This is a genomic window from Companilactobacillus sp. FL22-3, assembly GCF_054881455.1.
In genome coordinates this window covers 1-115,343 of the sequence record NZ_JBTYYZ010000005.1, presented here as the reverse complement: position 1 = coordinate 115,343, position 115,343 = coordinate 1, and the positions used below count along the sequence as shown (strand labels likewise).

Sequence of the window (115,343 nt, the reverse complement as noted above, 5' to 3'; positions counted from 1 at the left end):
GGATCTCCTTACTGATATGAGTCCAAAGGTAGTGTAAGAGATCCATTTTATCATCGAAGTAATTATAAAAAGTTGCCCGTGGATATTCGCTCTTTTCGCAAATATCGTTAACGGTTATCTTATCGAATTCTTTTTCGCTTAAAGTATCGAACATCGCTTGTCGGAAAGCTTTAAGGGTTCGTTTGGCACCGAGCGTCAGATGTTTAGCAACATCGATTTTCATATTGGTTCTCCCCCTGTAACTTTGATATATGAATACATTCCTAATTCTAGCATATGAAAAATAGTTTTAATTAAAAATATTTGTCTAATATTTTACATATAGTCTCTTTTGTCTAAATATAAGCTAATATATAATAATTGTCTCTTGTATAAAAGAATTATTGATTTTATTATGGAGAATGTATTTTCAGAAAACTATTGTTTATTTTGTGTGATATTTCAATTAAGGAGATTAGATTATGCAGAAAAAGTTGAGTAGATATATATCAGCTCTGATTGGCTGGATCGTGGTCGTATTGATAGCATTAGTGGCAATGCCTAATGTTTCGCAATTGGTCCGGAACAAAGGGAATTTCACTTTGCCAAGCTATACTGAAAGCCAACGTGCTGCCAATATAGAGAAAAAGGCTAACGGTAATAAGTCGGTGCGGACTTATACGGTAGTCTTTAAGAACAATAATGCTGGTAAATTGTCGTCATCGCAATCTCAGAAAATTGATGACAGTTTAAATGAATTATCCAACAAGAAAATTCTTAAAATTACTAACGTCATGGGTCCTAGCGATAATGCTGAAACTAAAAAGCAATTGATTGCTAAGGATAAAACGACGCAATTAGCCCAAGTAACAGTTAAGAAGAATAATTACGTTGGTCAACAAGTTAATGAATTACAACGACAATTGAAGATTTCGGGGATCAGTACTTATGTCACCGGGGTCGATGCATTGAATGATGCCTTTTCAACGGTCACTGAAAAGGGGATTCAAAAGACGGAAATTATTGCAATCATCTTTATTTTCATTGTTTTAATTTTAGTTTTCAAATCCCCAATTGTGCCACTGATTTCTTTGCTCAATGTCGGGGTCGCATTCGTCACATCGTTAAGTATCGTGATGAACTTAGCCCAGAAGGTCAATTTCCCAATCTCTAACTTTACTCAAGTTTTCTTAGTCGTAGTTCTGTTTGGTATTGGGACTGACTATAATATCCTGCTCTACAACTACTTTAAAGGAGCGTTGGCTCGGGGACTGTCGGCTAAAGAAGCGTCACATGATGCCCAGATCCATGGTGGTCGGACGATCCTTTACAGTGGTGTTTCCGTATTGATCGGATTCTCCGTACTTGCTCTAGCTAAGTTTTCTTTCTATCAGAGTGCCGTAGGTGTAGCCATCGGTATCTTGATTTTGTTAGCCGTTCTGTTGACCTTGAACATGTTCTTTATGCAAACTTTAGGTGAGAAGATGTTTTGGCCTAGCAAGGTTAGTGCCGGTAGCGGCAAGAGTCGTATCTGGTATGGCTTGTCACGTTCAGCCTTGGCCTATCCAGTTGTGATACTAGGTATCATTGCGATTGTGGCCGTACCATTCTTCATCAACAATAATTCTAAATTGAATTTTAACAACGCTGATGAAGTTCCAAATTCTTATCAAGCTAAAGCGGGTTATGAAATTATTCAAGATCGTTTTAGTAAAGGTATGTCAGCTCCGGCTACGATTTATATTGAGAGTAACCAGAAGATGACGTCACAAGAACGTTTAGCTACGATTGACGATTTAACGACCTATCTTCAAAAAGAACCTGGCGTTAAGACAGTAACCTCAGCTACTGAACCAGGTGGTTCTAAAATTAAGAGTATGTATTTGAAGAACCAATTAGTAAGTATTACTAATGGTTTAACGACTTCTACGAAGGGACTTGAACAAATTAAGTCCGGTTTAAATTCAGCTAGTCAACAATTGCAAAGTGCCAATATTTCTGGCAGCACTGCTCAAGTTCAAGAATTAGCTGATGGTACTAGTCAATTACAAAGCGGTGCCCAACAATTATCAAGTGGGATCGATCAATATACTTCAGGAGTCTCAAGCGTCAATAGCGGTCTACAGAGTGCTAATAGTCAGTTGCCAGCTCTAACAAGTGGAGTATCTACGTTAAGCAGCAGTTCAGCACAATTAGCTTCCGGTATGTCGCAATTGCAATCACAAGTTAATGCCTTATCAGGTCAAGCAACACAATTATTAACTTTGATGCAAGCATCTGGTCAAAATACGTCCGCTGCTGCTGGTGAAATGGCTCAGTTGCAAGGAGCAATTGGCCAATTGAGTACTGGTTCATCAGCTCTTTCAGCAGGGATGTCGCAATTACAAGGACAAATTCCAACTTTAACTTCTGGAATGTCCACGTTGGCTAATGGTACCAATACGCTGGTTGGAACGAGTTCTACTTTAACCAGTGGTGGTCAAAGTGTAGCCAGCGGTGCTTCAACTGTTAATAGTGGTGTTCAACAGATGAATACCCAATTGCAACAAATGGCTTCCCAAGTTACTGAACTCGAATCAGGACTATCTTCAGCTAATGATGGATTAGATACTTTAGCTCAAGGTAATTCAACGATGAAGAGTTATCTTGATGGTTTACGTACATCATACGTTGGCGATACTTTCTATCTACCAAAATCCACTATCAAGAGCAGTGCCTTTAAACCAGCACTAGATGCTTATATGGATAAGAACCGTAAGATTGCATCATTGACTGTAGTCTTCAAAGGTGATCCAAATAGTGATACTACTTCTAAGCAACTTAAGACTTTGGAAGCTGATATGAATTCCAAGTTGAAACATGGTCCATTGAAGAATGCTAAAGTTGCCGTTGGTGGACAAACTTCCCAAAATAATGACTTGAGAACTTTGGCTAATGGTGACTTTGGACGGACAGCAACTATCATGACAATCGGTATCGGAATTGCCTTGATCGTAGTTACTGAGTCCATCTTGCAACCATTGACGATCATTGGAACTTTATTGTTAGCTTATGAGATGTCAATGGGTATCACCCGTATCTTCTCGAAGATGGTTCTAGGTGATAACTTGTTAAGTTGGAATACGCCATTCTTTACTTTCATTATGTTAATGGCTTTAGGTGTCGATTACAGTATCTTCTTGATGGTCAGATTTAAGGATGAACCAATGCCTGATCTCAAAGAACGGATGTTGAACGCTGCCACCGCTATCGGTACAGTAGTTATTTCCGCCGCTATTATCTTGAGTGGTACCTTTGCCGCCTTGATTCCGTCAGGTGTTACAACCTTGATTCAAGTTGCTTTAGGCGTTATCTTTGGTTTGATAATCTTAGTTATCTTCCTACCACTAACTTTATCGTCACTGATAAGTTTGAATGAATGGCACGAGAAGCGGATGCTCGAAGGAAAGAGACCAACCGGTTCGAAGAAGAAAAAAACTGATGAGGCCAAAAGTGCAGCTGATTCAGAAGCATAAATGAAATTAATACGTTTTGAGAGTTAGATAAGAGTTTTGTCTGATTCACAACGACCAATAAAACCAGTGCGTCGATCATTAAAGATGATTGGCTCACTGGTTTTTTGTGTTTAAATTATTTTTAAGAATTATTCGATATCAGGACAATCTTTTTAAAGAGAATATAATTTAGTTGGACCAAATAATTTATGGAGGGATTATTTTGAAAAAGAGTACATCATTATTATTCAGTGGATTACTAGTTTCTGGGATGGTCTTGGGTGCAACAGTGACAACACCAACTACTGTCCATGCTGACAATACCGCGACTACTCAAGCAACAACGAATGTAACGAATACCGTTTCGTTCTATGATCAAAATGGTGATTTTATTCGTAGCCAAAGCTTGCAAGGTGCTCAAGGATCAGCTATCAATTATGCTCCAGATGGTTATGCTATTCCAACTAATAACAAAGCCGTTTTTGGTGCAGATGGTTCTACAGTAAAAGCTATTGTTAATCAAATGATTTCAGTCAAAGTTAACTATGTCGATCAAAATAATAAAATAGTGGATTCAGAAGTTGTTAACGGCGGTGTTGGTAACACTTATAAGTTGACAGATATTCCTGCCGGTTGTAGTTGGGTCAATGATTCAGAACAAACAATTACTTTGGAACAAGGCAAAGAATATAATGTTGCTGTAAATAGAAAAGTCTTTAATACATTGATCTTTAAGACTGCTGATAATTCAGAAGTCGATCGTACGGAAGTATTTGGCGACAAGGTCGGTGATAAGGTCGAATTAACTCAAGCTCAAATTCCAGTTGGTTACAAGATCGATTCAAATAGCATCACACTTCAAAGCGATAACAATACTCAATTTATCACCGTTACAAAAGCTGATTCTGGTGAAACAGCTACTGGTGTTGTAACAGTTAACGATAAAACTGCACAGTTATATACCATTTATGGAAATGTCATCAGTGGACGTACATTAGCAGCAAACAGCTCATGGAAGACTTTTGGTACTAAAGTAATCAATGGTCAAACTTACTACAAAGTTGCTTCTAACGAGTGGGTCAATGCCAATGATGTTACAGCTACTAACAATACAGTCACACCATTCTCAAATGTAGTAGCAACAAGTGGTTCAGTTGCTAAACTTTATGACAAGAATGGTAAGGAACTTTCCGGCCGTGGATTGGGACCAAACACAAGCTGGCGTACAGCTAATAAGATGGTCTTAAATGGCAAGACATATTATCAAGTAGCAACTAATGAATGGGTTGACGCAAGTACTGTTACCGTAGTTGGTCAAACAACTAATAATGATTCAAACGTTAAACCAGCAGTTGGTGTTGTAACTATTGGTTCAACTGTGGCTCAACTATATACTAAAGATGGTACAGCTATTTCTGATCGTGCTTTAGGACCAAATTCATCATGGAAGACTGCTAATAAGATGACACTTAATGGTGAAACTTATTACCAAGTAGCAACTAATGAATGGGTTAAAGCAAGTAATCTAACGAAATAATTAGTCACCAAGCGAGTAATTCGATCTTTTGAGAAAAGATTGAGCGACTCGCTTTTTTGTTGTGGTATAGTACGCTAGGTAAGAAAAATGACTGAAGGGAAATGAACCTAGCGATGAAAAAAATAATTTGGCTGATAATGGGAGTAATGTTGTTATCATTAAGCTCCTGTACTAATCAGTCACCATCTAGTGCACCTGCAGTCAAAACAATTCGTCAGAACAAAACTAAGTGGAATAGACGATTACGTCAAGCTGTCGACTTAGATAAGAAAATATCCGATCAGACGCCAACTATTCCGCCTGCATATGATGACTCTAGTATGTCCTGGCAGCGTTTGACAGCTGGCAATCAATTGCTTGTAAAAGCTCAAGTGGTTAATTTACAGCCCGAGTTAGGACGCTTAGTCACCGAGACCAAAGCCACGATTTATATTGAAAAAGTAATTTCTGGCGATAAATCTTGGCAAGGTAAAACTATCAAAACGGAATTTTCCGGTGGTCTAGCTCGAGTTAAAGATTACGTAAATGTGTTTACGGATAAAGATACTACGAAAGATTTTGGCTTTGATGATCCTAATACGATTATTCGAGCCAGTGATCCAAGTATCCCGATGCCTCAAATTGGCCAAAAAATAATTATTGGCTTGAATCGTTTTCGAGCTGAGAATGAAAATCAAAAGAAGATGTATCAGCACTTTGGCCTAAGCCGAAAGAATTTCTTTGTGATCAATAATCCACAAGTAACGTATTGGACTCAAGAATCAAAAACTTATCGCTTGAATAATCCCGCTTTTCTAAAAGGTAATCTCAAAAAATATCCCAACTTAAAACGGATCACTGAACGCTTAAATAATTTTTAATGATTTATTACTTGGGAGAAATGCTCTGAATAAATAGAATTGGTATAGGTCTGACGAAAGGTGACAATTCGTCAGATTTTTTTATAATTAAAAATAATTTTTCTTGTGGAACACCTGATCTGACAACCATATGTTCGTGTCAAGATAAAAATTTTCATTTACCCACTTGAAATTTACTCGGAAGTTTAAATTAAAATAATCATTGCTTAGTCTTCAAAATGGGGGCTAAAATAGTAGTTGCAATTTGTTTTACTCGCTTAAAAATTTAATCGATTTATAAATCTAAAATTACAGAAATAACAAGGATTGCTAATAATTACTAAATGTCAATGGTAATAATTAACTACTATATCTTGTTATTTTTTATTTTTGAGGGTACTATATATTGTGTTATCTTAATTATGTGGAGTGATCAGTAATGGACGTTATTAATAAAGTTATTTTGTCAGATGAATTTATCGAAAATGTTAAAAAAACAATTAAACCCCACTGGGGTGAACTAGGTTGGGTCACCTATAAACGAACATATGCCCGTTGGATTCCTGAACTGGGTCGAACTGAGAACTGGTCAGAAACTGTAAAGCGTGTTATCGAAGGAAATATTAATCTTGACCCTCGTTTGAAAAAAGACGATTTAACTGATGAAGAATATGCCGGATTAGTTAAAGAAGCTCAACAATTATACAAATTGGTCTATGGCTTGGCAGCTACACCATCAGGTCGAAATCTGTGGATCTCAGGAACAGAATATCAACATCGCAACGGGGATGCTTTGAATAACTGTTGGTTCGTGGCTATTCGTCCTCAAAAGTATGGTGAAAGCCATATCGTGCCAGATTATTTGCAAAAGGATCAACTCGCAGTTTCAATGCCATTCTCCTTCATGTTTGATCAATTGATGAAGGGTGGCGGCGTTGGTTTCTCTGTTGTTCCTAGCAACATGAAGTTAATGCCTGAGGTTGATAATAAAGTCGATTTAACTGTAATCATTGGTAAAGAGAGTGCCTCTTATAAAGACTCTATCGAAGCTGGTGCAGTTGATCGTGACGATTGGTTGGCTGAAAATGACATTTCTGCTACACGTCATTATGAAATTCCTGATACCCGTGAAGGTTGGGTCATCGGAAATGCTAATATGATCGATGCTCACTTTGCTGACACTAACGATGGACTTGATCAAGTCGTTCTTGATATTACTGATATCCGTGCTAAAGGCGAAAAAATCAAAGGTTTTGGTGGAACTGCTTCCGGTCCCATACCATTGATTGAAATGTTTTTCGATATTAACGAAGTATTGAATAATGCGGTTGGACGCAAGTTGACTTCGGTTGACTGTACCGATATGGGTAACTTGATCGGTAAGACGGTCGTAGCCGGAAATGTTCGTCGTTCAGCAGAATTAGCTTTGGGCGGTGCAACTGATGACGACTTCATTACTATGAAACAAGATCAAAAGAAACTCTACCATCACCGTTGGGCTTCTAATAACAGTGTGGCAGTTGATTCTGAATTCAAACGCTATGCACCAATTGCCGACTCCATTACTCACAATGGTGAACCTGGTATTGTGAACTTGGAATTATCCAAGAACTATGGTCGTGCCATCGACGGTTATCAACCAGGAATCGATGAAGGTGTTGAAGGAACTAATCCATGTGGGGAAATTTCTTTGAGCAATGGTGAACCATGCAACTTATTTGAAGTCTTTCCATTGATTGCCACTGAGCAAGGCTGGAGTTTAGAGGAAGCCTTTACGTTAGCTGCCCGTTATACTAAGCGTGTTACTTTCAGCAATTACGATTGGGAAGTTTCTCGTAATGTTATTCAAAAGAATCGTCGAATCGGAGTGTCAATGTCTGGTATTCAAGACTGGATTTTGACTACATTCGGTAATCGTGTTGTGACCGGTTTTGAACCTACCACTGATCCTGAAACAGGAGAAACAGTCCAAAAGCCAATTTACGATCAACGTGTTGTGAAGAAATTCGATGACTTGTACAAGACAGTCGTTGAAGCTGACAAGGAGTACTCACAAGTTTTAGGATGCAAACCATCAATCAAACATACAACAGTTAAACCTTCAGGTACTGTTGCTAAGTTGGCTGGGGTTTCTGAAGGTATGCATTTCCACTATGCAGGTTACTTAATTCAACGTATCAGATTCCAAGATTCTGATCCATTATTGCCAGCTCTAAAGGCTTGTGGATACAAGATCGAACCTGACGTTTATACGAAACATACAATGTGCGTCGAGTTCCCAGTTAAAGCTGTCAACGCCGACAATCCAAACTTTGCTTCTGCCGGTTCAGTTTCAATTGCTGAACAATTTGCTACTCAAGCTTTCTTACAAACATATTGGTCTGATAATGCTGTTAGTTGTACGATTACTTTCCAACCAAGCGAAGCTGATCAAATTGCTCCATTGATGTACCAATATAGACATTTGACGAAATCGACTTCACTGTTGCCTTATAGTGGTGCTGACTTCAAGCAAGCTCCAAAGCAACCAATCGACAAGAAGCTTTACCAAAAACGTGAAGCAGAAGTTAATGAGAATGTTGCAGCTGTCTTTGCTCAACAAAATGACAATCACGATAAGAAAGATATCGAATTGGTCGATCAATCAGATTGTGCTGGTGGAGCATGTCCAATTAGATAGAAATAATAAATCGGCTATAAGATTAGCCTTTAAGATACTTAAATCCCCTGATCAAAAAAAGATCAGAGGATTTTTTTTTGGAAAAAATTTGAGTTGTTAATATTTCACTTTTGGTCAATGTAAAAGAGCTTAAACTTTACAGTTTATGTTTACAGTTGTAAACTGTAGTTTGTTAAGAGATTACAAATGTAAACTGAATGGAGGACCAAGTTTTGACAGAAATTACAACGATGAGTCATGCAGAGTGGCAAGTTATGAGAATTATTTGGACTTTAGGTCAGGCTTCAAGTAAGCAAATCATCGAGATCTTGGAGCGTAAAACTGGTTGGAAAGCTGCGACAGTCAAAACTTTGATGATTCGTCTCCAAAAGAAGCATTTTCTTCAAGCCGATGAAACAAAACGTCCCTATATTTATCAACCCCTGATTGGTGAAGAACAGGCGATCCACGAGAGTGTCAATGAACTTTTTGATAATCTCTGTTGTATGCAAAAAGGGCATGCCATCAATGATTTGATTGAAAATTCAGCAATCTCACAAACTGACATTGCCACATTGCTACAGACTTTGAACCAGAAAGCCAAGACGGCTCCTAAAGAAGTTGACTGTGATTGTTTGGAAGCTAATTTGAAGTGAGGTGAGTGAATGATGAAAGATATGGATATGAAACACGATAATATGAAAATGGACATGTCTAGTGGCCACGATATGATGATGCATGGCGGTCAGATGATGGACATGGGTGACTTAAAACAAAAATTTTGGCTCTCATTAGTTTTAGCGATTCCCGTCTTTATTTTGTCACCATTTATGGGACTTCACTTACCATTTCAATTCCAATTTCCTGGGTCTGACTGGATCGTTTTGATTTTGTCGAGTGTGCTTTACTTTTACGGAGGCAAGCCATTTTTAACCGGGGCAAAGGGCGAATTAGCTCAGAAAAAGCCAGCCATGATGACTTTGATTACTATGGGCATAAGTGTAGCTTATATTTATAGTTTGTATGCTTTTGTGATGAATGATTTATTGCATTCAACAACCAAAATCATGGATTTCTTCTGGGAGTTAGCTTCCTTGATCGTCATCATGCTTTTGGGACACTGGATTGAGATGAAGTCGACGATGAGTGCGGGCAATGCCTTACAAAAAATTGCCTCACTAGTTCCTGATCAAGTGCATTTAATTCATGAAAATGAGGTTACTGATCAGGATATTTCAATGGTCAAAAAGGGTGACATTATTGAGGTCAGAGCCGGCGAGTCAATTCCTTTAGATGGTCATATTACGGCTGGTAGTGGCTATATCAACGAGTCATTGATCACCGGAGAATCTAAAGCGGTCAAAAAAGCTATCGCCAGTTCCGTTGTCGGTGGTTCCATTAATGGTGACAGTACTATTAAGGTACAAGTCGATAAGACTACGTCTGAGGGTTATTTATCACAGATCAGTCAACTAGTATCTGATGCACAAAATAATCGTTCCAAGACGCAAAAATTGGCTGATAAGGTATCTGGTTGGCTCTTCTATGCGGCTTTAACGGCAGGAATCTTATCGTTTATTTATTGGTTGATCTTCGGTAACATGAATACAGCCTTGAACCGGTTAGTTACAGTATTAGTTATCGCTTGTCCACACGCTTTAGGACTAGCTATTCCTTTGGTGATGTCTCGCAGTACTTCAATTGCGGCTACTAACGGCTTGATTATCCGTGATAATCAAGCGATGGAAAATAGTAAAAAAATCGATTATATTGCCATGGATAAAACGGGTACTTTGACTGAAGGTAAATTTACTGTTAATGGCTTGCAAAGTATTGACAGTTCGATAGATGATCAGAAACTTTTGGCGATTATTGCTGGGATAGAAAAGGGTTCGAGTCATCCGATTGCACAAAGTGTTTTGGATTACGTTCAAACTAAACAAGTTTCAATAGCTTCAGTCGAAAACGTCAAAGCACTCAAGGGTTATGGTATGAGTGCAACTTTAGCTGGTGAAAAATATTACTTAGTCAATATGAAGTATTTAAATGAAAATAGGGTTCTTGTTGATAAGGAACTTGTTAAAAATTACTCTGATCAAGGCAATACTATCAGTTACTTGCTTCACGATAAACAAGTTCTAGGTTTTATTGCCTTAGGGGATACGATCAAACCTAACACGATCGAGTTCATTAAGGATCTGAAGTCTCGCCATATCACTCCAATCATGTTGACCGGTGACAACAAAGAAGCTGCAGCAATAATGGCTCAACAGATGGGAATCGACGAATTTAAGGCAGAATTGTTGCCGGAAGATAAACATCAAGTCATTAAGCAATTAGAACTAGCAGGTCACCACGTGATGATGGTCGGAGATGGGATCAATGATGCACCAAGCTTAGCGGCGGCAACGATTGGTGTAGCCATTGGAGCTGGTACTGACGTCGCTATCGATTCGGCTGATGTGGTACTTTACAATTCTGATCCATTCGATATTATCAAGTTCTTGAAATTGTCACAGAACACTTACCGGAAAACAGTTGAGAATCTCTGGTGGGGAGCTGGTTACAATATCATTGCCATTCCTCTAGCAGCTGGTGTCATGGCAGGAGTAGGATTTGTCTTAAGCCCAGCTATTGGAGCAGTGGTAATGTCTTTATCAACAGTAGTGGTGGCAATTAATGCCTTAACACTGAAAATGTAAAAAAAATGAGTATTAAATATCAAAAAGATTGCTAAAATTTTAGCAATCTTTTTTCGTATTAATGACATAAAATAAATAGTTACCAAAATATATAAATTAAAAAAGCTTGTTATATAGTTTAAGAGTTTGAAAGCGCTAACGGTTGAAAAAAGGTATTCGACATAATACACTGTATTTGATAATAAGGTAGGTGACGAGACATGGGAGTAATTTCTTTCTATTTAGATGGACAGGACGAAAAACTGATTAAAAATTATGCAAAATCTAAAAATATCAGTGTATCCTCATTTATTCGTTCAGTAGCGGTCGAAAAGATCGAAGACGATTTGGACGATTAACTATACGAAAAGGCTATGAATAACTCCAAGAACTGTAGCCACGACATTTCCTTAGCACAATTGCGTAAAGAAATGGAGGCATACTGTTGAATCTAAAAAGCAATTTAAGAGCGTTTGAAGCTTGGCAGATAATCAGTTCACCTCCTGTCTTAAAGTATAAGCAACACCTTTTATGCTTAAACGTAAATACCCCCTGATTCAATTTAGAATCGGGGGGTATTTGTGTTGAGGTTAAAAAATTAAATGATTTAGTTGTAATAAGGTAAGTCCAAAAAGCTGATAATCATTTCCGTTCCTTGATCGGGTTGGGATTTGACATCAATTGAATGGCCTAACTTATCAATCATTTTTTTGGCTAAGTATAATCCCATACCAGTTGACTTACTGCCAGTAGTCCGGCCATTTGAACCAGTAAAGCCTTTATTGAAGATTCGACTGATATCTTGGTTAGAGATACCAATCCCATTGTCCTTGATGTGCAAGGCGATGTTGTTATCCTCATTAGTCGTGAAGATATCGATTTTGCCACCGGTTTCAGTGTACTTCAAGCTGTTGGATAAAATTTGATTGATGATAAAACTCAACCATTTTTCGTCGGTCAAGATTTTTTGATCGGTAATATCGAAGTGAATACCGATCCGCTTACTGATAAATATCCGTTTATTAGTTCGGATGCAGGCTTTCACAATATCGTTAAGATTTTGTTCTTGAATCAAATAGTCGTTGGAGAAGTTATTCAGTCTCGCAAAATAAAGGGCTTGGTCGACGAGATAATCGATTTGGTCAATCTCTTCTGCAATCAAATTAGGATCGAGTTGACTGTCTTGGGACAGTTTTAAAGCCGAAAGTGGCACTTTGATATCGTGGACCCAAGATTCAGTGTATTCTCGTTGATCTTTTTGATTTTGATAAAGCTGAGTCAATTCATTTCTAAATTCTAAAGAAATATTATTAATTTTGGTTTGAATGAATTTTTGTTCGTTGTTGCGGGCACCGTTGAGCTCTTTGGAAAGATCCTCTTGATAATCGCTCAGCTGTTGATACCAAGCTTTTTTGTGGTTGTAAGAGATGACTAAATTAGCAACTAAAAAGATCAACGCTAAGATCCAGGTGTAGATCAATGTTCCTGAATGAAATTTGACTCGTGGGTCTAAGTAAAAAACAATTTCAATAAAAGTCATCCCAATTAACACAATCAGAATGGAATAAATGTGGTCTCGTAAATATTTAAGAAATGTCATCTGCTACCTCTTAAGGAATGATATATCCTTGGCCAACTTTGGTGACGATATAGTTCTTTAGGCCGTATTTTTCGATTTTGCCGCGCAGGCGATTGATATTGACAGTCAACGTGTTATCATCCACGAATCGCTCATCGTCCCACATGAAGTTCAAGAGTTGCTCACGAGTGACGATTTTACCTTGATCTTTTAATAGACGTTGTAAGAGCTTGTATTCATTTTTAGATAAGTCAATCTTGTTATTGTCAATTTCAACCGTTCCACTGGAAAGATTCAGTTTGAGACCATTGTGTTCGATCACGTCGTCAGTCCGTTTGGTAAAATCATAAGTCCGACGTAACAGAGCGTTGATTTTGGCGATTAAGATATCGATCGAGAAAGGTTTTTCAACGAAATCATCCGCTCCCATGTTCATTGACATAATCTGGTCCATGTTGGAATTTCGTGAGGAGATAATAATGATTGGGATTTTAGAAACCTTCCGAATCTCTTGATTCCAGTAATAGCCGTCGAAAACAGGTAAATTAATATCAAGTAAGACCAAATCAGGTTGATAATCATTGAATTGTTCAATAATATTATTAAAATCTTTTGTGATATAGGAACTCATTTGCCACTTTTCAAGATTTTCACTGATTAATTGAGAGATAGAAGGATCATCTTCAATAATCATAATTTTTGCCATAATAAAATTCCCTCCGTGCTAGAATAGAGACACTATACAATATGATAACAATAATTAATTGAATTTGGAGAAGAAACGGTGCAAATTGTTGTAAAGAATATTTCAAAGGACTTTGGTAAGAAAAAGACAGCCGTCCATGCTATCAAAGATATCAGCCTTGAAGTTAAGCAAGGTGAATTTTTGGGAATAATGGGACCTTCTGGAGCCGGAAAAACCACGCTTCTAAATATGATCTCGACTAATGAACGGCCTGACCACGGTCAGATAATTGTTGATGGATTAGATTTAACACAATTGCATGATCGTGATCAAGCAAAATATCGTCGCAATAAAATGGGATTTATTTATCAAAGTTTCGAATTACTCGACTCTTTGAATGTTAAAGAAAATATCATTTTGCCATTGGCATTAAGTCGTTCAAACAAACATCTGATCGAACAGCGGTTCAATTATATGACGCAGTTGCTCGATATTGAGAAATTAACTGACCGGGCAATTGATGAGCTATCTCTCGGACAACGGCAGATCGTTGCGGCTGCTAGAGCTTTGATCAATCGACCGGAGATCTTGTTTGCCGATGAACCAACAGGTTCGCTTGATTCCAAGTCAGCCACAATTCTGTTGAATTATATGCAGATGGTTAATGAAAAAGAAAGTACGACTATTTTGATGGCGACGCATGATGCTTTTACAGCCAGTTATTGTAGTCGAGTGGTCTTTATCAAAGATGGGGCATTTTTCTCAGAAATCGTCAATCCGGGAAATCGTGATAAGTTTTTTGAGCAGATCATCAATATGCAACGAACAATTGGCGGAGGCGATTATTTCAATGTATCACAAAATTATTAAACGTAGCCTTTCCAATATGAAAGATAGTTATTTGATCTACATTTTATCTTGTAGTTTGGCGATTGGAATTTTCGGTATCTTATTATCAATCGGCGACAATCCTTCAGTTCATTTAGCGATGGAGTGGTGGGATAGGTTCATTTATGAAATATCGACCATGATGAGTTATATTTTTGCCATCTGTGCCTTTGCTTATATGATTTACGTGGGCGGATTTTTTGTTAAACAGCAACGGAATGAATTTGTGACTTTTGAAAAGTTAGGGATGCAACGTTGGATGATCGTTATGATCAGTTTCTTGCAAACCACACTTGTACAAGTCATTGCTTGGGTGATTGGGATCGCCTGGTTGCTGATTTTTCAAAAGTTCATGGGTATGATGCTCCTTTATTTAATGAAAATTCCTTATAATTTTAAAATGTATATCGGGTGGGATAAAGCCTGGGTTTTAGCTGAAATGTTTTTGGTTTCAACTCTGATTTTGAGTTTAATCAACGCCATCAAAACCATCCGGATTTTGCAGAAGAAACAACGAAGAACGATTGTCAAAACTCGGTGGTGGTTACGAATACCAGCGGGAATTTTAGGCGTAATTTTGTTATTGACGGCCCAAGTGACAACTATCTATCTCTTTAAGGATATGAGAACAATCAGTTATTCGTCCCGACCATTTCTTGAAATTATGTATATTATGGGGGCTGACGTTTTTGGAACTTACCTAGTCTATTTCGGCTTTTTACCGTCGATTTTGAATACTTTGGAAAAAATTCATTCGATTTTTTATTCCGGCATCAATATCTTTTCGTTCAAGTATTTGAAAGAACGGCTTTTTCAAAACATTTCGATTCTGTGGTTCGTAACTGAATTATCAGCCTTAGCTTTAGCACTGTTGATGTTTTGTTATTTTGGTTATCAAGCAGTCCATCAAAATTACAACAGTGCCTATCCATTTGAACTGGCAGCAAATAAGGATACTGTTAAGGTAATTCGTGAAGAGTTGCAGAAAAATAAGTCTAAGATCAAAGGAGAGTATAAGACCGACGTTAAGATCAATTTGGTTTCGTACTACAGTAAAGCAAGTGGGGACTTTGTCAAGCAACCAATGACTTTTATGTCATATTCCTCTTATCAGAGTTTACCTAAACGTATGCGAAAGTATAATCCCAAGATCAATCGCCATCAGTTTTTGAAAATCGATTATAATTCTTCAATTATGTATAATGACGATTCTGATGAACATGATATTGAAGTCAAGGATTCACCGATCATTCCCGTAGCTAAGCAAGGTAACTCCTTCCCATATGGAAGTTCAATGCACTTTGGACCAATGATGATCGTACCTAATTCGTATTATCAGAAGATGCCTAGCGAAGTGCATGATACTTTTTACGGCTGGGATTTCAAAAAGGGCGACCGTCTGAAACGAAGTCAATTACAGAAGCTGAATAATTATCGTGACGCTTACTATATGAAGGTCAATTTTAAATCATCACTGGCAGAATCAACGATTCAAGTCATGAAAAAAGAACCCTCTAAATATGGACCATCTACTTATACGCAAGCTGGATTTTTGCGACAAGGCAATATCAAGAAACGATTTAAACAAGGTGGCGGTTTCTATCTTTTTATCGTCGCATTGTTCAGTGTTTCCTTGTTGGTTGCTTTAGGTAGTGTTCTGACATTACGGATTCTCTTACGTGACGATTATCAGTCTCGACAACTCCGGACCTTACAAAAAATTGGTGTCGAAGAAAAAGAGATCAAGCATATCATTAGGCGTGAAAATACCCTGACTTTCTTGATCCCGATTATTTTTGCTTTGATGCAATCCTTTTCGGCCATTGCGATGTTTGACTTTGGTCGCCATATTTCAATGAATATTATTTTGATCTACGGAGGTTATATTATTCTCTACGGATTATTCGGAATAATCAGTTACCAAGTTTCCTGGCGTGGCGTAAAGCAGAAGTTTAATCTATGACCGAATAAGCTTTCGAGAAAAAGCCAAAGTCTTCCTCATTACTGCCTTGAATTTGAGTCTGGATCTCTTGTTCTAACAAATGATTCCACGCTTTGATTTGGCTAGTTTCAGTAAAAGTCTTAATTATCAAATATTCTCGAAGACTTTCCCTGTTTTGAAAGGTAATAGTTGCGTTAGAATTAAAAGAGTATTGCTGGGTCCCAAACAGCTTATCTTCAAACAGCTTAGCCTGATCGGCATTCAATTTTAAATACGTTAAGGAGTATAGCTGCTTATTTGGGTCGTAAAAACCATTGATACTATGATATTGTGCAGATGTTGATAATTTTTTTATCAAAAGATGGTCCGCATTGGCATGAAATAAGGGTTTTAATAAGGTGTCAGCTGAAGTTAGTTGACTCTTTAAAAAATTATATGTGCCTAGCTTTAATGTTATGTTCATAATTTGTTGAAATCCTTTCAATTAAATTTTTTGGAGGTTTTCTATGTTAGTTACAGTTTTAGGATTTTACGGTGGATATCCCCACGACGGTATCGGAACGTCAGGTTATTTATTACAAGATGGCAAGCAAAAGATTCTGATCGATTGCGGCAGTGGCGTTTTGAATGCCTTGTCCAAGTACATGAAACCGACTGATCTTGACGCCGTCGTCTTATCCCACTATCACCATGATCATACAGCAGATGTCGGAGTTTTGCAGTACGAATGGCTTGCTGCTAAAAAAGAAAATCTACTACCTATTTATGGTCATACTCAAGATTTTGTCAACTATGCACAATTGACAGTTGAAAATGCCACTCAAGGAATAGCCTATAATGACTATGAACCAACTGAGATCGGCAACTTGAAATTTGAGTTTCTCAGAACTGTTCATCCAGTTCCGGCCTATGCTATGCGCATCACTGATCAAGAAGGTAAGGTTTGTGTCTATACAGCTGATACAACTTATTTCGATGGCTTAGTAGATTTTGCCAAGGATGCTGATTTATTGATTGCTGATACTAATTTTCCAGAGAACGTGACTGGTCGTAAGGCTCACTTGAACACTAAAGAGGCTGGTACTCTAGCTAAAGAAGCTGGCGTTAAACGGCTCTTGATCAGTCATTTGCCACAGACGGTTGATTTGGAGAAAATGTTAGAACAATCACAAAAGTATGCCGGTGATATTCCAGTTGTAAAATCCTTCCAAGGATTGGAAATTGACTTGTAAGCAAGCTAATTCAGCAATCTGCTTTCAATGAAAGTACTATTAATTATAACTAATGTAATAAATTAAATAAAGTTTATATAATTTGTGAACAATTCACATAAACAGTGATTTGATGGGTACATGTTTTCACAAAATGATAGTTTTCGAACAAATATTCGTAATTTTTTATGAAAAACTATAGATTTTATTATTGGAGTAAGTTACAATATTTATGTGTTTAAAGAGTTTGAAACTACACAGGAAAGGAGAGATTATTTATGGTTACCATTTATACATCTCCAAGTTGTACTTCATGTCGTAAGGCCAAGGCTTGGCTTGAACAACATGACATTCCTTACAAAGAAAGAAACATTTACTCAGAACCTTTAAATAAGCAAGAAATCAAACAAGTATTACAAATGACTGAAAACGGAACGGAAGAAATTATTTCTACTCGTTCCAAGGCTTTCCAAAATCTTAAGGTTAATTTGGACGATTTAACGATTGATCAACTGTTAGATTTAGTTCAAACAAACCCAGGTCTCTTGAAACGTCCAATTATCATGGATGACAAACGACTTCAAGTCGGTTTCAATGAAGATGAAATCAGAAGATTCTTGCCTAGAAGTGTTAGAACTATGGAACTTCAAAAGGCTCAACTTATGGCTGGACTATAAAATTAACCAGATCACTTTCTTTTTTGGGGAGTGATCTTTTTTTATTAGGAATTGGTAAAGGCACTTATCGTTTTAGGACGGTAAGTGCTTTTTGTCGCTTAATTACCAAATTTTAACAGTTTGAGGATTAAGCAAAAAATTTGACAAAAAAACCAATTTCAAAAAAATTTTTTTATTCTAATTAGGAATAAATTAATATCCCTCATGTAATATACTGCTCTATGAGAATTAATTGGGAGGACTTATCTATGGTTGTAAAGAGAACTCAAAATAAAAGCGGCCCGAGTAGTAACAACAGGCGGCGTATCGTCTTTTTAAGTTTAATCTTTGGAATCGGCATAGGCTCATCTATACATGCATCTACGATTAATGCTGAAGTTGTTGATGATGCACAGGGGATGCTGAACCAAAATACAATTAATATTATGAATCGTAATTTAACCGCTAATGTTAATACTATTATGCCTTTGGCGGTTTCAAATACCTCAATCACTCACAGTGGTATTGATGGGAGTGCTGAATGGGAGATTGATAGCAGTGGTAAATTGACGATCCATGCTGGAGTTTTAGCCTATGGTCAAGGAAATTGGAGTACCTTTGCTAGTTCCATCACTAGTGTCTATGTTGAACCTGGCGTGGTACCATACACTGAATATTATGCTGAGAAGACTGAAAATGCGGTCTTTTCGGGTTTAACTAATGTCAAAACAATCGATGTAACTAATATGGATGTCTCTAGGGCAAAGGTTTTATCAGGCTTTTTTAAAAATGATCAACAATTGACACAAATTATTGGCCTAGATAAATGGGATACATCTAATTGCCAAACAATGGAAAGTCTATTTGAAAATGATGAAGCGTTAACTGATATTGATGTCTCCAATTTTAATACTGAAAATCTGATGACAGCTTCTAGCATGTTTTGTAAGTGTGTGGCATTAGAGAACCTGGATGTTTCCAATTTTAATACTTCAAATTTAGAGTTAATGGATAAGATGTTTGCGTATATGACTGGGAAAATAACCGGGTTAAATAAATTTGATACTAGCAAAGTTACCAGTTTAAGTGGAGCATTTAATGAAAATGATTTTACAAAAACTAATTCCGATGATCTTAAGGATTGGGATGTCTCAAATGTTAATAATATGTCCGATTTATTTCGACAATGTAAATTTTTGAGTCTTGATTTAAGTAATTGGGATGTCAGTAAGGTCACCAATATGCAATATATGTTTGCCTCCGATAGCAATATTGATCAAGTAAAAAATATTGCCGATTGGGATGTCAGTAATGTAACTAATATGAGCTATATGTTTTCAGATGTAAAGGATAGTGATTTATCCGTTATTGAGAATTGGGACGTTTCTAATGTTACGAATATGGCAAGAACCTTTCAATCTTGTGCAAACTTAAAGTCCTTAGACTTGTCCAAATGGAATACCGAAAGCTTAAGCGAAGTTGTTGGTATGTTTTATATGTCCAAATTACTAAATGAAGATAATTTAAAAGGTTATCAAACTTTAATAACTAATAAAGTATCTTCAATCAGCTGGATGTTTGCTGGTACTGGATTTACAGCTATAGACTTTTCAAAAGCTGATACTTCAAATGTTACTAATATGTCAAATGCGTTTTCTAGTACTACTAAATTAAAGAAATTTATCGGTTCACTTGATACAAGCAAAGTTACCAATATGGCGAGTACGTTCAGTGGTTCAGCTTTTGACGATCCGAGTGCTTCGAACATTGCTGATTGGGACACTTCAAACGTTCGAAGTCTTGAGTCAACTTTTCAATTAGCTAAGGGGACTAATTATGACTTCATCAAAAATTGGGATGTCTCCAAAGTTACGACTATGAATAATACCTTTTCTAGTATGGCTAATGCCAAGAGTATACCTGTTGAGAATTGGGATGTTTCGAATGTGACGAACTTTTATCGAACTTTTTATTATTCTTCAGGATTCACTAGTTTGCCTTTGAAAGATTGGAATGTCTCTAAAGCAACTAATATGGATGGAATGTTTTGGGGTGCATCGTCACTTAAAACATTGGATATCAATAAATGGGATACCGCACAAGTAACAACATTTTACAATATGTTCAATTCGATGAATAATTTGGAGACACTTGATATATCTAATTTTGATACGACTAATGCAACAAATGTTCAATCCATGTTCAGTGGAGATAAAAAGCTTTGGAAAGTTACTTTAGGTCCTAAATCTGTGCTGACTAATTTAAAAGGGAGCACCAATCCTGTGGGGGCTGGATTACTAGATCCGGTTGCTGGTACGAATGTGTCTGATGATTCATCTGATCAAACTTTTAAGGCTATCAGCGATAAGTGGCAAGAAGTCGATGCCAATAATGGTGGAACTGATCATGCTCCGGTTGGCGACTTGATTTCAGCCGCTGAAATAATGGCTAAATTTTCAACCACCGGTAATCCCGTGACAACTTATGTTTGGCAACAACAATATAAAATTAATATGAGTTTATCGGTTCCTGACGTGGACTTTGGGACAACGACTAATGTTTCAGGATTAGTTAAGCACAAAGATAATTTTGACGTCACGATCGTCAATAAAAATTATCCAAATACGCCGGTACCATCTACCATATCAGTTTCAATGGATCAACCATTGACCGATTCGTTAGATAGTTCAAAAATCTTGAATAATGTTTTGATTTTCAAAGGGAATGATAACAAAGAACAGATCTTAACTTCTGCCGATACCGAAATCTATACGGGAGATATTACTGATGGCACGAGTACATTATCTTGGGATGATGCACATGGGCTTTTATTGAATATGAATAATGACAAATTTGCCAAGAGTGGTCATTACTCCACGACCCTTAAATGGACGATGAAGAATAGTATCTAGAAAGTCGTTATTTTTGACTAGTATTCCGACATTTAGTATATTATTCCAATGACTCGTAATATCGACATATGATAGTTGAAATAGTTTTTGAGACTGTTAAAATGTAGATACAGAATTGAGGTGACTATGATGGAAATGGATCGACTTAATGAGAATACAATCAGAGTCATTCTTAGTACAGAGGATTTACAAGAGCGTGGGGTTACAGTTTTAGATTTGCTTGGCAATAAAAAACAAATTGAATCGTTCTTCTACAGTATTTTGGATGAAGTTGATAAGGATCATGTTTTTACAAATAATGAACCTGTTACTTTCCAAATAATGCCAAACAAAGCAGGTTTGGAATTGTTAATTAGCAAGAGTGATGATTCTGAAAGTACAGGTTCATTGCCATTGGGTGGACTACAAGATTCAGTTCAAAGTAATGATGAAGATAATGATCAGGCTAACGATAAACTCGGCACGGAAGAGTATGACAGTGATACTGCACCATACTTGAATGATCCCGATACACCTACCAAGACGATTATTGTCGAATTCAAAGATTTTGAAGATTATGTCCAGTTGGCTGACCTACTGCACTTAGAGAGTGGTATCTCAAATCTTTTTGAATATAATGACAAGTATTACTTGCAATTGATTCTCTTTACTGATGAAATGCATGAAATGACTTACAGCGATGTTTTGGCCCTCTTGAGCGAATACAGCTTCAAGACTAAAGTCACAGCTGCGGTTCTATCGGAGTATGGTAAAGAAATCATGACTAAGACTGCTTTGGAATTGACTAGATACTATTTTGGAAAATAAAAAAGCGATAAGTCATCGCTTTAAGAATTAAGATGAGATGTTCTTTGATTCAGTTATAGAATCAGAGGGCATCTTTTTTTTCGTAGTTTTTATCAGAGGTGATAAAAATGTACGCAGCTTTAGATAAAAAAGGTAAACTTATTTATGCTCAAGAAGCATTAGAAAATAAGCAGTATTATTGTTGTCATTGTGATCAACAAGTGAAATTAATTCTGACTGACAAGCGACGTTATTTTCGGCATGTCAATCAGTCCCACAATACTGTCAATGAAAGTCGGCTTCATCAACAAGGTAAGCAATTTCTGGTTGAGAAGTGTCGTAAGTTTCAAACTCTGGATGTCAAAACGGAAGTTTATCTGCCCAAGATTCAGCAACGACCAGATATTTTAGTTGGAACCAAATTAGCCGTCGAATATCAGTGTGCCCGAATCAAACTGGAGACCTTTAAAAAACGGGTTCAAGGTTATCAACAGGTCGGCATCAAAAGTATCTGGGTGTTAGGAGGAGCTTATTTACAAACCAATTTGCAGCATGAACACTTGAAGTTTCTCGATTATACACCAGGGATGGGCTACTTTTTAATGATGTACGATGCCTCAAAAAATCGCTTTCAACTATTTCACCATATAAGATTTATCGGACCGTTCAATAAGTTGTTCTTTCAACGCGAGATTTTTTCAGCTAAAAACCTGCCTAATCTATTCGATTATGCGCCTCAAGAATATTGGCTGCAGCCGCAATTGATGAATGATTATTTGATCCAAAAATTGCGTCAAAAGGTTGATTTACCGTCGCAGAGATTTAAATTAGCTTTCTTTCAAAGACGACAACAGACGGTTGAAGATTACTTAAAGGATCGCATGTTTCCAGCTCAAGCACCGATCTATAAGACGCCCGCCTGGCAAAAGGCCTGTGGAGTTATACCTAAGCGCTTGAATCAACCATTATTGTGACAAAATAAATACCCTCTGATTTGATTCGAATCAGAAGGTATTTGAGTTATATTGTTTGATAACTAGTGTCTAAATTTATCTAGACTGATCACGGTGTTAGAGTCGAGATAACTCTCTGTATGAGGGAGTTCTTGTTCCAGCATCGAATTGATATTTTCAATGACACTCTTTGTGGCGCATGAATCACCGAAGTCATTGATCATTACACCAGGTTTTTCCTCATGGTCGAGATCGAAAATAACGGCGGTCGGAGCCTTTTGAATGTTCATTTCTAAGGATAATTGCTGATCACGTTTCAAACCTTGACTAACGCATTGGCTTTCTTTATCAGCCATAATTGACTTATAGTCGAGCCCGCTGTTGTTAATTGCCCGCTTGATAGTGGTATCATCAAAGGGATTGTTCAAAACATTCACTTGTTCTTGAAGATTCATTAAAAAATTACGTGCCTTTTTGTTTCCTTGGCATGAAGCGGCCTTATATAATTTGGCTGCTTCTAAGACATTTTGTGAGGCCGTAGTACGTTCCTCGATGTCGCTGATTTTAAAGCCCTTTTGTTGTATGTAATCATTAATTGTTGCCATATTATAGTTCGTTACGAAATGATATTGCGTATCAATGTCGTGCTTCCGAGTGAAATCGATAATAGCTTGTTCCACCGTTAAACAATACGAACATAAGGGATTAATATATAAGAATATTTCCCACATTATGTTTTCCCTCCATCTCTCTATTGCATAGTCATTCTACCAACAAATTTTGAAAAGGTAAAATTATAAACTCAGCAACTTAATAATTGGAATGGGATGAATCTGGAGCAAATATACGATATATTTAAAGTAAGTAAAAGTGAGGTCATTATGTCAGAGATTAAATGGAATGAATTTTTGATACCTTATTCGCAAGCTGTCGATGAATTAAAGATAAAATTTAGAAACTTGCGTAAGGAATTTTTGGAAAAAAATGAACATTCGCCGATCGAGTTTGTGACAGGCCGGGTCAAGACTGTTGATAGTATTAAAGAAAAGATGCGTCGCCGCTTTATCACTGAAGATCTCTTAGAGCAAGATATGCAAGATATCGCCGGAATCAGAATTCAGTGTCAGTTTGTGGAAGATATTTACGACGTAGCCAAGTTGCTTCACATCAGAGAAGATATGCGAGTAATCGAGGAACGTGATTATATTGCTAATAGTAAGCCAAGTGGCTATCGCTCTTATCATGTGGTGATCGAATATCCGATTCAAACAGCCAGTGGTCAAAAGAATATCTTGGCAGAGATTCAAATCAGAACATTAGCCATGAATTTTTGGTCAACGATTGAACATTCCTTGAACTACAAGTATCAAGGCGACTTTCCCGAAGAGATCAATGAACGGCTCAAACGGGCAGCTGAAGCATCATTCATGTTGGATGAGGAAATGTCAAAGATCCGTGAAGAAATTCAAGATGCCCAACAATATTTCACAGACCGAAAACGTGATTTAAATAACCCAACGGAGCATAAAAAATAATGAGAGTATGGATTAATAATAATAGTAAAGAAAAATCAGTAATTGCTGCCAATAAATTGCGCAGTAAGTTACTTGACGCTGGGTTGATCTTGGATCGCCGTGATCCTCAGTTAGTTATCAGTGTCGGTGGGGATGGTACGTTACTTAGTACTTTCCACGCTTATGCAGCCCATTTGGATCAGGTCAAATTCTTGGCTTTGCATACCGGACATTTGGGTTTTTATTCCGATTGGACTGATACCGAGATCGACCAACTGGCGGAACGGATCATTGAACGTCAAGATAATATTCCTTCCACAAGTTATCCACTGTTGGATGTATTGGTGGAAAATAAAGAAGGCTCTTTGTTCCATGGGATTGCAATCAATGAAGCGGTCGTTCGCCGTCTTTCTTCTTTAACAATGAAGACGCGCGTCGATTTAGATAAGGAATTTTTCGAAAGCTTTCGTGGAGATGGACTGTGCTTTTCAACGCCAACCGGTTCAACGGCTTATTCTAAATCAGTTGGAGGGGCCTTGATTCATCCTAAGATCAGCGTCTTTCAGATGATCGAGATAGCTTCGATCAATAACCGTGTTTATCGTACAATTTCTTCACCGATTATCATCCCTCATAATCAACAAGTTGACCTTTATCCACAGACTGCTGACGATTATGTGGTCAGTTGTGATGGAATTACGACTAAGTTGAAAAATGTCAAAAAGATCACTATTAAACTTAATTACCAACGTGCCCAATTTGCCCAATATCGTCACAGACACTTTTGGACCCGTGTAGAAACGGCCTTTTTAGGACAAGATGAATAACAATAATCGCTTTTTAAAATTTGTGATTGGTCCGGATGATAAAAAAATTGTGCGGAAGTTTCTCGTGCAACACAGATTCTCGTCGAGTCAATTACATAATTTGAAGAATAAAGGTGGACAAATTTTTGTCAATCATAAGCAACGTCATTTTAATTTTCAATTAAAGAATGGCGATGAAATGTTGGTCATTTTAAATGTCGAGGAACCATCAGATTTAATTGAACCAATGAAGGGGGCAGTTGACGTTGTTTATGAGGATAGCTATCTGTTGGTAGTCAATAAACCGCCTGAATTAGCCAGTTTACCGGCTAAAGCTAAGTCCAGTAAGACGATGGCCAACTTGGTCAAGGGGTATTTATTGTCTAAGCATGAGAATACGACGATTCATTTAGTGACGCGCCTGGATCGGAATACTTCTGGATTGATGGTATTTGCCAAAACTTCTTATGCACACTCACTCTTAGATCAGATTTTGCATACAGAAGATTTTCAGAAGTTTTATTTAGCCTTGGTTTATGGAAAAGTTGAACCTGAAAAAGGGTTGATCGATTTACCGATCGGCATTGACCCAGAGGCATTTTATAAACGTAATATCGATCACCAATTAGGCAAGACTTCACGAACGCTCTATCAAACGGTGGAAAACTTTCCTGACGCCAGTTTGTTAGAATTAAAGTTATTAACAGGTAGGACGCACCAGATCCGAGTGCATCTCAGTGCTATTGGTCATCCCATTATCGGCGATGACATGTACAGTGGCAAAAAAGATTTACGTATGGATCGACAGGCACTACATTGCTACTGCCTAAAAATCGTCCACCCGGTAACGAAAAAACTCTTAAATTTGCACGCACCTTTACCTCAAGATATGGTAATGTTAGAAAGTGTGCTAAGGGGTGATAAGAATGGATGAGAACGAAAAGAGACTTCAAGATAAATTTACTCAACTAAAAGGTTATCTTGATAATGGGGATAAAAAACGTTTCCGAAAAACATATTTGGATATGCATTTTTATGACCAGAGCACTTTTTACCTGACGTTGGATAAGCCTGAACGATTGACCCTTTATTCGATTCTAGAACCCGACGAAATGGGAGATATGTTTGATACGATTGAGGACGACAATCCCTTGATTCCAGAACTATTGAAAGAAATGGATCTAGGGTACGCTTCAAAAATGTTGAACGATATGTATGATGATAATGCTGCCGATGTTTTGGAGCACTTGGAAAAAGTTGACGTTGATCGCTTTTTAGACCAAATGCCAAGAAATGATGCTAATAATCTGCGTGGATTATTGCATTATGATACTGAAACAGCCGGTGGTATCATGACCACTGACTACGTTAAGTTTCACGAAGAAGAGACGGCGGCTCAAGCGATTCGCGCGCTAAAAGAGTACGCTAAAACGGCTGAAACGATTTATTACTTATACATTTTAGATCACCACGATGATCTAGTTGGCGTTATGTCGTTACGTGATTTAATTTTGTTAGATGATAATGACAAGTTAAGCGAAAAGATGAATAGCGATATTATTACAGTTAACGTTGATGCTGAACAAGCTGAGGTTGCTCAAGTTTTTAGAGATTATGAGTTCTTAGCCGTTCCGGTCGTCGATCATTCTAATAAGCTAGTCGGTATCGTTACAGTCGATGATGTTATTGAAGTTATTGATGACGAAGCTCAACAAGATTATTCTGGTTTGGCTGGTGTTAGTATGGACGAAGCCAATACCGATGGTCCCTTTAAAGCGGCTTCGAAACGGTTGCCTTGGCTGATTACTCTGTTGTTGTTGAGTATGATTACGGCGACCTTGATAAACCACTTTGAAGGATTGCTGGCTGAAGCTAGTATCTTAGCGGTCTTTATTTCTACAATCACAGGTACAGCCGGTAATGCCGGAACTCAAAGTTTGGCTGTGGCAGTTAGGCGACTGGCAGTTGAAGAGATCGATCGGCATGAGTTTTTGAAGTTGATCGGTAAGGAATTAGTTACAGGCTTTGTTACAGGGCTAGTTACCGGAACCGCAGTCTTTTTCTTAGTCGGAATTTGGAAGCATAATTTCGTCTTAGGTATGGTGATAGGATTAGCAATGTGTGCCGCTATAACGGTGGCTAATCTGGCTGGTAGTTTGATACCGATGTTGATGTCGAGCTTTGGCTTTGATCCAGCGGTGGCCAGTGGACCATTTATTTCAACTCTGAGTGACTTAACTTCAGTTTTGATTTATTTCAGTATCGCCGGTATGTTTATGCAATATTTTATTAAAGTTTAAGATTCAAAAAGTCCTCAACGGCCGAAGATTCAAGTTATCTTTGGGCCGTTGAGGACTTTTTTAGTTGTTAATTAATTGTTAACGCCATCAATAATTTTAGTTCCATGTAATTCTTTGACACCGAGTTGTTCAGCCAGCTGATCAACATTTTGGTAGTTGACGCCACCACCAGGCAGAATCGTTATCCGACCATCGGCATAGTCTATGTACTTTTTGATGTTATTAACCGTTTGGTCGATAGGCGTAGTTAGTGGACCACCATGAGTCAAGATGCGGTCAACATCGTGATCGATCAACCAGTCAATGGCTTCTTTTTTGCTATCTTCAGCTAAGGCATCAAAAGCCATGTGAAAGACGATCTGCATACCACTAGAAGCTGCAATCAATTGCTCCATCGCTTCCTCATCTAAATCGCCATTGTTTGTTAAAGCTCCGAAGGCAACGCCGTCTACACCTAACTTTTGGGCCTCAAATAGGTCTGTTTCCATCATCTTGATTTCTAAGTCGTTGTAGACGAAATTACCGCCTCGTGGGCGAATCATCTCGACTAACGGGATGGATTTTTCTTGAAGATATTTGGTGGCCTCAGTTAAGACGCCTAAACTAGGTGTCGTACCACCAACTGCTAAGTTGTCATTTAGTTCAATTCGATTAGCACCATTTAAGACTGCGGTGGGAATCTTGGTAAAGTTTTCTACTGCTACTTCTTTAAAGATAGTCTTCAACCCCTCACTATTCATTGTGCTTATAGTGTAACAAATTTTACAAAAAAAGAACGTCCTCAGACGTCCTTAATAAGTTAACCATTCAAAGCTTTAGTTCCAAAGTAGGCGATAACGATGATAGCTAAGATAATTCGATACCAACCAAAGGCCTTGAAGTCATTGCGTTTAATGTAGTCAAGTAAGAACTTGATAGATGCATAAGCAACAATAAATGAAACAAGTGTACCGACTAAAAGAATAATAGTTTGATCACCGGTAAAAGTATTTCCGTGGGCAAAATATTTAACAATCTTCAAAAGACTAGCGCCAAACATTGTCGGAATGGCTAAGAAGAATGAAAATTCAGTGGCTACATATCTTGAAGTACCGATAGTCATACCCCCAAGAATCGTAGCTCCGGAACGTGAAGTACCAGGCACTAATGATAATACTTGGAAAAGTCCAATTTCAAGAGCTGTCCTATATGAAAGATCATCGACTGAGTCAACTTTTGGCTGTTTATCTTTCAGCCAGTTTTCTACCACGATGAATAAGACACCATAGATCAGCAAGGTAGCTGAGATAACTTGCCAGCTGGTTAAATTCTGTTCCATCCAATCATTTAGCGGTAAACCGATGATTGCAGATGGCAAAATGGCAAAGATAACTTTAAGCCACATAGTCCAAGTCTGATTTTTCTCAATGTGGGTCTTCTTTGGTGAGAAAGGATTCAATTTGTGGAAGTAAATAAGGATAACTGCCAAGATGGCACCGAATTGAATAACTACCATAAACATATTGATGAAGGCTGTAGATTCGTTTAATTTGACGAATTCATCAGCCAAGTACAAATGTCCTGTAGAACTGATTGGTAGAAATTCAGTAAAACCTTCGATGATACCTAAAATGATGGTTTTAATGATTTCAATGAACATGATTAATTAATTATTCTCCCGATTACGATAAAATTTGAAACTAGATAAAGTGTACACAAGTACCCTCGGGAATAGCAATATTATTTTCCAATTTTGTTAAGATTCCTTTATTAGGATTGCGTTTGAAAATAGTAATATCGTTAGAGTCTTGATTAGCAGAAATGACATATTTTTCTGATGGATCAAGGTCGAAATCGCGTGGGCCTTTACCAGTTGAAACTGTTCCAATCTTCTTGAGACGGTCGCCGTTACTATCCACGCTAAAGGCAGCAATCGTATTAGCACCACGAGTTGAAGCGTAGAGGAATTTTCCATCTTTACTGATTCTGATTGCGGCAGTAGTATTTTTTTGCTCGTCTTTAGCAGCTTCAGCTTCATCGACCAAAGTTAGTCTAGCAGTTTCAGAATCATATTCCATTACTAGAATTTTTGAAGCTAGTTCACAAGCCACGTAAACGTATGGTTTTGTAGGATGAAAGACTAAATGTCTTGGAGCATAGCCAGCTGGGGCAATATAGTTGTTCATTAATTTAGGTTGTTTAGGATCATCAATATCATAGATATAAATCCGATCGGCACCGTAATCACAGATGATCAATTTGCCGTCAGGCGTCAAAGCACTGTAGTGTGGTTTTGATTGATCTTGCTCAATACGAGGGCCGTGGCCAGTAAATTTAACTTCAGAATAATGTTCAATTTTGCCATCAGCCGTTAAATGATCGATCTTAACCTTGCTCAAATGGAAGTAGGCACTGAAAATCAAATTACGACTAGGGTCGAATTTAACGTATGAAGGTGAAGTCGATTCAGAGAAATCTTCGTCCAACAAGGTTGGCTTTTCACCAGAAATATCGTAAACGACAAGGCCGCCACGATCGTCCTTTTTAGCAAGAGCGATTAATTTTAAATCATTAGTAACGTCAATGTAAGTTGGTCCATTTATTTCGACCAAAGTTTTTGGGTCCGAAATTTGGCCATTATCTGAATTAAATTCAGCTTCATAGACACCTTTACCGGTATTTTTGGTGTAACCGCTAAAGAGAACTTTTTCAATCATTATCAATTCCTCCAAATAATGTATAGTATTATAATATATAGTATAATCTTACTAAAAAATTTTTGGGGAGCAGTTTATGAAAGAATCGTCAGATAGAAAGAGAAGTTGGTTTTACCAATGGTTCTTAAATAACCAACTGACAGTAATTCTGATTAATATTTTTCTGATCTTTTTAATTATCTTTGTTTTTTCAAAGATAAGTTTTGTCTTCTCACCGGTGAATCAAATTCTGGGAATTACAATGCCACCAGTCATCTTGGCCTTGGTCCTTTATTATTTGATCAATCCGTTGATCAATGTTTTGGAAAGTAAATTTCATATCAATCGGATAATTTCGATAACATTTGTTTTTCTAATCATCTTAGCGCTCTTGATTTGGGGCGTTATGACGCTGATTCCTTTTGTTCAAAATCAGTTCGACTCCTTAGTCAAGAATTGGCCACAATATTGGGATTCTTTGAATAAGAGTTTGCAGAATATGTTCTCTGACCCCAAATTACATGTGGTAAGAGATCGTTTAGCCGCAACGAATAAGTCAATTACAAGTAGTTTTGATAAGTCGATGGATAAGATCCTACCTCAAACAATGAATAATATTAGTTCTGTTGTAGGCGTTTTGACGAATGTATTGGTTATTCTTTTGACAGCACCTTTTATCCTCTTTTTCATGCTAAAAGATGATAAGAAGTTCAAGGAGTCAGTCATCAAATTTATGCCTGATCGGATCAAGAACTCAGTTGGCGATATGTTATCTGAAATCAGCCAATCTTTGAGCAACTATATTACTGGTCAACTTACAGTAGCCTTTTGGGTCGCTGTAATGTTCTTTGTTGGTTATCTGATTATTGGACAGCGTTATGCATTGGTTCTTGGTATCGTAGCTGGAGTTTTGAATTTGATTCCTTATATCGGTTCAACTTTGGCCTTAATTCCTTCACTCGTCATTGCTGCCTTTGTCTCACCTTCAATGGTGCTAAAAGTTTTGATCGTCTTTGCGGTCGAACAGACGATTGAGACACGTGCTATTTCGCCAATCATTGTTGGTAATAAGATGCAGATGCATCCGGTAACGACTATCTTGGTTCTATTGGTTTCAGCAGGCATGTACGGCTTGATTGGAATGGTTGCTGGTATTCCAATCTTTGCCATTTTGAAAATCATTTTTACGAGAATCTTCACTTGGTTCAAACGCAATTCCAGTTGGTATTCCGAAGAAGAATTACTGGAGAGCAATCCTCACGATGAATCTCAAAACACGGAAGATTCGCAGAAAGTTCAAAAATAATTCAAAATTATATTGTATAGACCGGGCATATCGTTTATACTAGCTATTGAGTTTTGTGGTTATTTGTTTTTCTCAGGAGTAATTTTGACAAAAGCAAGTAAACGAGAGGCTATACTAGCGCATGTCCTTGCCGTGGTTTTCACCGAGGAAATGCGCTTTTTTTGTTAAATTTAAGGAGATTTTCTATGACTAATCATATTGCACTTTATGAACCGCTAATGCCTGCTAATACTGGTAACATTGCTAGAACTTGTGCAGGTACTAATACTAAATTGCATCTAATTCGACCATTAGGCTTTAATACGGATGACGCCCATATGAAACGGGCCGGTTTGGATTATTGGGATAAGGTTGATATAACTTATCATGACAACCTCGATGAGTTTTTGAAATCAATTCCTGATGAAAAATATTTATATTTAATTACAAAATTTTCAAATAAGGTTTACAGTGACCAGGATTTCACGGATACTTCAGTTGACCACTATTTCTTGTTTGGTAAAGAGACTACTGGTTTACCAGAAGATTTTATGCGTCGTAATCCAGAAAAATGCTTACGAATTCCAATGAGCGATAATATTCGTGCTTTGAATCTTTCCAACAGTGCTGCTTTAGTTATTTATGAAGCTGTACGCCAACAACATTTTGCGGGATTAGAATTGAGTCATCATTATGATCACGATAAATTAGACTAGGAGGATCAAGTATTATGAAAATCAATAAAGGTGCTGTTACAGTTCAGTCTTTCCATTACGATGCTGAATCGCCAGCTGCTGATACTAAGACTGATTTACATATCAATATCGAGCATCCTGACTTAAAGAATTCGAACGGGGATCCGATAGACGAAGATGAGGGGAAAATTTTTCAAGTAGTCATACCTTTTGACATTCATGTGGAAAATGCTCCCTTCAGAGTTTCGGGAGTGATTGGTCAAGTTGTTCAACCAATTGGCTTCCATGATGAAATTCAAGATCTAGATGAGAAACAAGTTAGACAGTTATCCAGACCTTCAATCGAGTATATCGAAACTTTGACTTATCAAGTAACAGGTGTAGCGTTGAACAGTGCAGTTTCATTAAACTTCAACAACCATGAACAATTAACACCAAATGATGAAATCAAGAGATTAAGAAAAAAGGAAGCTGAAGATAAGTAAAAACAGTCCAGTTGGGCTGTTTTTTTTGAGGTTTAAAAAAGGTATAATTTTAGATGATTACTTTTTAATTCATGTGAGGTACTTATGGCAAGAAAAAAGGCAAGCACAACGCCTAGAAAGAGAAAAAAGGCAGTAAACAATTCACGTTTGATTCGTTCGTTAGTAAGTCTAGTGTGGATAATTCTGTCCATTTTAGGGTTATTTAAGTTTGGCATCGTAGGCAAAACTTTTGATAACTTTTATCGAATTTTTGTTGGCGATAGTTATCCGGTCTTATTGGTCATCAGTATCTTTGTAGCTGCATTCGTGATTGCGACTGGACGGATACCCGTTATGACGCCGAAACGAAACTTTGGCTTTATCTTTATTTATTTGGGATCATTGATCATATTACACGCGATTTTCTTCTCCAGTATGTCGCTATACCATAATTATAATTTAGTGACTTGGAACACTTTAGCTGCCGATATGACTCAAGTTTCCGTCAGCAATTCAGTTGGCGGTGGGATGATCGGTTCTTATCTATACAGTTTCTTCATGCCAATGTTTTCCAGTTTGGGAACTTACTTTGTAACTGCTTTATTGATTTTTATTGGTATTTTGATGTTACTAAATGTCACGATGAAACAAGTTTCCATTGCGACAACGAATATTTTAGTCAAACTCAAACACTGGTCTCTCAAGATTAAAGAGGCAATTTCAGGTCATTACAATAATTATGTTGACCAAAAGAGTTCTCCGACTGTCTCTAAAAGTCATGATAGTTACCAGGAAACTGAAGTTACTCGTGATGGTAACAAGATTGCTGACGGCTTGAGTAGTTTTAAGCAAAAACCTGAAACGCCAGAGGAAGACTTCAAAATTGAAGGAATCTCTACACCTACTGAAGCAAAACAACCAGTTGCAGAAACTGAGACAAAAAATAATGCTACGGCAGATGTTCTATCGAAGCCTTATGGGATAGATGGTACGAAGGATAAGCATTTGCCTGATCCAGTCAGTACCAAGAAGAGTGACAGTAATGTTAATAATGATGATTACGAATTACCTTCGATTGATCTATTGAAAAAAGTCTCGCAAACTGATCAGACTTCAGAAGTGCACTTGATTGAGGAGAATAAAGACAAGCTTCGGCAAACCTTTAAGAGTTTTGGGGTCGATGTGGAAGTTAAAAAAGCTAGCTTAGGTCCAACGATTACCAAGTATGAGGTCCAACCTGCTGTCGGAGTCAAAGTAAGCAAGATTGTTAATCTAGCTGATGATTTGGCTTTGGCTTTAGCAGCTAAGGATATCCGAATTGAAGCGCCAATTCCTGGTAAACCGTTCGTTGGTATCGAAGTGCCAAATAAGACTGCTTCAACAGTCTCTTTTAGAGATATTACTGAACATCAAAAAGATAAGACTCATCCCTTGATTGTTCCGCTAGGCAAGGATGTCTCAGGTAACATTATTGAAGCCAATATCACTAAGATGCCCCATTTATTGATTGCTGGTTCCACTGGTAGTGGTAAATCCGTTGCTATCAATACGATTATTACTGGTATTTTAATGAAGGCTAGACCAGAAGAGGTCAAATTAATCTTAATTGATCCTAAGATGGTTGAATTGAATGTTTATAACGGAATACCACAACTGTTGATTCCCGTTGTGACAGATGCACGTCGAGCAGCTGGTGCTCTGCAAAAGGCTGTCAAAGAAATGGAACGGCGCTACAAACTCTTTGCTGAAACAAGTCATCGTAATATCGGTGAATATAACGCTGATGTCGATAAGTTTAATCAGACGGCCAGTGATGAAGATAAGATGGAACGTTTGCCATATATCGTCGTTATAGTCGATGAGTTGTCTGATTTGATGATGGTAGCAGGTCATGAAGTTGAAGCAGCTATTGTCCGCTTAGCCCAGATGGCACGTGCTGCGGGCTTGCATATTATTATTGCAACACAACGTCCATCAGTTGACGTTATTACTGGATTGATCAAGGCTAATATTCCTTCAAGAATTGCTTTTGCGGTTTCTAGTGGGGTCGACTCCAGAACCATCTTAGATGCAGTTGGGGCAGAAAAATTGCTCGGTCGAGGTGACATGCTTTTTCAACCGATTGGTAAGAGTAAGCCAGTACGTCTGCAAGGAGCCTATATTTCGGAGCAAGAAGTGGAAAATGTTGTAAAATTTGTTAGTTCTCAACAATCTGCCGACTACGATGAAGATATGATTCCGACAGATGTCGATGAAGGTGGATCTGAAAGTGATAAGCCCGATGATGAATATTGGGAAGATGCAGTGGATTTGATCGTTCAACAACAGTCAGCCAGTGTATCGATGTTACAACGCCGTTTTGCTATCGGTTATAATCGGGCAGCCCGAATGGTTGATGAAATGGAAAATCGAGGTATCGTTGGTGCCTCAGAGGGTAGTAAGCCAAGGAAAGTATTGATTACACCCGAACAACTTGAAACTATTAGAAAAAATCAGGTGAAAAATTGAGAAAAACATTAGCAAAGAATATCTTTTTGAACATCAATCCGATTAAAAAATTTCGCACGATCAAGATTCAAATTGATTTTTTGAGACCGTTAAAAAAAGAGCAGACAACTGCCCGTCGACTGTTGGCCAACGTGATGTCTAACTCGACGAAGGATTATTCTAGTTTTCGGGCGATAAATGACCGTGAAATGGAATTGTATGGTTCTGAAATCAATGTTTTTACAAGAAATTTATTAAACTTCAATGACTTGGCATTCAGTGTGGAATTTGCCGATCCTAATTTCTTGATTGACGGTAAAGACCAACTGAAGGATAACTTGGATTTACTGAGTGAAATTATTTTTAAGCCTAATTTGGCCGATGGCAAGTTCGATGAAACGGCCTTTGAAACTGAAAAAAGAAATTTGATGTCAAATCTCTTGTCGATTCAAGATAATCAAGATTTAGTTAGTTCGTTAGGATTAGCTAAGTTGATCTATCGTGATAATCCCGACCGTCAAGCACCAATTTTTGGTAATATCGAACAATTGCAACAACTGACTAACGAAGATTTATATGCTGCTTATCAAGACGTAATCAAAAACGATGCCGTTTTGATCAATGTAGTGGGCAATGTCGATGAAGCAGAGTTTTTGGCTGAACTAAGCGACAGTATTTTTAATGAAAAATTGCAGTCTGGTCGCCAAGATTTAAAAATTGAATTTGAAAAATTTGATAACTTAATTGCCAATCCAGCTAGTCAAATCGATCACAAGCATTTGAATCAGAGTCGAATTGCTCTAGCATATGCCACAAAAGGAGTCTCTAAAGACTTCAATCGCTTAGCACCACAAATTATGAACCTGATTTTGGGCGGCGATGATCAGTCACAATTGTTCTTACAAGTCCGTGAAAAGAATAGTTTAGCTTATTCAGTTTCCAGCACTTATCAACCTTTGAGTCATTTAGTTATGATTCAAGCCGGTCTAGATGCAGATTCGGTCGATAAAGTTTTAGATTTAATTACGCAACAGATCAACTTTATTAAACAAGGTCGTTTTAGTGATTCGCAAGTTGAACATGCTCAAAAAGTTATGCTGACACAACGTAAGATTTCGAGCGATACGATCCAGCATTACATTATGCGGAGCATCTGGGAAACGATTTATCCAAAAACATTATTGACTGATGCACAGTTTGAAGCCGAATTGCAAGCTTTAGATCGACAACACATTGCTAGTGTAGCCGACCACTTATATGCAATTGCTCAGTACCAATTGATTGGAGATTAGCATGACAGAGAAATTAGAAGCACAAACAAAAAAACTGGCCAATGGTATGCAGATCAGTGTCGTGCCTCTGGCTGGTTTTAGCCAAGTCTATGGTTTAGCGATGACCAATTTTGGTTCAGTTGATACAAAACTAGGCTCGGAAGAACTGCCAGCAGGAATTGCTCATTTTATCGAACATAAGCTTTTTGCAAAGCCTGGTTATGATATTTCTGAGAAGTTTGCCCAGTATGGAGCTAATTCTAATGCTTACACAAGTTATACCAAGACAGGTTACCTCTTCCAAACTTTGGAAAATCCATATGATAATTTGAGAATCTTGTTGGATTTAATTCAGCATCCTTATTTCACGGATGAAAATGTTGCCTCTGAACGGGGGATTATCGATCAAGAGATCCAGATGTACTTGGATATGCCAGAATGGGTACTTGAACAACGTATTTTGAGCCAACTTTATCCTGGAGATCCTATTGCTGAAGATATTGCTGGATCGAGTGAATCGTTGCAACTGATCAATCGTGATAATTTGCTGGCAACTTATCAACAAAACTATCGCTCAGATAATATGAACATCGCCTTGGTCGGGGATGTTGATTTTGAAAAAGTTGTAAATATTGTTGAAAATTCAGATTTTCATTCAGTTTCTCAACCTCAAGAAAAAACTTTCCACAAATTTGCTGCAATCGGTGCAGGCGGCGCTGAGACGATGGATATCAGTCAAGCTCGGTCAGCCTTTGGAATTCGGATCGATACTGATATGTCAGGCTATGACCTGGTTAAAAAGCAATTTGAAATGAATATGGTTATGGAAACTTTGATTGGTGAATCTTCCAAAAACTATCAAGAAATGAGCCGCTTGAATTTAATTGATGATAGTTTTTCTTATAATGTTGTTGCAGAAAATAACTATTGTTTTATCATAATTAGTGGGTCAACAAATAATCCTGAAGAATTTCAAGAATATTTACGCAATCATCTTTCTTATGATAATTTAAAAGAAGTTTTGTCAGATGCTAAATTTGAAAGAATCAAGCGCGATGCCATCGGTTCCTACTTGTTTGCACAAAATTCACCCGAGGCAATCGCAAATCAAATGGCGGAATTGTACTTTTATGATGTCGATTATTTGGAACTGATTCATATGATCTCCGACATCAAAAAGGCGGACCTCTTAAAGATTTCTGATGAGTTTTTACAAGAGAAGAATTGTACCTACTATAATCTTTTGCCAAATAGGAAGTAGAAAATGTATGCTTTAGTTATGGGAAGTTCTGGCGATATTGGAACGAGTACGGCTAAGCAACTGGCTGACAAGGGCTGGTCTTTGTATTTACATTACAATCGTAATCGTGAACGGATCAGTCACTTGCAATCAGAGTTAGCACAGAAATATCCAAAACAGGATTTTATTCCAATTAAATTCGATATGGAGCACGATCAAGTTACGGATCTGACAAAACAGATCTTTGGATTGGATGCAATTGTCTTTGCTCAAGGGAATACTTACTACAAACTCTTGGTGGATATCTCCGAAGCAGAAATTGATTCGCTATGGAATATCCATGTTAAATTGCCGATTTTAATTCTCAAGCAATTACAAGATAAGCTAGCACAGACGCATCACGGTAGAGTCGTCTTTATCGGCTCAATCTATGGGAAAATCGGCTCGGCGATGGAAGTTGTGTATAGCACTGTCAAAGGTGCCATGTCATCTTTTGCGGATACCTATGCTAAGGAAGTGGCTTCATTAGGAATCTCTGTTAATGTCGTCGCTCCGGGTGCGGTTAATACCAAGATGAATACACAGGAATTTTCCAGTGAAGATCTTGCAAGCGTTAAAGATGAAATACCAGCTGATAGGTTGGCAAACCCTGATGAGATAGCTGATTTGGTCAGTTACCTTGTCAATATCGAATCCAATTATTTGACCGGACAAACGATCTATTTTGCCGGTGGTTGGTTGTTATAAGCTCGTTAGTAGTTGGACGATAATATATGTTATACTTAGAAAAATTAGTTAATTGGTGGTAAATAATGGACGAAATTGGCCAAAAGTTAAGAAATGCACGTATTAAAAAAGGTTACACAATTGATGATTTACAACAAATCACTAAGATTCAAAAGAGATATTTAATTGCTATTGAAGAAGGTCAATTCGATCACCTTCCTGGTGACTTTTACGTTCGAGCTTTTATCAAGCAATATTCAGATGCTGTTGGTATTTCTAGTGACGACTTGTTAGAAGAATATAAGGCAGATATCCCTAATTCTCAACCGAAACAAGAATCACGAGTTGAAGAGGCAAAGACTCGTACGATCAAGGAAGAATCAAACTCATTTTTAACAACTTTGAGTAATTATATTCCACAAATTGTTGTTGGTATCGTTGTTTTAGTAATTATCGGTGTAATTGCCTTTGGCATGGTTCATCGTAATCAGAGTGCTTCGAGTGTGACGATTCCTAAGGATACTAGTTCACAGACAACTAAGAAGAGTACCAAGAAGACTACAGCTAAGAAAACAACGACTAAGAAGTCGACGACTACAAAATCTACAGCTGTTACGGTTAAAGAGACAAGTACTGAGGGTACTTATACAGTTACTAATGTACCAAGCAGCGGTTTGAAAGTTGAAGTCGAAGGAAGTGGCGGTCAAGCCTGGATTCAATTCAGTGAAGGCTCAAATACTACTTGGCAACAAGCCTTGAGTTCTGGTGAGAAGAAGTCAACTACTGTTCCAAGTGACACAACTACTTTCAGTGTACAAACTGGTAACGTTACTAATACCAAGATCACAATCGATGGCAAAGCAGTTGATTTGTCTAAATCTCAAAGTGGCAGCACGATCGTTAAAACTTTGACATTTAATATTGAAAAATAAAATAATGGTGTCTAATCTTATTAGGGTAGACACCATTATTTTTTAAAAACATAATTTTGTAATTTTTGGAGGAAAATTTAAATGGTTTGGAATGTACCTAATAAACTAACAATGTTGCGGATTATCTTAATTCCAATTTTTATTATTCTTTTGGCCTTCAACTGGTCGGGATTGGGGGATATCTACGTAGCAAATGACTTAATTCCGATAAATCATGTTTTAGCAACAGTTGTCTTTATTGTGGCTTCGTTAACCGATTTACTAGATGGCAAAATTGCTCGTAAATATAATCTGGTTTCAAACTTTGGTAAGTTTGCGGATACATTGGCTGATAAAATGCTTGTCATGACCGCTTTTATTTTTCTAGTTAGTTTCAAAATGGCACCTGCCTGGGTCGTTGCTATTATCGTCTGCCGTGAATTAGCGGTAACTGGACTTAGAACAATCGTGTTAGAAGTTGGTGGCAAAGTTATGGCCGCCCAAATGCCAGGTAAAATTAAAACTACAACGCAAATGTTGGCAATTATTTTCTTATTGATGCATAATATTTTCTTCTCTGCTATCAATATTCCGATTGGTCAAATCTTCTTATATATTTGTTTGATCTTCACCATTTACTCTGGTGCTGATTATTTCTATCAAAGTCGTGATATTTTTAAATCATAATGCGTAATTTGGAAGTGAGAGCAATGACGGATAAAGTAGCTGAGATTTTTGAGAGTATTGAAGAAACTGATTTTGAAAAAGGTATACCAGCAAAGTATCAAAGTTTACCGGAACAAGTCGTTGAGCAATTGAAACAAGCCAAATTAAAGATCACAGCCGCTGAAAGTTTAACAGCAGGTCTTTTTCAGGCGACGATTGCTAATGTTTCCGGTGCATCCAATGTGTTTGACGGTGGTTTTGTAACTTACGCTGATGCGGTTAAGGTTCAGTTGTTGGGGATGGATCCACAATTGATTGACCAATTTACGGTCGTCAGTGCCCCAGTCGCTCAAGCCATGGCTCAGCTATCTGCCAAGCAATTGTCAGCCGATATTGGTGTTGGTTTTACTGGTGTTGCCGGACCTGATCCCTTAGAAGGTAATCCGGTTGGCACAGTTTTTATCAGTGCCTGCAATAACAAAAATAACGAAGAGATCGTTAAAGAGTTTCATTTCACTGGCTCAAGACAGGCTATTCGTGACAAGTCAGTTCTTTGTGGTTTTGCTCTCGTTCAAGAAATAATATAACGGACAAACATTTGTTCGCTTTTTTCTTGCTTTTTTGATGGATAACTAATATTATATCTAATGATGAATGCATTAGGAGGAAAGCAATTTGGCTAAAGATGAACGACAAAAGGCTTTAGACGTGGCCTTAAAGAAAATTGAAAAGGATTTTGGTAAGGGTGCCATTATGAGAATGGGTGATGATCTCAACACTCAAATTTCTACGGTATCCAGTGGCTCACTAGCTTTGGATAATGCCCTTGGCGTTGGTGGATTCCCACGTGGTAGAATCGTTGAAATATATGGTCCCGAAAGTTCTGGTAAAACTACCGTTGCTTTGCATGCCGTTGCCGAAGTCCAAAAGCAAGGTGGAACGGCAGCTTATATTGATGCTGAAAATGCGATGGACCCAGCCTACGCCACCGCCTTGGGTGTTAATATTGATGACCTATTGCTTTCACAGCCAGATACTGGTGAACAAGGGCTAGAGATTGCCGATGCATTGGTTTCCAGTGGTGCGGTCGATATCGTTGTCGTCGATTCAGTAGCAGCGCTTGTGCCTCGTGCTGAAATTGAAGGTGAGATGGGTGATTCACACGTTGGATTACAAGCTCGTTTGATGTCACAAGCATTGCGTAAGCTTTCAGGTTCCATTAATAAGACCAAAACAATTGCGCTCTTTATTAATCAAATCCGTGAAAAAGTCGGAATCATGTTCGGTAATCCTGAAACGACTCCTGGTGGTCGTGCTTTGAAGTTCTATTCGACTATTCGTCTAGAAGTTCGTCGTGCAGAACAAATCAAAGATGGTACTGACGTTATCGGTAACCGAACTAAAATTAAGGTTGTAAAGAACAAAGTTGCTCCACCATTTAAGATTGCACTAGTGGACATTATGTATGGTCACGGAATCTCACAAACAGGTGAATTAGTCGACATGGCGGTTGATAAGGATATTATCGACAAGTCTGGTTCATGGTATTCATATGGCGATGAACGGATTGGTCAAGGTCGTGAAAATGCTAAGACTTATTTAGCAGAGAATCCTGAGAAGATGGAAGAAATCAAACAAAAAGTTCGTGCTGCTTATGGTATGGATGGAAAAGCTGAAGATGAAGCTGATAAAGAAAATGCTGAATCAACAACTGAAAAAACTAGTGATTCAAAGAAAAAAGACGCCAAAAAAGATGACGCCGCTTTGGATTTAAATCTAGAATCTGATGATAAAACAACTGAATAATTGAAAAAAGAGACTAATTCAGTCTCTTTTTTTCTTTTTTCTTGGTTGACAGGCTCTATTTATTCTATAATATTAAGTTGTATGTAAAAATTCTGTAACATATGTGTTTTACAAACAAAAATTTTTAAAAGCAAATATGGAGGTGATGGCATGTATCCTGCTATCATAACCTTCTCTTTCGCTCTAGTAACATTAATCGTAGGTGTCCTTTTCGGATATGCTCTCTGTAAAGACGCTTACGAGAAAAAACTTTCACAAGCAAAACAAACTGCTGAGGATATCGTTTCAGACGCAAAAAAAGCTGCAAAGTCTCTCAAGAAAGAAACTTTGCTTGAAGCTAAAGATGAAGTTCATCAATATCGCGAAAAGCAAGAGGATGAATTAAAGGAGCGTCGTCGCGAAGTTCAGAAACAAGAGAATAGAGTTCTCGAACGACAAGACATTTTGGATAAAAAAGACCAATCGCTTGAAAAACGTGAGGAAAATATCGAAAAAAACGAGAACAATATTTCAGCACGACAACATAAACTTGATGAAAAAGATAAACAATTGACTGAAACTCTTAATGAACAGCAAGCGGAGCTGTCAAGAGTAAGTAATTTAACTCGTGAAGAAGCAAGAAAGATCATTTTGGATCAATTGAATAAAGAATTAGTTCATGAACGTGCCAAAATGATCAAAGAAAGTGACGAACATGCCAAACAACGTGCTGAAAAAGACGCTAAGGCTTTGATCGTTGCTGCCATTCAAAGAAGTGCAGCTGATACAGTTTCTGAATCAACTGTAACCACTGTGACATTGCCTAATGAGGACATGAAGGGGAGAATCATTGGTCGTGAGGGTAGAAATATCCGCACTATTGAAGCGATTACAGGAGTTGATTTGATTATCGACGATACTCCAGAAGCGGTTGCTTTGAGTGCCTATGATCCTGTCAGAAGAGAAATTGCTCGAATGGCATTGGAAAAATTAATTGAAGATGGTCGAATTCATCCAGCCCGTATCGAGGAAATGGTCGATAAGGCACGTAAAGAAATGGATGATCATATTCGTGAAGTCGGGGAACAAACAGTTTATAGTTTGGGTATCAGCTCGATGAATCCAGATTTGATTAAGATTATTGGTCGAATGGAATATCGTACGAGTTACGGTCAAAATGTTTTGAATCACTCGATTGAAGTAGCTAAGTTATCCGCTGTAATGGCTGCTGAGATGGGTGAAGATGTTATGTTAGCAAAACGAGCAGGTTTATTGCATGATATCGGAAAGGCTATCGATCGCGAGGTTGATGGTTCACACGTAGAAATTGGTGTCGATATCGCAACTAAGTATAAGGAACCAGAAGTAGTTATTAATACGATTGCTTCACATCATGGGGATGTAGAACCAACATCATTTATTGCAACGATTGTCGCTGCAGCTGATGCGATTTCAGCATCACGTCCTGGTGCAAGATCCGAATCGATGGAGAACTATATCCATCGACTTGAGAAACTTGAAGAGATTGCGAATAAACACGAAGGTGTTGATCACAGCTATGCAATTCAAGCTGGTCACGAAATTCGTGTGATGGTCAAACCTGAAGCAATTTCAGATGATCAGGCTGCAATTTTGGCTCGGGAAATGAAAGGTGAAATTGAAGATAACCTTGAATATCCTGGTCATATCAAAGTTACAGTAGTTCGTGAGGTTAGAAAAGTAGAATTAGCTAAATAGTTATTGAGGGGTGTATCGAGTGGTACACTCTTTTTTTAATTTCCTTTTGGATTAATCATTTGGTATTGTATAATTGTTCTATCAATGGAAAGTGAGTTTTTCTAAAAATGTCGGGTATGTTTAGTGTAATAGTAAAATTATTTTTAACGATGATTGTTTCAGCCGTGATAACTCCTTTCGTAGTGAAATTAGCATATATTTTGGGTGCGGTCGATAAACCCAATGCACGAAGAGTCAATGTTAAGCCAATGCCCACAATGGGTGGATTAGCGATCTTTCTGGCCTTTAATTTCTCAACGTTTGTCTTATTACGGGAACAATTTCCAACACATGAATTATTTAGTGTTTTCTTAGCTGAATGTATCATTATTTTAACGGGGATTATCGATGATATCCGTGAGCTATCACCGAAAGCTAAACTAGGTGGTATTTTGGCCGCAGCTTTAGTAATTTATTTCCTAGCTGGAATTAGAATGAATGAAGTTACTTTGCCGATTATCGGTTCTTTCCAACTAGGATGGTGGAGTTTGCCCATTACGATTATTTGGATCATAGCGATTACTAATGCGGTCAATTTGATTGATGGACTTGATGGTTTGGCCACAGGGGTTTCAATCATTGCGTTGTTTACTATGGGAGTCATGGCTTACTTCTTCTTAAACATGACTAATGTCTACGTGGCAATTTGGATTTTTGCCTTAGTAGCAGCTTTAGTAGGGTTCTTGCCTCACAATTTCCATCCAGCAAGTATTTTCTTAGGTGATACAGGATCACTGTTCATTGGCTTTATGATGGCAGTTTTCTCCTTAAAGGGTTTGAAGAACGTTACCTTTATTACTTTGTTGATGCCAGTAGTTATCATGGGAGTGCCAATTACCGATACCGTCTATGCAATTTTGAGACGGCTGTTGAATAAGAAACCTATCATGCAAGCTGATAAACACCATTTACACCACCGTTTGATGCAATTAGGCTTATCTCATCGACAGACAGTTTTAGTTATTTATGGTTTGTCCTTAGTTTTTGCCTTTATTTCAATGTTGTATCCATTGTCCACGCTCTGGGGCAGCATATTATTGACGATTGGTGTCCTAATAGGTTTGGAACTCTTTATCGAATCGATTGGACTTTTAGGTGATAACCGCCAACCATTGTTAAAAGCTATCCAGAGATTTGTGAAACGATTAGAGAAAAAAGATTAGCAGACGCCGTTATAGCGCCTGTTTTTTTTCTAGAGATTACTCCGAAAGGTGTTATATCTGACAAAAATCAACGTTCTAACCTAAAAATAAAGCCACCTCTGATTCAACATTATGAATCAGAGGTGGCTTTTGTTTTGCCTTGATACTTGCTTATTTAATGAAAAATAGTTGTGTTCCAAACCACTTGAGTAGTTATTTTAGTTAGCCTCAATTGGGACTTGTTTATAAGTTTTTTCAGTTTCTTTAAGGATAATTTGATTTTGAAACATATCTTTGATGTTTTGAACCATCTCATCAGAATTATCGAGGTCTAAATAAATTTCACATTTAACGTCAGCGGTGAACTGCTTATTTTCTAAAGTGATTTTTTCATTGCGGGCATAGTTATCGAATTTATCAAATAAGTGATAAGGAATGGTTAGTTCATAACCTTGTTGGATACGGTTTTCAACAAGGCCGATTTCCTTGATCGCTTCAGCTGTAGTGGAGGAATATGCTCTAATTAGGCCACCAGCACCTAACTTGATGCCACCAAAGTAACGAGTCACAACTACGGCAACATTTTGCAAATTTTGTTGCTGTAAAACGTTCAAAATTGGAGGGCCGGCAGTACCACTAGGTTCACCATCGTCCGACATCCGCTCGATCAAGACGTTTTCTTGCACGATAAAAGCTGTGCAATTGTGAGTTGCATTAGCTTCTTTTGTACGAATTTGTTGAATGAAGTCATTAGCTTCTTTTTCCGAAAAAGTTTGAGCAACATGAGCGATGAAGCGTGACTTTTTGATAATTTTTTCATGACTACCAGTTTTGGCAATAGTTTTATAGTTTTGCAAAAATGAGTTCTCCTTTACGTAGTTTTAGTTATGGACAAATTAAATAGTTATTTAGGTGGGCGGATAATCAAAACCACTGATATATCGCCTGAAGATATGCAACAACTCTGCCATGACGGCGGCAAAATCGTGGCGGCGACTTTTAAAAAGAATAATAAACTATTTTGTCGGCGGTGCCTAATGGCAATTCAAAAGTTACCGATAGATCATCAGTATTGTCGGCATTGTATCAATCTGGGCAAGATTCAAATTGATGAACGGTTACTGATTACGCCCACAGAGCTAAAATTCCCCCGCCAAGGGCGTTATTTAGCATGGCATGGTCAATTGACCACTAATCAGAAGAAGGGCGTCAGTGAGCTTATTTCGGCTTACCAGCACCACCGTGATCATTTGGTCTGGGCGGTGACAGGAGCTGGTAAGACGGAGATGATTTTTCCACTGATTGAACAGGCTTTGATCAATAACCAACGAGTTGCAATATGCTCGCCTCGAATCGATGTCTGTATTGAATTATTCCCACGGATTCAAGCGGCCTTTCCTAATACTTCGATTGGACTATTTCATGGACAGAGTGAGCAAAAGTATTTTTTGACCCAAATTATGGTTGCGACGATTCATCAGTTGGTTCGTTTTGAAAAAGCTTTCGATGTCTTGATCGTTGATGAAGTCGATTCATTTCCACTAGCTGGGGATGAAATGCTACATCTGGCAATTAAGAAAGCTAAAAAATCACAAGGAATAATCGTTTATCTATCAGCGACACCACCCAAAGAGTTATTACAACTAGTTCAGCAGCAAAAAATTTCCATCTCTAAATTATATCAAAGATTCCACGGTCACCCACTGCCCGAACCTCATGGTCATTTGCTCTTAAAAAGTCCATATTTTTTAGGTATTAATCCACGACTACGGCTTAAACTCAATTATCTGATCAAAAATAACCAGCGTTTTATGCTTTTTTTTCCGCAAATTCCGCAAATGAAAAAGTTTGCCAAAACGTTAACCAAACTATATCCGCAATTGAACTTTGTCGATGTTTCTTCAAAAGATCCACAACGGTTAGAAAAAGTTCAAAAATTTCGCAAGCAAGAAGTTCAAGCGATTTTGACGACTACCATTTTGGAACGGGGCGTGACTTTCAAAAAGATCACAGTCATGGTGCTTGATGCTCAGGCAAAGGAGTTTTCCAAGACGGCCTTGATTCAAATTGCGGGACGGGCTGGCCGGGATAAGGAAGCTTTTGATGATGAGGTGCATTTTTATTATCAATACTATAACGAACAGATCCGTCAAGCTAACCGAGAAATTCATTTTTTAAATAGTGAGGCAAAACATGGAATGTCTTAACTGTGGAGCTTTTATCCAACGCAATTTATCACTTGCAGAAATTTTTTTATGGCATGAAATAACTCCTCAATATATTTGTGATCGCTGTCGACAACAGTTGGCGCCGTTGATAAATCGGGATAATTGTCTTCGTTGCATGAAACCCAATGCCAGTGAAGTCTGTCAAGATTGTAAAATTTGGGAAGAAAAGTATCAGGTAATCAATTGCCATTATGCTTTGTTTGAGTATAATCAGTTCATACACAGCTACTTCAAGCTGTATAAACGATATGGCGATGTCTTGTTGGCACGATTATTTTTTCAAGATATTAAAAATTGGTCTCTGCAGCATCACTTTGATGTAGTGACATATATTCCCGCCAGTCCCGGACATCTGCAGACCAGAGGCTTTGATCCGGTTTATGAATTGTACGCTGCCATTTTTGAATTACAGCCACTTTTAGTAAAGGCGGATGCCGATAAACCGCAGGCTCAAAAGAATCGTTTGGAGCGTTTGAGGACACCACAAACTTTCTCGTCTTTACCAAATCTTAAGCAAATCAAAACCACTAAAAGTATTTTGATCTTGGACGATATATACACGACTGGTCGGACTTTGATGCATGCCCGAGAGATATTCAGGCAGGCTGGGTTTGAGAAAATATCCACCTTTTCATTATCGAGGTAATGGAAACGTTGTCATATTTCCTTAAGAATATTATAATTACACTAAAGAGATGTAAGAGAGCTCTTTAATTTCCTATCGTCGGAAGGAGAGATTATTATGTTAACTATTAATGTACGTGGTGAAAATATTGAAGTAACTTCATCAATTCGCGAATATGTCGAGAAGAGAATTTCCAAGATGGAAAAGTATTTCAGTGATGACAGTAATCCAATTGCACATGTAAACTTGAAAACATACCCTTCAAAAGGTACAAAGGTTGAAGTAACAATTCCATTGCCATACATCACATTAAGAGCTGAGGAACTAAACGATGATCTGTATGCGGGAATCGATCTAGTTGTTGACAAGCTTGAAAGACAAGTTAAGAAATTCAAGACACGTGTCAACCGTAAGAGCCGTGAAGGTGGCAGTCTAAAGGATGTTCCATTAGATGACATCACACCAAGCGACACCGAAGAAGACGAGTCACAAATTGTTAGAACAAAGCGTCTATCATTGAAACCAATGGATGCTGAAGAAGCAGTTCTACAAATGGAAATGCTCGGTCACCAATTCTTTATCTTTGAAGATTCAGAAACAAATGGTGCAAGCATCGTTTATAAACGTAATGATGGTAAATATGGTTTGATTGAAACAAATGAATAAAATTACAAAATTTTTTAGCTGAGACATTTATGTGTCTCGGCTTTTTTTGTTCTCAGGAAAGTGATTGTAAAGCATTTTTAACACAAAGAAGTGAAAATTGGTGTATCATTGTAATCCTGAGAAGTCTAATTAAATAGATATTAAGTTTAAATGTTGAAAAAAAAATGCTACTATTAAGAGTATGTTTATAACACTTAGGAGAGATATATTATAATGGCAAATCCACTAAGAAGATGGGTCGAAAGCGATAAAAGAGAAGTTAAACGTATGGGCAAAATTGCCGATAAGGTTGAAAGCTATGCTGATGCTTACAGCAAACTTTCAGATGACGAGCTCAAAGCTAAGACTCCTGAATTTAAAGAAAGACTAGCAAAGGGCGAAACATTAGACGATATTTTGCCAGAAGCATTTGCTACTGCTCGTGAAGGTGCAAAGAGAGTTCTTGGATTGTATCCATTTAGAGTTCAAATAATTGGTGGTATTACTTTACATGAAGGAAATATTGCTGAAATGAAAACTGGTGAAGGTAAAACTTTGACAGCTACTTTGCCAGTTTACTTAAATGCGCTTGATGGAAAGGGTGTTCACGTTGTTACAGTTAACGAATACCTTTCTGGACGTGATGCTAAACAAATGGGTGAGTTATACAACTGGCTAGGTTTAACTGTTGGCTTGAACGTCAATAGTATGGACCCAGAAGAAAAGCGTGCGGCTTATAACTGCGATATCACTTATTCAACTAACAGTGAATTAGGTTTCGATTATTTGCGTGACAACATGGTCGTTTACAAAGAACAAATGGTTCAACGTCCATTGCACTATGCAATTGTCGATGAGGTCGATTCAATTTTGATCGATGAGGCTAGAACACCATTGATCATTTCTGGTGCAGCTGAAAAGTCAACTGCAATGTACGTTCGTGCTGACCGTTTTGCTAAAACTCTTGAAAAAGACGATTACAAGATCGATTGGCCAACTAAGTCAATCAGTTTGACAGAAACTGGAATCAGAAAAGCTGAAGATTACTTTGGCCTTGATAACTTGTACGATATTGATAATACCGTTTTGAATCACCATTTGGACCAAGCCTTGCGTGCTAATTACATCATGAGTTTGAATATTGACTACGTGGTTCAAGAAGGCGAAGTTAAGATTGTTGATCAATTTACTGGTCGTGTTATGGATGGTCGTCGTTATTCTGATGGACTACACCAAGCTATTGAAGCTAAAGAAGGCGTAGAGATCCAAGATGAAACTAAGACTATGGCTAACATCACTTACCAAAACTTCTTCCGTATGTATGATAAGTTGGCTGGTATGACTGGTACTGCTAAAACTGAAGCAGAAGAATTTAGAGAAATCTATAACATGGAAGTTATCTCAATTCCAACTAACAAGCCAGTTATCCGTGATGACAAGGATGATGTACTTTACCCTACATTGAAGAGTAAATTTGCTGCCGTTGTTGAAGAAATCAAGAAACGCCACGCCAAAGGTCAACCTTTATTGGTTGGTACAGTTGCGGTTGAATCTTCAGAATATCTTTCTAAATTGCTCGATAAAGAAGGTATTCCTCACGCTGTCTTGAATGCTAAGAACCATGCCAAGGAAGCTGAAATCGTTATGAATGCCGGTCAACGTGGCGCCGTTACAATTGCTACTAATATGGCTGGTCGTGGTACTGATATTAAATTAGGACCTGGAGTTAGAGAATTAGGTGGCCTCTGCGTTATTGGTACAGAACGTCATGAATCTCGTCGTATTGATAATCAGCTTCGTGGACGTTCAGGTCGTCAAGGTGATCCTGGTGTAACTCAATTCTACATGTCACTAGAAGATGACTTGATGAAGCGTTTTGGTTCTGATCGAATCAAACGTGTCTTGAAAGCTTTGAAGGTTGAAGATGACGACGCCGTTATTCAAAGCCGTATGATGACTCGTCAAGTTGAGTCCGCTCAAAAACGTGTTGAAGGTAATAACTACGATACTCGTAAGAATACTTTGCAATACGATGATGTTATGCGTGAACAACGTGAAGTTATTTATAAAGAAAGAATGGAAGTTATTACAGAAGACAAAGATCTTGATCGCGTCTTGCTTCCAATGATCGAAAGAACTATTAAGGCACAAGTCGACGTTCATACAACTGGTAAAAAAGAAGACTGGGAACTAGATGCTATCGTTGATTTTGCTAAAGCTGCCTTAGTCGGTGATGATCAAATCGATGTTGTTGACTTACAACTTAAATCTCAAGAAGAAATCGTTAATTATTTGATGGACTTTGTTCACAAGAACTACGAACAAAAGAAAGATCAACTTGGCGACCCTTCACAGATGCTAGAATTTGAAAAAGTTGTTATTCTTAGAGTGGTCGACGAGCACTGGACAGATCATATCGATGCAATGGATCAACTACGTCAATCAATTGGTCTACGTGGCTACGGACAATTGAATCCATTAGTTGAATACCAAGAAGAAGGGTATCGTATGTTCGAAGAGATGGTTTCAGATATTGAATATGATGTAACAAGATTATTCATGAAGGCTGAGATCAGACAAAATATGGAAAGATAAAAGCTGGCCATTGGCCGGCTTTTTTTATAAGGGTGATTAAATGGAATTCGGTGAAATTAGAAATAGGATCTCCGAAATGGAGAATAAAATAAAGCAATTCAGGGGGTCTCTTTGACTTAGAGAGTCTGGAAGAAAGTATTGCTGAAAATGAAGCTAAAATGACGGAAAATGGTTTTTGGGATGATCATGAAAAAGCTCAACAATTGATTGATTCTACCAATGAACTCAAAGATAAATATGATAACTTCAAGGCTTTGAGCGAAGGATTAGAGAATCTGCAAGTTTTAGCTGAATTGTATCAAGAAGATCCGGAAGCAGAATTGATGGATCAATTGGTGGACGATTCGGATAAATTGGCTGAAAAACTTCGTTCATATGAGTTAATGATGTTGTTATCCGAACCATATGATTCTCATAATGCAATCTTAGAAATTCACCCTGGTGCGGGCGGAACTGAATCTCAAGATTGGGGTTCAATGTTGTTGCGGATGTATCAGAGATGGGCTGACCAGCACAACTTCAGCGTTGAAATTGAAGATTATCAACCAGGTGAAGAAGCTGGGATCAAGAGTGTCTCAATGATGATTCAAGGAAAGAATGCATACGGATTGTTACGTTCTGAAAGAGGGGTTCATCGGCTAGTGAGAATCTCGCCGTTTGACTCAGCCGGAAGACGGCATACTTCTTTTGCCTCCGTTGATGTGATGCCAGAACTAGACGACAGCATTCATGTCGAAATCAACGATGATGATTTGCGGGTTGATGTATTCAGATCTTCTGGAGCTGGTGGACAACATATCAATAAAACTTCTTCAGCGGTTCGAATTACTCATTTGCCAACCGGCATCGTCGTTAGTTCACAGGCACAACGGTCGCAGCTACAAAACCGTGAAACAGCTATGAACATGCTGAAGGCTAAACTTTTCCAACGTGAGCAGGAAGAACAAGCTAAGAAACATGCTGAGATTCAAGGGGAACAATTAGATATCGGTTGGGGATCGCAAATTAGATCATATGTTTTCCATCCATATACGATGGTCAAAGATCATCGCTCGAATTACTCGACTAGCAATGGTCAAGCCGTTATGGACGGGGATTTAGATCCATTTATTTATGCCTATCTTCAATGGAAACTACAAGGGGTCAAACAGCAATGAAGAAGAAAATTTTAGTTGTTGACGATGAACCAGCAATCTTAGAACTGATTGAATATAATCTTGAAGACAATGATTATCAAGTTTCAACAGCCGTTGATGGACAAATGGCGTTAGATAAGGCGACCGATGAGAAGTTTGACCTGATTCTTTTGGATCAAATGTTGCCAAAGCTGAGCGGCATTGAGATGTTAAAAAAGATGCGTAAGGCTGGTAATTTAACTCCAGTGATCTTTTTAACCGCAGTAGATACCGAAGAGAATAAAATCGAAGGTTTGATCAGTGGAGCTGACGATTACGTTACTAAACCTTTCAGTATCAAAGAGTTATTAGCTCGCATCAAAGTGGTTTTGAGACGAACATCTCATGAAGAAGTTCATCAGTCGTTTGAACTCAATACCGATGTGAAGAGTTTAGTAATGGATGGTCAAGAGATTCCGTTAACGAAAAAAGAATATGAATTGTTGGAATATCTGATTAGAAATAAAGGGATTGTCGTCTCCAGGGAGCAAATATTTGACAATGTTTGGGGCGTAGACTCCAATTCTCAAATGCGGATGGTTGATATTCAAATCAGCCACCTCCGTGATAAAATTGAACAGGATACTAAAGACCCACAAATAATTAAAACCGTGCACGGATTCGGTTATATTTTAGAGGTATAACGATGAAAAAAAGATTAGGACCAATAGTTGCTATATTAATTTCGATCGCTGTCTTTCTCATTATTGTGACTTTTTCAGATAGTATTTTGAGCAACTCACAAAATGATATGTTTACCGAAGAAACTGTTTCTTATCAAGAATTGAAGAAAAACCATGAACCGGCGCAGGCAGCAAAAATAGCTGGCCTAACTTATGTTGATACATCGAAGGAAAATACCAAGATGCAACAAAAGGCTTATGACATGTATCATAACGGCCGTACGGCTCCAGGCAAAGATTATGTGACCGATTCAACGCTGAATACTAGAACCATGTACTTCATGTCGGGGACGCAACGTCATATCGTAGCTAAAGAATATGATCGTCTCTGGAGTCAAAGTCCGATGACTTTTGTGATCATTACTTTGATGTACTTTTTGATTACTGATTCGGTGATCTTGTTCTATTACCGCAAGCGTCAAAAATTGAGTAACGATATCAAGAGCGTAACAGAAAATCTGCGTCGGGTTCGCAAGAATAAAGAGATGGCATCGATTATTCTAGCTCCAGACGATGAACTTTATGGTTTGGTTGAACAGACTAATAAGATCAGTATGGATATCAATGACCTTCGAGATGATGTTAGATTGCGTGAGCGCCGCTTCAGAGGTTTGGTGGGACACTTGCCAATCGGTGTCATGCTCTTGAATTCTCAAGGGGATGTCTTGATGCATAATCAGGCCATGTCTAGTTTATTGGATGTCAATATTTCAAATGATATTCATCCGTTCATTGAAGATGTTAAAACTTATAGTTTAAGTCGAATGATCGAGCATACTTTGAGAAAGAATAAGAATCACCACCGTGAGATTCAATTAGTTGGTAATTCTCAAAAGTATGTTGATGTCAACGTAATTCGTTTGATTCACTCACGTGAAGACTTTGATCAACAAGTTTTAGTTATCTTGTATGATTTGACAGAAAGCCGACAGATTGAAAGAATGCAAGTCGACTTCGTCAACAATGTCAGTCACGAACTAAAGACGCCTGTTACTTCGATCGAAGGCTTCTCAGAGACCTTGCTGAATGGTGCCAAAGACGATCCTAAAAAGGCTGAACATTTCTTGGAAATTATCCACAGCGAAAGTGTTCGTCTGTCAGATTTGATTCAAGATATTCTGTCATTGTCCAAGGTTCGACGCGACACCGAAAAGGCGACGATTTTCAATTTGCATGATGATATAAATCATATTTTGGAACGTCAATCCTTAGCAATTAAGAAACATGATTTGAAGGTCAAGCAAGAATATGCCGGTAATCCTGAAGTGACTGCTAATCGAGAAAAGATCAATCTGGTATTTCGTAATTTGATCAAAAATGCTATTTCTTATAACAAAGAGCACGGTGAGATCGATATCGAAGTACATCATGATGAAATTGAGAACCGAATCAAGTTTATTATTAAAGATACTGGAATCGGTATATCGGAAGAAGATCAAGGAAGAATCTTCGAACGTTTCTATCGTGTTGACCGGTCTAGAAGTTTGGAGACTGGTGGTACCGGGCTTGGATTGGCTATCGTAAAGGAAACCTTGGATACATTAGATGGCGATATTCGCATAGAATCTCATAAAGGTCTAGGCACAACTTTCACAGTCGACATACCACTATAATAAAAATGCCGCAACAAATTATTTTATTTTGTTGTGGCTATTTTTATACAAAAAATATACATTGTTGTACTATGCTAGTTGGATAGAGGTGAGGACATTGAAAAGAAGACTTGTCGCATTAATTGCAGTTGTGATCCCCATGGTATTGATTTTGAGTGGTTGCAAGGGCAGCGGAAGCCAAGAGACGATTACGGCTGTAGGTTCATCAGCAGCCCAACCATTAGTGGAACTTGCCGGGGAAGAGTTCACCAAGGATAATCCGAACGAATATGTCAACGTTCAAGGTGGCGGGACAGGTACAGGACTGAGTCAGATTCAACAAGGAGCCGTTAATATCGGTAATTCTGATCTTTACGCTGAACAGAAAAAAGATATTGATGCTAGCAAACTTGTCGATCATCGAATAGCTGCAGTCGGCATGATTCCCGTCGTAAATAAAGACGTTAAGATTAAGTCCTTAACAATTACTCAATTGAGACAGATTTTCTCTGGTCAAGTTAAAAATTGGAAAGAAGTTGGCGGTCAAGATTTGCCAATTACGATCATTAACCGTGCTGATGGTTCCGGGACTCGAGCATCCTTTGAAAGTGATGTTATGAACGGAACTCCGTTCGTGCGCTCTCAAGAGCAAGATTCCAGTGGAATGGTACGTCAGATCGTTAATAATACCAGAGGTTCGATCAGCTATTTAGCGATGCCTTATTTAAATAGTTCAGTCAAAACCATTAAGGTCAATGGCGTTGAACCAACAATTGAAAATATTGAGAATAATCGCTGGAAGATCTGGTCATACGAACATTTATATACCAATGGCAAACCAACTGGTATGACTAAGCAATTTCTTGATTTTATTATGACTGAACATGTCCAAGAGAATGTAGTTAAGAAAATGAATTACGTACCAATCAATAGTATGAAGTATCAAAAGGATTATAAAGGCAATGTAACGCCGGTTTCAAAGGGGGCAAAGTAATTTGAAAGATCCAATTAGAGAGAGTTTAACTAAGAAATCAGTCTCAGCTAAACGAGAAACTCGCGGTAAAATTATTTCTTTTAGTTTTACAGCCATTATTGTGTTGTTAGTTATTACGATTATTGGGTTCATTGCTTCCCGAGGTTTAATTATTTTCATTAAGGATGGCGTCAATCCAATCAACTTTTTGACGCACTCGGTTTGGTCACCTAGTAAGTTAGATAGTGCTGGGCATCCAATTGTCGGGGCAGCTCCAATGATCGTCGGCTCATTTGCGGTTACCTTGATTGCAGCATTGATCGGTACACCATTTGCCATTGCAGCGGCTATTTTCATGACTGAAATTTCGCCTAAATGGGGTCGAAAAATTTTACAGCCCGTTATCGAATTATTGGTCGGAATCCCATCTGTAGTTTATGGATTCTTCGGTTTAACGATCATCGTGCCATTTGTCAGAAGTTTTGCTGGAGGTAGTGGTTTTGGTATTTTAGCTGGATCATTTGTCCTCTTTATTATGATTTTACCAACGATCACTTCGATGTCAGTTGATGCACTAAGAGCAGTGCCACGTTATTATCGTGAAGCTTCATTGGCTTTAGGCGCAACCAGATGGCAAACAATCTCTAAAGTTGTTTTGAGAGCTTCAACACCGGGATTGTTGACGGCGGTTGTTTTTGGTATGGCTCGTGCTTTTGGTGAAGCCTTAGCTGTTCAAATGGTTATCGGTAATGCGATGCTGTTGCCACAAAATTTAGTCTCACCATCATCGACTTTAACAAGTGTCTTAACAATGAATATGGGTAATACAATTATGGGTTCAACACCAAACAATGCGCTTTGGTCATTGGCTTTATTACTATTATTGATGTCATTGCTATTCAACTTCGTTATCAGAAGAATTGCTAAGCGAGGTGAATTTTAATGTTCAATGAAAAAACTAAAGATAAAATTGCAACAGGCGTAATTTACTTTATGTCTGGAATCATTGTTTTGATTCTGGCCGGGTTGTTGATATATATTCTAGGTAGCGGACTACGCTATGTTAATTGGCATTTTCTCACCTCAGGATCTAAAGCGTTCCAAGCCGGTAGCGGTGTCGGCATTCAATTGTTCAACTCGTTTTTCTTATTGATTTTATCGATGTTGATCTCAATTCCCATTTCAATCTGTGCGGGGATTTATTTATCAGAATACGCTGGTAAAAATAAATTCGTCGATTTGATCCGTGTTTCGATTGAAGTTTTGAGTTCATTGCCATCGATCGTTGTGGGACTATTTGGATTCTTGATCTTTGTAATTAGTTTCAAATTTGGTTTTTCAATTTTGTCTGGTGCTTTAACGCTGACGGTTTTCAACTTGCCAATTTTGACAAGAAATGTTGAAGATTCCTTGCAATCAGTACCACAATCTCAACGTGAGGCCGGTTTAGCCTTAGGACTTTCAAAATGGGAAACTGTTATTCACGTTATTATTCCTGATGGTTTGCCAGGTATTATTACTGGTATGATCATTGGTGCTGGTAGAGTTTTTGGTGAGGCTGCTGCCTTGATCTATACCGCAGGTCAGAGTGCACCTCCACTAGACTTTACCAATTTCAATGTTTTCAGCATTACGAGTCCGTTAAACTTGATGAGACCAGCTGAAACTTTGGCGGTACATATTTGGAAAGTTAACTCGGAAGGATTGATTCCTGATGCAGTACAAGTGTCAGCGGGTGCTTCAGCAGTTTTGATCATTGCGGTATTGATTTTCAATTTACTTTCTAGATACATTGGTAATTTAGTTTATAAGAGAATGACGGGTGAATAGTGATGGACACACAAGCAGATCAACAATACATCCTTCATTTGAATGAGGATGAACATGAAATCGCTTTGAAGACTAAGGATCTACAAGTTTTCTATGGTCAAAAAGAGGCCATGCACAAGGCTTCATTGCAGTTTGAAAGATACAAGATCACTTCTTTGATTGGAGCTTCTGGTTCTGGTAAGTCGACTTATTTAAGGTCGCTCAATCGAATGAATGATAATGTTGATGGGGCCAGCGTTAAAGGCCAAATCATGTACCGTGGTTTAGATATCAACAAAGACAATGTGGATATCTATGAAGTTAGAAAGCATATCGGAATGGTTTTTCAACGGCCAAATCCATTTTCCAAGTCAATTTATGACAATATAACCTTTGCGTTGAAGCGTCACGGATTGCATGATCGTAAAAAGTTAGATGAGATCGTTGAAACCACTTTGAAGCAGGCTTCACTATGGGACCAAGTTAAAGATGATTTAAATAAAAGTGCATTAGCACTCTCTGGGGGACAGCAACAACGACTTTGTATTGCACGCGCAATTGCCATGAAACCTGATATTTTATTGATGGATGAACCTGCAAGTGCGCTTGATCCAATTTCAACGTCGAACGTCGAAGAAACGATGATGAGTTTGAAAGATAAATTCACGATCATCATCGTAACTCACAATATGCAACAGGCGGCTAGAATCAGCGATTATACGGCATTTTTCCATATGGGACATGCGGTTGAATTTAATGAAACTAGAAAAATCTTTACTCGTCCCCATATTAAGACGACTGAAGATTATGTTTCTGGACACTTTGGATAGGGAGCGTTAACCTTGGCAGAAAAAATTTTAACTTCTTCAGATGTACATTTGTTTTATGGTAAAAAAGAGGCTTTGAAGGGTATTAATCTCGATTTCAACAAGAATGAGATTACAGCTCTGATCGGCCCTTCTGGTTGTGGAAAATCCACTTACTTGCGTTGTTTGAATCGTATGAACGATTTAATTCCAAACGTAACGATAACGGGAACGATTTCTTTGAATGGTAAAAACATCTATGCACCTAGTATTGACACGGTTGAATTGCGAAAACAAGTGGGAATGGTTTTTCAACAACCAAACCCATTTCCTTTCTCAATTTATGATAATGTTATCTATGGATTAAGATTAGCGGGTATCAAGGATAAAGCGGTATTGGATGAAGCTGTAGAAACTAGTTTGCAAAATGCGGCTGTTTGGGATGATGTTAAAGACAAATTGCACCAGAGTGCTCTATCATTATCTGGTGGTCAACAGCAAAGAGTATGTATTGCTAGAGTTTTAGCAGTGAAACCTGATATTATCTTATTAGACGAACCAACTTCAGCTTTGGACCCTATATCTTCGTCCAAGGTTGAAGATACAATGCTAGCTTTAAAAGAGAACTATACGATCATCACAGTTACACACAATATGCAACAAGCTTCAAGAATCTCCGATCATACTGCTTTCTTCTTGAACGGCGAACTGATTGAAGTTAATGAAACAAGTAATATTTTCCTAAATCCCAAGGAAAAACAAACGGAAGACTATATTTCTGGAAAATTCGGTTAGGAGAAAAAGATGCGTTCAACATTTGAGGAACAATTAAATAATTTACATTTGCGCTTCTCAGAAATGGGTATGATGGCCAGTGAAGCTATTATGAAGTCTGTAAAAGCTTATGTTGACCATGATAAAGCTCTAGCAAGAGAAGTTATTGAAAATGATCACGTGATCAATCGACGTGAGATGGACTTGGAAAAAGAGTCCTTTGAAATGATTGCTTTGCAACAACCAGTGACCTCTGATCTGCGGATGATCGTCACCGTTTTGAAAGCCAGTTCAGACTTGGAACGAATGGGTGATCATGCAGTCAGTATCGCTCAAGAAACAATTCGAGTTAAGGGAGAAACTAGAATCCCTGAAATTGAAAAATTGATTGCTGATATGGGTGAGATTACAACTAGTATCGTTGAAGACTCACTGGAAGCCTACTTGAAACGAGACAGTAAGATGGCTGAAGAAGTCGCTAGTCGAGATGTCAAAGAACACTATTTGAGTGCTGAGATCAACAAGATGAGTATTACAGAAATGCAAAAAGAAGGCGACTACGTTCTGAGTGGCTCTTCTTATATGCTAGTTTCCAGTTATTTGGAAAGAGCAGGCGATTATGCCACAAACATTTGTGAATGGGTAGTTTACTTGAACAGTGGACATGTGGTAGAACTGAATCAGAAGCATATTGCAGATGAGGATTATCCTCACGATAATTGATAATTATCTCAATCTGTAGTATATTTTTTGGACGAGTTGAGGTGATAATAACATGAAGAAAAAAATTACCAGATCAAGTACTGATCGAATGCTGGCTGGCGTTTGCGGTGGTTTGGGAGAGTACTTTGGAATTGACTCAACTTGGATTCGTTTGGCATTTATCTTCTTTTTACCATTTACTTATTTCTTACCAGTTTTAGTTTATATAATTTGTGTCTTTTCGTTTCCTGAGAAGCGCAATATTCAAGAGACAAGCTATAATCGTACGAAGAAAAGATCGAGAGCCAAAGATTCTAAAAAATATTATTGATTCAATAGAGAGTTAAATGAGGGTATAAAATGAAATTTCTAATCAAATTGGTAATACAAACGCTATTGTTTTTAGCGATAGCGCGCCTATTTCCAGGTATGTTTCAGATTGCTAGTTTTGGGACGGCGGTCCTAGCTAGTTTGGTATTGGTTTTCTTGAATTGGACTATCAAGCCTCTGTTACATATCATTTCACTACCAATAACGTTTATTACTTTTGGATTATTTTCTTTTGTAATAAATGCCATAATTTTGGAATTGACTTCTGCGTTAGTTGGTTCAAACAGTTTTCACTTTAATGGCTTTGGTTCAACGTTGATCGTGGCAGTGATCTTAGCGATTTGTAATTCAATTATTAATACTTATACAAATGACAACTTATAAATTCGATAAATAAAAATGCTCTTTGATTCTAATCCAACTTTAGAATCAAGGGCATTTTTGCTTTGGAACAAGATGAATGAGTTATGTCTCAAGCTCTTCTTTTTAGCTAGTTTAATGATAGAATTAAACTAAAATATGATTTTTGCGAGGGTTGGTTATGACAAATTTTGTGACAGTATCTGAAATGGTCAAAGATAATGAGCTAAAGGTTTACGCAGGCGCAGATTTAATGGACCAAGAAAAAATAACTACGAGTGATATTTCTCGTCCAGGAATCGAATTAACGGGATATTTCGATTACTACCCAAGTGAACGGATCCAGTTATTTGGACAAACCGAATCAGCATACTCACGTTCAATGACGGAGAATAATCGTTATAAAGTTATGCTTGAACTGTGTCGTGAGGATACACCAGCATTGTTGATTTCTCGAAACATTCAGCCAAGTAAAGAATTGTTGAAAGCTGCCACTGAGCATAATGTTCCGGTCATCGGTTCAGAACTGCCAACAACACGTCTTTCCAGTATGATTACTGAATATTTGGATGAAAAATTAGCTCCTCGGGAATCAATTCATGGTGTCTTAGTTGATGTCTACGGTATTGGAATTCTGTTGACGGGTCATTCGGGAATTGGTAAAAGTGAAACAGCTTTGGAACTTGTTAAAAGAGGTCATCGTCTGATTGCTGATGATCGGGTTGATGTCTATCAACGTGATGAAAAAACGATTGTCGGAGAAGCTCCTAAGATTCTCAATCATTTGCTAGAGATCAGAGGAATTGGTATCATCGATGTTATGAACCTCTTTGGTGCCGGTGCTGTTCGTTCGCAAAGTGAGATCCAATTGATCATTAATTTGGAAAATTGGTCAGCTGATAAGAATTATGACCGGATCGGTACTTTAGAAGACAAACGAACTTTCTTTGACGTTGATGTACCACAGATTACCGTTCCTGTAAAAGTTGGTCGGAATATTTCCATTATTATTGAGGTTGCCGCTATGAATTATCGGGCCAAGAAGATGGGTTACGATGCAACAAAGAAATTTGAAGATAATTTAGGGCAATTGATCAAAGAGAATGAGGAAAAAACAAAAAATGGAGAAAGTAACTGATGAACTTTGATTTATTAGCTTTGAATCCAATTGCTTTTCAGCTTGGTAGTTTACAGATTCACTGGTATGGGGTCATTATCGCTTTGGGGGCCTTGGTCGGAGTATTAATGGCCATGCGCGAAGCCAAGAAACGGCATATGGACCCAGATAATATTTTGGATTTAGTTTTGTATGGTGTGCCGATCGCTTTAGTCGGGGCTAGATTGTATTATGTGATTTTTGAATTGCCATTCTATTTAGCTAATCCTGGTGAAATTATTAAAATCTGGCATGGAGGAATTGCCATATATGGTGGTTTGATTGCGGCCTTTATCGTACTGATAGTCTTGTGCCGTAAGCGAAAACTTTCACCTTGGTTGATGTTAGATATTGCTGCACCGTCAGTTTTGTTAGGCCAGATCGTGGGCCGATGGGGAAACTTCATGAATCAAGAGGCTTTTGGTGCTAAAACAAGTTTGCACTTTTTAGAGTCGTTGCATTTGCCACACTTTATCGTGGAACAGATGTTTATCAACGGTGCTTATCGTCAACCGACTTTCTTGTATGAGTCAGTTGGTAATTTGATTGGTCTCATATTGATTATCAGTTTGCGAAATAAGAGTCATTTCTTTAAACGAGGCGAAGTCTTCTTAACTTACTTGATTTGGTATCCAGCCGTAAGATTTTTTGTTGAAGGGATGCGGACAGATAGTTTATATCTTTTGCCCGGAATTCGTGTTTCACAGATGTTATCCTTGATTTTATTTGTGGTTGCGATTATCCTATTTATTTATCGGCGCAGGAAATATGATGAGCCTTGGTATAATGAATTGTGAGCAATTTAATTGCTAAGTTGAAAATAAATGGTAAGATTTGTTGAGTAATAGGAGGTAATCGACGATGAAAACATATGATGTAGTAGTTATTGGAGCGGGTCCTGGTGGTTTAACAGCTGCCTTGTATGCTTCACGTGCTAACTTATCAGTAATGATTCTTGATCGTGGTATCTACGGTGGTCAAATGAATAACACCGCTGCGATTGAAAATTACCCTGGATTTGATTCAATCTTGGGACCTGATTTGAGTGAAAAGATGTATCAATCTTCAACTCAGTTTGGGGCTGACTTCGGTTATGGAGCAGTAGAATCAGTTGAGGATAAAGGAAATGTCAAAATCATTCATACAGATGATGGCGACTATGAAACTAAGGTAGTAATCATTGCCACTGGTTCACAATATAAGAAGATCGGCGTACCTGGTGAGGAAGAACTTTCAGGACGTGGAGTTTCATACTGTGCTGTCTGTGATGGTGCATTCTTTAAAGGCCAAGACGTTGCTGTTATTGGTGGTGGCGATTCAGCCGTTGAAGAAGGAATTTATTTAACTCAACTTGCTAAGTCTGTAACAATCATTCACCGTCGTGATCAACTTCGTGCCCAAAAGATTCTCCAAGATCGTGCATTTAAGAACGATAAGATCAAGTTTGTTTGGAACGCTGATGTAAAAGAAATCATGAGTGAAGACGACAAAGTAAGTGGCGTTAGATACATTGATAAAGAAACTGGTGCTGAACATGTTGTTCCAGCTAAGGGTGCCTTTATCTATGTTGGTATTCAACCAATGACTGATTCATTCAAGGGTCTAGGTATCCTTGATGAAGCTGGCTGGATCGATACTAATGAACACATGGAAACTAAAGTACCTGGTATTTTGGCTGTCGGTGATGTTCGTAAGAAAGATCTGCGTCAAATTGCAACAGCTGTCGGTGAGGGTGGAATTGCTGGACAACAAGCGTTCAGTTATATCCAAGAACTTGCTGATGACAAAGTTTCAGCCAATTAAAATTTTTATAGAAACAACCGTTGAGGGTTATATGAACGATGAAAAAAAGTCGTTCATATAACCCTTTTTTTATAAATTGAATAATAATTCATGATTTAAATATCGAAAGAATTATTGTTAAAAATTGATTCCACTTCGTACATGTTTAAACATATAATATGTATAAATTATAGTAAGGAAGTGATTCTTATGCGCGAAGTTGCAGATAAAAATATGGACCGTCTAATGCACGAGTCAGGGTTTAATATTGCCTCTAATCTGAAACAACTGAGACGAGAGAGAAACGTTACTCAAAAGGAAGTCGCTCAACATTTAAATATTGATGTGACAACTCTTTCTCATTATGAAACAGGAATTCGGATGCCGGATATCGACACTTTGATTGCACTTGCTAAGTACTATGACATTGATATCAACCGAATGGTCAGCAGTGAAGATAACTAATTGATCCTAATTTGTTAATTTGATGAGCTAATTTTAAGGATGGTTTAAAATTTTATTGTTAAAGTTACGTAAATCAAATTTTAATAGTACTCTATGATTGCTATAATGGTTGTAAGTACTTACAAATTAGGAGGACGAGTTTAATGTCTTGGCAAGATAATATGCAACAATGGCTTGACTACAAAGATTTAGATTTAGATATGAAAGAACAGTTACAAGAAATTGCACAAGATCCTAAAGTAGCAGAAGAAGCTTTTTACGAACCAATGGAATTCGGTACAGCGGGTATGCGTGGCTTGATTGGACCCGGTATCAACCGGATGAACATTTATACAGTTCGCCAAGCAACTGAAGGTTTAGCTTCATTCATGGATACTTTGGATGAAAAAGTTAAGGCACAAGGTGTCGCAATTAGTTATGATTCACGTTATTATTCTCAAGACTTTGCGTACGAATCAGCAAAAGTTTTGGGTGCTCACAATATTCACAGCTATGTATTTGATAGTTTAAGACCTACACCCGAATTATCCTTTGCGGTCAGAAGCTTGCATACTTATGCAGGTATTATGATCACAGCAAGTCATAATCCTAAACAATATAATGGTTTCAAAATATATGGTCCAGATGGCGGACAAATGCCACCAACTGAATCTGACAATATTACTAGTTTTGCTCGTAAGGCAAACGACCTCTTCGCTATCAAGGTTAAATCAGTTCAAAAATTAAGAGCTGAAAAGTTATTGACTTTGATTGGTGAAGACGTTGATATAGATTACATGAAAAATCTAGAAACAGTTATCGTTGATCCTAAGTTGATCCAAGATATTGGTGACAAGATGAAATTCGTTTACTCACCACTTCATGGAACGGGTAAGATGATTGCTCCAAGAATTTTCCAACAACTAGGTTTCAAGAATTTCAATATGGTAACTGAACAAGCCATCCTTGATCCAGAATTTGCCACGACACCGTTCCCTAATCCAGAATTTGCCCAAACCTTTGATCTCGCTATTGAACGAGGTAAAAAGATTGGTGCTAACATTCTGATTGCTACCGACCCTGACGCCGATAGACTAGGTGCAGCTGTCAGACAACCAGATGGCTCTTATAAATTAATGACAGGTAATCAAATTGCTTCAGTTCTTTTGAACTATTTGTTGCAAGCAAAGAAAAATTTGCAAGCTTTACCTGCCAATGGCGCAGTTGTGAAGTCGATCGTTTCCTCAGAATTAGCGACCGCAATTGCTAATAAATATGACATTAAGATGTTCGATGTTTTGACTGGTTTCAAGTATATTGCTGAAAAGATCGAACAATTTGAAAAAACAGGTAGCAATGAATTTCTATTTGGATTTGAAGAGAGTTATGGATATCTCGTTAAGCCATTTGTCCGTGATAAGGATGCTATGCAGTCAACTTTGTTGTTGGCAGAAGCTGCAGCTTATTATGAATCAAAAGGCAAGACGATCTATGATGCTCTAGAAGATCTCTATGAGGAGTTTGGTTACTACCGTGAAAAGACTATCTCTAAGACGTTTGACGGTATTTCAGGTAAAGATAAAATGGCTCAGATCATGAAGACTTTACGTGAAGAGGGAATCGATCAAATCAACGGTGTAAAAGTAGTTGAAACGATCGATTATCTCAATGATACTGATACGACAGCCGATGGAACTAAAGAAACTGGTTTACCAAAGGCTGATGTAATGAAGTATGTTTTAGCTGATGAAACTTGGGTTGCTGCTAGACCTTCAGGAACTGAACCAAAGATGAAGTTCTATATTGGTGTTAAGAGTGACACAGAAGCTGGAGCAGCACAAAAGCTCGTCGACTTTGGCAAAGAAGTTGAGAGCTGGGAATAAAGATTTTAACTAAGTTTGTCTCAGATTAACAGCAATATTTATTATATCCTCTGCTTTTATTATCGAAAGCAGGGGATTTTTTTATTGAACAATTTTTGATCATTTATTACCGTGTTTTTTAGATTGCGATATAATATTTTAATGTAGTTTGTGAAAAGGGGAAAATAAATTGTCGAACAATCAACATTTAGTAATTATCTCGCTTGATTCATTAGGATTTAGAGATATCAACGAGCATCAAGCACAACTACCTACTTTGAACAAGTTAGTTACAAGTGGTACTTGGGTCAAAGAGGTTAAGGGAATTTATCCAACATTGACTTATCCTTCTCATACATCAATTATCACTGGTCAGTATCCCAATGTACATGGGATAGTCAATAATACCAAGATTCAGCCAAAGCGTCGTTCACCCGATTGGTATTGGTATCAAAAAGATGTTAAATCACCTACTTTATACGATTTAGCACATCAAAAGAAACTAACTACCTCAGCCTTTTTGTGGCCGGTAACTGCTGGTAGTAAGATAACTTATAATTTGGCTGAAATTTTCCCAAACCGTATTTGGACCAATCAAGTACTGGTTTCTCTAAAAGCCAGTTCACCATTATTTATTCTGAAAATGAATCAAAAGTATGGAAAATTACGTAATGGTATTAAGCAACCGCAATTAGATGAGTTTATTACTGCCTGTGCCGTGGACACGTTGAAGAATAAAAAACCAAATTTAACTTTATTGCATTTGGTTGACATGGATAGCATGAGACATCGTTATGGCGTTTTGTCTGAGGAAGCGATGGCGGCTTTAAAACGGTTAGATAAACATGTCGCTCAAGTGATCCAAGCTACTAAAGAAGCAGGAACCTTTGAAGACACAAACTTTGTGATTCTTGGGGACCATTATCAAATAAATGTTGATAAGATGATTCATTTAAATACTTTATTTGCCAAGAGAAATTGGCTCACAGCTAAACCTGATCAAACTTTTGCAAATGATTGGCAAGTTATGGCTAAGAATTGTGATGGTTCTACGTATATTTATACGAAAAATTTTGGTCAGCAGCAGCGCTTGCGTGACTTGATCTCTGGTGTTGAAGGTGTTGAAAAAATATATTCTCAACAAGAAGCAATTGCTATGGGGGCTGATCCTGAGTGTACCTTCATGGTTGAAGCGAAAGCGGGATACTATTTCACCGACGAAAGTGATCGTGCTCAAGTCGTTGAAAAGGTGTTGCCAGAAATGATGGGTGATGCTGACCGTTATCAAGGGGTCCATGGCTACCATCCCAATAAACCTGATTATAAGACGACGGTGATTTTTAATGGACCAATGATCAAGGCTGGACATCAAGTTCAACAAGCTAATTTGGTCGATGAAGCACCGACTTTTGCCCGATTATTAGGTTTAGAATTTCCGGAACCTTTAGCTGGCCGTTGTATTGATGATGTATTTAAGGATTAAAAGAGAGGGAATATATGAAATTCAATAAGAAACAGTGGAGTTGGATCTTTTACGACTGGGCTAATTCAGGCTATGGGATCATCGTGACGACGGCAGTTTTACCAGTTTATTTTAAATCTATCGCTCAAAATGCTGGGGTTTCTCAAGCAAATGCAACGGCTTTTTGGGGCTATGCGAATAGTTTTGGTACTTTGATCGTGTCAATTTTGGCACCGGTTTTAGGTGCTCTGGCTGATTACCCTCATCACAAAAAGAAAATGTTGAGTATGTTCTCTTTCTTGGGGATCGTGATGACGTTAGGTTTAGCATTATTGCCACCAAATTTATGGCAGATATTGTTATTTGTGTATATCTTATCGATCATCGGCTATTCCGGTGGAAATTTGTTTTATGATAGTTTTTTGACCGACGTGGCTGATAATAAGACGATGGATTCGTTGTCAGCTAACGGTTATGCTTTTGGCTATTTGGGCGGAGTTATCGCCTTTATTTTGTTCTTAGTTTTACAATTAACGAGTGGCTTTGGTATGTTGTCGAGCTATGGTGTTGCCCGTTGGAGTTTTGTCTTGGCAGCTTTATGGTGGATCATCTTCTTTATTCCGCTATTGAAAAATGTTCGCCAAGTCTATTCTTTACCAGAAGACCCACATCCAATTATCTCTAGTTTTAAGAGAGTTTGGACGACTGTTACTCATTTGAGAAAATATCGGGCTGCAGCTTGGTTTTTAGTAGCGTATTTTTTTTATATCGATGGTGTTGACACTATCTTTACGATGGCAACCTCGATTGGAATGGATATGGGAATCACGACGACAACTTTGATGATCGTTTTGTTAGTGGTGCAATTGGTCGCTTTTCCATTTTCTATTCTGTATGGTTGGATTGCTAACAATTTTTCCACTCGAAAAGGTATTCTTTTAGCAATCGTGCTTTATTTAGGAATCTGTCTCTATGCTCTGAAATTGACGACGACAATAGATTTCTGGATCTTGGCAGTGCTTGTAGGTACTAGTCAAGGTGGTATTCAAGCGCTCAGTCGGTCTTATTTTGGAAAGCTGATTCCGAAAGAATCTGGGAGTGAATTTTTTGGCTTTTATAATATTTTAGGTAAATTTTCTGCAGTCTTAGGACCTGTATTAGTGGGAATTGTGACGCAAATAACAGGAAAATCTACCATTGGTGCGGCATCGTTGAGTATCCTATTTTTGATTGGATTAGTGATTTTCTTGATGTTACCGCATTTAACAGCAGATAAGTAAATATATGGCGAAAATATGTTCGGTATGTTAATATAGAGCCAGCGAAATAAGCCGAAATTAATTACATCTAATTCAAGTGAGATTAGATGTATTTTTTAGCTTAAGAGGGGGTAAGTTAGTCCGTGATAGATAGAATAACCGATAATAAATTTGATTTAGTTTCTAAATATGCTCCAGCTGGTGATCAAGCACAAGCAATCGATACGATAACCAAAGATTTTCAAGCTGGCGATAAAGAAGTCATTTTGGAAGGTGCCACTGGTACTGGTAAGACTTTCACGATGGCAAATGTGATTAAGAACTTGAATAAGCCGACGTTGATCATCTCACACAATAAGACTTTGGCTGGACAACTGTATGGTGAAATGAAAGAGTTTTTCCCTAACAATGCGGTTGAGTACTTTGTCAGTTACTATGACTATTACCAACCCGAAGCCTACGTACCCTCAAGCGATACTTATATCGAAAAGGATTCTAGTATCAATGATGAGATCGATAAACTGCGTCACTCTGCCACCAGTTCTTTATTGGAACGAAATGATGTAATTGTTGTGGCCTCAGTTTCTTGTATCTTTGGTTTAGGTGATCCTCGAGAGTACGCTGATAGTATTATTTCCTTGCGAGTTGGACAACAGATCTCCCGAGATAAATTGCTAGAAGAATTAGTCGAAAACCAATTTGAACGTAACGATATCGATTTTCAACGTGGACGCTTTCGGGTTCGAGGCGACGTGATCGATATTTTCCCTGCTTCAAGGGATGACAATGCGATTCGAGTGGAATTTTTTGGTGATGAAATTGACCGGATCATCGAAATGGATGCTTTGACTGGTGAAGTTAAAGGTTCGATGGATCATATCGGAATTTTCCCAGCAACTCACTTCATGATCAGTGATTCCAAGATGGAAGAGGCTCTCAAACGAATCAAGGATGAGATGGATGTCCAAGTTGCTAAATTTACCAAAGAAGGTAAGTTACTAGAAGCACAAAGAATTCAACAACGGACGGAATATGATATCGAAATGATGCGTGAGATGGGTTATACCTCTGGTATCGAGAATTATTCTCGTCACATGGAAGGCCGAGCTGAAGGTGAACCACCATTTACTTTGCTAGATTTCTTCCCTAAAGATTTCAATATTATGATCGATGAATCTCACGTCACGATGCCCCAAATCCGTGGGATGTATAATGGCGATCGTGCTAGAAAACAACAGTTGGTAGATTATGGTTTCCGTCTACCAAGTGCCCTAGATAACCGACCATTGAAACTTGACGAATTTGAACAACATGTTAACCGCATTCTATATGTCTCTGCAACTCCAGGTCCATATGAATTAGAAAGAACCGACAACAAGGCAGAACAGATTATCCGTCCAACAGGTCTACTCGATCCGGAAATTGAAGTGCGGCCTATTATGGGTCAAATCGATGATTTGGTTGGCGAGATCAATCAAAGAGTGGAACGTCATGAAAGAGTCTTCGTCACGACTTTAACTAAGAAGATGGCTGAAGATCTGACTGACTACTTCAAGGATCTAGGAATCAAGGTGCGGTATTTACACAGTGATATCAAGACTTTGGAACGAACACAAATTATCCGAGATTTACGTTTGGGTAAATTTGATGTCTTGATTGGGATCAATCTGTTGCGTGAAGGTATTGATGTTCCGGAAGTTTCCTTGATTGCAATTTTGGATGCAGATAAGGAAGGCTTTTTGCGAGCTGAACGTTCACTAGTCCAGATTATTGGACGTGCATCCAGAAATGAGAACGGAAAAGTTATCATGTATGCTGATCAAGTTACTGATTCAATGAAAGGTGCAATCGATGCGACAGCACGTCGTCGGAAATTGCAGATGCAGTTCAACGAAGAACACGGAATCACTCCAAAGACGATTGTTAAGCCAATTAGAGATGCCATTTCAATGTTCCAGAAAGTTGATAATTCTTCATCAGAAACAGAAAAGATCAATGACGATATCGACTTCAAAGATATGTCTAAGCAAGAACAAAAAGATTTACTTGCTAATCTAAAAGAACAGATGGAAAATGCAGCTAAGAAACTTGATTTCGAGGCTGCGGCCAATTTGCGTGACTCGATTTTGGAATTAAAGGCGGAAATGAAATAAATATGTTAAACGATAAAATTGTTATTCATGGTGCACGTGCACACAATTTAAAGGATATCGATGTGACGATTCCTCGTGATAAGCTGGTAGTTATGACTGGTTTATCAGGTTCGGGAAAGAGTTCCTTAGCGTTTGATACGCTTTATGCAGAAGGCCAACGGCGTTATGTTGAAAGTTTGTCTTCATATGCACGACAATTCTTAGGACAGATGGACAAGCCAGATGTAGATTCAATCGATGGATTGAGTCCGGCCATTTCAATTGATCAAAAGACAACCTCTAAAAATCCTCGTTCAACTGTTGGTACCGTAACTGAAATCAATGATTATTTGCGGTTGCTTTGGGCTCGTGTTGGGACACCCATTTGTCCCAATGATGGTACGAAGATCACTAGTCAATCAGCCCAACAAATGGTTGATTCAATTCTTAAATTAGACGAGGGGACAAAACTCCAGATTTTGTCGCCCGTCGTTCGAGCTAAACGTGGTCAACACAAAAAAGCCTTGGATCAAATTAAGAAGCAAGGTTATGTCCGTATTCGAGTTGATGGTGAGACTCGTGATATTGGTGAAGATATTGAGCTAGATAAGAATAAAAAGCATGATATTGACGTAGTTGTCGACCGAATCGTGATCAACGACCATATTAAGTCACGTCTTTTTGATTCCGTTGAAGCTGCTTTACGTTTATCAGATGGCTATATGAATGTGGACGTGATTGGACAGGACATGATGGTCTTTTCAGAGAAGAACGCTTGTCCAATTTGCGGTTTTACTGTCGGCGAACTTGAACCGCGTTTGTTCTCTTTCAATGCTCCCTTTGGAGCCTGCGAAAATTGTGATGGTTTAGGTGTGAAGCTAGAAGTCGATTTGGACTTAGTTATTCCCGACCCAAGTAAAACTTTAGCCGAGGGTGCCATTGAACCTTGGAATCCCATCAGCTCACAATATTATCCGGAAATGTTGGCCCAAGCTGCTAAAGAATTTAAGATCGACATGAATACGCCTTTTGAGAAATTACCAGCCAAAGATCAAGATATTATTTTAAACGGATCAAATGGCAAAACTTTCCACTTCCATTATGAAAATGATTTTGGTAGTGTTCGTGACGTCGATGTACCATTCGAAGGAATTATTCCTAATATCGATCGTCGCTATCATGAGACTAGCAGTGACTTTACCCGTGAAGTTATGCGTAAGTATATGACCGAGCTCAAATGTCCGGTTTGTCATGGCAAGCGTTTGAATCGTCAAGCTTTAGCAGTTAAAATCAGTGGCAAGGATATTGCTGAAGTTTCAGATATGTCAATTAAAGATGAATTGCCATTCTTTAAAGAAATCACTTTAGGTGAACAAAATACGGTTATTGCTAAGCCAATTTTGAAAGAAGTTAGAGACCGTTTGAGTTTCTTAATCAATGTTGGTTTGGAATATTTATCCTTATCAAGATCCGCTGGAACTTTGTCTGGTGGTGAAGCCCAACGAATTCGTTTGGCAACTCAAATCGGCTCAAACTTGTCTGGGGTCATGTATATTTTGGACGAACCATCAATTGGTTTGCACCAAAGAGATAACGATCGTCTGATCAGTTCCTTAAAGAAGATGCGAGATCTGGGCAATACGTTGATTGTAGTTGAGCACGATGAAGATACGATGCGAGCAGCTGACTATTTGATCGACGTGGGTCCTGGAGCTGGAGAAGCTGGAGGACAGATTGTGGCGGCAGGGACTCCTCAAGAAGTTGAAGCCAATCCTAAATCACTGACCGGCCAATATTTATCTGGTAAAAAATTTGTACCAGTGCCATTAACTCGTCGTAAAGGTAATGGTGAATATGTTGAAGTTTATGGAGCCGCAGAGAACAACCTTAAGAATCTCAATGTAAAATTCCCACTGGGTAAATTTACTGTTGTGACAGGGGTCTCCGGTTCTGGTAAGTCAACGTTAGTCAATATGATTTTGAAACGAGCCTTAGCCCAAAAGATGAATCATAATTCCCAAAAGCCAGGTGCATATAAGAAAATCACCGGTTACGAGCATTTGGAAAAAATGATTGCCATCGACCAAAGTCCAATTGGTCGTACGCCACGAAGTAATCCCGCTACTTATACTGGAGTTTTTGATGATGTTAGAGACTTATTTGCTCAAACTAACGAGGCTAAGCTTCGGGGTTATAAGAAAGGCCGCTTCTCATTCAACGTCAAAGGTGGCCGTTGTGAAAACTGTCGGGGCGATGGAATTATCAAGATTGAAATGAATTTCTTACCTGATGTCTATGTGCCTTGTGAAGTTTGTCATGGCACACGTTATAATTCTGAAACTTTGGAAGTAACCTATAAAGGGAAGAATATCGCTCAAGTTTTGGATATGAAAGTTAAAGAAGCCTTAGACTTCTTCAGCAATATTCCACGGATCAAACGTAAGCTTCAAACAATCGTTGATGTTGGTTTAGGTTATGTTTCGCTGGGACAATCGGCAACCCAGCTTTCTGGTGGTGAAGCCCAAAGAATGAAGCTCGCTTCTGAACTATATAAGAAGTCAAACGGTAAGAACTTCTATATTCTAGATGAGCCTACTACTGGATTACACACTGATGATATCAAACGATTATTGACTGTTTTGCAACGGTTAGTTGATGAAGGCAATACAGTACTAGTCATTGAACACAACCTCGATGTAATCAAGTCAGCCGACTGGTTGATTGATCTTGGACCAGAAGGCGGCGAAGGTGGAGGTACAATCGTTGGTACCGGAACTCCCGAGAAGTTGAGTAAAGTTAAAGATAGTTATACTGGTCAATATTTGAAGCCGATTTTAGAACGTGACACCAAGCGTACGAAAGAGGCTTCAAAAGTAAGCAACAGCTAAAAAAATTTATCGGTCCATTCAAGAATTAAAAGGAAGTTTTAGTTGTTGAAGTTAACCAAATTGTCTGGTGAGACCTTTTATGAAGAATCATGCCTTAATCAGGTATGGTTCTTTTTTTGTTCTGGGAAAGGTCGAAGTCTTGCACTTTAAACGAGAAAAAACTGGAGTCGTTTGAACTAATAATATGTTCAAACGACTCCAGTTTTTTGATTAGGTGAATAGCCAGTGATTATAAGCTAACTCCTGCCGGACTCTTCGTTGATAGATTGTAAGTAAACTAATTGATCAGTCGATATTTGCTCATATAAAGCACTGCCTAACTCTGAACTGAATTCATTGGTGGCCACTTTTGACTGGACAAAATTGTTTTCTTGTTGAAAAGCTTTGATAAGTAATTCGTTTTGAGAAGTTTCAAAGTCACTTTGTTGATTAAAACTACTGTTGAGACGGCGATGCCTTTCGTCATATGCCCGACGAACTAAATTGATCTCGCGACTATTTTCCTTATCGTTTAGCAGACTGCGATTCAAATAAGCCTTGATTTTTTCATATGGTACTTGCTCAGTTTTAGCGATTTGTTGCCACATATCTTTATTTTGTTGAATCATTTGTTCACGAGTACCAGTTTGACGGTGTTTTAATTGGCGATAAAGTTGGCGACGTTTTCGACTTCGTTTGTTAAAAGCAAATCTTTCGATCAAATTGAATTTTAAAAATAATCCTAGTCTTTGCCAATTGCTCTGTTGATATTGCAAAATGGTTCGTTTGGCCACTCGCATATATAAATTAGCGTTGAGTTCGGTGATTTGGCCTTTTGAAACCATTTCATCGATAGTCTGACGTTCCAATTCAAAGCAATTATCAAACACAATATCCAACTTGGCTTTGTTGATGTGGCCCGCAATTCTTCTTTGACCATCAAGAATATTGATCACTTGGCTGGTGTTGATATCGGTGCTATGACCATTCTGAATAGTAATGATAGCATTGTTGACCATCAGTTCCTTAGCTTGGGCTAATTCCTCTTCAGTGAATTTTGAAACTTGCTGAGGTAGTAGTAAAGGCAAAATAAAAGTTGGTACGATTAAGCTAGTCAAGATTACGACCGCTGCCACAAAGATAATATCAGTTCGATAAGGAAAAGGTTGTCCGTTGAGTGTCAATGGTAAGGAGAAGGCCATTGCTAGAGTGATAGTTCCATGGACACCAGACAGAGCCATGACTAAGCTATTGGATCTTTTGTCATGCTTGTTCCAAGCTCTGATGCGAGCAAAATCTAAATCAGTCCATAAGTAGCGCAGCAGTGTCATCAAAAGGTATAACAGTATACCGATTCCTAAAAGAATAAAGACTGAGCTAGTGTTGTCTTTTCGCAAGTCGATGATAACTGTTGGTAGAGAAAGTCCTAAGAGTACAAAGACGATACCGTTCAATAAGCTTGAAACGATTTGCCAAGCACTTGTCATAACAATTTGTAAACGAGAACTGGTCAAACGCAAGCGGTCTTGTTGAATACCGTGAATCAGTCCTGTGACTACCACTGCTAAAATTCCAGAAACTCCGACGGCTTCAGAGATTAGATAGACGACAAAGGGCGTTAAGAGGGTAAATGGAACTATCACTGATGGTGCGTCGACGTGCATATTGATCAGCCCCAATCGCACAGCCACGATGATTGCCCCTAAAATTGCTCCCAAGATAATTCCACCAAAAAAGACATATGAAAAATTGCCAATACTGTTCCAAACGGAAAACTTTCCGGTAACGGCCGAGGCAATAGCTAGGTTCAAGGCCACAATACCAGAAGCATCGTTGAATAGTGATTCATTTTCAAGTGTTTTCATGACGTCGGTAGGAACAAGCATATTATTAGTGATCGAACTGACAGCCACAGCATCAGTGGGCGTGATGATGGCTCCTAGTGCAAAGGCTAAGGCAAGCGGTAAAGCTGGAATGATCAAATGTGTCACCAGGCCCACAACAATAATTGAAACCATGGCTAAACAGACTGCCAGTGAGAACGTAGCTCCAAATTGGTGTGACAAACGCGCTAGACTAGTATGTTGTCCATCATTAAACATTAAGACTGAAATGATCACCAGTAGAAAAATTTCTGGTTCTAGTTTGAAATGTTGATAAATTGGTAAGAGAGCCAAGCATAGCCCAGCTAAAATTTGAATAAAAGCAATTGGTATCTTAGTAAATTTTACAGAAATAATATTGGCAATAACTACTGCCGCAATCAATAACAGGATTAGAAAAACAGCATTCATGTTTTTTCCCCTCAAATAGAATTTTTTAGTTAATTTCATCCTCAAAACTGACACACCCGGCATGTTATGGTATGCTTATATGCGAATGTGAGGTGCAAAAATGGCAGAAGATATGCTTAGTTTGGTCATTGTTACAGGGATGAGTGGTGCAGGTAAGACTGTTGCAATGCAATCCTTTGAAGATTTAGGATATTTTTGTATTGATAATATGCCACCTAACTTACTTCCTAAGTTTTGGGAGTTAGTTCACGAATCGGGCAAGATCAAGAAAGTCGCACTGGTAGTTGATATTAGATCACGTGCCTTTTATGATGAAATTTTTTCCATGCTGTCTAAGATGGATGAAGATGAACAAGAGAAACATCAAAAAGTCGATATGAAGATCCTCTTTTTGAATGCTTCCAATGAAGAATTGGTTTCACGTTACAAAGAAACACGTCGCAGCCACCCATTGGCTATGGAAGGTCGGCTCTTGGATGGTATCGAAAAAGAACGAGAACTACTTTCAGAGTTGAAGAATCGGGCCTCAGTGGAAATTGATACGACTGATTTAACACCTAGACAATTACGAGAAGAGATCTTTGATCACTTTCAAGAGAGTTCTAGTGTACCAACCTTCCACATTGAAGTGATGTCATTTGGCTTTAAATATGGTTTGCCGATCGACGCTGATATTGTCATGGATGTTCGTTTCCTGAGAAATCCATTTTATATCAAGGAATTAAAAACGCAAACTGGAATGGATAAGCCCGTCTATGATTATGTCATGGATGACGCCGAAACGAAAAACTTTTATAACAAATTTTACGATTTATTGAAGGATATTATTCCTGGTTATGAAAAAGAAGGTAAGACTAGTTTGACGATCGCCATTGGTTGTACTGGTGGTCAACATCGTTCTGTAGCCATCGCACAACGGTTGGGAACAGACTTGAAACAGAAATATTACGTTGATATAACTCACCGAGACATGGAAAAATCGCAAAAGAAGGTAATAGAACATGGCAACAAATAGGATTGTTCGGGTTGTTAAAGGACGTCGTCCGCGCGTTGTAGTTATAGGTGGGGGAACTGGTTTACCAGTTGTTTTAAACAGTTTAAGAAATATGGATGCTAATATCACTGCAATCGTCACAGTTGCCGATGATGGGGGATCATCTGGTATCATTCGTGACTACATTAACGTTGTCCCTCCTGGGGATATTCGAAATGTCTTAGCATCACTGTCAGATCTACCAAAAGTTGATTTAGATGTCTTTCAGTATCGTTTTAAGACTAACGATGACTTTTTCTCAGGCCATGCGATCGGAAATCTGATCATTGCAGCTTTAACGGAAATGTCACCTAATATCTTTGACGCCGTTCAAGAATTGTCGAAGATGATGCACGTTGATGGTCACGTCTATCCAGCTAGCAATACTAAATTGACTTTGCACGCTGAATTCACCGACGGTACCGAATTAGCCGGAGAACATGAAATTACCCATTCTGGTAAACACGTTAAGCGAGTTTGGGTGACCAATTCAGATGATCCTGATGAAGAACCACATTCAGTTATTTCAGTCATTGCTTCAATCATGCAGGCTGATGTAGTTGTTTTGGGACCAGGTAGCTTGTTTACTAGTATTTTGCCTAATTTGATGATCAGTGACATTGGTGAAGCCGTCAAACAAACATCAGCCGAGGTTGTTTATATTTGTAATATTATGACCCAAATTGGTGAAACAGAGGGCTTTACTGATGCTGATCACGTTCGAGTATTGAACCGTCATCTGGGCGGACACTTTATCGATACCGTGCTAGTCAATACCCGGAAAATTCCTAAAGGATACATGAATCACAAGAAATATGACGAATATGTCAATCAAGTAGAAACCGATTTTAAGAGCTTACGAGAACTGGGCTGTAAAGTCGTTCAAGATGATTTCTTGTCTTTGCATGATCAAGGTGCTTTTCATGATGGTGAAAAAGTAGCCAAAGAAATTATCAATCTTTCCTTACAATCAGGAAATAGAAAAAATGAGGTGAGACGTTAGTGGTTTCATATGCAAGTGAGGTTAAACAAGAGCTCACAAAATTAGTAGTTCATCCCGAACATGCCCGAGTTGAATTGTCAGCCTTGTTGCGGATGAATGGTTCTTTGAGTTTACAAAACCATCACTTCGTCTTGACGGCACAGACTGAAAATGCCGCAATTGCTCGCAGGATCTTCTCTTTGATCAAGCAAAAGTACGGCATGGAATCTGAATTGCTTGTCCGTAAAAAGATGAAGTTAAAGAAGAATAATCAATATTTAGTTCGTTTAAAACATGATACGAATAAAGTTTTAACTGATTTGGATATTTTGGATGAATCAGGACTGTCAATCAATACCGATGTGCCTGAAGAAGTCTTGAATGAAGATCAACGGATGCGCTCGTATTTACGGGGAGCTTTCTTGGCTACCGGAAGCGTTAATAATCCTGAAACTTCGAGATATCATTTAGAGATTTACTCATTATACGAAAATCATAACGAAGGCATTGCCCAAATGATGAATTATTTTCATTTGAATGCTAGAACTACGAAGCGACGCAATGGTTACATCGTTTACTTGAAAGAAGCCGAAAAAATAGCTGACTTTTTACAGTTGATCGGTGCTACTAATTCAATGTTGAAATTCGAAGATATTCGTATCGTCCGTGATATGAGAAATTCAGTTAACCGCTTGGTGAATTGCGAGAATGCCAATATCAATAAGACTGTGGCCGCTGCCGAACGTCAAATTGAAAATATTAAGCATTTGCAAGCTACAGTTGGTCTTGATTCACTTCCAGATAAATTACGTGAGATAGCTGTCTTGCGCCTGGAAAATCCCGAAGTTTCTTTAAAAGAACTTGGCGATATGGTTCCGAGTGGGCCTATTTCTAAGTCGGGTATCAATCACCGTTTGAGAAAACTCAACCAGTTGGCTGAAGAAGCACGAGTTTAAAAATACTAATTTCATCAAAAAAATGCGACCTAATCGTTAGATATAATAATCTAACGGCTGGGTCGCATTTTTTGATGACTAAAATAATTCAAAATTAGCGTTGAAATTTTTGATTTTAGGTATTAACAATATCAAGCCTAAAAGAAGGTACAAGCTAAATGATAACCAAATTAAAGGGCGGTAAAGTCGAGGTTGAATTTGAGTGATCTGATAGCTGACATGTTTGAAAGATGTGGGATTGTCAATTGTAATGAAGCCGGCAGGATTTATTTTGAAAGCTGATGCTTTACCATTAACTTTTACTTGGTAATTCAACGAGCGGTAACCAAAAACCGGTAAAGTGATAGTCCCTTTAGAAACATTGTTAGCGGATAATGTCGTGGTATTGACGTTGGCAGTTTGTTGCAAAGGGATGTCTCGTTGTTTGGTAACGGCTAAGTCATGAGAAATCAAGTAGACTACTTGGGGATCAAAGCTAGCACCGTCAGAGTCTTTTTGCATCGGAACTGAGTTAGGTGCGTAGTCAGGAATCAAAGTTCTCATTAAGGTTGGACTATTGATTCCTGTTGAAGTGAGCTTGGCATAGTCATTATTGGGAACAATTTTAGTTGAATTGGCCGTTATGATAGGGCTATTGGATACTTTATGATATTGGTCAAAGAAAGAATAGAAGATCGCCATACCGTAAGACAAAATCACCATCAAGGTGAAAATTTTACGGGTATTTTGCGAATTGAAGTTGATCAGAACCAAGATGATCGGTACCATGCCTAAGAATAGGGCAAAGCGCCAACTAGCATATTGGAACGTGTTTAGGATCGGTAATCGACCTAGAATTGACCAGGGGACGATATTGGAACTGAAGAGCAGCAGTGCTAATTCAATATACATCCAAGGTAAGAGTTGTTTTAATTTGTCTTTCTTTAAACCGATTAAAGTTACGACGATTAAAATGATTGCGGTGACTGAGATAGTTGATTTAGCGTTCCAACTAGTAGTTAAGAATAGTGTCCAAATCGGATCACTGTTAACGTGACCTTTGCCAAAAGGTGCTAATAAACCAGTTTTCGAAATTCTAATGAGTCGATAAATAATTGGCGCCGATAGGATAATCGTTAAGAAGGAAGCGACTATGAGATTAATCCAGGCCACAAAGTTTTTCTTTACTAGGGTGACAATGACTAGAAAAATCCCCGTCATCATAGCAATAACGACTGCACTTAACAAGTGAGAATTGATGACGATCGTCATTAAGAGCGCAGTTTTGATAATTAGCGGCGGGTCGATTTTTTTACTCTCAACCGCCTCTTTTAAAGTAAAGAGTAGCGGAAAAGCAAAAATCATTACAATTGCAGAACCGGTCTGCATTTCATTGGTTAAGTCTTTGAGTGCGGAACCAGACAAGGTGAAAATCGTTGCAGCCAAGACAGCATTACGCATTTCAAAACGCTTGTTTAGCGAGATAAATGAGACGACAAAAGTTAAACCAAATATCAGCGACTTGATAGCAATTAGTTGATGAATCGGCGTCAAGAAGTTGGTTATCCAGACCAATGGCCAGAGAGTAAAGTCAGGATACATGCCATTGATAGCCTGTCCTGTATGAAAGAAAGTGTTGAAGTTCACCCAACTAGGCAAAGTATGGTGTAAAAAGGCAGTCCTAATTTCATAGATACGTGCTGAATGGAAAAAGGTATCATACATGGAAACCATATAATTAAAATGGAATTGCCATATGGTCCAAATAAATAAGGCTAAGAAAAAAATAACGACCAGAGCAAGGGTTTGAAGTGCTGGTTTATTCTTTGAATTCAAAATATTTACTCCTATATGTATAAATAATCCAGAACTTAATTATACAGCTTTTTAAAGCAACACAAAAATAGCATTCGACCAAATAATCGAATGCTATTAGTTTAAGCTTGTTTTTTATTATTTTTAATCAAGAGGGCAAAGATGAAACCAAGAATTGCCATCCCAAAGAAGAAAGCAAAGACTCTTTGATAACCAATCAAACCGTTGTTAGCTGGTAAATGATGATTTTGGTTAGTTGTCACAAGAATCAAGGTAGCTAAACTGACGCCAAGCGATCCTAAAAGCTGACGAACAGTAGTAATGATGGCCGTTCCATGGGGAATGAGTTCCTCAGATAATGAATTGCCACCTAAAGTAGTGGCTGGCATCATTACGAAAGCATTTCCGCCTTCAATCAGAGTCGCAATAAGGATCATTGGCCAGATCGACAGCTTGAAATGCAGCACGAATAGTAAGAACCAGCCGATAACGATCATCGACATCCCGATAATTAGAGTCGATTTAAAACCAATGCGATCGGCTAGTCTACCTGTTAATGGATTTAAAATACTCAACAAAATTGCCGGTGGCACTAGTGCGAGTCCTGACATAAGAACGGACACATGTAAGATATTTTGATAATACAGTGGATAGATGATAGTAACGACAATCAAAGAAATGTAAGAAAAGCCTGTTAACAAAACAGCTAAATCAAAGTTGAAGTTTTTCATGACCTTCAAATCGAGTAATGGCTTTTGCTTAGTTAACTGTCGATGGATAAATAAGACAGTCAAAATGAGACTGATGATTAGTAAAATAACCAAATCAAGACCAAAGCTCTTCGTAGCCCCAGCTTGATTGACAACGTAGAGCAAACCAATCAAACCTAACAAATAGATAATTGAAATCGAATCAAGAGTTGCCTTGTGGCGAGGCATAACATCTTTGATATTAACGAGACCACTGATAAAAATTATGATCATGATCAAGAGGAAAATGACAAATAATCCTTGCCATTGTAAAAAGTTCAAAACAATACCAGAAATAATTGGCCCACTTGCTAATGCTGAACCCATGACCAGACCAGCATAACCCATTGTGGCACCACGTTTTGACTCAGGCGTAATGGTCATCAGAACCGATTGGAATGATGGAAATAGAATACCAACGCCAATAGCTTCTAAAGCACGTCCTAGCATGGCCATGGGAAAGTTTGGTGCCAAAATAATAATCAAAGTTCCCAGCCCAAAAATTGCGACCACGCTCAAAAAGATTTTTTTAAATGAAAAATTATTTAATAGCCAAGGACTGATCGGCATCATAATACACATAATCAGCATGAAGCCAGTCGTTAACCATTGGATTGTGGGCGCATTAACGCCAAAGAATTTCATTAATGTTGGATAAGCCGTTGAAAGTGAAGATTGACTGATCGACATTGTGAAGGTTCCGGACAACAAAGTTATGATGAACAACTTGCGGGCTAAGCTATTTTGAATTTCACCCTTATTCATAAATACCCCTTCTTTTGTTTAGTCTAATAACAATTTAAGGATAGCCTAAAATCAAAAAGCTGTCCAATTCTAAGCCCGTTTTTGAACCAGAAGTAATTTTGATCACACTATGAATCGTTTCTTTTTTCTAATTAGACAACAAAAAACCCTTCAATTCCATATTAGAATTAAAGGGTAGACATTTTGTTAATACTGTAAAAATTACTTACCAGCTTTGTTGGTCATGATTTCGTCAATCAAACCATAATCTTTCGCTTCTTGAGCTGTCATGTAGTTATCACGATCAGTATCTTTTTGAAGTGTTTCAAAGGTTTGACCAGAGTTATCAGCCAAAATGTGGTTCAATCTCTTTCTTGTCTTCAAGATCTCTTGGGCAGCAATTTCAATTTCTGTTTGTTGACCTTGAGCGCCACCAAGTGGTTGATGAATTAGGACAGTTGAATTTGGTAGGGCAAAACGTTTGCCTTTAGTACCTGATGACAACAAGACACTGGCCATTGAAGCAGCCATACCTGTAGCAATTGTTTGAACATCAGATTTAACAAAATTCATTGTATCCATGATAGCTAATCCGTCGGTAACTGAACCACCGGGTGAGTTGATGTACATGGAAATATCCTTATCAGAATCTTGAGCATCTAGGAAGAGTAATTCAGCGATGACAGTATTTGCCATTTGGCTGTTAACCTCACCAGATAACATGATGATTCTATCTTTTAATAATCTTGAGTAAATATCATAGGCACGTTCGCCACGTGAACTTTGTTCAATAACTGTAGGAACTAACATTTAGATGCCTCCTGTTTTTAATTAGCACTCTTAATAGCACAGTGCTAATTTAGCATACTATCAGAAAAGGGTCAACAAACTAAGCTCAATAAATAAAAATAGTTATCAAATTGATTGTTCTAGACGATTTTGTCTAAACTGAGATTTGATTTTTGACCAAATTAGATGAAATCCGTATGCGGAGATAAATGATAATACCCAGGTTAGGATATAGCAAGCAAAAATGGCTAATAATGGATTGATTGCGGTTAGATTTTTTCCACCCAGACGCCAGATTACTTGTAACCAGAAAACATTGGAGAGATAAGCACGATAGGCATAGGTTGCCAAAAAGTGAAAGATAGGTAGAGCTTTGGAGTTGGTGTTGATGTGGTGAATCGCCAAAGCAGCAATCAAACCTATTACAGTTAGCGCATAGAGTGTCATTGATGGTTTGTAATAGGGAGCATTCGTTAATTTGACAGGGAAGCCAAAACTAAACAGCTCGTGATTGGTCCAATAATAAACTGCCAGGATAATAATAATGAGGAACGGCGTGGATTTTTTTATAAAGGTTTCAAATTCTTTACGAAACATCCAAGCTAAAACGCCGAATACTCCATAAATAATAAAACTAATAAAAATTCGGTCTAGTAAATACCAGTCTTGCTCGTGAGGTCCATGGAATACTTGTATGTCGTAGAAATAAATCCAGGCGGCAAAGAAGATAACAGTCAATGAAACCGCAACAAGACCTTGCTTAGGACCATTTCTAACCCAATGTGCTAAGGCCCAGAAGAAAGGCATCAAAAGGATGAATTGTAGCATCATGGTGTTATACCACAAGTGAGGAGCGGCATTACCATTGATGAAATTCCAAAAGAAAGTTCCGATACTATTAAAAGGCCGTATCTGTTGAACACTTGGAAAAATCAAAAGATAAGTTAATGTCCACCAAATCGTAGGTACAAAAAGAGCAGACCATTGTTTACGGAAATATCCACCATAATCCTTCCATGTGTTTTGGTTAGTAGTTCTAGTCGTCGTGTATAAAATACCAAAAATAAAGGCTGGGGCAGTGAACTTGACCAGATTATAAAGGAATCCAATCGTTGTTTGATCACTAGAACTAGGGTTGGTCGATAAAACCAAACTGAGTACAGTCTGCATCATTACAGCAGTACAAGCGAAGACCTTCATATAGTCACCTATATCAGCCGAACTTGTAACGCCTTTGTGTTTATTCATTTGTAAATCTCCTTTTGTAAAATTGTGAGATCAACAAAAGGAAACGCTTAAAGTCAATATAATCTCATCCAAAATAAAAATCAACTAAATTTTTAATTCCGATCTTTGAAAATTTAGAAAAATCATAATCAATTCATTACTGATCTCCCGTTGAATTCCATTTATTTTCTGATGAGGAGAACTGAGATAAATAGTTCTTTGTAGTGGCTCAGGTGTCAGGCGGGCTAACTGAACTTTCTGTTGAATCGTCTGCCATGTCACAGAGGGGATGAAACTAAGACCGATACCTGCCTCGATCAGTCCACGAACGGTAGCTGGGTCATCTGCCTCATACATGTAATCAAGCGTAATATCTCGTTTGTTGAAATATTTATCAATTGTGACACGTAGTGGATTCTTTTTTGATAATCCAATTAGTTTTTCGCCTTTTAATTGTGAGGGCTGAATAAATTGTTGACTGTAACCGTAATTGATATTCCAACCGACAAAAATCTCCTCCTTTAATACCGGAACGTTAGTCAATCCCTGTAACGGGCCACTGGTAATGATGAAGTCAAATTGTTTAAAATCAGTTTCCCTAACGTTATGTTGCGCAATCGTTAATCTAACGTTAGGGAATTTTTGTTTAAAGTTAGTAACAATCGTGGGTATAAAAGGTGAAGCTACTTCCATGAGTAGAGAAATTGGTTGTTCTGATTTATCCGGTCCACCTTTAACGGCCGTGATACCACGGTCCAATTCTTCTAAACTGTCGTTGACATAACTATAAAATAATTTTCCGGAACGATTCAGTTTCAAAGTACGTCCAGTCCGATCAAAAAGTTTTGTGCCAAGTTCATCTTCTAATTGTTTAATCATTTTACTTACGGCGGGTTGTGAGACAAAAAGAATATTGGAGGCTTTTGTGATACTCTCTTGATTTGCTACAACTACAAAGTATTTCAATTGATTGATATTCAAATTATCACCTCATATATAACTAAATGGTTAAGTATATTGCTTTATATATATTATACATGTTATGAATGGTTTTCTATACTGACCTTGTGAGATCAATAAGAAGGATTTGATGGAGGTGATCAATTATCAGAACTTTATGGATATTTCCAGGTCAAGGTGGTCAACGACCAGGAATGCTTGAAAAAGTTCCACAAGCTTTGATCGACCAAGTCAAGATTTTGACAGGAGTCGAATTAACTGATGATGTTACGGCATATCAAGATTCAATTCAAATTCAATTAGGAATCTTGATTTTACAACTGTTTAATGTTCGTCAGTTAAAGAAAATTCATCAACGACCTGATGCTGTGGCCGGTCATTCATTAGGAATATTTGCAGCAGCAGTTGCCGCGGATGTTATTAGCGAAGCGGATGCTATTAAGATTGTTTACATTCGTTCGAAAAAGATGCAAGAATCTTATCCCACTGGTTATGGCATGGGGGCAATCGTTGGGTTAACTAGAAAAGAAGTTTCGGCTTTAGTTGACCAAGTCAATATTGCCGAGGCCCCCGTTTTTACATCGAATCAGAATTCAGAATTACAAACTGTTATTTCTGGCTCGATTACAAGTATCAAGAAAGTCTTGAATTTAGCAAAAAAGCATAGTGCTCAAAAAACAGTTCTTTTAAAAGTACCAGTTCCATCACACTCTCCTTTAATGCAATCCGTAGCAGATATTTTGGAAACAGAATTATCAAAGTTATCGTTGCATGATCCCAGCTGCACCTATTTGACTAATTATAATGGTCATGCGGTCCGCAGAGTTGATGGTGTTAAGTATGATATGATCAATAATCTTGTTCACCCTGTCTATTGGGATACGATGATGAACGTTGCTCAGGAATTAGGAGTTGATACTTCTATAGAGCTACAACCTGGGCAAACATTTACCAAGTTGGTCAAAAGTAAGTTCCCCGACTTTAGGACGATCACCATGGATAATATGAATTTAGATGATATTGAATTTTTGTTAGAAAAATGGAAAAGAGGATAATCGATGGCTAAAAGAAGTTGGACTCAAAATCGTGATGCAAAAGCAGCTAAAATGGCTAGTATTTCGTCAATCTTAGATGGTAAGTTCGTAAAAACAGAAAATGCTAAAGAATTATTGGAAAGTGTACTTAAACCTGGCGATAAGGTCGTACTGGAAGGAGATAATCAGAAACAAGCTAGTTTTCTATCACAAACTTTAGCTTCTGTGGATCCTGAAAAAGTTCATGATCTTCATATGATCATGTCAAGTGTTTCACGCCCAGAACATTTGGATATTTTTGAAACAGGTATTGCAAAGAAACTTGATTTCTCATTTGCCGGTCCTCAAAGTACCCGAATTTCACAGATGATTGCAGATGGGACAATGGAAATTGGTGATATCCATACCTATTTGGAGTTATACGCACGGTTGTATGTTGATCTGATTCCCAACGTTGTACTGGTTGCTGCTGACAAAGTTGACCGTGAAGGGAATCTTTACACTGGTGCAAATACGGAAGAGACACCAGTTATCGTTGAATCAGCCGCTTTCAAGGATGGTATCGTAATCGTTCAAGCAAATGAGATTGTTGACAAAGTACCTAGAGTAGATATTCCTGGGGATTGGATAGACATTGTTGTTCCTGCAGATGAACCATATCAATTGGAACCATTATTCACTCGTGATCCTCAAAATATCTCAGAATTACAAATTTTAATGGGTATGATGGCGATTCGCGGTATTTATGAGAAACACAATGTACAAACAGTTAACCATGGAGTTGGTTTTAATACTGCCGCAATTGAATTGTTATTACCTACATATGGTGAACAATTAGGCTTGAAAGGTAAGATTGTTCCCAATTGGGAGGTAAATCCTACTCCTACTTTAATTCCAGCAATCGAAAGTGGTTGGGTCAAAACTATCCACAGTTTCGGTGGAGAAGTTGGAATGGAGAATTATATCGCTCATCGTCCAGATATTTTCTTTGTTGGTAAAGATGGAACGATGCGTTCAAACCGTGCATTTGGACAAATGGCTGGTCAATATGCTTTAGACATGTTTGTTGGTTCAACTTTACAAATCGATCGTTTTGGTAATTCCTCAACGGTAACAAACGGTCGTCTATCTGGATTTGGTGGTGCTCCTAATATGGGTAGTAATCCTACTGGTCGGCGTCATTCAACTCCGGCTTGGCAAAGCTTACGTCCCGACGATGATCCACTAGGTAAAGGTAAGAAATTAGTTGTACAAATGGTTGAAACCTTTGGTTCAAATAAAAAGCCAGTCTTTGTAGATCATTTGGATGCTGAAGAAGTTAGAAAAGAAGCTAAATTAGCTAATGTTCCAATCATGATTTATAGCGAGGACACGACACATATTGTTACCGAAGAAGGCATTGCTTATCTTTATAAGACCAATAGTATGGCTGAAAGACAAGCTGCTATTGAGGCAATTGCAGGCGTCACACCGGTTGGTTTGAGAAGCAATCCTAAACAGTTAGCTGATTTACGTAAGCGTGGTATCGTGGCTCTTCCAGAAGATCTCGATGTTCATCGTAGTGAGGCTAAGAGATCACTTTTAGCAGCTCAAAACATGGATGATCTAGTTAAGTGGTCTGATGGTCTATACAATCCGCCAGCTAAATTCAGAAGTTGGTCATAAATTAAATGATAGAAACAGAATTATTACAGGTTGCCCATAAAGCGGTACAGTCTTTAAAATGGGAAGTCTCTTTTTCACCGAAGCCAGGTTTAGTTGATACTTGGTCTAACGGTTCTCATACTGATATGAATATAGAATTATTTTATAAATCAGCCGATAGCTTAGAAAATGGTTTTACAGATATGGCATCAATGGCTTATTTACAGCCCATTGATCTTAAATTGCGTGAAACTATTGGACACCTGGGGAGAATAACCGAGCAAGAGATGTTTAAGGCTACAGCCGGCATTAATACCCACAAAGGTGCTATTTGGAGTTTAGGGCTTTTGATCAGTGCTATCAGTAGTCAACAGACAACGGATTTAACAACCATTTTGAAAAGTGCCAAAAAGTTAGCACAATTGCCTGATAAATTTATTCCAATGTCAAATAAGACGCACGGAATGATAACCAAGCAAAAGTACGCCTTAAGCGGAGCTCGGGGAGAGGCACAAGCCGGTTTTCCAAATATTTCAAAGATTTTGGCTTATCGGCCAACGGAGGATGATTTTGAGACTTGGATGAGAAGATTGTTGATCCTATATAGCAATGTGAATGATACCAACATTGTTTATCGAAGCGATTTGTCAGTACTACGTGCATTTCAAAATTTGTCAAAGCAAGTAGTCTGTGATCCTAAACCAGTACTGGATAATCCGAAATTTGTAGAATTAGAGAATTTTACTAGGAGTTATAACATTTCACCAGGTGGATGTGCAGATTTATTTGCTGCAAGTTATTTTTTAAAACATTTGTAATAGAAACGGAGATAAAAATGGAAAAATTACATTTTAACTTCGACACTAAAGAAACTATTTCTCACCCTGTACACGTGGGTGTCGTAGCTTCTGGTGATCTCGAAGTTATTCTTAGACCAACAGATAAAGAAACAGAAGTTAATATTGTAACTGGAAGTGATGGATTTAAAGAAGTTTGGGGAAATGTTTTGAAACGCTTCTTTGACCGTTATCCAATTCAAGCTAACATTGAGATCAACGACTTTGGTTCAACTCCAGGTGTTGTTAATCTACGCTTAACACAAGCATTGGAGGAACTAAAAGATGAAAAATAGTTTTGTTGAATTACACGCACGCGAACGTGCACTTTCATTATTAGATGATGACACTTCCAAAGAGTTGGTTGGACCATTAGATGACATGATTTCTCCACATTTGGAACCTCAAAATATTGTTCCTGAAAGTGACGATGGGATTGTATTGATGAAAGGTCAAATCAATGGAAATAATGTTTTAATTGTCTCTATCGAAGGTAAATTCCAAGGCGGTGGTATCGGTGAAGTCAGTGGTGCTAAAATCGTTGCAGCACTTGAAAAAGCATTAGCCGATAATCAGGCAGGTAAGACAATCTATCCAATCATCGTACTAGATACCGGTGGAGTTCGTTTACAAGAGGCCAACTATGGTTTATTGTCAATTTCAGAAATTCAAAACGTTGTTATTGCGTTGAAGAAATATGTTCCTGTTATTGGGTTAATTCCAGGACGTGTTGGTTCATTTGGCGGAATGTCAATCACAGCATCAATTCTGTCTTACTTAATAACGACGAATAAAGCTAGAATTGGTTTGAATGGACCGGAGGTTATTGAACAAGAGGCTGGCGTTCGTGAATTTGATTCTAGCGATAAAGACCTAATTTGGAATACCTTGGGTACTAGACAACGTCTCGCTACCGGATTAGTTGATGAAGTGGTTGATGACACTGTTGATGCAATCAAGGCCTCAGTTCTTAATGAAATCGAAAGTAAAAAAGATGCTCATCGAACTGAAAAGGTTGACTTTTATTTGAGCCTATTGGATCAACTTGATTTAACTAAAAAATTGAATATTAAGAATTACGATAAGCTGTATCAAAATATCAATGTGAAAAAGCATGAGATTGCAGAAGCAAAAAGTGGTTCCAAGGCTGGAACTAAGAGTCGTGGACGTCTCTGGTTTGAAAAATTAACTGGTATAAAAAATGCTACTAGCCCAGTTTCAACTGTTTTACATGCTGAAAAAGATGGTAAAGAATATATTGCCATCGTTCCAGATGCAGATAATGACTTTCCACGAGTTAGAAATGGTGAAGTTGGATTGCAAGAAGGTTTTGCGGTGGCTAGTGTTGTTAATGAAATTGTTAATGAAGACAAGAATAAAACAGTTAAGCGTCCAATTATATTAATTGTTGATGTACCTAGTCAGGCTTATGGATACCAAGAAGAATTGATTGGTATTCATGTGGCTCTTGGTTCTAGTGCGGCAGCCTACGCTAAGGCAAGACAGGCTGGACATCCGGTAATTTCCTTTATTCCAGGGGATGCTGTTTCAGGTGGATTCCTAGCTCATGGCCTGCAATCTAACCGTTTGATTGCGCTTGACGATGATTCTATTACTATTCAAGCTATGTCAAAAGCTAGTGCTGCTAGAATCACACAACGGACAATTGCTGAATTAGAGGAAGCTACAAAACACGTTCCAGCAATGGCGTACGATATTGATAATTATGAGAAGCTAGGAGCTTTATACAAACTTGTCAAAGGAATTGGTTCATGGGATGCAACCGAAGAGAATGTTGCTAAGATAAGAACAATTTTGGATGAAGCAATCCAAAGTACGATTGATCAACCAACTAACTTGCACTTCCGTTATGAGACCCCAATTGCTAAGGAAAGTGGTCGTAAGGCTACTATACAAGTACGTAAGTTAGTGGATGAACAATGGTAAAAATAGAACCGCATGATCTTTTGCAAATTGGTTCGATTAATGACTTATCAGATAAAAAATTACCACAGTGGGCTACTGACGTATTTCCTAAATCTTTAACAGTGGTCGTTCGAAGAAGCCCTATTATATCTGGAGAAATTCCTGTGGGAATCCGTGGCCCTAAAAGAGAACAACGTTTTGGTAGTTATTTAGAAATCACAAAAGTACACAAAGTCACTACGCCATATGAATTGGCTCGAATGGAGAAGTGGAATGAATTGACCTCTGAGAGGCAGAAATTACCAGCAGTTAAGGCTCTACCACAAATTAATATGATTTTGCAGGGTTATCACTGGGGTATTGGTGGCAGTGTTGGTTTTGAACTAGCTACTAAAACGATTACGGCTAAAGAAACTAGCGACTTAGATTTGATTTGGAAGCCGATGACACCAATCACTAAATCGAATGCTAAAGAATTGTTGCACTCATTAAACCAATTTGATGTTCATGTAGATTTGCAAGTAATCCAGGAAAATGATGGGTTCTCCTTAGAAGAGTATGCAAATAGTTCATCATCGGTGATGATTAAAACACTAGGAGATCCAATATTGGTAAAAGATCCCTGGATAAAAAGATAGGCCTCGGTCTATTTTTTTTGGAGGCCAATAGATGAATTTTGAAACAAGCGATGGTGTAAAATTAAATTATCGAGTAATGGGTAACGGACAACCAGTTGTCTTGATAGAAGGTTTTGGTGGATATCAGGAAATTTGGCAGTCACAGGTTGAATACTTATTGCAGATGAATTGCCAAGTTATTACCTATGATCATCGTAATCATGGACAATCTGAACGTACCAAGAAGAATTTGACCATCAAACAGTTAACAAAAGATTTGGCCGATTTGATCGCATACTTACATTTAAATAAACCGATTTTAATTGGTCACTCGATGGGAGGAAGCGTATGCTACTCATATCTTAAATCCTTTTCAAATGTTAAGAGTATTCTTGCAGTTGATCAGTCTCCCAAAATGTTAAATGATTACGATTGGAAATTTGGCTTTGAGGATATTACAGCCTCTAATTTTTCTCAAAAATTAACCAAAAAAGACAGTGTTCATGAGACCTTACATGGACTGAATAACCGAGTAGCTTTAAAGCTGAATCAGGTAAAAGGTCAGTATCCATTTGATCGTCGTAGCAATTTACCCTTATTGTTCGATCACGTTCAAAAAGATTGGCGCAAATCACTTTTAGATACAGAAGTACAATTGACATTAGTAGTTGCTAAACTTAGTCCTTATTTTGATTATCACTTTGCAAGTCGACTTGTAGAAAATAATCAAAATATCAAATCGGTAGTTCTTGATAATTGTGGCCATGATATTATGGCAGAGATTCCTGACGTATTTAATCAAACTTTACGTCATTTCATATTTAGTAGTTTAAAAAAATAAAAGAAGAGAATATTTCAACTGTAAAAGCCGAAGTATTCTCTTCTTTTGTATAGATAATATTCTGATAAAAGAATTGTATAAATTAAATTGCTGTTTTATCAACACTTTATGTTGAGGCCTTGTGAAACAATTATGCGCCATGCGGGAGTCGAACCCGCATTTCAGGAACCGGAATCCTGCGTGCGATCCATTACACTAACAGCGCCTTACTCTTAATATTCTATCGCATCTATATATGAAATGTAAATCATCAAAAAAATAATATTTATTTGAACTTTTACTACCATATGACTTGATATTTTCACAAGACAGTTTATACTATTAGTTGTGCTTAAGAGATGAGAATATTCATCCGGGCTTTTATTTTTTGAGTACATGGGTCGTAAACAGACATACAGGGACGATAGTTGTCCCATGGAGTATATCAAATGACTAATAATGAAGATTTAGAATTGCTGGATTTAGTTGCCCCAGACTTCATTAAGACTCTGGAAAAGCGATTTAAAATACTTCAGAGTATCTCATTAATGGAGCCGGTCGGGCGCAGAGTGTTAGCTGAAGATCTTAACATCACTGAACGTGGTTTAAGAACTGAGACCGATCTACTGAAGAAACAGGGATTACTTCTTTCTTCAAAGTCTGGTATGTCATTAACCAGAGCAGGTAGCGATGCCGTAGTTCGGTTGACCGAGGTCTTGGCTGATTATCAAGGAACGGCTCTCTTGGAGAAACAATTGAGTCAGAAATTGGGAATCAGTCGTTGTATCGTGTTGCCTGGCAACGCTGATAAGCAATATCGAGTGATTGATTCATTTGGTAGAAGACTTAATCAGCTGCTAGGTTCGATTTTACCAACAGGGCAGTCAATGATTTCTGTCACTGGAGGAAGTACTCTAGCACGAGTAGCAAGAAATCTTTCACCTGATTTATCGAAGAACCGCCAGCTGATTTTTTTACCAGCACGTGGTGGAGTAGGTGAGTCTGTAACGATTCAAGCTAATAGTGTCTGTGCTGAAATGGCGTTGAAGACGCAGGGCCAGTACCGGGCAATGTATCTTCCCGAAGACATTAGTGAAAAAAGTTTTGAATCTTTGCAAAAAGAGACTTCAATTAAGTCGGTTCTTGAACTAATATATAGAAGTAATGTTGTGATTCACAGCATTGGCACGGCAAGTATTATGGCTGAAAGAAGAAATCTTTCAGCTGAGGAGCAGGCAACGATCGATAATGGTCGAGCTGTTTCAGAAGCTTTTGGAGATTTTTTCGATGAAAGTGGTAAACTTGTGTATAAGGTACCTAGGATTGGACTTCATGTCCGGGACCTTGATAAAATAGAAAATGTGATTGCGATTGCTGGCGGTCAAAGTAAGGCTAAGGCAATTCAGTCATATATGAAAAACGCACCGCATCATACGGTTCTGATAACCGATGAGGGTGCCTCAAAGCTGATTTTAAGGGATAACCCTTTAAAATAATATTTTTTTGATTTCCTGAAGGAGGAATTTTTGTATGACTACAAAAGTTGGTATTAATGGATTTGGCCGTATCGGTCGTTTGGCATTCCGCCGTATCGCTGCACTTCAAGCAGCTGGCAAGACAGATTTGGAAGTTGTTGCAATTAACGATTTAACTTCACCTGCTATGCTTGCTCACCTATTGAAGTATGATACAGCTCATGGTAACTTCGAAATTGACAAGATCACTGCTGAAGATTCAGCTATCGTTGTTGACGGTAAGAAGATCCCTGTATATGCTGAAATGAACGCTGCAGACCTTAAATGGGTTGCTAACGACGGTGTTGATATCGTTCTTGAATGTACTGGTTTCTACACATCAACAGAAAAGGCACAAGCTCACATCGACGCTGGTGCAAAACGTGTATTGATCTCAGCTCCATCAGGTAACATGCCTACAGTTGTTTATGGTGTTAACGATGACATCCTAACAAACGACGTTAAGATCGCTTCAGCTGGTTCATGTACAACTAACTGTCTTGCACCTCTAGCAAATGCCGTAAACAAAGAATTCGGTATCAAAGCTGGTACAATGACAACTATCCATGCTTACACAGCTACTCAAAAACTTCAAGATGGTCCAGAACGTAAAGGTAACGTACGTGCTGCACGTGCTGCTGCTGCTAACATCATCCCTCATTCAACTGGTGCTGCTAAGGCCCTAGGTCTAGTTGTTCCTGACTTGAAAGGTAAGCTTGATGGACATGCACAACGTGTACCAGTTATCACAGGTTCAGTTACAGAATTAGTTGCAACTCTTAACAAAGAAGTTACAGTTGACGAAGTAAATGCTGCAATCAAGAAGTATACAGAAAACAACCCTTCATTCGGTTACAACGATGATGAAATCGTATCTTCAGATGTTATCGGTACATCATTCGGTTCAATCTTTGACCCAACACAAACACAAATCGTTGGTTCAGGCGATGGACAAGTTGTAAAGACTGTTGCTTGGTATGACAACGAATCAGGATTTACTGCACAAATGGTTCGTACACTTGAAAAATTTGCTAGCTTAGACTAATTATTGGTTTAAATTAGTATCTAATTTAAGATAAAACCTAATTTAGTGTGATTTAAATTGGCGGAGGGAGGAAAACTCCTTCCGCCTTTTTTTAAGGAAAATATTGGAGGATTTATTTACAATGGCTAAACTTATTGTTTCTGACGTTGACGTAAAAGGCAAAAAAGTCTTGATGCGTGTTGATTTCAACGTTCCTATTAAAGATGGTGTTGTTGGTGACACAAACCGTATCGTCGGTGCTATCCCAACAATCAAGTATGTTTCAGAACACGGTGGAAAGGTTATCTTGCTTTCTCACTTGGGTCGTATCAAGAGTGATGAAGACAAGAAAGCTTTGTCATTGAAGCCAGTTGCTGCTAAGCTTCAAGAATTAAGCGGTATGCCTGTAGAGTTCGTACCTGTTAACGAAGGTAAAGAACTTGAAGATGCTATTAACAATCTTAAAGACGGTCAAATCCTATTGATGGAAAACACTCGTTTCCAAGATATCGATAACGACTTCGGCAAACGTGAAAGCAAGAACGATCCTAAACTTGGCGAATACTGGGCATCACTTGGTGACGTATTTATCAACGATGCTTTTGGTACAGCCCACAGAAGCCATGCTTCAAACGTTGGTATCTCAACAGCTATGAAGGCTGCTGGTAAGCCAGTTGCTGCTGGTTTCTTGATGGAAAAGGAAATCAAGTTCTTAGGTAACGCCGTTGACAATCCTGTACACCCATTCGTAACAATTCTTGGTGGTGCAAAGGTTTCAGATAAGATCGGTGTTATTGAAAACTTAATTCCAAAATCAGACCACATCTTAATCGGTGGTGGTATGGCTTATACATTCCTAGCTGCTCAAGGCCACAAGATTGGTAAGTCACTATTCGAAGCAGATAAAGTTGAACTAGCTAAGGACCTCCTTCAAAAAGCTGGCGACAAGATCGTGCTTCCTGTAGACCACATCGTTGCTAAAGAATTCTCAAACGATGCAGAAGCAACAACTACAGATGGTGTTGATATTCCTGATGACGAAATGGCTCTTGATATCGGACCTAAGACAGTTAAATTGTTCCAAGACACTCTAAAGGGTGCAAAGACTGTTGTATGGAATGGACCAATGGGTGCATTCGAAATGAGCAAGTTTGCTGAAGGTACACTTGAAGTTGGACGTGCTATGGGTAACTTGACAGATGCTATCACAATTGTTGGTGGTGGTGACTCAACTGCTGCTGCTAAGAGTCTTGGTATTGCTGACAAGCTAACACACATCTCAACTGGTGGTGGTGCTTCACTAGAATACCTAGAAGGTAAGACATTACCAGGTATTGACTCAATTTCAGATAAATAATTATTTTTCAGAGGAGAATTAATTTTATGCGTACACCTATTATTGCGGGTAACTGGAAGATGAACAAGAATCCTAAGGAAACCCAAGAATTTTTAGACGGTATCAAAGGTAAATTGCCAGAATCAGGCGTAGAAACTATTATCGGTGCTCCAGCTATTGACCTTACAACACTTGTTGCAGGTGCTGAAGGTACACCTTTAAAGACTGCTGCTGAAAACTCATACTTTGAAGATGCTGGTGCCTTTACTGGTGAAACTTCACCTAAAGCACTTGATGAAATGGGCGTTGATTATGTAATCATCGGTCACTCAGAAAGAAGACAATACTTCAAAGAAACTGACGAAGACATCAACAAGAAAGCTAAGGCTATCTTGAAGAACAACATGTTGCCAATCATCTGCTGTGGTGAAACTCTTGAACAACGTGAAGCTGGCAAGGCTGAAGACTGGGTAACTGGTCAAATCGAAGCTGCTGTTAAAGGCATTTCTGCTGACGATTTAGCTAAATCAGTTATCGCTTACGAACCAATCTGGGCTATCGGTACTGGTAAGACTGCTACTGCTGACCAAGCACAAGAAATGGTTCACGTAATCCGTGAAAAGGTTGCTAGTCTATACGATGCTGACACAGCTGACAAAGTACGTATTCTTTACGGTGGTTCTGTAAAACCTGCTAACGTTAAAGAATTAATGGCTAAAGAAGATATTGATGGTGGACTTGTTGGTGGTGCATCAATGGAACCAGAATCATTCATCGCTTTAGCAAACTTCAATAAATAATAACTTTTATGTTAGATATTTATTTTAAGAGCCAAAAAGGTTAAAATTAGTTTGTATTAAAATCATAAAGGAGATTTTTAAAATATGTCTGTAATTACTGATATTTTAGGCCGTGAAGTTCTTGATTCACGTGGTAACCCAACTGTTGAAGTTGAACTATATACTGAACTAGGTGGCTTCGGCCGCGCACTTGTTCCTTCAGGTGCTTCAACTGGTGAACACGAAGCTGTTGAATTACGTGATGGCGACAAATCACGTTTCGGTGGTAAGGGTGTTCTTAAAGCCGTTGCTAACGTAAACGATAAGATTGCTAAAAAGGTTATTGGTATGGACGTTACTGACCAACGTGCCATTGACCAAGCTATGATCGACCTTGACGGTACACCAAACAAAGGTACTCTTGGTGCTAACGCTATCCTTGGTGTTTCATTGGCTGCTGCACGTGCTGCTGCTGACGAATTAGGTCTTCCATTGTACGAATACCTTGGTGGTCCTAATGCTCACGTATTGCCAACACCTATGATGAACGTTATCAATGGTGGTAAGCATGCTGACAACAACGTTGACTTCCAAGAATTCATGATCTTGCCTGTTGGTGCAAAATCAATGCGTGAAGCCGTACGTATGGGTGCAGAAACATTCCACTCACTTAAAGCTGTTCTTGAAAGCCGTGGCTTGAACACAGCTGTTGGTGACGAAGGTGGTTTCGCTCCTGACCTTGAAAACAACGAAGCTCCTTTCAAGATTTTGGTTGAAGCTATTGAAAAAGCTGGTTACAAACCTGGCGAAGATGTTGCTATTGGTTTTGACTGTGCTTCATCAGAATTCTACAATGCTGAAACTAAGAAGTACGAACTAAAGGGTGAAGGCGAAAATGGTGCTGTTCTTTCAGCAGACGAATTTATCGACTTGCTTGATGGTATCGTAAACAAATACCCAGTTGTTACAATCGAAGATCCTATCGACGAAAACGAATGGGAAGACTGGCAAAAAGTTACTGCTAAACTTGGTAAGAAAGTACAACTTGTTGGTGATGACTTGTTCGTTACAAACACAGACTACTTGAAGAAGGGTATTGAAATGGGAGTTTCAAACTCAATCCTTATCAAGCTTAACCAAATCGGTACACTTACAGAAACATTCGAAGCTATCGAAATGGCTAAAGAAGCTGGCTTTACAGCCGTTGTTTCACACCGTTCAGGTGAAACAGAAGATACAACAATTGCTGACCTTGTTGTTGCTACAAACGCAGGTCAAATCAAGACTGGTTCAATGAGCCGTACAGACCGTATTGCTAAATATAACCAATTGATGAGAATTGAAGATCAACTTGGCGACCAAGCTGAATTCAAGGGTATCAAGAGTTTCTACAACTTGAACAAATAATTACAAATAAGTGATTGATTAAAACAGCCTTTGGGCTGTTTTTTTTGTACAATAATAGTAGTTATCTAAGAAGGAGACTATTATGACATTAAAAATTGCATTCATTGGTTTCGGAAAATCAGCTAATCGTTATCATTTACCATACTTGAATATTCGGTCCGATTTTCAAGTTAAGACGATCTATACTCGTCATGCCGCAAATGAAAAATTAGCTCAACCTTATCGTGAAAAGGGTGTTCATTTCACAAATGACTTAAGCGATATTTTAAATGACCCAGAAATTGATTTGGTCACTATTTGTACACCAGCACCAACCCATTATCAACTGGCAAAGAAAGTGATTGAAGCTAAGAAATCGGTTATTGTGGAAAAACCATTTGTCGATACTTTGGAACATGCCAAGGAATTGATCAAATTAGGTCATGATAATGAGGTACTTGTTATGCCATATCAAAATCGTCGTTTCGATGGTGACTACTTGGCAGCTAAACAAGTAATTGATCAAGGTTTTTTGGGTGATATCGTTGAAGTAGAATCACATATTGATTACTACCGTCCAAACAGTGTCAATAATCAGGGGACTAAAGAGCAAGGAGAATTTTATGGCCTGGGGATTCACTTGATGGATCGAATGGTTGCTATCTTTGGCCGTCCAGATCAAGTGGCTTATGATATCCGCAATACTGAAGTTGCTGATGCGGTCGATAATTATTTTGACGTTGATTTACACTATGGTAATCAGATGAAAGTGAAAGTTAAGGTCAGTACGGATGTTGCTTCAGAATATCCACGATTTATCGTTCACGGTATGAATGGTTCATTCATTAAGTATGGTGCTGATCAACAAGAAAATGATCTCAAAGCAGGTATCATGCCGGGAACTCCAGGTTTTGGTGAAGATAGTCCGATGTATTATGGCCTCGCCAAATATCGCAATGCCAACGGTGACTGGATTGAAAAACAAATTAAGACGCCTTTGGGAGATTATGGATTGTATTACGATTCGGTATATCAAACTTTGGTCAACCAGCAACCACGATTAGTGACTGATGAAGAGATTTTAACTGATATGGAGCTTTTGGAGGCTGGTTTTTATCAACCATCACCATCCGTTTACCAAGTTCCCACAATAGATTGATTTTAAATAGGGGAGAAAGATGAAATTAGCATTAACCGATAATGAAAAAATAAGATTAACAGCCACGGGGATTCTAGTGGGCTTGCTATCAGGGCTAGTTGTAAGTATGTTTCGCTGGTCGATTGCACATTCGCTGAAGATTTTTCAAAATCTTTATATTGCCGCTAGAACTAATATCAGCTTAATAGTTGGATTGATTGGGTTAATGATAGTCATTGCTCTGATCGTAGGTTATTTGTTGAAAAAAGAACCTGATATTTCAGGCTCGGGTATTCCACAAGTTGAAGCCCAGCTAGGTGGTGAAATGCAGATACACTGGTGGTCGGTCCTGTGGAGAAAATTTGTCGGTGGTATTCTTAGTATTGCTCCCGGATTATTCTTGGGACGAGAGGGTCCTTCAATTCAATTAGGTGCTGCAGTAGGTCAAGGGGTTGGTGAATTAACTCATGACAATAAAGGTGTTAACCAACGAGTTTTAATTGCCAGTGGTGCCGCAGCTGGTTTGTCAGCCGCATTCAGTGCACCGATTGCTGGAGCTATGTTCGTTTTGGAAGAAGTCTACCATAACTTTTCACCTTTAGTTTGGATCACTTCTTTAGCTAGTGCTGTCAGTGCCAATGTGATTGCTTTATATGTCTTTGGTTTGAAGCCAGTTTTACAAGTACCATATAAATATAGTTTGCCGATCAAATATTATTGGCATTTGATTATTTTAGGGATCATTCTAGGTTTGATGGGACGACTTTACCAAATTTGTACTTTATCGATGCCAGCTATTTTTCAGAAAACACGTCTGCCACGCTACATCCAATGTATCATTCCTTTAATTTTGATTGTGCCTTTAGGAATGGCTGTGCCAGAGTTTATCGGTGGCGGTAATGAAATCATCACAAGTTTATTGAGTTATGGTCCAAGCTTGAGTTTAATGCTAGTTTTATTGGCGATTAGATTTATTTTTTCAATGATTTCGTATGGATCGGGAGTAACTGGTGGTATTTTCTTGCCAATTCTCAACTTAGGTGCCATTATTGGGGCAATTTATGCAATCGTTATGAATCAACTGGGATTGTTGCCAATTGCCTTTGAGAGTAATTTGATTATCTTTGCGATGGCAGGCTATTTTGCTTGTATCAGTAAAGCTCCTTTCACAGCTATTATTTTGGTCACCGAGATGGTTGGTTCGTTGGAACATTTGATGCCGCTAGCGGTTCTTTCATTAGTAGCGTATATTGTAGTTGATTTGACGAATGGTGCTCCAATTTATGAAGCTTTAAAGGAACGCTTGAATATCAATTCAGAATTTCTCAATCGGGTCAGCAAGTTTAATGATCGCTTGGAGATTCCGGTTTATGAAGGAAGTTCGATTGATGGTAAAGATATTCGGGATGTACCTTTTCCTAAAGATATTCTCGTCGTAGCAATTTATCGTGGCGAACGGCAACTGATACCTCGAGGCGATACGATGATCAAAGCTGGCGATCGCTTAGTCTGCATGGTCAATGCTGGTCAGCGTGCGAAAATTGCTAAAAAGTTGCACGAGTTGTTTGGTGGAATGGACTAGAAATTTGACGTTATTTATGTTATTGTTTTAGAAGTGATTTCAGCTTTAAACACCATGAACGGAGGTTTTAGAGGTGTATAATTTTTTTGAAATGGCATTGATAGTTGTATCAATCATAATAATCATTGCCGTATTAATGCAACCTACGAAACAACAAGATGCTTTGAATGCGTTGTCTGGTGGTGGCGGAGACCTATTTAGTAACCAGAAAAAACGTGGCTTCGAGGCCGTTATGGTTAGGGTTACCTACGTATTACTAGTATTGTTTTTTGTATTTTCACTAATATTAGTTTACTTGTCATCGCATCACTAAGTATTTTATCCTCCTGAAAGTATACTCAGGAGGTTTTTTGTTATAAGGAGCAAAATAGTATGAAAATTTTACGACCTAAGCCATTCTATTTTGATAACGGTGAAACTGCCGTGTTGTTATTGCATTCTTTTTCAGGTACGCCTAATGATATGCGGTTACTGGGACGATTTTTGCAGCGAAGCAACTACTCGTCTTATGCTCCCATGTTTGCAGGTCATGGAACTGAAGAACCTTTAGATATTTTGGAGAATGGTTCACCAGAGAAGTGGTGGCAACAGACCCAAGAAGCTATTCAATTTCTCCAGTCTGAGCACAAGACCAAGATCTATGTGTTCGGCTTATCGTTAGGGGCAATTTTTGCTACGAAAGCGTTAGAGAATTTTTCAGAATTGGCCGGTGGAGGAGTCTTTGGATCACCACTGTATAGTTCAGGTTTCAAAGGAATTAGGACGGCCTTTCTGACTTATGCAAAAAAGGTGTATGCTGTTCAACAGAACTTAACAGAAGTTGAAATCGACTCTAAGATTAGAACTGTGACTTCCAAAATCGATGCAAAACTAACTGAGATAAGAAAAACTTCCGTAGGTGTTACAGATCAACTAGCTGAAATAAACCGACCATATTTTATTGGTCAAGGTACGAGTGATAAATTAGTCAATCCGACTGCTTGCCAAAAACTTGCGGCGGACGTTAAAACATCACAGCTACATTTATACGATGCAGGGCATGTTTTAACTATCAACCGCGCTCACAATCAACTTGAGGGTGACGTGTTAAATTTTTTAGAAAATAATTGAGGATAGAAATGCCAGATAAAGAAAATAAATTAATTGCCGATATATTAGAGGTTTTCAGAAGTAACCCTGATCGTCGGTTCAGATCGGAACAGATCGAAGATATTTTAAGAATGCATGGAGCTTCTGCTTTTAAACGAGTAGTCAAGTCGCTTGCAGTCTTAGAAGGTGAAAGTAAGATTACTTTGACCAACAAAGATGAATTCAAGATGGCTTCACCAGAAACTGTCGTTGAAGGTACATTCAAGGGGAATGATAAAGGCTTTGGCTTTGTCCGCTATGACGAAGTTGACCCTGATGCTTTCATTGCTAAAACAAATACGATGTTTGCCGTGGATGGGGATACCGTTAAAGTTAAGATCACCAAACCATCTAATCCTTGGATCGATAAAGGACCTGAAGGTGAAATCGTCGAAATAGAAGAACGCGCTTTAACAAAGGTTGTTGGTGAATTCCATGCCTATAGTTATGTTCAAGTGAAGAAGACAGGCCACTACGGTTATGTTCAAAGCCATGAAAAAAAGATTGCTTCATACATGGTCTTTATTTCTGATAGAGGTCTTCACCCACAAATTGGAGATATGGTACAAGTTTCTATCGATGAATATCCTAATGCTAAACATCCTCAAAGTATGGATGGTACAGCCCTAGAAATTATCGGTAATAAAAATGATCCCGGAGTCGATATCATGTCGATCGTCGTTGATAATGACATTAATCCGGAATTTCCAAATGAGGTTTTAAAAGAGGCTGAAAAGATTCCTGACCATGTTTTAGACTCTGACCGAGTTGGTCGTAAGGACTTAACTGAGAATATGGTCATCACTATCGATGGCGACGATTCAAAGGACTTTGATGATGCGGTCGGCTTAGATATTTTGCCAAATGGAAATTATCATTTGGAAGTCGACATTGCAGATGTTACGCATTATGTCAAAGAAGGTTCACCATTAGATGAAGAAGCCTATGCTCGTGGGACAAGTACTTATTTGGTTGACCGAGTAATTCCAATGTTGCCATTTAGATTGTCCAATGGAATTTGTTCTTTGAATCCTGGCGAAGACCGATTGGCTTTGACTTGTGAAATGGAAATCGATAAGAACGGGGATGTCGTTAAACACGAAATTTACCCTAGTGTAATCAGATCTAAGTATCGGATGACTTACAACAACGTCAACGAAATCCTTAAAGGCGACGATCTCTTATCAGAAGAATATGCGCCAGTTGTACCAATGTTGAAACAGATGGCTGAATTACATGAGATTCTTTTCAACAAACGTCATGAGCGTGGAGCAATCGACTTTGAGGAAACTGAAGCCCGGATTATCGTTGATGATAATGGTAAGCCAATCGATATCAAGCTGAGAGAACGTGGAACATCTGAAAAAATGATCGAATCATTCATGCTTGCGGCTAATGAAACAGTTGCTGAACACTATAATGTTAAACATGTGCCATTCTTATATCGTGTCCATGAAAAGCCTGATGAAGAAAAAGTTAAAAACTTCTTTGAATTTGCAGCTGCTATGGGTGTTCAAGTTAAAGGTAATTTGAAAGAAATCACACCTAAGATGTTCCAAAATGTGTTATCAAGCGTTGTTGATACACCAGAGGAACAAGTTGTGACAATTATGTTACTAAGAAGTTTACAACAAGCAAGATATTCTGATGAACCACTAGGTCACTTTGGTTTAGCAGCTAAGTACTATACTCACTTTACTTCACCAATCAGACGTTATCCTGATTTAACAGTCCACCGTATGATCCATAGCTATGCTGAACATGGCTTTACAGATGATGAACAAGCTAAGTGGTCTAACAAACTTCAAGAGATCGCTGAACACACGTCTAGTCGTGAAAGAATTTCTATTAACGCTGAACGTGCAGTCGACGACTTGAAGAAGACTGAATATATGGCAGACCAAGTTGGCAATACTTTCGATGCAGTTGTTAGTTCAGTTACAAGTTTTGGAATGTTCATTCAATTAGATAATACGGTTGAAGGTTTGATTCATATTTCCAACATGAAAGATGACTTTTATGAATATGATGAGAAGAGTATGTCCATGCACGGACGTGGTACTGGGAAGACCTTTAAGGTTGGTCAGCCAATTCAGGTTAAATTGATCAGGGCAGATGTTGAACATCGTCAAATCGACTTTGAACGTGTTCTGACACCAGAAGAGCAAGAACAAGCTGACAAACGTGAAGCAGAATTTAAGAAGAAGCGTTCGATGCAACATGGACGTGGACGTGGAGGTCATGGTCGCCACAATAATGATAAGGGTCATGGAGATAATAATAACCATAAGAGACGTGGTAAATACGAAAGACGGTGATTCTTTTGAAGAAACATCATACAAAAGCTGCGAATGAAGTAGCTAATAATCGTAAAGCTCGTCATGATTACAATATTTTAGAGACGTATGAGGCGGGAATTTCTTTAACGGGAACTGAAATCAAGTCGGTTCGTGCAAGTAAAATGAATATTAAAGATGGGTTCGTCCAAGCTAGAAATGGTGAACTTTGGTTGGAAAATGTTAATATCAGTATTTACGATCAAGGGAACCAATTCAATCACGATCCATTACGTAATCGAAAGTTACTTTTGCACAAGAAAGAGATTCGTAAGATCACTTCAAGTATTCAAGAAAAAGGTATTACGGTAGTACCTTTAAAAGTGTATTTAAAGCACGGTTTTGCTAAAGTATTGATAGGCGTAGCTGAAGGTAAAAAGCAATACGATAAACGTGAAACAATTAAAAAGCGCGATCAAGAGCGAGAGATCAGACGTGTTATCAAAAACGCGTACTAATTTCAAGCGATGATCGCTTTTTTTGTGTCTAAATTGTGACAAATAAAGCAGCAAGTTGATTTTTCAAATGAACCAATATGATAAGATAAGGATAGTTTGTTATAGTGGGGGATTCGTATGAAAAAAATTTGGGCTACCTTGCTGTTGCTCCTGGGATTAGGACTGGTTATCCAGTCGACTTCTAGTGAAGTTCAGGCATCAAGGGATTATCAGATTCAAAAGTATGATATTGTCGCTAACGTCAAGAAGAATGGTGATATTGAGATGACGCAACGGCTGAACTATCAGTTTGATGGCGACTTTCATGGAGTCTACTACAATCAAAGCTTGAAAAGGATCAAAGGTATTTCACAACCAAAGGTTTTTATTCAAGAGAATGGGCAAAAATTTGCTATCAAAGACTCTAACAGCGGCCAAAATAATACGGTTAAAGTAACGAAAACGAAGAATAATTTAGGGATGAAAGTCTACCACGAGATTTCTTCTTCCGAGGCTACTTTTATTTATCAATATACTTTAAAAGGGTTAGTGACAAATTATAATGATACAGCTGTGTTGAATTGGCGTGTTATCAATCCGTGGGAAGTAACCGTCAAACATATCAAGGTAACTATCAATTTACCGCAAAAAAATATTCCTCAACTTCAAGTATGGAGTCACGGAACCTTACAAGGATACAATCATGTCGATCGTCAAAATGGTCGGGTAATCATAACAGTTCCAAGATTGTTGGATGATAATTTTGTTGAAACTAGAATGCTTTTCCCAACTTCAGTCACAAGCACCAATCAAAATATTGTGGCTAAAAATATGAAAAGTAAGGTTCGCAATGAAGAAAAGCAATTGGCACAAGAGACGAATCAAAAGCGTCAGAACCAAGAAATTATTTATCGCTCATTGATGGTTTTGGGCTTCTTGGTCATTCTAATTATTTATGGATATAAGTTTATCATGTTGAAAAAAGAACCAGCTAATAAACATAATATCCCTACGCCTTTGTATCATAGTTTTGATGCTCCAGCGTTTTTGCCAAGTTTTAGCAAAGTGATTCTGGAACGATCGGATGAAGCTGACGCACAAGGTTTAACAGCTGATTTAATGAACGAAGTAGGTCAGCGCCGAATGAAGATTGAAAAAGTCGGTAAGACGTACGAAATAACTGCCGTAGTACCACCGACTGAGGACTTCTTTAAATATTTGATCAATGATATTGGTGATGGCACCAAGGTTACGCTCAAGCAAATAAAAAAAGAGGGCCGTGATTATGATGGTGAAAGCCGTTTTAAAGATCACTACAGTGCTTGGGCAAAAGAAGCTGCTAAAGATCGCCAACAATATCTTGATGTGCATAATATTGATATTGCTAAAGGTTTTCAATTAGCTGCTCTTACGACAACAGTCCTTGTTTTCATTATGTTTGTGATAAGTATGCTCTTCAATAAGCCAGTTCTAATGCCGGCTTTAATTGCATTGATTGTTGCAGCAATTGCTTGGGGAATTAATTGGTGGATGCATAAAAAAATCACCCCCTATACTGATGAGGGTGAGGTTGCTGTCAATCAAATTAGAGCTTTCAAACGAATGCTTGAAGATATCGACGATATCAAGATGGCAGAAGTGGGTGATATTATTTTATGGGAACAATTCATACCATTTGCAGTAGCCTTTGGTATTTCCGATAAAGTGATCAAAGCGTTGAAACTCAATTTTTCGCCTGAGCAAATTGATCAATCGGTGGCTTTGGTAAATTATATCGGACTTAGCCATGCTTTTGGTTCAAACAGTAGTCCGTTCCAATCCGCCTTTATGGGAGCGCTAGGTTCGACTGGTGCAGCCAATGTTTCTGGTGGTTCAGGAGGTTTTTCTGGTGGATCATCAGGAGGCTTTGGTGGTGGTTCTGGTGGAGCCTTTTAAAATTTAATTGTACATAAATGAGAGCGGAGGAATTGGGTTTAGTTTTCGAGCATTGATAAAAATAGAGCGGTAACTCGATTTTGAGTTACCGCTCTATTTTGCTTAAGCGGAAGAAATTATACTGTTGTTCCGCATTTATGTTGCAATATTAAAGATCAAACTATTAATTTGATAATTTCCAGATTATGCTTGACGACGTTTGAAAATAACTGTTCCTAATAAAACAATTAATCCTAAGACGCTGACAAACAAGTTAATTTGGTCGCCTGTTTGTGGCAACTTGTTAGAATTATTGTTACCAGAAGCTGTGTTTTGGCCTGTGGTTGAACCACCATTATTGCCAGAACCAGGATTTTCTGGATTGACAATTAAGCCACCTTCGTTATCTTCATTTTCATCAGTGTCAGGATCAGTAGTGTTACCTTCACCTTCACCTTCGTTATCATCATTTTCATCAGTGTCGGGATCGGTGGTATTACCTTCGTTACCACCGCCTTCACCTTTTGTTCTTGGATCAGAGGTCTCCAAAGTTCCCACTCCGATTTTGTCACCGTCATCAATTATTTCAAATGGAATCTTCTCAGGATTTAAATCAAAACCATCGGGAGCTTTTGTCTCTAGAAAATAATATTTACCAGGTTCTAAGCCGTCGATAGTCAAGATACCATCCTTACCAGTGACAGCTTTAGTAATGAAAGTACCATCTTCTTTGTATAAACTGTATTCGGCACCAGGGACACCAGTCGTCATATCAGCACGGTCAAACTTTTGTAGATCGACTGAATAAGTATCATCAAAACCTGTTTCATTTTCATTTTCAACTGAAATCATGGCTGGTGTGAGATTGTCTTTAGTTATGCTAAAATTAATCTCTTTTTGAGTAATTAAGTAACCAGCAGGAGCTTTAGTTTCTACGAGTGTATAGTCACCAATAGGTAAGTTATACAGATGACCAATACCTAGGCTATCAGTCGTTATTTTACCAACAACATTGCCAGCACTATCTTTGACCTCAAATTCAGCTCCAGATAAGCGATAGCCAGTCTCAGCATCCAGCTTCATAATAACAATTGAACCTTCTTCACTTCCAGCGGGTTCATCTTTAGCAGTTACATTAACTGTAGTTGAAGTTGAACCCGTGATCGTGAAGGGTACTTCATTGCCATTCACTTGATAACCGTCAGGTGCAGTTACTTCTTTAAAATAATAATTACCCTTGGCTAAATCTGTAACCGTTAATTGACCATTTTCATCGGTTGTTAAACCAGTTTTGATTGGTTCGTCGCTGCCGACTTTGTAAAGATCATAAACTGCACCAGCTAATAAAGTCGCATCGTTATCAGCACTTTGCTTAGTCAATGTGACAGAGCCAAGGATTTCGTTACCGTTACCGCTTCCCGAGTTGGTATTGCTGGTAACACTTCCGTCAGCCGAGCCTTGATTGTTATTAGATCCATTGCCAGATCCACCGTCTGACCATGTAAAGTCGGCATGGTTTTTGAATTTAAATCCAGCCATATTTTCAGGATCATTAATTCTTGTTTGGAAAGTTACCGCATAGAATTGATTGTCCTTTGGTAAATTACTGATTTCAAAACCATTGGTTGCTTCGTTCAATTGGTAACCACTGATAGGACCCTTCTTTTTATAGTAACCAGTCTTATCAGTCCAATATGCCTCGTATACATTAACAGTTCCAGGCACATAAGTCTGACCTGAAGTAGTTGAGTCAATGCGGTCGCTAATAGTTAAGTTTTTAAATTCTTGACTATTACGGTTGGCGAGGATGGTCCAAGTAACAATAGCATTACCATTCTCGTCGGTTCCGATAACACCCTTTTTTGAAAAGTCGCTATCAGAAGTGGTGACAGTCATATTGGCATGCTTGTCACCAATTTGAACATCGTTTTTACCAACGACCGCATCTTTACCAACACCGATACCGGATGCAATATTGATACTTCCGGTAAAGTCTTGCTTATTCTCAACATTTTCGTTGAAAGTAACAGTGATAGTATTGTCTGCATTTAAGACTGCATTACCAATCACATTACCGTCATTATCAATCAGTTCAATATTCTCTCCAGGTGACTTAACCTTCAAAGTAGTTGGCAAGTCGATTGTCCAAGTGTCGCCAGCTTGCAAATCTTTACCAGTTGCATCCCAATCGATGGTCAGGTTAACTTCGCTAGCAGTACCGTGATTCTTGTCCTTAATCGAAATACCACTCAGTAAATCATTCGTACCATAATTAGTTGCAGCCTTTGCAGTTGCTTGGCTGCTACTTATTAAAACGATGAAACTAAAGACCGCAAGGAGTGTAACTAGCAGATTGCGAAATCTTTTCCCCATAATAATTTCCCCTTTCTTCATTTGATACATCCCAATTATATGATGAATAATATTTATAAGAAAGGGAAATATTTATATTTTTATAATTTATTATTTCTAACTATATGTGTAGATTTATCAACTGTTTAAGCTTTGAAAACACTACCATATATTGTGAATTTTTGGAAAGCTATACAATATATGGACAAGAAGTGATATTATTATGAATGTTGTTTTTTTTACAAATAGAGATCGAATTGATATATGGAGGAGAATAATGATGATCGTATTGAGCGGCGCAATCGGAGCCGGTAAAAGTTCATTGGCAGCATTATTATCAGAACATTTAGGAACTGAGGCATTCTACGAACAAGTAGATGATAATCCTGTTTTGCCACTATTTTATAAGGACCCTAAGAAGTATGCTTTCTTGCTACAGATTTACTTCTTGAACAAACGTTTTGAATCAATTAAGAAAGCTATGGTGCAAGATAATAACGTCTTGGATCGTTCAATTTACGAAGATTCACTGTTCTTCCACATGAACGCTGATATGGGCCGTGCTACACCTCAAGAAGTAAAAGTTTACGATGAATTGCTTGATAATATGATGCAAGAACTACCATATGCTGCCGCAAAGAAAGCTCCAGACTTGTTAGTTCATTTAGACATTTCTTATGATACGATGATTCACCGCATCGAAAAACGTGGTCGTTCATATGAGCAACCAGAACAAGATCCCACTTTACCAGAATATTATCATCAACTATTGAGCCGTTATGATGGCTGGTATGACGATTATGATTACAGTCCTAAGATGAAGATCGATGGCGACAAGTATGATTTCGTTGAAAATGCTGATGACCGTCAAAAAGTGCTTGATTTAATTGATGAACAATTACGTGTTAGAGGAACTTTATAAGCGTTAATTACGAAAGATCGGCTAAGGCTGATCTTTTTTTAATTCTTGCTAGTCATAAAAAAGTACGATAATCTATTAAAGGCAGTTTGCACTGGTTAACCTGCTATAAATTAAAACAGTGGAGGGTTTTACTTTGAGTAACTTAAAAACTAGGGATATTACCAAATTAGCATTGATTGCAGCGTTATATGTTGCTGTGACGATTGCTCCGGGGATATCTGCACTTTCATATGGATCAATTCAGTTTCGGGTTTCCGAGATTTTGATGTTGTTGCCATTTTTCAATCATAAATACAGTTGGTCGTTGATCATCGGTTGTCTGATTTCCAATCTATTCAGCGCTCAACTGGGGATGTACGATATAGTTCTAGGTACGTTAGCGACAGCTATTGCCTGCTTGATCATTACTAGAATACCTGCTAAGAATAAGTTCTTGTGGACGGTTCCCGTTATCTGTGCCGTGGTCAACGGTATAATTGTCGGAGCCGAGTTACATTATGTGCTGAAATTACCTTTCTGGCTCAACTTTGTAACGGTCGGTTTGGGTGAGTTAGCTGTAGTAGCACTCGGAGCTGTAATTTTTTATTTCTTAATGGAAAATAAGGCTTTTAGTAGATTAGTTAGATAGAAACAGTGGATGAAGGGAGAGGTTCCTTCATTTTTTTGTTATAATCTACTTTATAAAGGTTAAAATTGATAGAATTCCTTTTTGTTGATATATTTTTGGAATTGAAAGTCAAAAAGTCAACTAAATAAGTTGGTTTGGAACAAGCCATAGTTAATAGTTTCAATCGTTGCTAAAAATTCGTTAATTTAATGAATAGTTCACACAGTATTGTGAGGAGATGTGTTTTTTATGAATGTCGGAATTTTTACCGATACATACTTCCCTCAAGTTAGTGGGGTAGCTACATCGATCCAGACGTTGAAAAACGACTTAGAGCGTAAGGGACATTCGGTTTATATTTTTACAACCACTGATCCCAATGTGCCAAAGAATACGATCGAGCCTAATATTTTTCGTTTAGCCAGTGTGCCTTTTATCTCATTTACTGATCGAAGGATTGCTATTCGAGGGATGTTTCATGCGGTCGATTTAGCTAAAGAACTTAAACTAGATATTATTCATACACAAACTGAGTTCTCACTTGGTATGATTGGAAAATTTGTTGCTAAACAGTTAAAAATTCCTTTCGTTCACACATATCACACAATGTATGAAGATTATTTGCATTATGTTTTGAATGGTCATTTGCTCAAGCCTTATCACGTTAAACAAATGACCCGGATCTTTTTAAAGAATGCTTCTGGAGTTATCGCTCCGAGTGTGCAAGTTAAAGAGACAATGGATCGTTATAAGATTAAAGCTCCAATCTCTATCATACCTACTGGGGTGGATCTGTCAGAGTATACTAAGCCCGTTAACACGTCGGAATTACGAGAGAAGCTTGGTCTTCAAGAGGACACTCCCGTTATCTTGATGCTGAGCCGAATTGCGTTAGAGAAGAAAATCGACCATATGTTGAAGTCAATGCCAGCATTATTGAAATATAATCCTAAGATCATGTTGGTAATCGTTGGCGATGGGCCTGATATGGATGAGTTAGTTCAAATGACTCAAGATCTAGGAATCAGCGATAATGTCATCTTCACTGGTGAAGTTGAGCATGACAAGATCTCACCTTATTACCATATGGCTAATATTTTTGTCTCCTCGAGTGATACCGAGTCGCAAGGGTTGACTTATATCGAAGCAATTGCTTCAGGTACGAAGATCATAGTTCGTAGTGCGCCTTATACGGATGCATTATTGACTGATCCGTCGGTTGGTGTAACATTCAATGAAGACAATCAGTTGGTACCAAAAATCAAGACTTATCTTGACCATCCAAGTTCCTTTGACGATCGAGAAGCTCGCCACAAGGTCTTGTACGGTATTTCGTCCGATGGTTTTGGGAACTCAGTGCTTGACTTTTACAGTCGAGCTGAAGACTACTTCGTCAAGGAAAAGCTTTCAGACCTATCAATCGATCCAGAGGAGTATTCGAATGATTAAAATTAATATGTTTTCATCTGCCGATAAAGTGGCTGGACAAGGTGTCGGCAGTGCCTATAAAGAATTGATCGGATTGTTGAAGGATCATTTTAGTGATGAGTTCGATGTCAAAATCAATGATTATCACGCAAGTGATCTAAGTCATTATCATACAATCGATCCGCAATTTTATTTATCGACTTTTTCTAAAAAGCGTGGTCGTAAGATCGGTTACGTTCACTTCTTGCCGGAAACTTTAGAAGGCAGTATCAAATTGCCTGAACCAGCTAAGAGTGTTTTCTACAAATACGTGATCAGCTTTTACAAACGTATGGATCAAATTGTAGTGGTTAATCCCACTTTCATCGATAAATTAGTCGCTCACGGATTGGATCGAAAGAAGATCAAATATATTCCTAATTTCGTTTCGACCGAGAATTTCTACGAGAAGACTGCCGAAGAGAAAGCTGATTTTCGTAAAAAAATGGGTATTCCAGCTGATAAATTCGTTGTTTTCGGCGACGGTCAAGTTCAAGAGCGTAAGGGTGTCGATGATTTTTACAAACTGGCACAGACTAACCCCGATATTATGTTTATCTGGGCCGGTGGCTTTTCATTTGGAAAAATCACCGATGGTTACGACCGTTACAAGGATATGATCGATAATGCTCCTAGTAATATGAAATTCACAGGTATAGTTGATAGAAATGATTTAGTAAACTACTATAATATTTGTGATTTATTCTTGTTACCTTCATATGATGAACTTTTTCCAATGTCAGTTTTAGAAGCATTCAGTTGTGGAGCACCAGTTTTGTTGCGTGATTTGGAACTTTATCGTGCAATCATTGACGGTTACTATCAAAAAGCTGATGGATTTGCTGATATGAACGCTTTCATCAATAAGGCCAATCAAGATCGAAGCATACTAGATGATTTCAAGCTCAAGTCTAAAGAAGCCGCAAATCAGTATTCGGAAGAAAATTTGAGTAAAATCTGGTATGATTTTTACACGAGTCAATATAATATTGCTAAACGGGATAAATAATGAGTAGAAAACAAATTGCAGCACTTTTTGTAATGTTGGGCTTAGGAGTTGGAATTTTCTGGTGGGAAGCTAGAAAAATCAATTTCAATTCTTTAGTTTCAACTTTTCGGAGTTTGAATTACTTTTGGCTCGCGGTGGCTTTCTTATCGATTTTGCTATCGTATGGGGTGGAAGCTTTAGTTTTACATACATTATTAAAGAAGAAAGAAGATCGTAAGTTTGGTTGGTGGGAAATGTATCGAATCCCCTTGATCCAAGCTTTGTTTAACGCAATAACGCCGTTTTCATCTGGCGGACAACCTGCCCAATTGGTTGGATTAATGCAATCCAAGATCGATGGTGGACGGGCTAGTTCAGTGCTGTTAATGAAATTCGTCATTTACCAAGCTATGGTTTTGGTCAATTTCATCATCGCTATGCTGGTTAGTTTCAACAGTGTGGCCAAACACTTTTCTGGCTTGGCAACCTTGATTGTTTTCGGTATGGTGATCCACGTTGTGACGATTTCCTTTTTGTTAATGATCATGTATTACTATGACTTTACAAAAAAAATGGTACAAATTGTTTTGAAACCGATTTTATTTTTCCTTAAAGAGGAAAAGCGTGATAGAATCTTACAGTCGGCTACAAATTATATTGATAGTTTCTATCAAGAAAGTTTGGTATTGAAGCGCGAAAAGAAGAAAGTCTTCAAAGCTTCATTATTAACTATTTTGCAACTATTTCTGTATTACTTTGTAGTTTACTTTGTTTTACTAGCATTGAATTGTGACCACGTTAATGTCGTTGACGTCTTAGTCATGCATATTATGATCGTCATGATCGTGTCAATCTTCCCAATTCCTGGTGGATCAGGTGGAGCCGAATTCAGTTTTAAGACACTCTTTGCTGGGTTCATTCCTTCAGCCTCAGGCTTAATCTTGGGTATGTTTTTATGGAGATTTATTACGTATTATTTGGGGATGTTCTTAGGGATTATTGCTGTTTCAAAAAAACCAAAAATTGAACAACAAATTGCTAATAAATCTATGGAGCGAAAATAATGAAGCGTATTACTAAAGGTATTTCCAATTTTTTAAATACTAGGCTAGGTTTTGTCGTCCTAGCGGTACTTTTATACACCATTAAGACCATTTATGCGTATGAAACCAAATTCAATTTGGGCGTTAAAGGTTCGATTCAAACATTCTTGATGATCATTAATCCAATTCCGGTAATGCTACTATTATTTGGGATTGCGTTATATATGAAGGGAAGAAAGTCTTATATCTTCCTTTTGGTCATTGATTTCTTAGACACTGTCTGGTTGTTCTCGAATATTTTATATTATCGAGAATTTTCCGACTTTTTGACTATGGTATTGATCAAAGGATCAGGCTCTGTTTCTAACAACTTAGGTAAGAGTATCCTAGGTATTGTGAAACCAACTGACTTTTTAGTCTTTATCGATGTTATTATTTTGATATTATTATTGGCTTTCCATGTTATTAAGATGGATATCAGACGCTTAAACTGGAAAATACCAGTCTTAGTCAGTTCCTTAGCGGTATTATTGTTTGGTGCTAACTTAACTTTAGCTGAAAGTGACCGTTCCCAATTATTGACTAGAACTTTTGACAATAACTATATCGTTAAGTATTTAGGACTCAACGTCTTCAATGTTTATGATCTGGTTAAGACGACGCAGACGAATGCTGTTAAGTCACAAGCTAAGAGTTCAGATATCAATTCGATCGAGAAATATATGAAAGACAATTATGTTCAACCTAATGTTGAATATACTGGTGTCGCAAAAGGCAAGAATGTCTTTATCATTCACTTGGAAAGTTTGCAGCAGTTCATGATCGACTATAAGTGGGATGGACAGGAAGTAACTCCTAACTTGAACAAGATTTATCATGAAGATGATACTTTAAGTTTTGATAATTTCTTTAATCAAGTTGGACAAGGTAAGACAGCTGATGCTGAGTTGATGCTTGAAAACTCACTCTTTGGTTTACCAGAAGGATCAGCGATGGTTACTGACGGTACTACGAATACTTTCCAAGCAGCTCCGGCTATTTTGGATCAAGAAGCAGGCTACACGTCAGCTTCATTCCACGGGGATGTTCCAAGTTTCTGGAATCGTGATAATGCTTATAAGTCATGGGGCTATGATTATTTCTTTAGTTCCAATTACTATAAGGAAAAGAAGAGTTATAACGTTGGCTATGGTATGAAAGATAAGATCTTCTTGAAAGATTCGGCACAATATATCGAGCAATTGCCACAACCTTTCTATGCTAAGCTGATTACCGTAACGAACCACTATCCATATACTTTGGATAAACAAAACCAAAGTATTTCTAAAACTGATACTGGTGATAAGACCGTCGACGGATACGTTCAAACTGCTCATTACTTGGATCAATCGATCGGTGAGTTTATGGCCTGGTTGAAAGAGACTGGTCTTGATAAGAATAGTATGATCGTTCTCTATGGTGATCACTATGGTATTTCGAATAACCATAAGAAGGCTATGGCTAAACTGACTGGAATTAAGAATTTCAATGAGTTTAACGACGCACAGTATCAAAGAGTTCCTTTCATGATTCATATGGATGGACTAAAGGGTGGAATCAACCATACTTATGGTGGTGAAATTGATGTTCTACCAACTATCTTGAATCTCTTGGGAATTAGTAATAAGAATATGATTCAATTCGGTAGTGACTTACTATCGAGCGAACATTCGCAAGTCGTGGCATTTAGAAATGGTAACTTTGTTTCGCCAACCGTCACAAAAGTCGGTGGAACTTATTACAATACCAAGACTGGTAAGGTCGATAAGAAGATTTCTAAGACCGAAAAAGCTAAACTATCTAATCGAGTAACTACGGAACTGTCGCTGTCTGATCGAGTAATTAATGGGGATCTGTTGCGATTCCATAAGTTACCTGGCTTTACGACGGTTGATAAGAAAGACTACTCATATAAGAAGAGTACGGCTCTGAAGGCTCTTAAAGCAGCACAGAAGAAGAACGGGACGAGTCTATTGGCACAAAATGATAACAAGTCAATGGTTGATCTCTATCAAACAGATGCGCCAGAATTAAGTTCTGACAATTAACTATAGACACTAGAGGTGTGATTTTGCCTCTAGTGTTTTTTTGTTGTTTTAAAAGCTTTGAGAGGGTAATATGGTATAAAAATTTGTTGATTG

Annotated in this window: 99 protein-coding genes and 1 tRNA gene (1 of these 100 running past the window's edge); 83 read left to right on the top strand and 17 right to left on the bottom strand. The window is 38.1% G+C overall.

All coding sequences use genetic code 11. The features are described 5' to 3' along the window. Positions 1-223 carry the beginning of a TetR/AcrR family transcriptional regulator gene (locus ACYT32_RS06035; RefSeq protein WP_395265148.1) on the bottom strand. The gene continues 353 nt to the left of window position 1, outside the view, so the window shows 223 of its 576 coding nt (coding positions 1-223); the start codon lies at positions 221-223; its stop codon lies off the left edge, out of view. Between the two features lie 238 nt (positions 224-461). Between ACYT32_RS06035 and ACYT32_RS06030 the strand changes: the two genes are divergently transcribed. The 7 genes from ACYT32_RS06030 (at position 462) to ACYT32_RS06000 (ending at position 11,548) form a co-directional block, all read left to right on the top strand. Beyond that, on the top strand, positions 462-3,494 hold the full coding sequence (locus tag ACYT32_RS06030; protein WP_395265147.1) for an MMPL family transporter: 3,033 nt from the start codon (positions 462-464) through the stop codon (positions 3,492-3,494). 202 nt (positions 3,495-3,696) lie between these two features. Next, positions 3,697-5,010, top strand: coding sequence for an SLAP domain-containing protein (locus ACYT32_RS06025; RefSeq protein ID WP_395265146.1), 1,314 nt, complete (start codon positions 3,697-3,699; stop codon positions 5,008-5,010). Between the two features lie 113 nt (positions 5,011-5,123). Continuing rightward, complete coding sequence (locus ACYT32_RS06020; RefSeq protein WP_395265144.1) at positions 5,124-5,870, top strand: hypothetical protein; 747 nt, start codon at positions 5,124-5,126, stop codon at positions 5,868-5,870. Between the two features lie 418 nt (positions 5,871-6,288). Further along, on the top strand, positions 6,289-8,529 hold the full coding sequence (gene nrdJ, locus ACYT32_RS06015; RefSeq protein WP_395265143.1) for a ribonucleoside-triphosphate reductase, adenosylcobalamin-dependent: 2,241 nt from the start codon (positions 6,289-6,291) through the stop codon (positions 8,527-8,529). A gap of 212 nt (positions 8,530-8,741) precedes the next feature. Further along, positions 8,742-9,164 (top strand): CopY/TcrY family copper transport repressor, encoded by a 423-nt coding sequence (locus ACYT32_RS06010; RefSeq protein ID WP_395265142.1) that lies wholly within the window; start codon positions 8,742-8,744, stop codon positions 9,162-9,164. Between the two features lie 9 nt (positions 9,165-9,173). Then, positions 9,174-11,210, top strand: a complete 2,037-nt coding sequence (locus tag ACYT32_RS06005; protein ID WP_395265141.1) for a heavy metal translocating P-type ATPase — start codon at positions 9,174-9,176, stop codon at positions 11,208-11,210. Positions 11,211-11,410: 200 nt separating this feature from the next. Beyond that, entirely contained in the window at positions 11,411-11,548 is a 138-nt protein-coding gene (locus tag ACYT32_RS06000; protein WP_395265140.1) for a DUF6290 family protein, read from the top strand. 248 nt (positions 11,549-11,796) lie between these two features. Here ACYT32_RS06000 and ACYT32_RS05995 read toward each other — a convergent pair whose 3' ends face one another. Then, positions 11,797-12,789, bottom strand: coding sequence for a sensor histidine kinase (locus ACYT32_RS05995; RefSeq protein ID WP_395265139.1), 993 nt, complete (start codon positions 12,787-12,789; stop codon positions 11,797-11,799). Between the two features lie 10 nt (positions 12,790-12,799). After that, positions 12,800-13,474, bottom strand: coding sequence for a response regulator transcription factor (locus ACYT32_RS05990; protein WP_395265138.1), 675 nt, complete (start codon positions 13,472-13,474; stop codon positions 12,800-12,802). Positions 13,475-13,552: 78 nt separating this feature from the next. Between ACYT32_RS05990 and ACYT32_RS05985 the strand changes: the two genes are divergently transcribed. Then, positions 13,553-14,323, top strand: coding sequence for an ABC transporter ATP-binding protein (locus tag ACYT32_RS05985; RefSeq protein ID WP_395265137.1), 771 nt, complete (start codon positions 13,553-13,555; stop codon positions 14,321-14,323). Then, a complete protein-coding gene (locus ACYT32_RS05980; RefSeq protein ID WP_395265136.1) occupies positions 14,304-16,304 on the top strand; it encodes an ABC transporter permease in 2,001 nt (666 codons plus the stop codon). The genes ACYT32_RS05985 and ACYT32_RS05980 overlap by 20 nt, the downstream gene beginning before the upstream one ends. Here ACYT32_RS05980 and ACYT32_RS05975 read toward each other — a convergent pair. Next, positions 16,294-16,746: a hypothetical protein gene (locus ACYT32_RS05975; RefSeq protein ID WP_461793373.1), complete on the bottom strand. Its 453-nt coding sequence runs from the start codon at positions 16,744-16,746 to the stop codon at positions 16,294-16,296. The two genes, ACYT32_RS05980 and ACYT32_RS05975, sit on opposite strands and share 11 nt — an antisense overlap. 43 nt (positions 16,747-16,789) lie before the next feature. Here ACYT32_RS05975 and ACYT32_RS05970 point away from each other — a divergent pair, with 43 nt between their 5' ends. The 5 genes from ACYT32_RS05970 to ACYT32_RS05950 all read left to right on the top strand — a co-directional run bounded on the left by ACYT32_RS05970 (position 16,790) and on the right by ACYT32_RS05950 (position 22,822). Further along, positions 16,790-17,515: an MBL fold metallo-hydrolase gene (locus tag ACYT32_RS05970; protein ID WP_395265134.1), complete on the top strand. Its 726-nt coding sequence runs from the start codon at positions 16,790-16,792 to the stop codon at positions 17,513-17,515. A 257-nt stretch (positions 17,516-17,772) separates the two neighbouring features. Beyond that, positions 17,773-18,171, top strand: a complete 399-nt coding sequence (gene spxA / locus ACYT32_RS05965; protein ID WP_010020587.1) for a transcriptional regulator SpxA — start codon at positions 17,773-17,775, stop codon at positions 18,169-18,171. A 248-nt stretch (positions 18,172-18,419) separates the two neighbouring features. Continuing rightward, entirely contained in the window at positions 18,420-21,062 is a 2,643-nt protein-coding gene (locus ACYT32_RS05960) for a BspA family leucine-rich repeat surface protein (RefSeq protein ID WP_395265133.1), read from the top strand. 129 nt (positions 21,063-21,191) lie between these two features. Beyond that, positions 21,192-21,869 carry an adaptor protein MecA gene (locus ACYT32_RS05955; RefSeq protein WP_395265244.1) on the top strand — a complete coding sequence of 226 codons (678 nt, stop codon included), beginning with the start codon at positions 21,192-21,194 and terminating at the stop codon, positions 21,867-21,869. 107 nt (positions 21,870-21,976) lie between these two features. Beyond that, positions 21,977-22,822 (top strand): competence protein CoiA, encoded by an 846-nt coding sequence (locus ACYT32_RS05950; RefSeq protein WP_395265132.1) that lies wholly within the window; start codon positions 21,977-21,979, stop codon positions 22,820-22,822. A gap of 62 nt (positions 22,823-22,884) precedes the next feature. On the opposite strand, the gene ACYT32_RS05945 is transcribed toward ACYT32_RS05950, so the two are convergent. Then, a complete protein-coding gene (locus ACYT32_RS05945; RefSeq protein WP_395265131.1) occupies positions 22,885-23,532 on the bottom strand; it encodes a DsbA family protein in 648 nt (215 codons plus the stop codon). Between the two features lie 150 nt (positions 23,533-23,682). On the opposite strand from ACYT32_RS05945, the gene ACYT32_RS05940 reads away from it, so the two are divergent. The 4 genes from ACYT32_RS05940 to mgtE are packed head-to-tail and all read left to right on the top strand — an operon-like array spanning position 23,683 to position 27,421. Further along, positions 23,683-24,336 carry a GTP pyrophosphokinase gene (locus tag ACYT32_RS05940; protein WP_395265130.1) on the top strand — a complete coding sequence of 218 codons (654 nt, stop codon included), beginning with the start codon at positions 23,683-23,685 and terminating at the stop codon, positions 24,334-24,336. Beyond that, positions 24,336-25,142 (top strand): NAD kinase, encoded by an 807-nt coding sequence (locus tag ACYT32_RS05935; RefSeq protein WP_395265129.1) that lies wholly within the window; start codon positions 24,336-24,338, stop codon positions 25,140-25,142. The genes ACYT32_RS05940 and ACYT32_RS05935 overlap by 1 nt, the downstream gene beginning before the upstream one ends. Further along, a complete protein-coding gene (locus ACYT32_RS05930; RefSeq protein WP_395265128.1) occupies positions 25,135-26,055 on the top strand; it encodes an RluA family pseudouridine synthase in 921 nt (306 codons plus the stop codon). The genes ACYT32_RS05935 and ACYT32_RS05930 overlap by 8 nt, the downstream gene beginning before the upstream one ends. Then, positions 26,048-27,421 (top strand): magnesium transporter, encoded by a 1,374-nt coding sequence (gene mgtE, locus ACYT32_RS05925; RefSeq protein WP_395265127.1) that lies wholly within the window; start codon positions 26,048-26,050, stop codon positions 27,419-27,421. Before ACYT32_RS05930 ends, mgtE begins: the two co-directional genes overlap by 8 nt. Before the next feature lie 71 nt (positions 27,422-27,492). Here mgtE and ACYT32_RS05920 read toward each other — a convergent pair whose 3' ends face one another. The 3 genes from ACYT32_RS05920 to ACYT32_RS05910 form a co-directional block, all read right to left on the bottom strand. Further along, entirely contained in the window at positions 27,493-28,137 is a 645-nt protein-coding gene (locus ACYT32_RS05920) for a copper homeostasis protein CutC (RefSeq protein WP_395265243.1), read from the bottom strand. A gap of 83 nt (positions 28,138-28,220) precedes the next feature. Then, entirely contained in the window at positions 28,221-29,060 is an 840-nt protein-coding gene (locus tag ACYT32_RS05915) for an undecaprenyl-diphosphate phosphatase (protein WP_395265126.1), read from the bottom strand. A 40-nt stretch (positions 29,061-29,100) separates the two neighbouring features. Further along, positions 29,101-30,117: a lactonase family protein gene (locus ACYT32_RS05910; RefSeq protein ID WP_395265125.1), complete on the bottom strand. Its 1,017-nt coding sequence runs from the start codon at positions 30,115-30,117 to the stop codon at positions 29,101-29,103. 76 nt (positions 30,118-30,193) lie between these two features. Here ACYT32_RS05910 and ACYT32_RS05905 point away from each other — a divergent pair, with 76 nt between their 5' ends. The 13 genes from ACYT32_RS05905 to ACYT32_RS05845 all read left to right on the top strand — a co-directional run bounded on the left by ACYT32_RS05905 (position 30,194) and on the right by ACYT32_RS05845 (position 44,565). After that, positions 30,194-31,402, top strand: coding sequence for an AI-2E family transporter (locus ACYT32_RS05905; protein WP_395265124.1), 1,209 nt, complete (start codon positions 30,194-30,196; stop codon positions 31,400-31,402). Positions 31,403-31,587: 185 nt separating this feature from the next. After that, positions 31,588-32,097 (top strand): tRNA (uridine(34)/cytosine(34)/5-carboxymethylaminomethyluridine(34)-2'-O)-methyltransferase TrmL, encoded by a 510-nt coding sequence (trmL, locus tag ACYT32_RS05900; RefSeq protein ID WP_395265123.1) that lies wholly within the window; start codon positions 31,588-31,590, stop codon positions 32,095-32,097. Between the two features lie 14 nt (positions 32,098-32,111). Continuing rightward, on the top strand, positions 32,112-32,561 hold the full coding sequence (locus tag ACYT32_RS05895; protein WP_395265122.1) for a DUF1149 family protein: 450 nt from the start codon (positions 32,112-32,114) through the stop codon (positions 32,559-32,561). An 84-nt stretch (positions 32,562-32,645) separates the two neighbouring features. Next, on the top strand, positions 32,646-35,048 hold the full coding sequence (locus tag ACYT32_RS05890) for a DNA translocase FtsK (protein WP_395265121.1): 2,403 nt from the start codon (positions 32,646-32,648) through the stop codon (positions 35,046-35,048). Beyond that, positions 35,045-36,319 carry an EF-P 5-aminopentanol modification-associated protein YfmF gene (yfmF, locus tag ACYT32_RS05885; protein ID WP_395265120.1) on the top strand — a complete coding sequence of 425 codons (1,275 nt, stop codon included), beginning with the start codon at positions 35,045-35,047 and terminating at the stop codon, positions 36,317-36,319. Before ACYT32_RS05890 ends, yfmF begins: the two co-directional genes overlap by 4 nt. Before the next feature lies 1 nt (position 36,320). Continuing rightward, a complete protein-coding gene (gene yfmH, locus ACYT32_RS05880) occupies positions 36,321-37,559 on the top strand; it encodes an EF-P 5-aminopentanol modification-associated protein YfmH (protein ID WP_395265118.1) in 1,239 nt (412 codons plus the stop codon). Positions 37,560-37,562: 3 nt separating this feature from the next. Further along, positions 37,563-38,285 carry an elongation factor P 5-aminopentanone reductase gene (gene ymfI, locus ACYT32_RS05875; protein WP_395265117.1) on the top strand — a complete coding sequence of 241 codons (723 nt, stop codon included), beginning with the start codon at positions 37,563-37,565 and terminating at the stop codon, positions 38,283-38,285. Positions 38,286-38,350: 65 nt separating this feature from the next. Further along, positions 38,351-39,196, top strand: coding sequence for a helix-turn-helix domain-containing protein (locus tag ACYT32_RS05870; RefSeq protein WP_395265116.1), 846 nt, complete (start codon positions 38,351-38,353; stop codon positions 39,194-39,196). Between the two features lie 81 nt (positions 39,197-39,277). Continuing rightward, the gene (pgsA, locus tag ACYT32_RS05865) at positions 39,278-39,862 is read left to right on the top strand and encodes a CDP-diacylglycerol--glycerol-3-phosphate 3-phosphatidyltransferase (RefSeq protein ID WP_395265114.1); all 585 of its coding nucleotides are present in this window, start codon (positions 39,278-39,280) and stop codon (positions 39,860-39,862) included. 23 nt (positions 39,863-39,885) lie between these two features. Beyond that, on the top strand, positions 39,886-40,428 hold the full coding sequence (locus ACYT32_RS05860) for a CinA family protein (RefSeq protein WP_395265113.1): 543 nt from the start codon (positions 39,886-39,888) through the stop codon (positions 40,426-40,428). An 88-nt stretch (positions 40,429-40,516) separates the two neighbouring features. Further along, positions 40,517-41,647: a recombinase RecA gene (gene recA, locus ACYT32_RS05855; protein WP_395265112.1), complete on the top strand. Its 1,131-nt coding sequence runs from the start codon at positions 40,517-40,519 to the stop codon at positions 41,645-41,647. Between the two features lie 150 nt (positions 41,648-41,797). Further along, positions 41,798-43,363 (top strand): ribonuclease Y, encoded by a 1,566-nt coding sequence (gene rny / locus ACYT32_RS05850; protein ID WP_395265111.1) that lies wholly within the window; start codon positions 41,798-41,800, stop codon positions 43,361-43,363. Between the two features lie 116 nt (positions 43,364-43,479). After that, positions 43,480-44,565: a glycosyltransferase family 4 protein gene (locus ACYT32_RS05845; protein ID WP_395265110.1), complete on the top strand. Its 1,086-nt coding sequence runs from the start codon at positions 43,480-43,482 to the stop codon at positions 44,563-44,565. A 197-nt stretch (positions 44,566-44,762) separates the two neighbouring features. On the opposite strand, the gene ACYT32_RS05840 is transcribed toward ACYT32_RS05845, so the two are convergent. Beyond that, the gene (locus tag ACYT32_RS05840) at positions 44,763-45,401 is read right to left on the bottom strand and encodes a YigZ family protein (RefSeq protein WP_395265109.1); all 639 of its coding nucleotides are present in this window, start codon (positions 45,399-45,401) and stop codon (positions 44,763-44,765) included. A 30-nt stretch (positions 45,402-45,431) separates the two neighbouring features. Here ACYT32_RS05840 and ACYT32_RS05835 point away from each other — a divergent pair, with 30 nt between their 5' ends. The 24 genes from ACYT32_RS05835 to uvrA all read left to right on the top strand — a co-directional run bounded on the left by ACYT32_RS05835 (position 45,432) and on the right by uvrA (position 72,826). Next, complete coding sequence (locus tag ACYT32_RS05835; RefSeq protein WP_395265108.1) at positions 45,432-46,751, top strand: DEAD/DEAH box helicase; 1,320 nt, start codon at positions 45,432-45,434, stop codon at positions 46,749-46,751. Next, positions 46,738-47,418, top strand: a complete 681-nt coding sequence (locus tag ACYT32_RS05830; protein WP_395265107.1) for a ComF family protein — start codon at positions 46,738-46,740, stop codon at positions 47,416-47,418. The genes ACYT32_RS05835 and ACYT32_RS05830 overlap by 14 nt, the downstream gene beginning before the upstream one ends. Before the next feature lie 96 nt (positions 47,419-47,514). Then, positions 47,515-48,063 carry a ribosome hibernation-promoting factor, HPF/YfiA family gene (gene hpf, locus ACYT32_RS05825; protein ID WP_395265106.1) on the top strand — a complete coding sequence of 183 codons (549 nt, stop codon included), beginning with the start codon at positions 47,515-47,517 and terminating at the stop codon, positions 48,061-48,063. A 213-nt stretch (positions 48,064-48,276) separates the two neighbouring features. Further along, a complete protein-coding gene (secA, locus tag ACYT32_RS05820; protein ID WP_395265105.1) occupies positions 48,277-50,637 on the top strand; it encodes a preprotein translocase subunit SecA in 2,361 nt (786 codons plus the stop codon). A gap of 40 nt (positions 50,638-50,677) precedes the next feature. Continuing rightward, positions 50,678-51,794 (top strand): peptide chain release factor 2 gene (prfB, locus tag ACYT32_RS05815; protein WP_395265104.1). Its coding sequence is split into 2 segments (ribosomal slippage): positions 50,678-50,749 and positions 50,751-51,794, totalling 1,116 coding nucleotides; the frame shifts between segments, so codons are not numbered across the junction. After that, positions 51,791-52,456: a response regulator transcription factor gene (locus ACYT32_RS05810; protein ID WP_395265103.1), complete on the top strand. Its 666-nt coding sequence runs from the start codon at positions 51,791-51,793 to the stop codon at positions 52,454-52,456. Before prfB ends, ACYT32_RS05810 begins: the two co-directional genes overlap by 4 nt. A 2-nt stretch (positions 52,457-52,458) precedes the next feature. After that, positions 52,459-54,108, top strand: coding sequence for a sensor histidine kinase (locus tag ACYT32_RS05805; protein WP_395265102.1), 1,650 nt, complete (start codon positions 52,459-52,461; stop codon positions 54,106-54,108). A 139-nt stretch (positions 54,109-54,247) separates the two neighbouring features. Next, complete coding sequence (locus tag ACYT32_RS05800) at positions 54,248-55,081, top strand: phosphate ABC transporter substrate-binding protein PstS family protein (protein ID WP_395265242.1); 834 nt, start codon at positions 54,248-54,250, stop codon at positions 55,079-55,081. A 1-nt stretch (position 55,082) separates the two neighbouring features. Then, complete coding sequence (gene pstC, locus ACYT32_RS05795; RefSeq protein WP_395265101.1) at positions 55,083-56,003, top strand: phosphate ABC transporter permease subunit PstC; 921 nt, start codon at positions 55,083-55,085, stop codon at positions 56,001-56,003. Further along, the gene (gene pstA, locus ACYT32_RS05790; RefSeq protein WP_395265100.1) at positions 56,003-56,890 is read left to right on the top strand and encodes a phosphate ABC transporter permease PstA; all 888 of its coding nucleotides are present in this window, start codon (positions 56,003-56,005) and stop codon (positions 56,888-56,890) included. Before pstC ends, pstA begins: the two co-directional genes overlap by 1 nt. 2 nt (positions 56,891-56,892) lie before the next feature. Beyond that, positions 56,893-57,699 (top strand): phosphate ABC transporter ATP-binding protein PstB, encoded by an 807-nt coding sequence (gene pstB, locus ACYT32_RS05785; protein ID WP_395265099.1) that lies wholly within the window; start codon positions 56,893-56,895, stop codon positions 57,697-57,699. Between the two features lie 12 nt (positions 57,700-57,711). Further along, positions 57,712-58,470 (top strand): phosphate ABC transporter ATP-binding protein PstB, encoded by a 759-nt coding sequence (gene pstB, locus ACYT32_RS05780; protein WP_395265098.1) that lies wholly within the window; start codon positions 57,712-57,714, stop codon positions 58,468-58,470. 9 nt (positions 58,471-58,479) lie between these two features. Continuing rightward, positions 58,480-59,172: a phosphate signaling complex protein PhoU gene (gene phoU / locus ACYT32_RS05775; protein WP_395265097.1), complete on the top strand. Its 693-nt coding sequence runs from the start codon at positions 58,480-58,482 to the stop codon at positions 59,170-59,172. 52 nt (positions 59,173-59,224) lie between these two features. Next, positions 59,225-59,482, top strand: a complete 258-nt coding sequence (locus tag ACYT32_RS05770; RefSeq protein WP_395265096.1) for a PspC domain-containing protein — start codon at positions 59,225-59,227, stop codon at positions 59,480-59,482. Positions 59,483-59,511: 29 nt separating this feature from the next. Beyond that, positions 59,512-59,865 carry a phage holin family protein gene (locus ACYT32_RS05765; protein WP_395265095.1) on the top strand — a complete coding sequence of 118 codons (354 nt, stop codon included), beginning with the start codon at positions 59,512-59,514 and terminating at the stop codon, positions 59,863-59,865. A 157-nt stretch (positions 59,866-60,022) separates the two neighbouring features. Next, on the top strand, positions 60,023-60,979 hold the full coding sequence (hprK, locus tag ACYT32_RS05760; RefSeq protein WP_395265094.1) for an HPr(Ser) kinase/phosphatase: 957 nt from the start codon (positions 60,023-60,025) through the stop codon (positions 60,977-60,979). Continuing rightward, a complete protein-coding gene (lgt, locus tag ACYT32_RS05755) occupies positions 60,979-61,794 on the top strand; it encodes a prolipoprotein diacylglyceryl transferase (RefSeq protein ID WP_395265093.1) in 816 nt (271 codons plus the stop codon). Before hprK ends, lgt begins: the two co-directional genes overlap by 1 nt. A 64-nt stretch (positions 61,795-61,858) precedes the next feature. Further along, entirely contained in the window at positions 61,859-62,800 is a 942-nt protein-coding gene (trxB, locus tag ACYT32_RS05750; protein ID WP_395265092.1) for a thioredoxin-disulfide reductase, read from the top strand. A gap of 189 nt (positions 62,801-62,989) precedes the next feature. Further along, complete coding sequence (locus tag ACYT32_RS05745) at positions 62,990-63,244, top strand: helix-turn-helix domain-containing protein (RefSeq protein ID WP_395265091.1); 255 nt, start codon at positions 62,990-62,992, stop codon at positions 63,242-63,244. Positions 63,245-63,387: 143 nt separating this feature from the next. Continuing rightward, positions 63,388-65,106, top strand: a complete 1,719-nt coding sequence (locus ACYT32_RS05740) for a phospho-sugar mutase (RefSeq protein WP_395265090.1) — start codon at positions 63,388-63,390, stop codon at positions 65,104-65,106. A 169-nt stretch (positions 65,107-65,275) separates the two neighbouring features. Then, on the top strand, positions 65,276-66,568 hold the full coding sequence (locus ACYT32_RS05735; protein WP_395265089.1) for an alkaline phosphatase family protein: 1,293 nt from the start codon (positions 65,276-65,278) through the stop codon (positions 66,566-66,568). 14 nt (positions 66,569-66,582) lie between these two features. Further along, complete coding sequence (locus ACYT32_RS05730) at positions 66,583-67,827, top strand: MFS transporter (RefSeq protein WP_395265088.1); 1,245 nt, start codon at positions 66,583-66,585, stop codon at positions 67,825-67,827. 122 nt (positions 67,828-67,949) lie between these two features. Beyond that, complete coding sequence (gene uvrB, locus ACYT32_RS05725) at positions 67,950-69,959, top strand: excinuclease ABC subunit UvrB (RefSeq protein WP_395265087.1); 2,010 nt, start codon at positions 67,950-67,952, stop codon at positions 69,957-69,959. Between the two features lie 2 nt (positions 69,960-69,961). Next, positions 69,962-72,826 carry an excinuclease ABC subunit UvrA gene (uvrA, locus tag ACYT32_RS05720; RefSeq protein ID WP_395265085.1) on the top strand — a complete coding sequence of 955 codons (2,865 nt, stop codon included), beginning with the start codon at positions 69,962-69,964 and terminating at the stop codon, positions 72,824-72,826. A 236-nt stretch (positions 72,827-73,062) separates the two neighbouring features. Here uvrA and ACYT32_RS05715 read toward each other — a convergent pair whose 3' ends face one another. Next, positions 73,063-75,099, bottom strand: coding sequence for a cation:proton antiporter (locus ACYT32_RS05715; RefSeq protein WP_395265083.1), 2,037 nt, complete (start codon positions 75,097-75,099; stop codon positions 73,063-73,065). 100 nt (positions 75,100-75,199) lie between these two features. On the opposite strand from ACYT32_RS05715, the gene rapZ reads away from it, so the two are divergent. Genes rapZ through whiA form a run of 3 tightly spaced genes read left to right on the top strand, consistent with a single transcriptional unit; the run spans position 75,200 to position 78,070 of the window. Further along, on the top strand, positions 75,200-76,114 hold the full coding sequence (gene rapZ, locus ACYT32_RS05710) for an RNase adapter RapZ (protein WP_395265081.1): 915 nt from the start codon (positions 75,200-75,202) through the stop codon (positions 76,112-76,114). Continuing rightward, entirely contained in the window at positions 76,101-77,135 is a 1,035-nt protein-coding gene (locus ACYT32_RS05705; protein ID WP_395265080.1) for a gluconeogenesis factor YvcK family protein, read from the top strand. Before rapZ ends, ACYT32_RS05705 begins: the two co-directional genes overlap by 14 nt. Beyond that, entirely contained in the window at positions 77,135-78,070 is a 936-nt protein-coding gene (gene whiA, locus ACYT32_RS05700; protein ID WP_395265079.1) for a DNA-binding protein WhiA, read from the top strand. Before ACYT32_RS05705 ends, whiA begins: the two co-directional genes overlap by 1 nt. A 78-nt stretch (positions 78,071-78,148) precedes the next feature. On the opposite strand, the gene ACYT32_RS05695 is transcribed toward whiA, so the two are convergent. From ACYT32_RS05695 to ACYT32_RS05675, 5 genes are all read right to left on the bottom strand, one after another. Continuing rightward, the gene (locus ACYT32_RS05695; RefSeq protein WP_395265078.1) at positions 78,149-79,885 is read right to left on the bottom strand and encodes a hypothetical protein; all 1,737 of its coding nucleotides are present in this window, start codon (positions 79,883-79,885) and stop codon (positions 78,149-78,151) included. 101 nt (positions 79,886-79,986) lie between these two features. Further along, on the bottom strand, positions 79,987-81,378 hold the full coding sequence (locus tag ACYT32_RS05690; protein WP_395265077.1) for a DHA2 family efflux MFS transporter permease subunit: 1,392 nt from the start codon (positions 81,376-81,378) through the stop codon (positions 79,987-79,989). 201 nt (positions 81,379-81,579) lie between these two features. Next, positions 81,580-82,167, bottom strand: a complete 588-nt coding sequence (locus tag ACYT32_RS05685) for an ATP-dependent Clp protease proteolytic subunit (RefSeq protein WP_395265076.1) — start codon at positions 82,165-82,167, stop codon at positions 81,580-81,582. Positions 82,168-82,272: 105 nt separating this feature from the next. Beyond that, positions 82,273-83,394: an acyltransferase gene (locus ACYT32_RS05680; protein WP_395265075.1), complete on the bottom strand. Its 1,122-nt coding sequence runs from the start codon at positions 83,392-83,394 to the stop codon at positions 82,273-82,275. 84 nt (positions 83,395-83,478) lie between these two features. After that, positions 83,479-84,354 carry a LysR family transcriptional regulator gene (locus ACYT32_RS05675; protein WP_395265074.1) on the bottom strand — a complete coding sequence of 292 codons (876 nt, stop codon included), beginning with the start codon at positions 84,352-84,354 and terminating at the stop codon, positions 83,479-83,481. Between the two features lie 122 nt (positions 84,355-84,476). On the opposite strand from ACYT32_RS05675, the gene ACYT32_RS05670 reads away from it, so the two are divergent. The 7 genes from ACYT32_RS05670 to ACYT32_RS05640 are packed head-to-tail and all read left to right on the top strand — an operon-like array spanning position 84,477 to position 91,231. Continuing rightward, the gene (locus ACYT32_RS05670) at positions 84,477-85,388 is read left to right on the top strand and encodes an ACP S-malonyltransferase (protein ID WP_395265241.1); all 912 of its coding nucleotides are present in this window, start codon (positions 84,477-84,479) and stop codon (positions 85,386-85,388) included. 3 nt (positions 85,389-85,391) lie between these two features. Continuing rightward, on the top strand, positions 85,392-87,032 hold the full coding sequence (gene mdcA / locus ACYT32_RS05665) for a malonate decarboxylase subunit alpha (RefSeq protein WP_395265072.1): 1,641 nt from the start codon (positions 85,392-85,394) through the stop codon (positions 87,030-87,032). Positions 87,033-87,037: 5 nt separating this feature from the next. Continuing rightward, a complete protein-coding gene (locus tag ACYT32_RS05660; protein WP_395265071.1) occupies positions 87,038-87,829 on the top strand; it encodes a triphosphoribosyl-dephospho-CoA synthase in 792 nt (263 codons plus the stop codon). 17 nt (positions 87,830-87,846) lie between these two features. Next, positions 87,847-88,143, top strand: a complete 297-nt coding sequence (locus ACYT32_RS05655; RefSeq protein ID WP_395265070.1) for a malonate decarboxylase subunit delta — start codon at positions 87,847-87,849, stop codon at positions 88,141-88,143. Further along, positions 88,133-89,794 carry a biotin-independent malonate decarboxylase subunit beta gene (gene mdcD, locus ACYT32_RS05650; protein ID WP_395265069.1) on the top strand — a complete coding sequence of 554 codons (1,662 nt, stop codon included), beginning with the start codon at positions 88,133-88,135 and terminating at the stop codon, positions 89,792-89,794. The genes ACYT32_RS05655 and mdcD overlap by 11 nt, the downstream gene beginning before the upstream one ends. Continuing rightward, entirely contained in the window at positions 89,788-90,411 is a 624-nt protein-coding gene (locus ACYT32_RS05645; protein ID WP_395265068.1) for a malonate decarboxylase holo-ACP synthase, read from the top strand. The genes mdcD and ACYT32_RS05645 overlap by 7 nt, the downstream gene beginning before the upstream one ends. Positions 90,412-90,442: 31 nt before the next feature. Beyond that, on the top strand, positions 90,443-91,231 hold the full coding sequence (locus ACYT32_RS05640) for an alpha/beta fold hydrolase (RefSeq protein ID WP_395265067.1): 789 nt from the start codon (positions 90,443-90,445) through the stop codon (positions 91,229-91,231). A 133-nt stretch (positions 91,232-91,364) separates the two neighbouring features. Here ACYT32_RS05640 and ACYT32_RS05635 read toward each other — a convergent pair. Continuing rightward, positions 91,365-91,436: transfer RNA gene (locus ACYT32_RS05635), tRNA-Arg, on the bottom strand. A 223-nt stretch (positions 91,437-91,659) separates the two neighbouring features. On the opposite strand from ACYT32_RS05635, the gene ACYT32_RS05630 reads away from it, so the two are divergent. The 12 genes from ACYT32_RS05630 (at position 91,660) to ACYT32_RS05575 (ending at position 105,805) form a co-directional block, all read left to right on the top strand. Beyond that, positions 91,660-92,706, top strand: a complete 1,047-nt coding sequence (locus tag ACYT32_RS05630) for a sugar-binding transcriptional regulator (protein ID WP_395265066.1) — start codon at positions 91,660-91,662, stop codon at positions 92,704-92,706. A 34-nt stretch (positions 92,707-92,740) separates the two neighbouring features. Then, positions 92,741-93,769, top strand: a complete 1,029-nt coding sequence (gene gap / locus ACYT32_RS05625; RefSeq protein ID WP_395265065.1) for a type I glyceraldehyde-3-phosphate dehydrogenase — start codon at positions 92,741-92,743, stop codon at positions 93,767-93,769. Positions 93,770-93,890: 121 nt separating this feature from the next. Then, a complete protein-coding gene (locus tag ACYT32_RS05620; protein WP_395265064.1) occupies positions 93,891-95,105 on the top strand; it encodes a phosphoglycerate kinase in 1,215 nt (404 codons plus the stop codon). Between the two features lie 26 nt (positions 95,106-95,131). Continuing rightward, positions 95,132-95,884 carry a triose-phosphate isomerase gene (gene tpiA / locus ACYT32_RS05615; RefSeq protein ID WP_395265063.1) on the top strand — a complete coding sequence of 251 codons (753 nt, stop codon included), beginning with the start codon at positions 95,132-95,134 and terminating at the stop codon, positions 95,882-95,884. An 84-nt stretch (positions 95,885-95,968) separates the two neighbouring features. Then, positions 95,969-97,270 (top strand): phosphopyruvate hydratase, encoded by a 1,302-nt coding sequence (gene eno, locus ACYT32_RS05610; protein ID WP_395265062.1) that lies wholly within the window; start codon positions 95,969-95,971, stop codon positions 97,268-97,270. Positions 97,271-97,352: 82 nt separating this feature from the next. Further along, positions 97,353-98,408, top strand: coding sequence for an oxidoreductase (locus tag ACYT32_RS05605; RefSeq protein WP_395265061.1), 1,056 nt, complete (start codon positions 97,353-97,355; stop codon positions 98,406-98,408). Between the two features lie 19 nt (positions 98,409-98,427). Further along, positions 98,428-99,969 carry a ClC family H(+)/Cl(-) exchange transporter gene (locus ACYT32_RS05600; protein ID WP_395265060.1) on the top strand — a complete coding sequence of 514 codons (1,542 nt, stop codon included), beginning with the start codon at positions 98,428-98,430 and terminating at the stop codon, positions 99,967-99,969. A 73-nt stretch (positions 99,970-100,042) separates the two neighbouring features. Continuing rightward, positions 100,043-100,282 (top strand): preprotein translocase subunit SecG, encoded by a 240-nt coding sequence (gene secG / locus ACYT32_RS05595; RefSeq protein ID WP_395265059.1) that lies wholly within the window; start codon positions 100,043-100,045, stop codon positions 100,280-100,282. A 59-nt stretch (positions 100,283-100,341) separates the two neighbouring features. Continuing rightward, on the top strand, positions 100,342-101,079 hold the full coding sequence (locus tag ACYT32_RS05590; protein ID WP_395265058.1) for an alpha/beta hydrolase: 738 nt from the start codon (positions 100,342-100,344) through the stop codon (positions 101,077-101,079). 8 nt (positions 101,080-101,087) lie between these two features. Next, the gene (gene rnr, locus ACYT32_RS05585; RefSeq protein ID WP_395265057.1) at positions 101,088-103,415 is read left to right on the top strand and encodes a ribonuclease R; all 2,328 of its coding nucleotides are present in this window, start codon (positions 101,088-101,090) and stop codon (positions 103,413-103,415) included. A 5-nt stretch (positions 103,416-103,420) separates the two neighbouring features. Then, positions 103,421-103,891 (top strand): SsrA-binding protein SmpB, encoded by a 471-nt coding sequence (smpB, locus tag ACYT32_RS05580; protein ID WP_395265056.1) that lies wholly within the window; start codon positions 103,421-103,423, stop codon positions 103,889-103,891. Positions 103,892-104,008: 117 nt separating this feature from the next. Continuing rightward, entirely contained in the window at positions 104,009-105,805 is a 1,797-nt protein-coding gene (locus ACYT32_RS05575) for a DUF2207 family protein (RefSeq protein ID WP_395265055.1), read from the top strand. A gap of 183 nt (positions 105,806-105,988) precedes the next feature. Here ACYT32_RS05575 and ACYT32_RS05570 read toward each other — a convergent pair whose 3' ends face one another. Beyond that, positions 105,989-108,157: a SpaA isopeptide-forming pilin-related protein gene (locus tag ACYT32_RS05570; protein ID WP_395265054.1), complete on the bottom strand. Its 2,169-nt coding sequence runs from the start codon at positions 108,155-108,157 to the stop codon at positions 105,989-105,991. Between the two features lie 259 nt (positions 108,158-108,416). Here ACYT32_RS05570 and ACYT32_RS05565 point away from each other — a divergent pair, with 259 nt between their 5' ends. From ACYT32_RS05565 to ACYT32_RS05540, 6 genes are all read left to right on the top strand, one after another. After that, positions 108,417-109,058 carry a deoxynucleoside kinase gene (locus tag ACYT32_RS05565; RefSeq protein WP_395265240.1) on the top strand — a complete coding sequence of 214 codons (642 nt, stop codon included), beginning with the start codon at positions 108,417-108,419 and terminating at the stop codon, positions 109,056-109,058. A 133-nt stretch (positions 109,059-109,191) separates the two neighbouring features. Continuing rightward, positions 109,192-109,686 (top strand): QueT transporter family protein, encoded by a 495-nt coding sequence (locus ACYT32_RS05560; RefSeq protein WP_395265053.1) that lies wholly within the window; start codon positions 109,192-109,194, stop codon positions 109,684-109,686. A 228-nt stretch (positions 109,687-109,914) separates the two neighbouring features. Further along, positions 109,915-111,114 (top strand): glycosyltransferase family 4 protein, encoded by a 1,200-nt coding sequence (locus tag ACYT32_RS05555; protein WP_395265052.1) that lies wholly within the window; start codon positions 109,915-109,917, stop codon positions 111,112-111,114. Beyond that, positions 111,107-112,141, top strand: coding sequence for a glycosyltransferase family 4 protein (locus tag ACYT32_RS05550; protein WP_395265051.1), 1,035 nt, complete (start codon positions 111,107-111,109; stop codon positions 112,139-112,141). The genes ACYT32_RS05555 and ACYT32_RS05550 overlap by 8 nt, the downstream gene beginning before the upstream one ends. Further along, entirely contained in the window at positions 112,141-113,184 is a 1,044-nt protein-coding gene (locus ACYT32_RS05545; RefSeq protein WP_395265050.1) for a lysylphosphatidylglycerol synthase transmembrane domain-containing protein, read from the top strand. Before ACYT32_RS05550 ends, ACYT32_RS05545 begins: the two co-directional genes overlap by 1 nt. After that, positions 113,184-115,250: an LTA synthase family protein gene (locus tag ACYT32_RS05540; RefSeq protein WP_395265049.1), complete on the top strand. Its 2,067-nt coding sequence runs from the start codon at positions 113,184-113,186 to the stop codon at positions 115,248-115,250. Before ACYT32_RS05545 ends, ACYT32_RS05540 begins: the two co-directional genes overlap by 1 nt. The last annotated feature ends 93 nt before the right edge of the window (positions 115,251-115,343 follow it).

Excerpts from the sequence above, each read along its gene's own strand:
- rapZ (WP_395265081.1), top strand. The coding sequence starts at position 75,200 with ATGGCAGAAGATATGCTTAGTTTGGTCATTGTTACAGGGATGAGTGGT.
- spxA (WP_010020587.1), top strand. The coding sequence starts at position 17,773 with ATGGTTACCATTTATACATCTCCAAGTTGTACTTCATGTCGTAAGGCC.
- ACYT32_RS05830 (WP_395265107.1), top strand. The coding sequence starts at position 46,738 with ATGGAATGTCTTAACTGTGGAGCTTTTATCCAACGCAATTTATCACTT.
- ACYT32_RS05690 (WP_395265077.1), bottom strand. The coding sequence starts at position 81,378 with ATGAATAAGGGTGAAATTCAAAATAGCTTAGCCCGCAAGTTGTTCATC.
- ACYT32_RS05575 (WP_395265055.1), top strand. The coding sequence starts at position 104,009 with ATGAAAAAAATTTGGGCTACCTTGCTGTTGCTCCTGGGATTAGGACTG.
- ACYT32_RS05990 (WP_395265138.1), bottom strand. The coding sequence starts at position 13,474 with ATGGCAAAAATTATGATTATTGAAGATGATCCTTCTATCTCTCAATTA.
- ACYT32_RS05995 (WP_395265139.1), bottom strand. The coding sequence starts at position 12,789 with ATGACATTTCTTAAATATTTACGAGACCACATTTATTCCATTCTGATT.
- ACYT32_RS05950 (WP_395265132.1), top strand. The coding sequence starts at position 21,977 with ATGTACGCAGCTTTAGATAAAAAAGGTAAACTTATTTATGCTCAAGAA.
- ACYT32_RS05590 (WP_395265058.1), top strand. The coding sequence starts at position 100,342 with ATGAAAATTTTACGACCTAAGCCATTCTATTTTGATAACGGTGAAACT.
- ACYT32_RS05905 (WP_395265124.1), top strand. The coding sequence starts at position 30,194 with ATGAAAGAATCGTCAGATAGAAAGAGAAGTTGGTTTTACCAATGGTTC.
- pgsA (WP_395265114.1), top strand. The coding sequence starts at position 39,278 with ATGGTTTGGAATGTACCTAATAAACTAACAATGTTGCGGATTATCTTA.
- ACYT32_RS05685 (WP_395265076.1), bottom strand. The coding sequence starts at position 82,167 with ATGTTAGTTCCTACAGTTATTGAACAAAGTTCACGTGGCGAACGTGCC.
- ACYT32_RS05545 (WP_395265050.1), top strand. The coding sequence starts at position 112,141 with ATGAGTAGAAAACAAATTGCAGCACTTTTTGTAATGTTGGGCTTAGGA.
- ACYT32_RS05860 (WP_395265113.1), top strand. The coding sequence starts at position 39,886 with ATGACGGATAAAGTAGCTGAGATTTTTGAGAGTATTGAAGAAACTGAT.
- secA (WP_395265105.1), top strand. The coding sequence starts at position 48,277 with ATGGCAAATCCACTAAGAAGATGGGTCGAAAGCGATAAAAGAGAAGTT.
- trmL (WP_395265123.1), top strand. The coding sequence starts at position 31,588 with ATGACTAATCATATTGCACTTTATGAACCGCTAATGCCTGCTAATACT.
- ACYT32_RS05680 (WP_395265075.1), bottom strand. The coding sequence starts at position 83,394 with ATGAATAAACACAAAGGCGTTACAAGTTCGGCTGATATAGGTGACTAT.
- ACYT32_RS05930 (WP_395265128.1), top strand. The coding sequence starts at position 25,135 with ATGAATAACAATAATCGCTTTTTAAAATTTGTGATTGGTCCGGATGAT.
- ACYT32_RS05640 (WP_395265067.1), top strand. The coding sequence starts at position 90,443 with ATGAATTTTGAAACAAGCGATGGTGTAAAATTAAATTATCGAGTAATG.
- ACYT32_RS06020 (WP_395265144.1), top strand. The coding sequence starts at position 5,124 with ATGAAAAAAATAATTTGGCTGATAATGGGAGTAATGTTGTTATCATTA.
- ACYT32_RS05940 (WP_395265130.1), top strand. The coding sequence starts at position 23,683 with ATGTCAGAGATTAAATGGAATGAATTTTTGATACCTTATTCGCAAGCT.
- ACYT32_RS05765 (WP_395265095.1), top strand. The coding sequence starts at position 59,512 with ATGAAATTTCTAATCAAATTGGTAATACAAACGCTATTGTTTTTAGCG.
- pstA (WP_395265100.1), top strand. The coding sequence starts at position 56,003 with ATGTTCAATGAAAAAACTAAAGATAAAATTGCAACAGGCGTAATTTAC.
- ACYT32_RS05845 (WP_395265110.1), top strand. The coding sequence starts at position 43,480 with ATGTTTAGTGTAATAGTAAAATTATTTTTAACGATGATTGTTTCAGCC.
- ACYT32_RS05555 (WP_395265052.1), top strand. The coding sequence starts at position 109,915 with ATGAATGTCGGAATTTTTACCGATACATACTTCCCTCAAGTTAGTGGG.
- ACYT32_RS05715 (WP_395265083.1), bottom strand. The coding sequence starts at position 75,099 with ATGAATGCTGTTTTTCTAATCCTGTTATTGATTGCGGCAGTAGTTATT.
- gap (WP_395265065.1), top strand. The coding sequence starts at position 92,741 with ATGACTACAAAAGTTGGTATTAATGGATTTGGCCGTATCGGTCGTTTG.
- hpf (WP_395265106.1), top strand. The coding sequence starts at position 47,515 with ATGTTAACTATTAATGTACGTGGTGAAAATATTGAAGTAACTTCATCA.
- tpiA (WP_395265063.1), top strand. The coding sequence starts at position 95,132 with ATGCGTACACCTATTATTGCGGGTAACTGGAAGATGAACAAGAATCCT.
- ACYT32_RS05980 (WP_395265136.1), top strand. The coding sequence starts at position 14,304 with ATGTATCACAAAATTATTAAACGTAGCCTTTCCAATATGAAAGATAGT.
- hprK (WP_395265094.1), top strand. The coding sequence starts at position 60,023 with ATGACAAATTTTGTGACAGTATCTGAAATGGTCAAAGATAATGAGCTA.
- ACYT32_RS05660 (WP_395265071.1), top strand. The coding sequence starts at position 87,038 with ATGATAGAAACAGAATTATTACAGGTTGCCCATAAAGCGGTACAGTCT.
- pstB (WP_395265099.1), top strand. The coding sequence starts at position 56,893 with ATGGACACACAAGCAGATCAACAATACATCCTTCATTTGAATGAGGAT.
- eno (WP_395265062.1), top strand. The coding sequence starts at position 95,969 with ATGTCTGTAATTACTGATATTTTAGGCCGTGAAGTTCTTGATTCACGT.
- ACYT32_RS05605 (WP_395265061.1), top strand. The coding sequence starts at position 97,353 with ATGACATTAAAAATTGCATTCATTGGTTTCGGAAAATCAGCTAATCGT.
- ACYT32_RS05970 (WP_395265134.1), top strand. The coding sequence starts at position 16,790 with ATGTTAGTTACAGTTTTAGGATTTTACGGTGGATATCCCCACGACGGT.
- ACYT32_RS05655 (WP_395265070.1), top strand. The coding sequence starts at position 87,847 with ATGGAAAAATTACATTTTAACTTCGACACTAAAGAAACTATTTCTCAC.
- ACYT32_RS05730 (WP_395265088.1), top strand. The coding sequence starts at position 66,583 with ATGAAATTCAATAAGAAACAGTGGAGTTGGATCTTTTACGACTGGGCT.
- ACYT32_RS05705 (WP_395265080.1), top strand. The coding sequence starts at position 76,101 with ATGGCAACAAATAGGATTGTTCGGGTTGTTAAAGGACGTCGTCCGCGC.
- phoU (WP_395265097.1), top strand. The coding sequence starts at position 58,480 with ATGCGTTCAACATTTGAGGAACAATTAAATAATTTACATTTGCGCTTC.
- ACYT32_RS05955 (WP_395265244.1), top strand. The coding sequence starts at position 21,192 with ATGGAAATGGATCGACTTAATGAGAATACAATCAGAGTCATTCTTAGT.
- mdcD (WP_395265069.1), top strand. The coding sequence starts at position 88,133 with ATGAAAAATAGTTTTGTTGAATTACACGCACGCGAACGTGCACTTTCA.
- ACYT32_RS05800 (WP_395265242.1), top strand. The coding sequence starts at position 54,248 with ATGGTATTGATTTTGAGTGGTTGCAAGGGCAGCGGAAGCCAAGAGACG.
- trxB (WP_395265092.1), top strand. The coding sequence starts at position 61,859 with ATGAAAACATATGATGTAGTAGTTATTGGAGCGGGTCCTGGTGGTTTA.
- ACYT32_RS05870 (WP_395265116.1), top strand. The coding sequence starts at position 38,351 with ATGGACGAAATTGGCCAAAAGTTAAGAAATGCACGTATTAAAAAAGGT.
- ACYT32_RS05895 (WP_395265122.1), top strand. The coding sequence starts at position 32,112 with ATGAAAATCAATAAAGGTGCTGTTACAGTTCAGTCTTTCCATTACGAT.
- ACYT32_RS05935 (WP_395265129.1), top strand. The coding sequence starts at position 24,336 with ATGAGAGTATGGATTAATAATAATAGTAAAGAAAAATCAGTAATTGCT.
- ACYT32_RS05745 (WP_395265091.1), top strand. The coding sequence starts at position 62,990 with ATGCGCGAAGTTGCAGATAAAAATATGGACCGTCTAATGCACGAGTCA.
- ACYT32_RS05570 (WP_395265054.1), bottom strand. The coding sequence starts at position 108,157 with ATGGGGAAAAGATTTCGCAATCTGCTAGTTACACTCCTTGCGGTCTTT.
- ACYT32_RS05975 (WP_461793373.1), bottom strand. The coding sequence starts at position 16,746 with ATGAACATAACATTAAAGCTAGGCACATATAATTTTTTAAAGAGTCAA.
- ymfI (WP_395265117.1), top strand. The coding sequence starts at position 37,563 with ATGTATGCTTTAGTTATGGGAAGTTCTGGCGATATTGGAACGAGTACG.
- ACYT32_RS05910 (WP_395265125.1), bottom strand. The coding sequence starts at position 30,117 with ATGATTGAAAAAGTTCTCTTTAGCGGTTACACCAAAAATACCGGTAAA.
- rny (WP_395265111.1), top strand. The coding sequence starts at position 41,798 with ATGTATCCTGCTATCATAACCTTCTCTTTCGCTCTAGTAACATTAATC.
- ACYT32_RS05835 (WP_395265108.1), top strand. The coding sequence starts at position 45,432 with ATGGACAAATTAAATAGTTATTTAGGTGGGCGGATAATCAAAACCACT.
- ACYT32_RS05740 (WP_395265090.1), top strand. The coding sequence starts at position 63,388 with ATGTCTTGGCAAGATAATATGCAACAATGGCTTGACTACAAAGATTTA.
- ACYT32_RS05540 (WP_395265049.1), top strand. The coding sequence starts at position 113,184 with ATGAAGCGTATTACTAAAGGTATTTCCAATTTTTTAAATACTAGGCTA.
- ACYT32_RS06005 (WP_395265141.1), top strand. The coding sequence starts at position 9,174 with ATGATGAAAGATATGGATATGAAACACGATAATATGAAAATGGACATG.
- lgt (WP_395265093.1), top strand. The coding sequence starts at position 60,979 with ATGAACTTTGATTTATTAGCTTTGAATCCAATTGCTTTTCAGCTTGGT.
- ACYT32_RS06030 (WP_395265147.1), top strand. The coding sequence starts at position 462 with ATGCAGAAAAAGTTGAGTAGATATATATCAGCTCTGATTGGCTGGATC.
- ACYT32_RS05600 (WP_395265060.1), top strand. The coding sequence starts at position 98,428 with ATGAAATTAGCATTAACCGATAATGAAAAAATAAGATTAACAGCCACG.
- ACYT32_RS05960 (WP_395265133.1), top strand. The coding sequence starts at position 18,420 with ATGGTTGTAAAGAGAACTCAAAATAAAAGCGGCCCGAGTAGTAACAAC.
- ACYT32_RS05915 (WP_395265126.1), bottom strand. The coding sequence starts at position 29,060 with ATGTTCATTGAAATCATTAAAACCATCATTTTAGGTATCATCGAAGGT.
- uvrA (WP_395265085.1), top strand. The coding sequence starts at position 69,962 with ATGTTAAACGATAAAATTGTTATTCATGGTGCACGTGCACACAATTTA.
- ACYT32_RS05810 (WP_395265103.1), top strand. The coding sequence starts at position 51,791 with ATGAAGAAGAAAATTTTAGTTGTTGACGATGAACCAGCAATCTTAGAA.
- yfmH (WP_395265118.1), top strand. The coding sequence starts at position 36,321 with ATGACAGAGAAATTAGAAGCACAAACAAAAAAACTGGCCAATGGTATG.
- nrdJ (WP_395265143.1), top strand. The coding sequence starts at position 6,289 with ATGGACGTTATTAATAAAGTTATTTTGTCAGATGAATTTATCGAAAAT.
- rnr (WP_395265057.1), top strand. The coding sequence starts at position 101,088 with ATGCCAGATAAAGAAAATAAATTAATTGCCGATATATTAGAGGTTTTC.
- ACYT32_RS05645 (WP_395265068.1), top strand. The coding sequence starts at position 89,788 with ATGGTAAAAATAGAACCGCATGATCTTTTGCAAATTGGTTCGATTAAT.
- mdcA (WP_395265072.1), top strand. The coding sequence starts at position 85,392 with ATGGCTAAAAGAAGTTGGACTCAAAATCGTGATGCAAAAGCAGCTAAA.
- mgtE (WP_395265127.1), top strand. The coding sequence starts at position 26,048 with ATGGATGAGAACGAAAAGAGACTTCAAGATAAATTTACTCAACTAAAA.
- ACYT32_RS05630 (WP_395265066.1), top strand. The coding sequence starts at position 91,660 with ATGACTAATAATGAAGATTTAGAATTGCTGGATTTAGTTGCCCCAGAC.
- ACYT32_RS05565 (WP_395265240.1), top strand. The coding sequence starts at position 108,417 with ATGATCGTATTGAGCGGCGCAATCGGAGCCGGTAAAAGTTCATTGGCA.
- ACYT32_RS06000 (WP_395265140.1), top strand. The coding sequence starts at position 11,411 with ATGGGAGTAATTTCTTTCTATTTAGATGGACAGGACGAAAAACTGATT.
- ACYT32_RS05945 (WP_395265131.1), bottom strand. The coding sequence starts at position 23,532 with ATGTGGGAAATATTCTTATATATTAATCCCTTATGTTCGTATTGTTTA.
- ACYT32_RS05620 (WP_395265064.1), top strand. The coding sequence starts at position 93,891 with ATGGCTAAACTTATTGTTTCTGACGTTGACGTAAAAGGCAAAAAAGTC.
- ACYT32_RS05805 (WP_395265102.1), top strand. The coding sequence starts at position 52,459 with ATGAAAAAAAGATTAGGACCAATAGTTGCTATATTAATTTCGATCGCT.
- ACYT32_RS05550 (WP_395265051.1), top strand. The coding sequence starts at position 111,107 with ATGATTAAAATTAATATGTTTTCATCTGCCGATAAAGTGGCTGGACAA.
- ACYT32_RS05890 (WP_395265121.1), top strand. The coding sequence starts at position 32,646 with ATGGCAAGAAAAAAGGCAAGCACAACGCCTAGAAAGAGAAAAAAGGCA.
- ACYT32_RS05770 (WP_395265096.1), top strand. The coding sequence starts at position 59,225 with ATGAAGAAAAAAATTACCAGATCAAGTACTGATCGAATGCTGGCTGGC.